Annotated in this window: 72 protein-coding genes and 1 pseudogene (2 of these 73 only partly in view); 32 read left to right on the forward strand and 41 right to left on the reverse strand. The window is 42.6% G+C overall.

All coding sequences use genetic code 11. From position 1 onward, the window contains the following. The 16 genes and pseudogenes from E2R65_RS00720 to E2R65_RS00790 all read right to left on the reverse strand — a co-directional run. Nucleotides 1-1,362 carry the 5' portion of a ribulokinase gene (locus E2R65_RS00720; protein WP_134334561.1) on the reverse strand. 342 nt of this gene lie to the left of the window's left edge, so only the first 1,362 of its 1,704 coding nucleotides appear in the window; its start codon is at nucleotides 1,360-1,362; the stop codon falls past the left edge of the window. 235 nt (nucleotides 1,363-1,597) lie between these two features. Continuing rightward, a complete protein-coding gene (locus E2R65_RS00725; RefSeq protein WP_134334562.1) occupies nucleotides 1,598-2,251 on the reverse strand; it encodes an HAD family hydrolase in 654 nt (217 codons plus the stop codon). Between the two features lie 94 nt (nucleotides 2,252-2,345). Then, complete coding sequence (locus E2R65_RS00730) at nucleotides 2,346-4,520, reverse strand: family 43 glycosylhydrolase (protein WP_134334563.1); 2,175 nt, start codon at nucleotides 4,518-4,520, stop codon at nucleotides 2,346-2,348. A gap of 23 nt (nucleotides 4,521-4,543) precedes the next feature. Beyond that, nucleotides 4,544-5,857, reverse strand: coding sequence for a vanadium-dependent haloperoxidase (locus E2R65_RS00735; protein WP_134334564.1), 1,314 nt, complete (start codon nucleotides 5,855-5,857; stop codon nucleotides 4,544-4,546). A gap of 6 nt (nucleotides 5,858-5,863) precedes the next feature. Further along, a complete protein-coding gene (locus E2R65_RS19760) occupies nucleotides 5,864-6,487 on the reverse strand; it encodes a hypothetical protein (RefSeq protein ID WP_204986256.1) in 624 nt (207 codons plus the stop codon). Nucleotides 6,488-6,591: 104 nt separating this feature from the next. Further along, nucleotides 6,592-9,219, reverse strand: coding sequence for a VCBS repeat-containing protein (locus tag E2R65_RS00740; RefSeq protein ID WP_204986257.1), 2,628 nt, complete (start codon nucleotides 9,217-9,219; stop codon nucleotides 6,592-6,594). A 6-nt stretch (nucleotides 9,220-9,225) separates the two neighbouring features. Further along, nucleotides 9,226-11,046, reverse strand: a complete 1,821-nt coding sequence (locus E2R65_RS00745; RefSeq protein ID WP_134334565.1) for a glycoside hydrolase family 35 protein — start codon at nucleotides 11,044-11,046, stop codon at nucleotides 9,226-9,228. A 43-nt stretch (nucleotides 11,047-11,089) separates the two neighbouring features. Then, a complete protein-coding gene (locus E2R65_RS00750) occupies nucleotides 11,090-13,522 on the reverse strand; it encodes a sugar-binding domain-containing protein (protein ID WP_204986258.1) in 2,433 nt (810 codons plus the stop codon). Between the two features lie 18 nt (nucleotides 13,523-13,540). Then, a pseudogene (locus E2R65_RS00755) lies at nucleotides 13,541-13,702 on the reverse strand (RICIN domain-containing protein); the annotation flags it as partial. A 24-nt stretch (nucleotides 13,703-13,726) separates the two neighbouring features. Continuing rightward, a complete protein-coding gene (locus E2R65_RS00760; protein ID WP_134334567.1) occupies nucleotides 13,727-15,043 on the reverse strand; it encodes an RICIN domain-containing protein in 1,317 nt (438 codons plus the stop codon). Between the two features lie 67 nt (nucleotides 15,044-15,110). Continuing rightward, nucleotides 15,111-16,811: a RagB/SusD family nutrient uptake outer membrane protein gene (locus E2R65_RS00765; RefSeq protein WP_134334568.1), complete on the reverse strand. Its 1,701-nt coding sequence runs from the start codon at nucleotides 16,809-16,811 to the stop codon at nucleotides 15,111-15,113. Nucleotides 16,812-16,822: 11 nt separating this feature from the next. Further along, on the reverse strand, nucleotides 16,823-20,008 hold the full coding sequence (locus tag E2R65_RS00770) for a SusC/RagA family TonB-linked outer membrane protein (RefSeq protein ID WP_134334569.1): 3,186 nt from the start codon (nucleotides 20,006-20,008) through the stop codon (nucleotides 16,823-16,825). A 377-nt stretch (nucleotides 20,009-20,385) separates the two neighbouring features. Beyond that, nucleotides 20,386-24,570, reverse strand: coding sequence for a hybrid sensor histidine kinase/response regulator transcription factor (locus tag E2R65_RS00775; RefSeq protein ID WP_134334570.1), 4,185 nt, complete (start codon nucleotides 24,568-24,570; stop codon nucleotides 20,386-20,388). Between the two features lie 354 nt (nucleotides 24,571-24,924). Further along, a complete protein-coding gene (locus E2R65_RS00780) occupies nucleotides 24,925-28,185 on the reverse strand; it encodes a family 78 glycoside hydrolase catalytic domain (RefSeq protein WP_158285184.1) in 3,261 nt (1,086 codons plus the stop codon). An 86-nt stretch (nucleotides 28,186-28,271) separates the two neighbouring features. After that, nucleotides 28,272-29,741, reverse strand: coding sequence for a RagB/SusD family nutrient uptake outer membrane protein (locus E2R65_RS00785; protein ID WP_134334572.1), 1,470 nt, complete (start codon nucleotides 29,739-29,741; stop codon nucleotides 28,272-28,274). Between the two features lie 32 nt (nucleotides 29,742-29,773). Then, nucleotides 29,774-32,863 (reverse strand): SusC/RagA family TonB-linked outer membrane protein, encoded by a 3,090-nt coding sequence (locus E2R65_RS00790; protein ID WP_134334573.1) that lies wholly within the window; start codon nucleotides 32,861-32,863, stop codon nucleotides 29,774-29,776. 350 nt (nucleotides 32,864-33,213) lie between these two features. Between E2R65_RS00790 and E2R65_RS00795 the strand changes: the two genes are divergently transcribed. After that, nucleotides 33,214-34,107, forward strand: a complete 894-nt coding sequence (locus E2R65_RS00795; protein ID WP_134334574.1) for a helix-turn-helix domain-containing protein — start codon at nucleotides 33,214-33,216, stop codon at nucleotides 34,105-34,107. Nucleotides 34,108-34,384: 277 nt separating this feature from the next. Continuing rightward, a complete protein-coding gene (locus E2R65_RS00800; RefSeq protein ID WP_134334575.1) occupies nucleotides 34,385-37,162 on the forward strand; it encodes an alpha-L-rhamnosidase in 2,778 nt (925 codons plus the stop codon). A 146-nt stretch (nucleotides 37,163-37,308) separates the two neighbouring features. Here E2R65_RS00800 and E2R65_RS00805 read toward each other — a convergent pair whose 3' ends face one another. The 10 genes from E2R65_RS00805 to E2R65_RS00850 all read right to left on the reverse strand — a co-directional run bounded on the left by E2R65_RS00805 (nucleotide 37,309) and on the right by E2R65_RS00850 (nucleotide 56,829). Next, on the reverse strand, nucleotides 37,309-38,478 hold the full coding sequence (locus E2R65_RS00805) for a hypothetical protein (RefSeq protein WP_134334576.1): 1,170 nt from the start codon (nucleotides 38,476-38,478) through the stop codon (nucleotides 37,309-37,311). A gap of 163 nt (nucleotides 38,479-38,641) precedes the next feature. Further along, nucleotides 38,642-41,878: a GH92 family glycosyl hydrolase gene (locus tag E2R65_RS00810; protein WP_158285185.1), complete on the reverse strand. Its 3,237-nt coding sequence runs from the start codon at nucleotides 41,876-41,878 to the stop codon at nucleotides 38,642-38,644. A gap of 32 nt (nucleotides 41,879-41,910) precedes the next feature. Further along, the gene (locus tag E2R65_RS00815; protein ID WP_134334578.1) at nucleotides 41,911-43,038 is read right to left on the reverse strand and encodes an acyltransferase family protein; all 1,128 of its coding nucleotides are present in this window, start codon (nucleotides 43,036-43,038) and stop codon (nucleotides 41,911-41,913) included. A 19-nt stretch (nucleotides 43,039-43,057) separates the two neighbouring features. Next, complete coding sequence (locus E2R65_RS00820; protein ID WP_134334579.1) at nucleotides 43,058-46,003, reverse strand: beta-galactosidase; 2,946 nt, start codon at nucleotides 46,001-46,003, stop codon at nucleotides 43,058-43,060. A 2-nt stretch (nucleotides 46,004-46,005) separates the two neighbouring features. Then, nucleotides 46,006-48,207: an alpha-N-acetylglucosaminidase gene (locus E2R65_RS00825; protein ID WP_134334580.1), complete on the reverse strand. Its 2,202-nt coding sequence runs from the start codon at nucleotides 48,205-48,207 to the stop codon at nucleotides 46,006-46,008. A gap of 120 nt (nucleotides 48,208-48,327) precedes the next feature. Beyond that, the gene (locus tag E2R65_RS00830) at nucleotides 48,328-49,803 is read right to left on the reverse strand and encodes a RagB/SusD family nutrient uptake outer membrane protein (RefSeq protein WP_134334581.1); all 1,476 of its coding nucleotides are present in this window, start codon (nucleotides 49,801-49,803) and stop codon (nucleotides 48,328-48,330) included. 4 nt (nucleotides 49,804-49,807) lie between these two features. After that, the gene (locus tag E2R65_RS00835; protein ID WP_158285186.1) at nucleotides 49,808-53,077 is read right to left on the reverse strand and encodes a TonB-dependent receptor; all 3,270 of its coding nucleotides are present in this window, start codon (nucleotides 53,075-53,077) and stop codon (nucleotides 49,808-49,810) included. A 280-nt stretch (nucleotides 53,078-53,357) separates the two neighbouring features. Beyond that, nucleotides 53,358-54,434 (reverse strand): FecR family protein, encoded by a 1,077-nt coding sequence (locus E2R65_RS00840; RefSeq protein WP_134334583.1) that lies wholly within the window; start codon nucleotides 54,432-54,434, stop codon nucleotides 53,358-53,360. Nucleotides 54,435-54,533: 99 nt separating this feature from the next. Further along, nucleotides 54,534-55,079 carry an RNA polymerase sigma-70 factor gene (locus E2R65_RS00845; RefSeq protein ID WP_134334584.1) on the reverse strand — a complete coding sequence of 182 codons (546 nt, stop codon included), beginning with the start codon at nucleotides 55,077-55,079 and terminating at the stop codon, nucleotides 54,534-54,536. Between the two features lie 118 nt (nucleotides 55,080-55,197). Continuing rightward, nucleotides 55,198-56,829, reverse strand: coding sequence for a glycoside hydrolase family 43 protein (locus tag E2R65_RS00850; protein WP_134334585.1), 1,632 nt, complete (start codon nucleotides 56,827-56,829; stop codon nucleotides 55,198-55,200). Between the two features lie 164 nt (nucleotides 56,830-56,993). Here E2R65_RS00850 and E2R65_RS00855 point away from each other — a divergent pair, with 164 nt between their 5' ends. Continuing rightward, nucleotides 56,994-58,100 carry an acyltransferase family protein gene (locus E2R65_RS00855; RefSeq protein ID WP_134334586.1) on the forward strand — a complete coding sequence of 369 codons (1,107 nt, stop codon included), beginning with the start codon at nucleotides 56,994-56,996 and terminating at the stop codon, nucleotides 58,098-58,100. Between the two features lie 955 nt (nucleotides 58,101-59,055). Here E2R65_RS00855 and E2R65_RS00860 read toward each other — a convergent pair. After that, entirely contained in the window at nucleotides 59,056-59,817 is a 762-nt protein-coding gene (locus E2R65_RS00860) for a TIGR03915 family putative DNA repair protein (RefSeq protein ID WP_229704586.1), read from the reverse strand. Then, the gene (locus tag E2R65_RS00865; RefSeq protein WP_134334587.1) at nucleotides 59,817-61,073 is read right to left on the reverse strand and encodes a putative DNA modification/repair radical SAM protein; all 1,257 of its coding nucleotides are present in this window, start codon (nucleotides 61,071-61,073) and stop codon (nucleotides 59,817-59,819) included. The genes E2R65_RS00860 and E2R65_RS00865 overlap by 1 nt, the downstream gene beginning before the upstream one ends. 122 nt (nucleotides 61,074-61,195) lie before the next feature. Between E2R65_RS00865 and E2R65_RS00870 the strand changes: the two genes are divergently transcribed. Further along, entirely contained in the window at nucleotides 61,196-61,540 is a 345-nt protein-coding gene (locus E2R65_RS00870; RefSeq protein WP_134334588.1) for a DUF3140 domain-containing protein, read from the forward strand. 45 nt (nucleotides 61,541-61,585) lie between these two features. Beyond that, on the forward strand, nucleotides 61,586-61,864 hold the full coding sequence (locus tag E2R65_RS00875; RefSeq protein ID WP_134334589.1) for a UBP-type zinc finger domain-containing protein: 279 nt from the start codon (nucleotides 61,586-61,588) through the stop codon (nucleotides 61,862-61,864). A 2-nt stretch (nucleotides 61,865-61,866) separates the two neighbouring features. On the opposite strand, the gene E2R65_RS00880 is transcribed toward E2R65_RS00875, so the two are convergent. The 7 genes from E2R65_RS00880 to ribD all read right to left on the reverse strand — a co-directional run bounded on the left by E2R65_RS00880 (nucleotide 61,867) and on the right by ribD (nucleotide 68,403). After that, on the reverse strand, nucleotides 61,867-62,361 hold the full coding sequence (locus tag E2R65_RS00880; RefSeq protein ID WP_134334590.1) for a GNAT family N-acetyltransferase: 495 nt from the start codon (nucleotides 62,359-62,361) through the stop codon (nucleotides 61,867-61,869). Nucleotides 62,362-62,367: 6 nt separating this feature from the next. Continuing rightward, nucleotides 62,368-63,270, reverse strand: coding sequence for an SAM hydrolase/SAM-dependent halogenase family protein (locus E2R65_RS00885; protein WP_134334591.1), 903 nt, complete (start codon nucleotides 63,268-63,270; stop codon nucleotides 62,368-62,370). Between the two features lie 115 nt (nucleotides 63,271-63,385). Further along, on the reverse strand, nucleotides 63,386-64,396 hold the full coding sequence (bioB, locus tag E2R65_RS00890; protein ID WP_134334592.1) for a biotin synthase BioB: 1,011 nt from the start codon (nucleotides 64,394-64,396) through the stop codon (nucleotides 63,386-63,388). Between the two features lie 27 nt (nucleotides 64,397-64,423). Continuing rightward, complete coding sequence (mgtE, locus tag E2R65_RS00895) at nucleotides 64,424-65,773, reverse strand: magnesium transporter (RefSeq protein ID WP_134334593.1); 1,350 nt, start codon at nucleotides 65,771-65,773, stop codon at nucleotides 64,424-64,426. An 82-nt stretch (nucleotides 65,774-65,855) separates the two neighbouring features. Then, nucleotides 65,856-66,470: an IMPACT family protein gene (locus E2R65_RS00900; protein WP_134334594.1), complete on the reverse strand. Its 615-nt coding sequence runs from the start codon at nucleotides 66,468-66,470 to the stop codon at nucleotides 65,856-65,858. Then, nucleotides 66,471-67,349, reverse strand: a complete 879-nt coding sequence (locus E2R65_RS00905; protein WP_134334595.1) for a DMT family transporter — start codon at nucleotides 67,347-67,349, stop codon at nucleotides 66,471-66,473. Nucleotides 67,350-67,353: 4 nt separating this feature from the next. Next, nucleotides 67,354-68,403: a bifunctional diaminohydroxyphosphoribosylaminopyrimidine deaminase/5-amino-6-(5-phosphoribosylamino)uracil reductase RibD gene (gene ribD / locus E2R65_RS00910; protein ID WP_134334596.1), complete on the reverse strand. Its 1,050-nt coding sequence runs from the start codon at nucleotides 68,401-68,403 to the stop codon at nucleotides 67,354-67,356. A 33-nt stretch (nucleotides 68,404-68,436) separates the two neighbouring features. On the opposite strand from ribD, the gene prmC reads away from it, so the two are divergent. Further along, entirely contained in the window at nucleotides 68,437-69,312 is an 876-nt protein-coding gene (gene prmC, locus E2R65_RS00915; RefSeq protein WP_134334597.1) for a peptide chain release factor N(5)-glutamine methyltransferase, read from the forward strand. Here prmC and E2R65_RS00920 read toward each other — a convergent pair. Beyond that, a complete protein-coding gene (locus E2R65_RS00920; RefSeq protein ID WP_134334598.1) occupies nucleotides 69,309-70,214 on the reverse strand; it encodes a site-specific tyrosine recombinase in 906 nt (301 codons plus the stop codon). The genes prmC and E2R65_RS00920 overlap by 4 nt on opposite strands. Before the next feature lie 40 nt (nucleotides 70,215-70,254). On the opposite strand from E2R65_RS00920, the gene aroQ reads away from it, so the two are divergent. After that, complete coding sequence (aroQ, locus tag E2R65_RS00925) at nucleotides 70,255-70,677, forward strand: type II 3-dehydroquinate dehydratase (RefSeq protein ID WP_134334599.1); 423 nt, start codon at nucleotides 70,255-70,257, stop codon at nucleotides 70,675-70,677. 56 nt (nucleotides 70,678-70,733) lie between these two features. Beyond that, on the forward strand, nucleotides 70,734-73,301 hold the full coding sequence (locus tag E2R65_RS00930; RefSeq protein WP_134334600.1) for a mechanosensitive ion channel family protein: 2,568 nt from the start codon (nucleotides 70,734-70,736) through the stop codon (nucleotides 73,299-73,301). A 97-nt stretch (nucleotides 73,302-73,398) separates the two neighbouring features. Here E2R65_RS00930 and E2R65_RS00935 read toward each other — a convergent pair whose 3' ends face one another. Next, nucleotides 73,399-74,439 carry a glycosyltransferase family 2 protein gene (locus E2R65_RS00935; RefSeq protein ID WP_134334601.1) on the reverse strand — a complete coding sequence of 347 codons (1,041 nt, stop codon included), beginning with the start codon at nucleotides 74,437-74,439 and terminating at the stop codon, nucleotides 73,399-73,401. Further along, on the reverse strand, nucleotides 74,436-75,320 hold the full coding sequence (locus E2R65_RS00940) for a lysophospholipid acyltransferase family protein (protein WP_134334602.1): 885 nt from the start codon (nucleotides 75,318-75,320) through the stop codon (nucleotides 74,436-74,438). Before E2R65_RS00940 ends, E2R65_RS00935 begins: the two co-directional genes overlap by 4 nt. A gap of 35 nt (nucleotides 75,321-75,355) precedes the next feature. On the opposite strand from E2R65_RS00940, the gene E2R65_RS00945 reads away from it, so the two are divergent. Continuing rightward, on the forward strand, nucleotides 75,356-75,967 hold the full coding sequence (locus E2R65_RS00945; protein WP_134334603.1) for a WbqC family protein: 612 nt from the start codon (nucleotides 75,356-75,358) through the stop codon (nucleotides 75,965-75,967). After that, nucleotides 75,967-77,091: a magnesium/cobalt transporter CorA gene (corA, locus tag E2R65_RS00950; protein ID WP_134334604.1), complete on the forward strand. Its 1,125-nt coding sequence runs from the start codon at nucleotides 75,967-75,969 to the stop codon at nucleotides 77,089-77,091. The genes E2R65_RS00945 and corA overlap by 1 nt, the downstream gene beginning before the upstream one ends. A 225-nt stretch (nucleotides 77,092-77,316) precedes the next feature. On the opposite strand, the gene E2R65_RS00955 is transcribed toward corA, so the two are convergent. Continuing rightward, nucleotides 77,317-80,268, reverse strand: a complete 2,952-nt coding sequence (locus E2R65_RS00955; RefSeq protein ID WP_134334605.1) for a TonB-dependent receptor — start codon at nucleotides 80,266-80,268, stop codon at nucleotides 77,317-77,319. Between the two features lie 280 nt (nucleotides 80,269-80,548). On the opposite strand from E2R65_RS00955, the gene proB reads away from it, so the two are divergent. The 5 genes from proB (at nucleotide 80,549) to E2R65_RS00980 (ending at nucleotide 87,225) form a co-directional block, all read left to right on the forward strand. Further along, on the forward strand, nucleotides 80,549-81,628 hold the full coding sequence (proB, locus tag E2R65_RS00960; RefSeq protein WP_134334606.1) for a glutamate 5-kinase: 1,080 nt from the start codon (nucleotides 80,549-80,551) through the stop codon (nucleotides 81,626-81,628). 1 nt (nucleotide 81,629) lies between these two features. After that, nucleotides 81,630-82,877 (forward strand): glutamate-5-semialdehyde dehydrogenase, encoded by a 1,248-nt coding sequence (locus E2R65_RS00965; protein ID WP_134334607.1) that lies wholly within the window; start codon nucleotides 81,630-81,632, stop codon nucleotides 82,875-82,877. A gap of 151 nt (nucleotides 82,878-83,028) precedes the next feature. Beyond that, nucleotides 83,029-84,117 (forward strand): tRNA 2-thiouridine(34) synthase MnmA, encoded by a 1,089-nt coding sequence (mnmA, locus tag E2R65_RS00970; protein ID WP_134334608.1) that lies wholly within the window; start codon nucleotides 83,029-83,031, stop codon nucleotides 84,115-84,117. 223 nt (nucleotides 84,118-84,340) lie between these two features. Further along, a complete protein-coding gene (gene topA, locus E2R65_RS00975) occupies nucleotides 84,341-86,740 on the forward strand; it encodes a type I DNA topoisomerase (RefSeq protein WP_134334609.1) in 2,400 nt (799 codons plus the stop codon). 80 nt (nucleotides 86,741-86,820) lie between these two features. Then, nucleotides 86,821-87,225, forward strand: coding sequence for a hypothetical protein (locus E2R65_RS00980; protein ID WP_134334610.1), 405 nt, complete (start codon nucleotides 86,821-86,823; stop codon nucleotides 87,223-87,225). Here the strand turns inward: E2R65_RS00980 and E2R65_RS00985 are convergent. After that, complete coding sequence (locus tag E2R65_RS00985; protein ID WP_134334611.1) at nucleotides 87,222-88,715, reverse strand: gluconokinase; 1,494 nt, start codon at nucleotides 88,713-88,715, stop codon at nucleotides 87,222-87,224. The two genes, E2R65_RS00980 and E2R65_RS00985, sit on opposite strands and share 4 nt — an antisense overlap. A 300-nt stretch (nucleotides 88,716-89,015) precedes the next feature. Here E2R65_RS00985 and E2R65_RS00990 point away from each other — a divergent pair, with 300 nt between their 5' ends. From E2R65_RS00990 to E2R65_RS01035, 11 genes are all read left to right on the forward strand, one after another. Further along, nucleotides 89,016-89,405, forward strand: a complete 390-nt coding sequence (locus E2R65_RS00990; protein WP_134334612.1) for a response regulator — start codon at nucleotides 89,016-89,018, stop codon at nucleotides 89,403-89,405. Next, entirely contained in the window at nucleotides 89,383-90,477 is a 1,095-nt protein-coding gene (locus tag E2R65_RS00995; RefSeq protein ID WP_134334613.1) for a sugar transferase, read from the forward strand. Before E2R65_RS00990 ends, E2R65_RS00995 begins: the two co-directional genes overlap by 23 nt. 17 nt (nucleotides 90,478-90,494) lie before the next feature. Beyond that, nucleotides 90,495-91,163 (forward strand): TolC family protein, encoded by a 669-nt coding sequence (locus tag E2R65_RS01000; protein ID WP_158285187.1) that lies wholly within the window; start codon nucleotides 90,495-90,497, stop codon nucleotides 91,161-91,163. Between the two features lie 3 nt (nucleotides 91,164-91,166). After that, the gene (locus E2R65_RS01005) at nucleotides 91,167-93,320 is read left to right on the forward strand and encodes an exopolysaccharide transport family protein (protein WP_134334615.1); all 2,154 of its coding nucleotides are present in this window, start codon (nucleotides 91,167-91,169) and stop codon (nucleotides 93,318-93,320) included. A 48-nt stretch (nucleotides 93,321-93,368) separates the two neighbouring features. Further along, nucleotides 93,369-93,506 carry a hypothetical protein gene (locus E2R65_RS19695; protein ID WP_183500309.1) on the forward strand — a complete coding sequence of 46 codons (138 nt, stop codon included), beginning with the start codon at nucleotides 93,369-93,371 and terminating at the stop codon, nucleotides 93,504-93,506. Nucleotides 93,507-93,511: 5 nt separating this feature from the next. Then, nucleotides 93,512-95,017: an O-antigen ligase family protein gene (locus tag E2R65_RS01010; RefSeq protein WP_134334616.1), complete on the forward strand. Its 1,506-nt coding sequence runs from the start codon at nucleotides 93,512-93,514 to the stop codon at nucleotides 95,015-95,017. Nucleotides 95,018-95,031: 14 nt separating this feature from the next. Next, complete coding sequence (locus tag E2R65_RS19955) at nucleotides 95,032-95,646, forward strand: acyltransferase (RefSeq protein WP_134334617.1); 615 nt, start codon at nucleotides 95,032-95,034, stop codon at nucleotides 95,644-95,646. A gap of 15 nt (nucleotides 95,647-95,661) precedes the next feature. Then, nucleotides 95,662-97,005, forward strand: a complete 1,344-nt coding sequence (locus tag E2R65_RS01020) for a lipopolysaccharide biosynthesis protein (protein ID WP_134334618.1) — start codon at nucleotides 95,662-95,664, stop codon at nucleotides 97,003-97,005. 18 nt (nucleotides 97,006-97,023) lie between these two features. Beyond that, the gene (locus E2R65_RS01025) at nucleotides 97,024-98,211 is read left to right on the forward strand and encodes a glycosyltransferase (protein ID WP_134334619.1); all 1,188 of its coding nucleotides are present in this window, start codon (nucleotides 97,024-97,026) and stop codon (nucleotides 98,209-98,211) included. A gap of 106 nt (nucleotides 98,212-98,317) precedes the next feature. After that, complete coding sequence (locus tag E2R65_RS01030) at nucleotides 98,318-100,957, forward strand: amino acid adenylation domain-containing protein (RefSeq protein ID WP_134334620.1); 2,640 nt, start codon at nucleotides 98,318-98,320, stop codon at nucleotides 100,955-100,957. 145 nt (nucleotides 100,958-101,102) lie between these two features. Beyond that, nucleotides 101,103-106,721 (forward strand): alpha-2-macroglobulin family protein, encoded by a 5,619-nt coding sequence (locus E2R65_RS01035; protein ID WP_134334621.1) that lies wholly within the window; start codon nucleotides 101,103-101,105, stop codon nucleotides 106,719-106,721. A 108-nt stretch (nucleotides 106,722-106,829) separates the two neighbouring features. On the opposite strand, the gene E2R65_RS01040 is transcribed toward E2R65_RS01035, so the two are convergent. Next, entirely contained in the window at nucleotides 106,830-109,004 is a 2,175-nt protein-coding gene (locus tag E2R65_RS01040) for a glutamine synthetase III family protein (protein ID WP_134334622.1), read from the reverse strand. Nucleotides 109,005-109,574: 570 nt separating this feature from the next. On the opposite strand from E2R65_RS01040, the gene E2R65_RS01045 reads away from it, so the two are divergent. The 6 genes from E2R65_RS01045 to E2R65_RS01070 form a co-directional block, all read left to right on the forward strand. Further along, entirely contained in the window at nucleotides 109,575-110,615 is a 1,041-nt protein-coding gene (locus tag E2R65_RS01045) for a porin (protein ID WP_134334623.1), read from the forward strand. Between the two features lie 65 nt (nucleotides 110,616-110,680). Beyond that, nucleotides 110,681-111,262, forward strand: a complete 582-nt coding sequence (locus E2R65_RS01050; protein ID WP_158285188.1) for a DUF4468 domain-containing protein — start codon at nucleotides 110,681-110,683, stop codon at nucleotides 111,260-111,262. A 171-nt stretch (nucleotides 111,263-111,433) separates the two neighbouring features. Further along, nucleotides 111,434-112,243, forward strand: a complete 810-nt coding sequence (locus tag E2R65_RS01055) for an energy transducer TonB (RefSeq protein ID WP_134334625.1) — start codon at nucleotides 111,434-111,436, stop codon at nucleotides 112,241-112,243. Between the two features lie 221 nt (nucleotides 112,244-112,464). Then, the gene (purL, locus tag E2R65_RS01060) at nucleotides 112,465-114,693 is read left to right on the forward strand and encodes a phosphoribosylformylglycinamidine synthase subunit PurL (protein WP_134334626.1); all 2,229 of its coding nucleotides are present in this window, start codon (nucleotides 112,465-112,467) and stop codon (nucleotides 114,691-114,693) included. Nucleotide 114,694: 1 nt separating this feature from the next. Beyond that, nucleotides 114,695-115,087 (forward strand): SMU1112c/YaeR family gloxylase I-like metalloprotein, encoded by a 393-nt coding sequence (gloA2, locus tag E2R65_RS01065; RefSeq protein WP_134334627.1) that lies wholly within the window; start codon nucleotides 114,695-114,697, stop codon nucleotides 115,085-115,087. 41 nt (nucleotides 115,088-115,128) lie between these two features. Further along, a protein-coding gene (locus E2R65_RS01070) for a TlpA disulfide reductase family protein (RefSeq protein WP_134334628.1) crosses the window boundary here: on the forward strand, nucleotides 115,129-115,343 show its 5' end (the start). 910 nt of this gene lie beyond the right edge of the window; 215 of the gene's 1,125 nt are visible here — the first part of the coding sequence; it begins with the start codon at nucleotides 115,129-115,131; the stop codon falls past the right edge of the window.

Below are 115,343 nucleotides of genomic sequence, written 5' to 3' on the forward strand. Positions count from 1 at the left end.
TTCGCTGATGAAACGGTCTACAATGCTCTTGGCCCCAAAGCAGGTAGCCTCGGCTAAAGCACGGAATACCCGCGGGGCATCGCTGCCTAAATTCAATCCGCTGATGGCCCCCTTTAACTCCTGGTTGGCATCCGGTGTGCGGCGGCCGTTAAACCAGTCAATCGCCAGTTCATTATCCTCATCCACAGGCAACAAAGCCGCCTGCCTGCTCAGTTCAGGTATTATCAAAGCTGAAAGTTCTTCTTTCAGCGCATTTGCAGTAGCAGCATCAATAACGGTAGCTTTATCCAGCAGGTTATTAATAGGCCATGACAGCAAACTTTTAAACCAGGCGTAAGTATCGCCAAAAGCAGATTGCCCTGCTTCTAAACCTGCCATACCCGGTATAACAGAACCATTTACCTGCCCGCAAATACCTTTAACAAGCGTCCCTTCAATTTCATCTGATGGCGCAACCAAAATATCGCACGTTGATGTACCCATCACCTTACTTAAAAAATAAGGTTCTATCTGCCCGCCAACTGCGCCCATGTGCGCATCAAAAGCACCTGTACCTACTACTACATCCGTACTAAGGCCCAGGCGTTCTGCCCATTCTGCGCTTAAGTTTCCGGCGGCTTTATCTGCTGTAAAAGTTTCTTTATAAAGCTTTTGGGTGATGCCCGTCAGCAACGGATCAAGTGAGCTAAAGAATTCATCCGGCGGAAGGCCGCCAAATTCCTCTGCCCAAAGGGCTTTGTGCCCTGCCGAGCAACGGCCGCGTTTAATATCGGATGCTTTAGTACCGCCTGTTAGCAGAAACGGTACCCAGTCGCAATGTTCTACCCAGGAATACAAGGCAGATGCCACATTATTATCAACCCTTAAAACGTGTAAAAGCTTCGCCCAAAACCACTCAGACGAATAAATACCACCTACATATTTCAAATAGTTGGTATCAAAGTTTTCGGCATGAGCATTTATTTCGGCTGCTTCTTTTATAGATGTATGATCTTTCCATAAAACAAACATGGCATTAGGGTTAGTTTTAAACTGGGGCAACAATGCAAGCGGTGTGCCTGTGGCATCAACCGCTACCGGGGTTGACCCGGTGGTATCTACCGATATGCCTTTTATATATTTGGCTATGGCTTTACCCCCGGCTTTTTCTATACAATCTTTTATGGTGTTTTCCAACCCCTCAATATAATCTAAAGGGTGCTGCCTGAATTGGTTTACAGACGGATTGCAATATAAACCATCGCGCCAGCGGGGATAATAAAATACAGATGATGCAAGTTCTTCGCCGTTTTGGCCGTTAACAATTACTGAGCGTACAGAATCTGACCCATAGTCGACCCCGAGCAAATAAGCGGTTTCCATAAATTGGTTTATAATTATTGTCTAATTAACACTTATTATTTCTTTTTTTCAAATAAAACCTTAAAATATATTTTATAATCAGGCTAAAGTCCTTTATTTTCAGCAAAAAAAGCCTGCGGCTATTAAGGCCTGCAGGGAGAAGGACGAAAACATAAAGAGCTTAAAGGAAGTTATTGCACTTAACTTGCAGCGTCAGCAAATCAAGCGTACGCTTTACCAATAGCATTCCGGCAAATTATTTCAGCAAGCCCTGCAGATAAGCACTGGTGTAATCTGACGAAAAGTTTAAAATATTAGGCAGATGAGCAAACTCGTCGGGCTGATGTGTTGTGGTTAATATTACACATTGCATTTGCGCATTAAAGGCCGCCTCCGCCCCTTTTGGCACATCCTCAAAAACAAGGCAGTCGGCAGATGATACGCCAAGCAATCCTGCGGCCTTTAAAAAGGTTTCGGGATGGGGCTTGCTGATCTTTACATGATCAGCGCTTACAATAGCCGAAAAATATTTACGGATATTCAGGTTATCCAGCACAAAATCAATATTAAACGGTATTGCCGCCGAAGCTATAGCCATCGGGATGTTATTCCGGTAAGCCTTTTCTATAAATCCGGTTAAACCCGGCAACAGCTTCAACTCCGGTAAAAATGCTTGCTGATACAGCCGTTCTTTTTCAAAAGAAAGTTCTGTTATCTGCTCGTCGGTAAAATAACCTTCACCAAACATTCTTATCAAAACTTCGCTATTTTTACCATACATATTCTGTTTAACCTGTTCAAAGGTAAAGTTACCTCCAAGTTGGTTGTTCATTATATCCTTCCATGCATTGGTGTGATACAGCATATCATCTATCATGGTTCCGTTAAGATCGAATATCAAGGCTTTCATACGGCGCCAAACTTACAAAGCCACATTGGTGATTAAAATTTTTATTCTGATTTTAAAAGATCTATTTATAAAATACTGCCGCAAACTATCTGTTTTACTTTAGTTTAACCGGACTAATACCTACATGTGTGGGAATAACCTGCTGGATAGCGCCGTTGCTATTAAAAGTAAGTTTATTTATACATACCTCGCGGTTATAACCTGCCGCATCGCCCATGGTAATTCCTTTAGGGTAAGTAAAGCGATGATAAACGATGTACCACTCATCCCTGCCGGGAATTTGGATCACCGAGTTATGGCCTGTTCCATAAATACCGGCTGCCGGGTTTTTAGCTATCACTACATTATTTTTCGGCACTTTTATAGGGCCCAACGGCGAATCTGAAGTACCGTAATGCACACTATAATCCGGGCTGCGGGTGTCATTTTCAGACCACATAAAGTAGTAAATACCCTTGCGGTAAATAACATAGGTACCCTCATTGTAATTTTTATGCGGCGTTAATATTTTAGTGGTGTTAGGCTTTAACGATACCATATCGTCGTTCAGTTCGGCGCCGGCCATATAGCCGTTGCCCCAATACAAGTAGTTCTTGCCTGTTTTGGGGTCGTTAAAAACATCTGCATCTATTTGCTGGCCGCCCTTAACGCCTGCCGGCAGACTATCAATTAAAGGCTTGCCCAAATCAACAAACGGGCCTTTCGGGCTATCGGATGTAGCCACGCCAATTTTTTGCCCGGCTGCAAAATAGTAGAAGTATTTGTAAGCCCCATTTACCTTTCTTTCGATGATGCACGGGGCCCAGGCGTTCTTCTTTGTCCAGCTTACATCTGTTTGCAGATCCAGTATCTTGCCCTCATCTTTCCAGTTAACCAAGTCGGCAGAAGAAAAGGCTTTAAAGTACGTGCCCGACCAACCGTCGAATCCATCGCTGGTAGGATACAAATAAAACTTACCGTCTTTTTCAGCATACAATATCTCGGGGTCGGCATAGTAACCGTTACCTATAGGATTATGAGTTTCGGTTGCGCTAACCGCATAAACCTGTGGCTTTTTATTACCGATAGTTACCGTATAATTTACAGCACCTTTGGTAAAATCCTGTGTTGATGATGGCCTTACTTTTATACCGGGGAAGATATTGAACGCCGGATCAAATTTCTTCAAATTTGTACCGGGGTTTACCATCAGCATAAGTTTACGGTTAATGGTATCTATCGCAATATTATTTTTTTTGATCTGCTTGTTTGTGGCTGATAACAACACATCGCCGGCATTTGCCCATTTTTGGGTTAAAGCTGCTGCCTCTTTAACGGTAACGGGCATCACTGTACCATGGCGCGGATGAAAATCCATCGTTACATCGTCATCAATAGTTTTAAAATTCTCCAGGTCGCTGCTGCGGGTAAACTGATATTTACCTTCTGTATAACGGTCATACATCAGGATGTAATCCGGGCCGTTGTTCAGCTTAAAAACGCCCGCCCCTTCTACCGGCGAAGTGGTTTGCTGCACGTATTTATCAATCATCATATAGCCTTCTGTCAGTTTATCAGATACGGCTATCTTTATTCCTTTACCTTTATCTTCGGTTTTAAAAAACAGGTGGTACTTGCCGTCTTTATATATAATGTCACCATCTATACAAGCGCCTCCGTCTGGTTTAAAAAATAATTGTTTCGGCACGGTTTCCAGCCCGGTAAAATCCTTTTTGGCATACGCGTAATAGATCTTATCCGCATCGTTACCAAACCGCATCGACCAATAGATCATATATTTATTAAGCTTCGGATCATAGATAGTCTGCGGTGCCCAAACGCGGTTTACCGCTGCAAATTCTTTAAAAGTTTCGGGTACATTCACTACATGCGATTGCCAGTGGATCAAGTCGGTAGATTTTAAAAGCACCATGCCATAATCCGGCCCCCAGCCAAACTTATCGGTATTCATATCTGTAGCCAACATGTAAAACGTCTTTCCATCCGCACCACGTAAAATATGCGGATCGCGCACGCCACCTGTAGCGCTGATAGTGGCCGAGTTTAGCACAGGCTTATTGTGGTTAAGCGCCCTAAAGTTATAACCATCGTTACTTAAGGCAAAGCGGATGGCTTCCCCTGCCTTGTCACCTGTAAAATAAGTAAACAGGTAAGCACTATATGGCCCCTTAGCCGTGTGCTTTTTTGACTGAGCATTGACACTTAATGGACTTAAAACAGCAATAGAAATTATTGTTAAAAAGGATTTCACTGTTAACCAGTTATTCATGTTTGGATATATATATTATGTATTTAATTTATTTTCTGCAGCACCCAGACCCCTACCTTATTACCCTGTATCAAACCATTTTCAATAGCATCTTTAAAGTGTATACCACCTAAAAAGCGCGAATTTGCCGCCTCATTTGCCGCCTGCCCGAACGAGCTGAACTTGCGGGATGGGATGCCGTAATTAACCTCGATATTGTCTGTATAACTAAATTTGGGGCCAAAATAATGTGCAAGTATAGCCGCCGAAGTTGCCGAAACTACAGAATGCCCGCTGCTATATTCCGGGAACGGCGGGGTTTGTAAAAAAGGTTTCCAATGCGGGTCGATATATTTACGGATAGCAGTTTCTGGCCGGATACGGTTGGTTCTATATTTATCGGCCCAGCAGCTGATAAAGCCATCCATCAGCCCTATAGATACCATGGTGGTAACCTGCGCCGTTTTGTTAAAAGAAGCTTTTGACTGTTTACATGCAATACCGGTAATGCCCAACCAATGTGCCCCCGGCGAGATTTTTTTTAAACCCATAACCATATGCCCGTCATTCTGTACGGCAAATGGGTTGCAATCCCAAAAGTTGGCTACATCTTTCTCTCCCCTTGTTAATCCATTTTCCCCTTTGGCATAATTTAAAAGCATAAATTTATAAAACCGACTGTTTTTATCTTTAGAAAACGGAACCGGGGAAACCGAAATAAATTGAAAAGAAGAATCGAGCGTTAAGGGCCTTACGGTATAAAAATAAGGCTCTACCGGGGCCATATAAGATGGAGGTGTGGGATCCCAGGTGCCCAGATCATTCTTTGGGGTATAACGCGGATAATTGCTTATCTTCCTGTACCCATCAGCCTTGGCATATTTTAATATTTGCTTACTGATAGCTGTTGCATAATTTAATGAGCTATCTATCATAGCATCATCAAAACCCAATGCCCTGCACGAATCCAAAAATGCCTTTTCATCCTTTTTAAGTAAAACGCCGGATGGTTGCAGCATCTGTGCTGTTTTGTACATAGCAAGCACCGCGCTAAGCTGATAGTTAGCTGCTATAGAAGCAGATACAAGCTTTATATCCGGATAGCTGTTTAATACGCCATGCATGTTTTTCAAGCTTGCATCGTTTTGCGCAACCACCTCATAACCAGCCAGGCAAGTATAGGCAAAAAACCGTGCAGCCAGGGGCGGGTTGGTTACATCATGCACCATTATATCAGTCATCTGGGTTACTACCTTACTGATATCTGCCCCATTTAGTTGCGGTGCCTTAGCCGGTTTACAACCACATAGCAACAGCAAAAAACTAAACAACAACGCTATAAATAAGTGGATCCTCATGATAATTTATTGCCGGTATGCTTTAATCCCTTTGCCATTAACCCCAAACAGATATGCACCATTTACCTCCATTACAGATCGCACATCCCCCGTTAATTTAAACCCGGATGTTTGCTGCGGAATGTAGCTAAACTTACCTTTGCCATCGCCTTTTAAAAGCACGCCGTAATTTGCATCATATTTGCCAAACCTTACGCGGGTATGATCCATATTGCCGCAAAGCAGCAGGTCGGTATTGCCGTCTTTATCATAATCTAAAGTGGTTGTGGTAAAAACAGGTGCATACTGTGCTTGCGGCGGAAGTGTTGCGTTTAATAAACGATTATTTTTACCATTGCTGATAAAACAGGCCGTGGCCAGATAATTAGCCGTTAAGCGCCCTGCACCTTTCATTTCTTCGGGTGTAAAAACTACGTTTATGGGTGCGTCTGCATAGCTGTTATAATCAGGGAAACGCGGGCGCATGGTGCTCATCTGGTCCAGCAGTTCATCGCGCGTAATGTAGGGGTAACTTTTATGCTGAATGTAAAAACACAATATCGGGTCTATAGATCCATTATCATCAAAGTCCTTGTAATACATTTCCGCAGGCTCTTTATCAGTAACATTGCATTGGGTATTCAGGCCCATATTTCCTGCTAAAATATCCGGTTTACCGTCTTTATTTACATCCGTAACGGTTAAGCAATTCCACCAGCCCGAGTAGGTTTTATCAAAGTATTTATTGGTCGCGTTTATAGTTTTCCGCCTTTATTCTCAAAGATCATAATAGGCATCCATTCCCCTGCAATAATTAAGTCGGGCGTCTTGTCGCCGTTCATGTCGGCCCATTCGGCACAGCTAACCATACCTATATGTTTTAATGAGGGATTGATCGCCTCCGTTTTATCAGTAAAATGCCCCTTTCCATCGTTTATCAAAATATAACTTTCGGGGGGTTGCGGATAATTGCCCGGTACCACCCTGCCGCCAACAAACAGATCGGCAAAGCCATCGCCATTAATATCTGCTGCCTTTACACAACCTTTACTGCTCAGCATTTTAGGCAATGTATTTAAACTTTTTATAAAGTTGCCCTTCCCGTTATTAAGGTAAAGCCTGTCCTGCAGCATGGGGTCTGTAGCCGTATAATCGTTATATCCTCCGGAGCATACGTAAAGGTCCGGTTTGCCATCGTTATTGGCATCAAAAAACAGGGCCGCCGTATTGGTACATTTACTATCTGCCGTAAAAGCAGGTTGTGATGTTAAGGTAAACCCACCGCCTTTTTGTTGCAAGTATAAACTACCCGCTTTACCACTGTCGCCGCCAACATAAATATCGTCCAGGCCATCACCATTTACATCGGCCTTTGCCAGGCAAGGCCCCGAAAACGATAACGGGTTAACCATCAATGGCTGGCGTTTAAAATCGTTCACACTGCTTTTTGCACTTGTATATTTAAAGGGCGCGGGTATTTCTTTAAACAAGGCTTTTTGTACCGATGGCTTTTTACTAATCACTAATGCATTTCTTTCGCTGAGGGTGAGTAACTGATCTGCCTTTAGGTTAACCAATGTTTGCACTTTACCGCTTTGCCATATTACCCTTATAGAATCTGCCCTGGTATCTGCACCCAAACCAAAGTGCAAAACCGTAGTAACGGTAGACTGGTAGCCGCGCGTAGGCATCTGCTCCAGGTATTGTTTCTTATTTTTAGCGTAGATGATAAGCTTTGCGCCTATCCCCTGTGTATTTTTAGCTTCCCCGGCCAGCTTTACCGACAGATAACGATTTTTACTTTGCGCCTGCGAATTATTTTGATAGATGAAGGCAGGCTTGTTAACATTATTTACCACCAGATCAAGGTCGCCATCATTATCCAGATCGGCATAGGCTGCCCCATTGCTATTGGCCGGCTGGTTAATACCCCAAACCGTACTTACATCTGTAAAAGCCGAGTTGCCCGCGTTTCTGAAAAAGTAGCTTTTTACATCAGATGAAGGCATTTTTTCTACCAGGTTCAGCAAATCCTGCCGCATAGCCTGCCTGTTTCGCAGGTTATCGCCCACATATTTAAGGAAATCCATATTGGTGTAATCGCGGGTGTAGCCGTTGCTTACAAACATATCCTTCCAGCCGTCATTATCGTAATCGGCAAAAAGGGGCGCCCAGCTCCAGTCGGTATTTGATACGCCGGCAAGCTGGCCAATTTCGCTAAAAGTATTGTTACCATTATTTTGTTGCAACATATTGCGCATATACTGGTAATAAAAGCCTACCCGCAGGCTTAGGTTAAAAGCCTCGTAATTATCAGATGCAAAGAGCATTTTCTGGCGGCGGTTATCTGCAGGCAGCATATCCAGCGAATAAATATCGGGCAGCAGATCATTATTAAAATCGGCTACATCGTTACCCATTGATGAAAAAGAAGTATGGCCTATCTGCATTTGCAATTCATCAGTAAATTTACCTTTACCGTTGCTGATATATAATCTGTCGGGTATATTATAATCATTGGAGATGTAAATATCAGGGTTACCGTCGCCGTTTATATCAGCTATGCCTGCAGCCAGGCCGTAAGACAAAGAAGTATTGACAATGCCTGCCGCCGCTGTTACATCTGCAAAGAAACCGTTGTTGTTTTTCAGCAGCCTGATGCCCGATTCCGGGTCGGTTTTGCTCATCAGATCTGCCACAGATACTTCGTCCAGTATATTCTCGCGTTTAGGGTTATGGTTTATCAGCAACAGATCAAGGTCGCCGTCTTTATCATAATCAAAAAAATAGCCCTGTGTACTAAACGATGAAAAGTTGAGGCCGTAATTTGCAGCCATTTCTTTAAACACAGGCACACCATTAGCATCATTGCCCTGGTTAATGAATAGCTGGTTGCCCCGCTTCTGGGCCCTTAACTTACCCGAGTAACATACATAGATATCTAATTTACCATCGCCGTTTACATCGGCAAAACTAACACCTGTTTTCCACGGCCCCGGCCTGCCGGCAACACCTGCGGCAGCGGTAACTTCTGCAAACTGAAGCTCGCCTTTGTTTAGATAAAGCTTATTATCTGTCATGTTACCGGTAAAGTACAGGTCCTGCAGGCCATCACCGTTCAGGTCGCCAACGGCTACCCCGCCACCGTTATAAAAATATTCGTACATCAGTACGTTGGTGTTTAATCCCTCGGTTAGCGTGTTGCTAAAATCAACATGGGTTTTATCTGCCGGTAAAAGCGTAAAAAGCGTATTTGTTGTTTCGCTTTCGCCGGGCGGAGCAGATTTTTTACAGCCAAATAAAACAGCCAAACAAAGCATAACAGCTACCAGACGCTTTGCCTGCATCAATCCCATTACATTACCCGCAAACCTTTTAAACATCGTACGCTATTGTAATTTATCAAGAATGGGTTTGTCCAATCCGTTCAACTCCTTTATTCCGGGTTTTATCAGTTCAAGCACTACCACATCGTTAGTTGTTTTAAGCCACTCCTGCGGTACATAAACGGTTTGCTGCGGCCCTACCTGCCAGTAACGGCCCAGGTTGTGCCCGTTAACCCATACTACCCCTTTGCCCCATTTACTCATGTCCAGGTAGGTATCAGCAACTTCTTTTAGGTTAAAGCTGCCTTTTGTTATAACCGGCGATGTTACAGCGGCATTATTGCCATTAACTTTAATACTGTTGATATTATTCATAGGTAAGCTATACATTTTCCAGTTGCTAACCTCTTGTTTGTTAAAACTTACCTGGCCGGTTATACCTTTTTTGTTTTGCAGCAGGTATTTACCAAAGTTTATGCGGCCTAAATTTTCTACCAAAATATCAACCGTTACCTTGCCTTTAGGCAGGTTAATAGCCAGACTATCCTGTTTTAAGCGACGGTCTAATATACCAACAGTTTTGCCATTCAGCATAATGATGGCATAATCGCGCAGGCCATCTATTTTTAAAATTCCGTTTTGGCCACCTTTTAACACAGTACGATATAAAACAAAACCATAGTCTTGCGACAGGTCTTCAAAAGTTAGCGGTTTACTATTGGTTTTTGGTGCCGGTAATACCTGCAATAAATTAACGCTTTGTGTTAGTTTAATAGCCGGGATATTGATGGATTTTTTTGCTGCAGGCACTGGCGGCAATGTTTGCCCGGCAGGCATGCTTTTTTGTATCACCTGCCTAAACGCCATAAATTTGGGTGTTGCATTACCGGCCTCATCTAAGGGCGCATCGTAATCATAACTGCTTATCTGTGGTTCAAAAGGGTCTTTATCATTATAGTTTGCCCCATTCATAAAGCCACGGGTAGTACCGCCATGAAACATATACATGTTGATAGATATACCCGCTGCCAAAACAGAATCCAGCCTGCCTACGTATTGCGATGCCGGTACGGTGTGGTGTTTAGTTCCCCACCAGTCAAACCAGGCCGGGTACCATTCTGCTATAAAGAAAGGGCCTTTACCATTATGGTTCTCCCTGATCAATCTCTTCACTTTATCAACCTGGTCTACGCCGTTAATGGCAGGCAGAAGCCCCGGTAAATGGCCATCTTTTATGGCAGCTTCGGGGTCGCAGGTATATAGCAGGCCATCAAAACCGGCGTCAATAAACATTTTGCGGTTCAAGTCCAGGTATTCTTTATCATTGCCATAAGATCCGTACTCGTTCTCTATCTGCACCATTAAAATATTACCGCCGTGGTTAACCTGCAATGGTGCCAGTTGTTTGCCCACCTGGTTAATATATTCGCGGTATTCTTTCAGGTATTGCTGCTCTTTACCCCTTACTTCTAAACCTCGCTCGTTTTGCAGCCAATATGGGTAGCCACCGAACTCCCACTCGGCGCAAACGTATGGGCTTGGCCTTAAAATAACCCAAAGGCCTTCCTCCCGGGCATCATTTACAAAGGCGGCAATATCATTATTGCCTTTAAAATCATAGATCCCTTTTTGCGGCTCGTGTACATTCCAAAACACATAAGTGCCTATGGTATTTAGCCCCATAGCCTTAGCCATTTTCATACGCTGGCGCCAGGCTTCGCGCGGAACGCGGGTATAATGAATCTCGCCGGAAATGATCTGTAATGGTTTACCATCCAGCAAAAAGGTACTATCGCCTAAAGCAAAACTGTGCTTATTATTTTGGGCTTTAACGTTAACACCCGTTAATAAGGTAAATAAGATGAGTATTTTAAAAAGCTTCATAAAAATTAAACTGTAACAAGATTTGTATTTGAAAGACAGGTGCTTATTTTACTGTTAAAATTACGGTTGATGTTTGCAGCCCTGCCGAACTTAGCTGTACCGTAACTTTACCCGGTTTGCCGCTAGTTTGTATATAGGCCAGTAACCTACCGTGTAACGCTGCCCTTACCGGCGACTGATAACCTTCGTGGCTGCTTGTGCTACCGCTTTCCAGTCCCAATAATTTTGCCGGACCGCTAACACTTACTTTAACCTGATTTTCTGCCTCAAATACCGGGTTGCCGTTTTTATCGGTTATCTGTATCTCTACCTGGCTAAGGCCTGTAGTGTTTTTAGCAAATATGGTAGCATCTGCTAATGCTTTGATGTTGGATGCCCCGGCACTCGTTTTAATGGTATAAGCGCCTGCCTGGATGCCGTTGTTATAACCCTTTACCATTAATTCGCCCGGCTCATAGTCAACCTCCCATGAAGGTATTTTGCCTTTTGCTGTGCTGCGTGATTGTTTACCTAACGATTTGCCATTTAAGAAGAGTTCTGCTTCCTGGCAATTGGTGAAACAATCTACACGCATTTTACTGTTTGCAGGCCAGTTCCAAACCGGCTGAATAGATTTATGGCTCCAGATGCCTCTGTCTTCCGCTTTTTTAACCTCGCGGGCTCCTATATAAACCATAGGCTTTGCAGCCCAAATGCTTTGCCTGTAATAATACTCGGGCTTTTTAAAAGCTGCCAGATCTAATAACCCAGCACCGTTGCTGCGTTGCGGCCATTTACCGGCCTCGCCTAAGTAATCTATGCCTGTCCACAGGTATTGTGCCGAGATGTATTCATTGCTGTCTACCGCTGCCCATGCCTGTGTTGCCATGCCGTTCTCGCTGCCATAAATAATACGGTTAGGATATTTTTTGTGATCTTCGGGATAACGGTACTCCTGGTAATTATAGCCTACTACATCAAGCTCCTCGGGGAAACCAACCTCGTTAGACATTACCACACCGGCCAGCGCAGCAGTAACCGGGCGTGTTTTATCAATAGCTTTTACCGCCTTAACCAGTTGCCGGGCAATTACAGTAAGCTGGCTTGCGGCAGGATGATCGGCCAGATAGCCTTTGCCATAGATCTGCGGGTTTCTTCCGGTGTTTAATATCTCGTGTGTGTAAGGATCGTTAGGGTAATCAATTTCGTTACCGATGCTCCACATGATGATGGAGGGATGGTTACGTGTACGCAGTACCATATCCTGCACATCACGGTCTGCCCATTCTTTAAAGTAAGTATGGTAACCGTCTTTTGAGGGTGTGCCTACATTCCAGCCCTTTACCCATTTATTTTTACCCAGTTCCCATTCATCAAAGGCCTCATCCATCACTAAAAAGCCCATGCGGTCGCTCAGGTCATACAAGTAATCGGCGTGGGGGTTATGGCTAAGGCGTAAAGAATTCACACCGGCTTCTTTTAATATTTTAAGACGACGCACCCATACTTCCTGCGGTACCGCAACGCCCAACGCCCCTGCATCATCATGGATACAAACACCTTTTAGCTTGGTGCTTTTACCGTTTAAAAAGAACCCTTTATCTTTATCAAACTCAATGCTGCGGATACCTACCTGCTGGTTTATTTCGTCTATTGCTTTACCATTACGGGTTAATTGCACCTGCAATTTGTATAATGACGGATTTTCTGCATCCCATAAACGTGGCGATATAATATTACCATCAAATTCCATCTCTTTACTGCCTGATTTTAAATTAAGCTGCTTTTGTAGGGTAGCAGCAGTTTTACCGGTGTTATCAACCAGGTTTACCTTAACGGTTACCGCCGCAGTTGTTTTAGTGCTATTGGTTACCTTAACCTTTATATTTATATCCGCTTTTTGTGCAGAAACTTTAGGGGTAGCAAAAGCAACATCCCACAAACCGATGTGCACAGGGTTCTTGACAACTAAGTAAACATTCCGATAAATACCCGAGCCGGTGTACCACCTGGAATCGGCAAAGTCGCTGTGGTCAGCCTTTACAGTTAAAGTATTTTTGCCTTTATAATTCAGGTATTTAGAAAGATCATACTGAAAAGCGATGAATCCGTTTGGCCTTTTGCCAAGATAATGGCCATTTATCCAAACCTCGCTGTTTTTGTAAACGCCATCAAAATAAATATCAACCTGTTTGCCCCGCCACTCGGCATCGGCAGTAAATGTTTTTTTGTACCAGCCTATACCACCAGGTAAATAACCGGTGGCACTGGCCCATTCATCGCTAAAGGGTTGTTGTATGCTCCAGTCATGCGGCAGATCAACCGTTTGCCATTGGGTACTGTTAATTGCACTTTGGCCGCCGGGTATATCCCCCTGGTGAAAGCCCCAGCCCTGGTTAAACAGTACCGGTTTACCTAAATTTTGCGCCTGTAATAAAACCGGGAATAAGATGCCCGCTAATAAGTAAAAATAATGATAAGTTATTTTTTTCATCATGTAAATTATTGCGATGTGCTATTGCTGCACAATTTGCCATTGTTGATTATTACCGCCGTTTGCCGGCCATTGAATAATTGATGCACCTGCCGTTGTTACGGCGCCGTTAACATCAAGCATAAGCGTGCTGTTACGATTAGTGGCTTTGTATATACCCGGGGTAACCGCATCAAGCTGCCATTGCTGGCTATTGCCGCCGGTTAACTAATACTGGATGATACCAGTACCATTTGAAGTTGATGCCCCGCTTACATCAAGTGCCAGGCTGCTGTTACGATTGGTTATTTTATAAAAGCCGTTACTGCCTGCTGTTATAATCCATTGCTGGTTATTGCCGCCGTTGGGGTACCACTGTAATACGCCTTCGCCACTATTTGTTGAAGATGAGTTAACATCAAGCGCCAGGCCGCTGTTAACATTTATAAAACGATAATAAGCAGCCGGATAAAAAACATCTGTACCGCCTGTACCAACACCCCAGGCATATTTAAGCCTGCTAAGGCCGGTAGCATTGGTGTTTGAAACCGTAAGATTAATACCTGTACCATTTAATTGCTGCATGCTGTAACTATCGCCATTGCGGATGCCCGGCCAGTAAACACTGCCCATACCAAATGCTCTTACCTGGTTGGTAAGCCCCTGCATGTAAGCAATCTCCTGGTCGGCGGTTATTGCACCGGTGTAATTTTTACCCCCCGTCATGGGTACGCCAAATTCTGTTAAAACAGCCCGGCTGCTATAAGCACCTATATTTGATTTAAACCTGCTCTCCCACTGGGCAGCGGTTTTGTTGTTTCCGTCGCTAAAAAAAGTATAATCATGTATGGATAAAAGGCAGTTTGCAAACCTGCTATCGGCCCCTACACCTGTAATATCCTGCGAGTATGATGTACCGCTGATTAAAATGCGCCCCTTAGGTACAGATGGATATCTACTTAACCATTCGGCGCAAATTGTTGTCCAGTCGGTTAAGGTATAACCGTGCGGTTCGTTAAAAATTTCGAAATATACCCTGGAGTTGTTACCATATTTGGTAACTATGGTTTGCCACATCGACCAAAACTCGGCAACGTTATCAATTTTACCATCTTTAGATGACTCGCCTTCCCAGTAACCCAATATCACATTCATGTTTTTGCTTACAGCTTTATCTATAACGCCGGTATAAGCATTCCACCATTGCTGCGATGTGGTAGTGTAGTTTACAGGCAGCCTTAGCGTGTTGGCCCCGGTGTTTGCCTGTATGCCGGTAAGCACCGCATCTGCCTTAGCAGCTACCGTTGTATAAATGTCTGACGCCTCAAGACCGCTTAATACTAAAATGCCATCACTAAAATTATCACCATCGGCAGCCCAGTTCACCCCTTTAATAGCACTTGCCGGATCAGGTGTGCCTGTTGCAAGATCAGGCGTTTTAACCGGCTCTGTGGCTACAGTAACAGGATCAACCTCCATAGCATCTTTTTTACAGGCACTATTAATAATGCATAGTAAAGCCAATACAAAAAGTAGTTTTTTCATGGGTAAAAGTTTAATTATAATAAAAAGGGGCCAATGGTGTTCCATCAGCCCCTAAACTCAACTTTTATTAATAACCGGCGTTTTGCGCCAACTGCCCGTTGGATGCCTGGATCTCTGAACGAGGGATAGGCAACCAATAATGCTTGGTAGAGAATGAACGCCCATCTAACGCCACTTTTGACGCATAGTTAAAGGTGCCATCCGCATTTTTAGTAATTACCACACCACCTGCAGGTTTATTTTCGGTAACATCAGCAATTTTCCATCTGCGTACATCATAAAAACGGTGTTCTTCAAAGGCAAGTTCTACGCGTCGTTCGTAACGAACCGCTGTTTGCATTTGCGTCTGACTTAAGCCTGCTGCTAAAGCCGGCATGTTTACCCCCGCCCGCGCCCTTACCATATTTACTGCAGAACGTGCCGACATAGATGCGCCCGGAGGGATAACATCAGGCCCGTAAGCTTCGTTAGCAGCTTCGGCAAAGTTTAGCAATACTTCTGCATAGCGCATGTAGATCCACGGCTGGAAACCTGCGTTCCCCCAGGGATTTATCAGCGGATAAGCATCATTCATGAATTTTTTAAGATAATAACCGGTTTTAGTCGTGTTCCAATTACTATCGCCATCACGGCTATCCTTACCACCGGGTATAAATGTTTCTATAGAACGCTCACGGTAAGGCGCACCATTATACAAAACGGTAGCAGCAAAACGCGGGTCGCGGTTATCATAGGGATGTGTTGGGTCATAACCTGATGTTGCATCGGTAATGGGTTTGCCGTTATCCATTTCATAATCATCAACTAAATTTTGTAACGGCGTGTTACCGGCCCAGCCACCGTAGCCATTTGGCCCGTTAGCGATCTCTAAATGTACATGGTTAGCATTTTTAGTGTATAATCGCTCAAAAATAGCCTCGTTAGATTCGTTGGTTAAAAACAAATTGCGGTATCCACCCTGGTAAATACCGTACTTGTTAAGGCTTATAACTGCCTGGGCGGCAGTTGCGGCATCGGCCCAGGTGCCTACATTATATAACGGACTTGCCGCATACAAAGCCAATCTTGATTTTAAAGCCAGGGCTGCACCTTTAGTGGCACGGCCTAAAAGCCAGATACCACTATTATCTAAAGGTAATTTGTCTGCAGCAACTGTTAATTCACTAATTGCATAATCCATACTCTCTTTAAGAGTAGCACGTTTAAAGAGGGTAGGATCTTGCAGATCATCTTTTAAATTTATTACTCTGTCGCCCATTAAAACAACACCGCCATAATTACGAATCAAATCCTGATATCTAAAGGCCCTGATAAATCTTAATTCACCTTCGATATTCGCTTTGTGTGTAGGGCTAAATGGCAAATTTGGTAAAATGCTGAGTGCATAATTACATTCCCTAATACTACGATAACTTCTGGCCCATAATACACCTGCACCGCCAAGATTCTCTGGTGCTAACTGCCCACGCTGAACCAGCCAGGTAGCATCATCATTATTATAAATAGATTCATCGGTAACCGAGCTCCACATACTATATTCAAAACCGCGGCCAAAACCAGGGTTTGTACCTTCGCCCTCTTTATCCTGCAATTTTGCGCCTATGTAACGGTTAGTTACATAAGCTTCATAAACTGCAGTATCAGTTTCTATGGCTGATGTTGCAATCCTATCAGTAGGCTGCACGTTTAAAAAATCCTTTTTGCACGCAGACATACACATTATGCCCAGTATGGCTGTATATAAATGCTTCCTATATTGTAATTTCATATTGTTAATATTTAAAATTTAACGCTTGCGCCCAAGTTGATAATTCTTTGCTGTGGATAAAACTGGCCGCTACCACTTGTACCTTCAGGGTCATAATCTTTAACTTTTGTTATGGTAAACAAGTTAAAAGCACTTGCATACACTCTTAAACCCGATATTTTAATTTTTGATAAAACCTGGGTACCAAAGTTATAACCTAACTGAACGTTTTTAAGCCTTAAAAAAGAAGCGTCATTAAGCCAGAATGTATTGCCATATGAACCGCTGATTGAGCTTGAAGCACGATCTGTTACCAGTGGGTATGTACCATTAGGGTTGGTAGGGCTAAAACGGTTATTTGCCCAACTGCTGTAAAAGTTACCTATGGTACCGGCTTCCGGTAATACATACTGGCTAACTTGTGCCTGGCCTGAGAATAATACCGACAGATCGAAATTTTTATACGCCGCGTTTACAGTAAAACCGTAAGTAATTTGCGGTATGTTACCATATTTGGTACGCGTTTGATCATCGGCGGTTATTTGACCGTCGTTGTTATAGTCCTGGAATTTAAGGTCGCCTACCTTAGCACCGGGTACATGCGGATAGCTATCCAATTCCTGCTGCGTGCGGAATAAACCGATTGAGTTATAAAGCAAGTAGGTGTTTAACGGCCCACCGGTTTGGCGTTGGTAGCTTAAAGCACCGGGAGCTTCGTCAATAAACACAATTTTGCTTTTTGCGTAAGTGAAGTTACCGCTAACGCCCCAGCTAAAATCTTTGCCGGTATTGTTATAACCAAGTGTTCCTTCAAACCCGTTACTATTTACCTTACCAATGTTTTCAGATGGCACCAGCGGATCAGATCCGTATGGATTTACGATACCTGATGAGCCTGGCAGGGATGCGTTCCTGGTAGCCAGGATACCAGATCTTCTTTGTTGAAAGTAGATAGCCTCAATAGTAAAGTTATGCAAAAACGTAGCGTTAATACCTACATCTAACTTTTTAGCAACCTCCCAGGTAATATCCGGGTTAGCCAATTTAACCAGATTCACGTTTGGCTGTATAACATTTACCTTATCTGTTGCCGAAGTGTTTAATGCTACGAAACCATTACCCACTAAAACGTAATTATCAAAATATTGGAAATTGTTTACGTTATCGTTACCTAACGAACCATAAGACGCACGGAATTTTAAGTCGTCAAAGAATTTTATATTTTCTTTAAACCACCCCTCTTGTGATATACGATAAGCTACCGATGCAGACGGGAAATACCCCCATTGTTTTCCGCTTGGGAATATCGAGCTACCATCTGCACGTAACTGGCCTTCGAAAATGTACTTTTCAGCATAATTATAACCTAATCGGCTGATGACACTTCGGCGGGTGTAGTTTGAGCTATAGCCCGAGTTTAAATAATCTGTTGCTGCGCTGCCACCTTGTGATAACTCCGGCAAGCTTGTTGAAAGATAGTTTAAACGGGTTGCATCAAAATAATCCAAATGATTTTTGCTTTGCTCATAACCTACGAATGACTCTATACTATGTGCACCAAACTTGCGATTAAAGTTTAATTTAATGTTCGAGGTAACAAGCGACTGATTATTTTGCGATTGAAACAACGTTGCTTTTTGGTTATTGCCACCAACTATTGTACCTGTATAAACATCATTTGCCTGGTTGTAACTATACAATACATATGGTTTCGAGAAATTTTTGTTGAATGCATTTGATTTATCAACAGAAAAGAAGCCATCTAAAGATAAACCCTCTACACCGGGTATAAGGTAACTACCTCTTAAAATACCATTGTAAACTTGTGTAGGATTATTTACAACACCGCCAATATCTGTTACCTGCACAGCCGGATTATTAAACTCGATGCCTGTAGAAGGATACCCATTAGGATAAAATGCTAAAACTGTTGGGTTAGCCCTGTACACCGACCTAAATACATCACCTGCACCTATGGTAGGGAAAGTTCTGTCTTCTTGCCTGCCTGATACGGATAAGCCAATTTTTAGGCGTTTATTAATGTTTGCATCAATATTTGAACGGAAATTATACTGTTTGTATTTGGTAGCCCCATTTTTATAAATACCATCCTGATAAAGCGTACCTAACGACACGTAATACTTAACATCATCATTCCCCCCGTTTACAGATAAACTCTGTTGGTTTTGTAAGGTGGTTTTCTTAAGGGTAGTACCTATCCAATCGGTATTCGGAAAATTGATCGGGTCAGATCCGTCCCTGAATTTCTGGATCTGCTCTTCTGTATAGATCTGATTAAGGCCACCTGCCTGGCTTGAGTTGTAAGCAATCTCGTTTCTTAACTGTGCATATAATGCAGCATCAGCCATTTGTGGTAAACGGGTTGGCGAACTAAAGCCCTGGTTAAAACTATAGTTAACAGTTGGCTTACCTGTTTTTCCTTTTTTAGTTGTTACCAGTATAACACCATTTGCTGCACGATTACCATAAATAGCCGCCGATGCATCTTTCAGTACAGATAAACTTTCGATATCGTTAGGGTCAAGCCTTTCCAGGCCACCTATCTGGCCGGGGATACCATCTACTACTACTAACACATTATTGCTGCCCGTGGTAGCCAGGCCACGTACGGTGATGTTAGAACCATCATAACCCGGCTCGCCGCTTCTGTTATTGATGACAACACCAGAAAAACGACCGGCCAATGAGTTAGACACGTTAGGCTGCGGGCTTTTTACCAATTCGGCGCCTTTTACCTGCGATACCGAACCTGCAAGTGTAGCCTTTTTCTGCGTGCCGTAACCAACTACCACCACCTCATTCAGTGATTTTGAATCGCCGGTTAATTGTACATTGATGGTTGTTTTACCATTAACCACAATTTCTTGCGGGTTATAACCAATGTAAGTAAAAACCAATGTAGCATTAGCATTAGTAACCGTAAGCGAATACTTGCCGTTAACATCTGTTACCACGCCTTGTGTAGTGCCTTTTACCGACACGGAAACGCCCGGCAAGGTCATCCCCTTTTCGTCAGTTACGGTACCAGATACGTTAATATCCGCTTGCTTAAACTCTTTTAAGGTAGGGTTAAATTTCAGTGCATCAGCCTGTGATGCCATTGGTACACATAGCGGAATCATGCCCGCCAGTAAAATACCTACGGCCTTCCTGGTTCTCCGGTGCGGTGAAAAATCATAGAGTAAATTTTTTTTCATTTTAAAAAGTTTATTAATTGGTTTAATTTCTGATCATGGCATATCAGGGTATCATCAACATGCTGCAAAGCGTGTTGAGTTAATTAGCATACCAGGAAATATTTAAAACAGAATTTTGGTTTATGAGTGCTAAGTTGATGTAAAAAACACTTTACAAAGGGTGGTTAATCCTCATAAAAAGGGGGGCAAAAAGGTAATTTTACCTATAAAATTAATGTTTATACACATAACGTCGCTTTTAAAGGGTATTTATAAAAAACAATTGCAGCTTAATTTTACAAAAACTCATAGCGCTGGTATCAGCAATAACTACTTTAATCAATAAGGTTTATGAAATTAAAAGGCTTGTGAGCGGTAAGAATTGTATGAATATAAGGCTACGGTTTTGCAGGTTGCCTGTTGATGGTATTTACCGCCCCTGTAGAAAATACCTTGCGATACTTTTTCATGTATTGCGACGGATTCATGTTAAACAGTTTTTTAAACTGCTCCCGAAAGTATTTTATATCGTTTATACCCACCAGATAGGAGGTTTCGAAAATATTATGATTAGTGTTAATCAGTATTTCTGCGGCTTTTCTTAACCTGATAAACCTGATAAAACCATTTGCAGACAAGCCAGATATCAATTTTATTTTTTTATACAGGCTTGAGTGTGATATACTTAATTCATTTGCCAGTATTTGAATACTAAAATCAGGATCTGTTAAATGTTGTTCTACGATCCTCATACAACTATCTAAAAACTCCTTGTATTCCAGCGGTATTTTATGCGTATTTTTATTGAGTGTTATCTCATTATAAAAGTATTGCTGCAAATTATTCTTACTTTTAAGAATACCTGTAACCCTCGCTTTAAGTATCTCTATATCAAAAGGTTTGCTTATATAATCATCAGCACCACCTTCTAAGCCCTTTAACTTACCTTCTGTTGATGAACTTGATGTAAGTAAAATAATAGGCGTATGCCCAATATTGATATCTGCTTTTACAATTGCACACAAGTCTATACCGTTCATATTTTCCATCACAACGTCACTTACTACAATATCCGGTAAAAGTTCTTTTATTTTTTGCAGCCCTTCTTCTGCACTGCCCGCTTCGTGCACATTATAACCGGTCTTAAAAATCATTTTAAGGTATTCCCTAAAATCGCGGTTATCATCAATCAATAAGATAGACTTTAAACCGCTTTGCAGCTCTTCTTCGCCTGGCGCGGTCTCTAAAACATCTTCCATATAAACATCATTATCAGCCTCTTCTATCAGTTCATGCAATAATACAGACCCCGCTTCCGTATCCTCATATACAATTTGCGGGTTAAAATGTCGCACTCCTTTTAACAAGCTTACTTTAAACAATGTACCCTGGCCATACTTGCTTGTATAACTAATACTGCCCAAATGGTCTTCAACAAAATGTTTTACTAGGAACAGGCCAATACCAAAACCACCTTTTGACGAATTATTAATGCTCTCCTCCTGAAAAAAACGAGTATAAAGCCTATCGCCGGTACCTTCTTTTATACCGCAGCCAGTATCCTGCACAGTAATAGTTACAGATGACAGGTCTTGGTAAACTGTCATTTTTATAATACCGCCAAAAGGTGTAAATTTAATTGCGTTTGATAATAGGTTAAATAATACTATTTCTATCTTTTCCTTATCGGCATACAATTCAATAAATTTTTCTTCGCAGATGATTTCAAAATTTATTTGCCTGGCTTTGGCCTGGTGTATAAAACACAAATAAACTTCGTTAGCCAGGTAGGCTATGTTTAATTTAGATATTTTTAAATTACCCGTACTTGAATCGGCCTTGTGGAATAGCAGCAATTGATCTACCAAACTCAATAAGCGCTTGGCATTGCGGTAAACAATGTTAAGGCTGGTATTATCGTTTAGGTTTTGGGCACTCAGCAGCTCTTTTACCGGGTTAATAATAAGTGTTAACGGCGTGCGAAACTCATGCGATATATTCGTAAAGAACGATAGCTTTTTTTGATGCAATTCTTTCTCTTTTTCGCCTTCTAAATGGGCCAGCCTTATTTCGTAACGTAATTTAGCCTGGCGTTCATTATATAAAATATAGCTATAAACCAAGGTGCAGATAATTAAAAAGTATGCGGTATAAGCCCACCATGTTAAATACCAAGGTGGTGTAATAACTATGATAAGCGATTTACCCACGTTATTCCATACCCCGTCATTATTAGCCGCTTTTACATTAAACACATATGTACCGGGGTCTAAGTTGGTATAAGTAGCTTTACGTTGCCGCCCTACATAGTTCCATTTTTTATCAAACCCCTGTAACATATACGCATATTCGTTTTTAGCCGATAGCGTGTAGTTTAGCGCAACAAATTCTAGCGAAAAAACATTTTGATTATAATTTAAAGTTATTCGCTTCGCTGTATTAAGGTTTTCTTTTAAGGGCCCCTGCGCAGATGGCGTAATTGGTTTGTTGAATATCTGGAAGTTGGTAAATGCAACAGGCGGTATTTGCTTATTATAATTGATGGAAACCGGGTTAAATAAAACAATACCACGGCTACCTGCTACATATATTTTATCCTGATAATTATAAATAGCAGAATTTGAATATAGCCCGTCGGCTTCATCAAAGTTTTTAACATCACCTGTACGCGGGTTAAGTACCGACATCCCTTTTTCTGTAATTACCCACAAGTTACCGGCCTTATCTTCTACCATGTCGTTAAAAACGTTATCGTTAAAGCCATTAGCCTCCGAGTAAATAACAAACGAATCGCTTTTCCTGTCGTACAGGTTCAATCCATCGGGCGTACAGATCCATATATTTTTACGGCTATCTATAAATATCTTTTTAATGGTATTATTACTTATACCTTTTTGGGCTCCTCCCTTTAATAAATATGATTTAAAACGCCCTGTTTCAGGGTAAAAGCGGTTAAGCCCGCCGCCGCTGGTACCTATCCAAATGGTGTTATCGGTATCTTTTAAAAGGCAGTTTAAGTGGTTATTACTAATGCTGTTTTTACTGCCGCTACTAAAATAATGTGTATAGGTATTAAGTTTACTGTTGAAAATTTTGAGCCCTGCATCGGTTGCAAGGCCGTAAATACCCGGGCTAATTTCTAATATATCCCTAAAAACATCTTCATTATATAAAGCACCAAGTGACGAATGATGGTAATGATGGTTAAAAACATTATTAGCTTCATCAAACTCATCAAAACCAAACTCCGTGGTTATCCATATTTTGCCCTTACTATCCTGATACAAACGGCTTATATCATCATTACCAAGGCTTTTGATATTGTTGGTGTGCCTGTAGATTATACTGCTATGTGTTTTTAAATTATATCTTATAAGGCCTTTATTAGTCCCAAGCCAGGCAATATCATTTTTGGTGATGATGCTCCTTACCTCAGGTTTTAAGCCGGTAAATTTAAAAAAAGAAAATTTTATCTGGTTAAAATCAAGTTTGGCTACGCCATCTCTTGCACAGATCCAAAGTACTCCTTCAGCATCTTTATAAATATTGCCATTGGGGTTGTTCTTAAAGTCGTCAAGCGGTGTCCAGGTGTTGGTTTGGGTATTTACCCAGTAAAAATTTTCATCACTACCAACTAACAAAGTATGATTACCTGCCGTGAGCAGATTAAACACAGCTTTGTTATTGATATCCGGCCGGTTAAAAGAAGTAAATGTTTCCGTTTTAGGATCAAATTTATAAAGGCCCTTCCAGTAGGTGCCTACCCATACAATGCCCTCTTCATCTTTACAGAGCGCCCATACATCGTTAGCATTTTTTTGCCCGGGTTGTTGCACCTGCCTGTAATTTGTGAAACGACTGGTAGCTATATTAAACTTGTTTAAACCGCTACCCCAATTACCCAGCCATAAATTGCCGCCATCCTCAACAATGGCATTCACAGATTTGCCCTTCATAGCATAGGCATTACGGGCATCCGGCTTATAAACCTCAAAATTATTTTTTTTGGAATTGTACTTATTAAAGCCATCGTCCGTTCCTATCCATAACGTGCCATGTACATCTGTAAGTAAGGCCCATATTTTATCGTGGCTTAAAGAAGCTTTTTGATTGTCTTTATGAAAATACCTGGTAAACTTTTCTGTTAAAGGGTCAAACAGATTAAGGCCATCCATCGTACCTATCCATAAGCGCCCGTTTTTGTCGGCCACTATGGCATTTATAAAATTATTTGAGATAGAGTTACTATCAAGCTGATTATTTTGGAACGTTTTAAAATTATAACCGTCAAACTTGCATAAACCGTTCTCCGTACCAATCCACATAAACCCGTATTTATCTTTTATAGCGGTAGTGGTATTCCTGGAAGGCAGCCCATCATTTATCGTATATGTAACCAGAGAAAAATCCTTATAAAAGCTGTTGGCCAATGGAACATTTTGTGCATGCAGCGGCAGTATGAACAATAAAGCCAAAAACACTGTAAAAAAATATTTTCCATTATAAATCAGCCTGCTAAAAAAAAGCTTTCCTTTATCTTTAGCATCTGCAGAATTACTTTTAGCTATAATTATTAACAACATAGGCTATTGTTATAAATCAATTGGTGCCCCGCAACTTTATCCATCCACTACAAATTATAACACCGCCGTATAACAGGCAGGCGTTTTAATTACAGCCAACCCATATTAAACCATAAACGAATTTTAAATAAAACCGGGATGTGGTTGTGATGGCTAAAACGTAATAAAAGTAACAATTGGTTTACATTGTAAAAAACTAAAGTAGCGTAATATTATTAATTGTAAAAAAAACAATTAATAATATTACGCTACTTTATAAACTTCCTGTGTTAAGAACAGGGATAGCTAAACAATAGACATGCTACTATAACTTACTATTAATGAATATGGTAAGATAGATAAAATTACTATTTATTATCTCCGCTGCTTGGAATTCTCTGCAATAAAAGAAAAATGATAACTGCCAGAACCAACCTGGCACTTCAATTTATGATTGGTAACGCCTAATAGTTTAACACCTTTAACAGCCGGGGCTTGTTGATTACCTTCATAAATACCCTGTTTATTATCTGTAGGTAAGTAAACTGTTGCTGTAGTGTTTACAGGCACTGTAATATTAAGCAGCATCTTTTTACCAACTCTGCGCCACTCGCATTTAATATCACCGCTAACAGATGAATAGGTGCCTTTAACCCAGCTAAGGCTGCTTAACATTTCGGGTTTTATTATAAAACGCTTGAAACCTGCGCCAGCGGTATCCGGACTTATCCCTACCAGATCATTAAAAAACCACTCGTTGATCTGGCCCGACATAAAATGGTTTTGTGAACCAAAGTTACCAACTCCCGCGTCCCATTTTTCTGTTAAGCTGGTTGCACCCATTTTTAACTGATAACCATACCCAGGCCGTTCAGATTGATTGTTCATGTCATAAACCACATCTGACCGGCCTTCATCAGCCAGCGCACGCAGTAAAAACCGGTAACCAACCTCTCCGGAAGTAAAACTGTTATCCCTTTTACGAATATCATTTACCAGCGATGTTAAAAGCTGTTGCCTGTTTTGGGTATCGGTAAGGTTAAAAAACAAAGGCATGGCGCTGGTAGTTTGCGAGCCTGTTGCATATAAACCTGTTTGCTTATTGTAAAAGGTTTTATTAAAAGATGCACGGATCTTATTACTTGCCCCGTCATAATACTTCGCATCGTTTTGTTTACCCAACACCCGTGCAATTTGGCTCATGATCCAGTTATCATAATAGTAAATTGCAGTACCGGTAAACGAAACAGGTGTTAGCTGTGATCCCCAGGGCTCTTTGGGGCCGATATCATACCAGTCGCCGAGGCCTGTGTGAATAATATTGTCTTTTGCCTCGCCTGATAAGAATGCGATGTAGCGTTTCATCTTATCGTAATAACGTTCTAATAACGAAATATCGCCAGAAAACAAATACTGCTGCCAGGGCACAATAATAAACGAACTGCCCCATTCCGGTGAATTGCGCATCCCGTTTGTCAGTTCGGGTGAGCCGGCAATAAAATATTCGGGCGCTATATTGGGTATCAAACCGTTTTTTAACTGCGCATCTGCCATATCATTCATTGTTTTCCTGAACAATAATGCCATATCAAAATTATACCTTAACGATGGACCGTTGAGATGATTTTCTTCCAGCCAGCCCATTTTTTCGCGTTGAGGGCAATCTGTCATAAAACTCATCATGTTACTTCTTTGGGCCCAGCGCACCAGGCCGTAAATTTGGTTAAACAGTTTATTGGAGGTTTCGAACGTACCGGCAGGTTTAGATGCTGAGTGGACAATAACATCTGTTAGCTGTTCAACCACCGGATAAGCGCCATCAGGCGAGGGTGCTAACTCTACCTGCAGGTATCTTGCCCCTTGATAAAAGAATTTTGGGAACCATTGTTCATGGCCCAAGCCATTAAGCTTGTATTGCCACCAGGCAGGTCGCACACCATCTTGCGTAGCCGAACTGCGGTCAACCAAACCATTCGCACCCAAAAGCTCCGACGGGATCATCCTTACAGCCGCCCCCCTGGGGCCACTCACCTTAAGCCCCGGCATCATCGAGGCATTCTGGCCAAAATCGTAGATATAAAGCTTATCACTTATTTTGGTGATTTTTACAGGCGTTATCGTATCTACAGCAACTACAGGCGGTGCCGCAGCTGATAATCCTTTCAGGCTTCCGCCTAGCCCATCCGTTTCTATGGCCGTGTACCATTTATCGCGCGGTACAAAACCTGGTTTATCCCAACCGGCAGGTTCAAGCCCGGCATCATAATCCTCACCCCCGTAAAAGTTTGAGTAGGTAACAGGCCCGGGTGCTACACGCCAGCTTTTATCGGTATAAATGGTTTCAACGCTATTATCGTTATAAACCAGCCGGAGCTGTGCAATAGCCTTTGCCGGCCCGAAAGTGTTTAAAAACTTAACATACCGCATGGTATCAGGCTGAATATTGTACATACCGTTACCCAAAATTATCCCGATCGCGTTGTCGCCGCTTTTTAGCTCCTCAGTAATATCAAATGTATCGTAAAGTATTGTTTTACGGTAATCGGTCCAACCGGGGCTAAACAGGTAGTTACCTGCTTTTTTACCATTTATGGTTAATTCATACGCAGATAAACCGCTAACGGAGATTACCGCACTTACCAGTTGTTTCTTCACCTTAAACTCTTTTCTTAAAAGCATAGATGAATAATTAGGCAGGCTTGCATAATCCTGCGGCCTATCGGTGAGGTTTGCCTTGGCAAAGCCACTGCTTTCAAAACTGTCGGATGCATCAACCTTTTGGCCTGCCGCTATATTTTTGCCTTCGCTGATAATTTCTATCTGCCTTAAACCAAAGGCATAGCCTGTTCCCTCGGGGGCGAGTTTACTTACGGTTAACCGCACATACCTGCCGCTTGTATTGCCTTTGTAAACATGCGCAGGGGCATACCTGTCTGCTTTAAAATCTTTAGCTGTATACTCGGCAAGGGTAACTGCATCTTCAAAAGATGATCTATCAGATACCTGGATCTTAAACCTGCGCGGAAAAGCATACGCACCCCTATCTGCATAAAATAAAGGGTACAGCGCAACTTCCGAAAACGGCTGCGAGCGGCCCAGATCTATCTGCACCCACTTTTCAGCATTTTCAGATCCGGCATTTTCAGATTTATACCCTACCGAACTTAGGGCATACTTATCTGCACCTTCGGCGCTTATCCATTTGGCTTTCCAGTCGCTATCGTTTAACATACCCATTGTCCAGCAGGCGGGTTTGCTCCATACAGAAAGCTTATGCTGCTGGTTCCAAACCCTTACCTTCCACCAGCATTTTTGCCCGGATCTTAAAGCGCGGCCTGCATAGTTGATGTAAGCCATACGGTCGGTCATTACTTTACCCGAATTCCAAAGCTCTGCACCTTGTTTAAAATCGGGGCTGGCCGATACCATTATCTGGTAAGCTGTTTGCCTTGCACCGCGCTCGTTAAGATTAGTATTAGTGAGTATATAACTTAAAGCAGGTTTGCCAATATCTATGCCCAACGGATCCTGACGAAGTTCGCAAGCCAGTTTTACCGGGAGTAGCTGGGCATAGGCTGCTATCCCTGTGATGCTAAGAAAAAACAAAACGAATATTTTTTTTGTAGGTAACTGCATTATCTGGGTGTTAATAAATAAAACTAACCATTTGGTGCATAAAGATACATGGCATAATAGATATGCCATGTATCTGTGCAGTAAAGTTAAAAATAAGGATTAAGCGCTGCTTCAGAATTTGGTATCGGGAACAGCAGGCTGATATTGGTGAATGCTGCAGGTGCAACCGTAATACCTGCCGGGAAATAATATGCCTGTGGGTTAGCTTTTATACGTGCCCCATATGCAGTAAGCACCTGTACAGCCTGCCCGGTGCGCACCAGGTCCGGCCATCGTTTATTTTCCAGGGCCAATTCAACCCTTCTTTCATTGATAATAGCCTGGCGAAGATCGGCCCCACCACCGGCCGTAGTACCGGCTAAACCGGCCCTTGTCCTAACCTGGTTCAATAAACTAATTGCCTCGCCGCTTTTTCCTTGCTCATTCAATGCTTCGGCTAAAAACAACAACACTTCTGCATACCTGTACACCGGCCAGTTATCATTGGTATTGCCTGTTTGCGCATGTGTATGGTTATATTTTTTTGTATAGGGATAAGCAACCCCACCGGCAGTTACTGTCCCGATGGTTGCATCCTTCCTTTTATCACCCGCCTCATAAGCAGCTATCAGATCGGGCGAAGGGATGTTATAACCTTCAATGGTTAATGCGTTTTCGGGCGATACGCCGGTTACCGCACTTATTTCGGCACCACTAATTGGCTGTGGCAAAAACTGGTAAATAAAATTGCTGGCATAGCCGTCTGCACCTTGCTGGTATTGTATTTCAAAAACAGATTCGGAATTATTTTTATTGGCCGGATCGAAAACAGCAGCATAATCGCTTATCAGGCTATACTGCCCCGATGTAACAACACTTTTGAAAGCAGCTTCTGCTTCGGGCCATTTTTTTAATACCATGTAAACATTACCTAAAAGTGTTTGCGCCGTACCTGAAGTAACCCTGCCTTTTTCCTGCGTGCTTTTATCAGGCAGCAGTGATGCGGCTGCCTTTGCATCGATAATGATTTGATTGTAAACAGAATCTATACTGCTTAACGGAAGAGCAGTTTCACCAAGTGTGCCTACAGGCTTTAAGTGCAACGGCACTTTACCAAAATACTGCACCAGATCAAAATAAGCAAACGCCCTTAAAAAGTAAGCCTGGCCTTTCATGTTGTTCTTTGCCGTTTCATCAAAAGCAACACCATCAATAGGCGCTAATAACTGATTAACCCTGGCAATAATCTGGTAGTCGTTAACGTACTTACCGCCTGCAATGCCATTGTTAGCATCGTTGGTAAAATCAGCAATGTATTCTGCCTGTATGGTACCCCTATCGTTCGGGTTGAATTTGTAGCGCGAGTTATCGGCCCTTAATTCGCCCATTGCCCAGGCGTTGTTATACAATGATCTTAAAGGCGCATACGCCCCGTTAACAGCCTGCTGAAAATCTGACTGTGATTTAAAGTAGATTGGTGTACTTAATGCTGTTTTTGACGGCAGCTCTAAAAAGTTTTTTTTACAGGCAACCAACGCAATAGCTAATATACCTGTTAAAACAATTCTATATTTCATAATATCTTATCTAAATAGCTGTTAAAATATAATTATCTAATGCCTACGTTAATACCAAAAGTAAACGTTCGGGGTACGGGATATGCCGAGTAATCCAGCCCCTGGCCTAAAGCCGATGCCTGGTTACCATTGGCATCTGTGCTTACCTCGGGATTGGCACCTTTATAATTTGTAAATACAAATGCCTGTTGTACGCTGGTGTACAAGCGTAAATTATTCAGGTATTTATTATTGGCAAAGGGTATAGTATAGCCGAGCGTAATATTTTTGATAGTGAAAAAACTACCACTTTGTAAAAAATGGGTTGATGATAATGCACGTTCATTAGCTGTTGATCCGGTTGTTTTACCATACTTGCCTGCACCCGGATTTTCCGGCGATCTCCACCTGTATTTTACATCTTTTAACACGTTAAATACACCGTCGAGGTTGGTTGTTCCCTCATCTAAAAGGCTCATGATCTTATTTCCGTATGATCCTGCTCCTACTATGGTAAGATCAAATTGCTTGTAAGCAAAGTTATTGGTAATACCGTAGGTAAACTTAGGAAAAGGGTTACCTATAACGGTGCGGTCATCATTATCGCCACCACTTGTAATAACCCCATCTCCATTTACATCTTTATACTTAATTGTCCCAACCTGCGAATCGATAAGTTTTGGAGAGCTGTCAAACTCGGCCTGATTTTTATAAACCCCTTCCTGTACTAAGCCGTAAAGCTGCCCTATGCGCCCGCCAACCTTAGTGATGGTGTGATCACCGTAAATCCGGTCACTTAAACCGGATAGCGCCAGTACCTTATTATCACTAAAAGATATATTAAAGTTGGTGTTCCACTTAAAGGTGCCGGTAAAGTTATTTGAAGTTACCGTAAACTCATGTCCCCAGAATTGCAAATCGCCAACATTATCAATAAAATTACTAAAGCCCGATTCCTGGGCCACAGGAAGGTTAAATAGCAAATTTGTAGTTCTTTTATTATAATAGTCGTAAGTAAATGTTAGCCGGTTATTTAATACGGCAAGGTCTAAACCAATATCAAATTGCTTGGTAGTTTCCCAACCAAGGCGGCTATTACCAATTGAAGTTACCGCTATACCACTTGCCACAGTAGATCCGAATATGGCATTTGATGAATTAATGTTAGCGTACTGTGTATAATTACCTATATTATTATTACCTGTTACGCCATAACTGCTGCGTACTTTCAGCAAAGAGATCTGGCTGATATTTTGCATGAAACTTTCATCCGATATATTCCAGCCCAAAGAAACAGAGGGGAAGTTACCGTACTTGTTATTTGCACCAAACCTGGAAGAACCGTCGCGGCGTAGAGATGCCGTTAATAAATATCGCCCTTTATAATTATAGTTCAATCTGGAAATGTAGGATAATAAATTATATTGCTGAATATCCTGGTAAGTATTGTTCCTGTCGATATTTACAGCCGATTGAATAGTATGTATTCTGTCATCCGGATAATTTGTCCCCCTGATCTGGTTGTAATTTGATTGTGTGCTCTGGATGGTATATCCTCCTAAAAGTTCAATCGTATGCTCACCAAACGACCGCTTGTAGGTTACCAGGTTTTCATTCAGCCATGAGGTATAACGGTTATTAGATTCAAACCCGCTTGCTGTTACCGGTGGTACTGATGCAAATCCCCTTGATGCTGTTGACGGGTTAAAGTTATTATAAGTGGATTGGCCTAAATCAACATTAATAGTTGATTTTAGGGTTAATCCATTTATTGGCTGGTATTGCACATACGCATTTGTAAGCAAACGGGTGGTTTTGGTAATATTCTCTATCTGCTGAATGGAGTTTACCCAGTTAGGCGTTGGGAAAACACCATTCGCGTTATTAGTAAGCGACCCATCCGGATTATAAATAGGCAAGGTAGGCCAGGTTAATAATGCGTTGTTAATTAAACCGCCGCCCTGGTAAAAAAGGCCATCTGTAGCCGGTGCATTATTTATCACATAACTCGGCGCAATGTTAAAGCCTACCTTAATATTGTTAGAAATATCATAATCGTTATTTGCCCGTAACGAAAAACGTTTATAATTTGAATTAAGCAGCACTCCATCCTGATTAAAGTAACTCCCGGTTATGGCCGACCGTGATTTTTCGGTGCCGGTGTTTATACTAAGGCTATAGTTTTCGATAATAGCCGATCGTAGTAAAGCGTTGTACCAATCGTATCCCTTGCCATATTGTGCAGGGTTTTGAAAAGCTGCAGGAACGGGCTGTCCCAGGTCCTCATACGATTCCTTTTTAAACTGCGCAAATTCTGTTGCATCCATCATATCCGGCCTGCCCTTTTGAGGCACCTGCTGGATACCAACATAGCTGCTGAAATTGATATTAGTTTTGCCAGTTTTACCTCGCTTGGTGGTAATCAGTACCACACCGTTGGCTGCCCTTGAGCCGTATAAAGAGGTAGATGCAGCATCTTTTAAAACACTGATCGTTTCAATTTCATCAGAGTTAATACTGCTGATATCTCCTACTATCGGGAAACCATCAACCACATATAATGGATCGCTGCCTGCAGAAATCGAAGCTGACCCTCTGATCCGCACCTGGATCCCCTGCCCCGGTTTACCTGTAGCCTGGGTTATCTGCACACCTGCAAGTTTCCCCTGTAGCTTTTGTGTTACCTGGGCAGATGGAATATCCTGAAGTTCTTTGGCATTAACCGTTTGTAATGCGCCTGTAGATGTTCGCTGTGTGGTATTACCATACGCTACAATCACCACCGCATCTAATGTTTTGGCATCTTCTGCTAATTGAGCGTTAATTACACTGCGGCCATTTACAGGGATCTCACTTTTAACGAAGCCTATATAGGTAAAAACCAGTATATCTCCTGTACCTTTAAGCTGGTATCTGCCATTAACATCTGTTGATGTGGCGATGGTAGTGCCTTTAAAATTTACGGTAACCCCGGCTAACGGTTCACCTTTTTGCGTGGTAACTTGCCCGCTTATATTTGCCGCCTCGGTTTTTTGCGCTAACCCTGTACCTGGGCTGCTTATTATAAATATAAAACTTAAAATAAAGCAGATAATAATTTCATACCCCCTTTTATAGTAGGAGCTATCTTTTAATAGGTTCATGATAAAATTAATTGTGATATAGGATAAAAGATGTTTTTTGTTGCCTGGCGGGAGTGTGCAATACCACACCTGCCCTCCCATTTAAAAAGGTACGTTTTTCGCATAAGGTAATTTCTGTTAACTGGTTATAACTAATTGGTGTACAGCCAGGGTTTGGCTGTTTGGTTTTATAAAATCAAAGCTATCGGCAGGCACCTTACTACAATTATCCATTTTGACAAATAGGTTACACTTTCTGACAAAAAGATCCGGACGCTTTATTTTAAGTTTATTTAAGCTTTTATTTGCATATATAAACCAGCCCTAAAAGCAACCCTACAGCAGAGCCTGCGTTTTATAACCAATTGCAAATGATAAATTATTGTAAATACCTCCCCGTAAATCCGGAGGATGAAGCCTGGGGTTTAACAATATTAAATGCCGGGCATACGCATATTGCTAAATCTGCGGCCTACCCTGGCACTGGCCATCCATCTAATTATTATTTTACCTGGAAGAACGGCAGGATATTGCATGAATACCAAATTATTTACATTACAAGCGGAGAAGGCGTTTTTGAGTCAGAGCATTGCAAATTAAGGCAGGTTAAAGAAGGCAGCATTATTTTCTTATATCCCAATGAGCGCCATCGTTATAAACCCAACGAAAAAACAGGCTGGAACGAGTATTGGATAGGATTAAAGGGCGAGATCATTGAAAACATCATAAAAAATGAATTTTTCAACATCCAGCATCCGGTAATTGATGTTGGCCTGAAAGACACGCTGTTTACGCTTTTTGAAGATATAGTTGAAAAAACCAAAAGTGAAAAGCCGGGTTATCAGCCGGCCACAGCCGGGGCGGCGGTGCACCTGTTAGGTAATATATTTGCCGAAATAAAACAGGCTTCATTCGCCGGGGAAGACAATATACAGGCGCTTGTAGATCGCGCACGATTTCTGCTGCGTAACCACATGAACCAGCATATCACATCAGAGGCTATTGCTTCAGAATTGCAGGTAGGCTATTCATGGTTCAGAAAAACATTTAAAAAATATACAGGTATGGCCCCAAATCAATACCTGATACAACTGAAGATCCAACAATCGAAAGAGTTGCTGCTGGTACCCGAAAACTCTGTTAAAAGTGTAGCTTACCTGCTAAACTTCGAATCGATACCCTACTTTTCTAAACTATTCAAAATAAAAACGGGCCAAACCCCACAAGATTACCGAAACAACGGCCTTAAAAAATACGGCACATAACCCTTGTGTTTGTATTCACTAATACGTAACCCTTAACCTGCTTTATACAATAAATATATCAAAACAGACATGTTAAATATCAAAATAGATAACATGCTGTGTGGCAACACTATTAAATTTGATATTGTTATCGTTATAAACAAATAAAAATAATTCCACTGCCCTAAATAATGTATTGCAAAGTGCATGTTACGGCTAAAAATGTGGAATTATGCTGATAATGATGCTGGTTAAGGTAGACAACTGGCACCTATTATAAAATAAGATAATTATATACATGACCAAAAACCTTAAAAGTATCTTCGTATTTTGTTTACTGCTATTTGTATCGCTAAAGGTATCGGCACAAATTACTGTATCTGCTTTACGGTGCGAATACCGGGATGCCCCCCTCGGCATCAACTCCCCTAACCCACAACTTAGTTGGCTATTAGCATCAAATGCTCAAAATGTTAAACAAACTGCCTATCGTATATTAGTTGCAGACGATGCTGCACTACTACAAAAAAACACCGGCAACATTTGGGATTCTAAAAAAATCGTTTCTGATAAATCGATACAGGTAATATATGCCGGCAAAAAACTGGCGTCAGCTAAGGTTTATTATTGGAAGCTGATGGTTTGGGACAACCAGGGTAAAGCATCTGCCTGGAGCAAACCATCAAAATGGCAAATGGGTTTATTGACCGCTGCCGACTGGAAGGGCGCAAAATGGATAGCCTATGAAAAAATGCCCGATTCATTACGTATCGTACCAGCTATAGACAACCCCGCCGATAGCAGGTGGAATAAAGGCAATGATGTTTTGCCACTGATGCGTAAGGAAGTTACTATAACTAAAGAAATTAAAAAAGCAACCATATTTATTACAGGGCTTGGCCAGTTTGATTTGAGTATCAACGGCAAAAAAGTTGGCGATCATTTCTTAGACCCCGGATGGACACAGTATGATAAACATGCCCAATACATTTGTTTTGATATCACCGGTAACCTGGTAAAAGGCGGTAATGTTTTTGGGATGATGCTGGGCAACGGTTTTTACTATGTACCAGGCGATAGATATCATAAACTAAAAAGCGCATATGGCTATCCTAAAATGATATGCCGTACGCTGATTGAGTATAAAGACGGCACCACCGGAAATGTTATAAGCGACGAAAGCTGGAAGGCGGCCCCCGGCCCGGTAACCTACTCCAGCATTTACGGCGGCGAAGATTATAACGCCACTTTGCACCGCCAGGGCTGGGATAAAACAGGCTTTAACGATGCACAATTCCGCAATGCAGTATTAGTGAGCGGCCCGCAGGTACTTGAGGCACAGCAACAGGAGCCGCTAAAGATATTTGACGAGTTTAGTGTAAAAAAAATAACACAACCCAAACCCGGTGTATGGGTGTATGATATGGGGCAAAATGCATCTGCCATTCCATTCATAAAAGTTAAAGGTAAACGTGGTACGATCATAAAAATAACCCCTGCTGAACTGCTGGATGACCAGGGCCTGGTATTACAGGCCCCGGTTGGCAGCCCTGTTTATTTTAATTACACGCTTAATGGCGAAGGTACCGAAAGCTGGAAACCACAGTTTATGTATTACGGCTTTCGCTATATACAAATAGAAGGTGCGGTGCCCCAGGGCGAGGCCGGTAATTCGCAACTGCCAACGTTGTTAGAAGTTAAAAGCCTGCACACTCGTAACAGCGCCGCAGATGCCGGTTCATTCACCTGCTCAAACGAATTATTTAACAAAATATTTAAGCTGATAGACTGGGCGATACGCAGTAACACGGTTAGTGTTTTTACTGATTGCCCTCACCGCGAAAAACTGGGCTGGCTGGAAGAGGCTCACCTGGTTGGCAGCTCGATACACTATAATTATGATATTGCCACCTTAAGCCGCAAGGTGATAAGGGACATGATAAACTCGCAAACCAAAGACGGGCTGATACCGGATATTGCGCCCGAATTTGTGAAATTTGGAGGCCCGTTTCGCGATTCGCCCGAATGGGGAAGCAGCAGTGTTATTTTGCCTTATTATGTTTACCAATGGTATGGCGATAAACAAATACTGCAGGAAAGTTATGATATGATGGCTCGCTACGTAGCGTATCTGGAAAGTAAATCAAAAAACCACTTGCTGTACTTTGGCCTTGGCGACTGGTATGATATCGGCCCGAAAGACCTGGGGCCTTCTCAACTAACACCCGGTGGCATCACCAGTACAGCCTATTATTATTACGATTTAACACTGCTATCTAAAATTGCAGGGATAGTTAATAAACCTGCGGATGAGAAAAAATATGCTGCTTTAGCTGCCGGGGTAAAGGCGGTTTACAACAAAACTTTTTTCAATCCTAAAACAAGCCAGTATGGTACGGGCAGCCAGGCCGCTAATGCCATATCGGTGTACATGGGTTTAGCAGATCCTGAACATAAAAGCAAGATCATAGATAATATTGTTCAGGATATTCGTAATCATAACAACGGTGTTACCGCAGGTGATATCGGCTACCGCTATTTATTAAGAGTATTGGATGAAGCAGGCCGGTCTGACGTAATATTTGATATGAACAACAGAAGCGATGTGCCCGGATACGGTTACCAGCTTGCCCAGGGCGCTACCGCACTTACCGAATCGTGGCAGGGTAACCGCATATCAAGCAACAATCATTTTATGCTTGGCCACCTGATGGAATGGTTTTACAGTGGCTTGGGTGGCATCCGGTCAGATACCGGGTCAAACGGCTTCCGTGAGATCGTTATCCGCCCGGAAATTGTAGGTGATGTAAATGAGGTAAAAGCAAATTATATGTCGCCATATGGCAATATCGCTAACGAATGGAAAAAGGAAGCCAATACTTTTTACATGACTACAACCATCCCTGTTAATACCACAGCTGTTATCTATCTGCCTGCAAAAAAAAGCAGTAACATTACTGTAGGCGGTAAAAGCATTAAAGCTAACAGCACACTCAAACTGATAAATATAGAAAACGGCAAGGCCGTAATAAAAGCCGGATCAGGAAAATATTCATTTAAAGTAGTTGATGAATAGTAGGGCATTTGTGCGCACCTGTTTTATAACCATATAACAAGTGCCCCAAAAGCTAATGCCTTGCAGCTACATTAATTAGTAACAAACCCCGTAAAATATACTGTTTACGGGGTTTGCTGCTGGTAATACTACATCCTATCATTACTTTACAAATTTTTACCGCTATTATCCCCTGCTGCATCGCTACCTGGCTCAACAGGCGCGCCCGGCTGAGGTGGCGGTGGCGGCGGTGTTGGAAGCTGACCATTGTCGGCGATATCGGTACCTACCTGCTTGGCCGGTGCATTTTGCTCTTTGGTAGCTTCTGTAATTTTCAAGCCGGCGTAAGTACCTGAACTGATGCCCAACAGCAGCAATATATTGTTATCAAAATCGGGCAAAAGATTTGTTGCAAATGCTTTCTGAATAAAAACCGCACCAAAAAACACATTAAATATTACACTTTGCAGGCGCTGTACATTGATGCTGCTTCCGTCAGACAAAATATCGATCAGCCAGCCTTCGCTTTTAGCATCCGGATCTATCGCTACGCCGTCTTTACCGTGGTTATCTACCACTTTGCTTACTGCGGCAGTAGAAACGCTGATACCGATAATGGCCAATACAGATGCCGGAATATCTGGCAGGGTGTTGGTAGCCAAACAAATACTAAGATAGGATGCTACCAGTATCAGCGTCCAATAAAGCAACTGGGTACGGCTTAAAGAATAATACAGGTTGTTATCATCCTTAAGCACCCTGCGGTTCAACCCCAGTATAACCAGTGCTATAATAATAATTACCATCGCTATCACCCATATTTTGCCTATTTTTTGCCTTACTTCAATATACGTAGCAAAAGCCGCCTCTAAATAAATCTTCTTTCCATTACCAACTCCAAGGCGAACAGGTATTATTGCTTTCTCAAAAGCGTTGCCTTTAAGTGCTTTTACCAAAAAATCATTAACAACGGTATCCATCTCAAAATAAATAATACCATCTTGCGGGCTCACCTTCCATGGTTTAGTGTTGGAGAGTTGGATGCCATTAATAAACAGCATTTTAAAAGAATCTATCGGCAATGCGGTACGGATCCTGATACCGATGATCTCTTTTGTTTTGACAGAATCCTGCCCGGATGCTATATTTCTTATCGATAGAATTGTATCAACCGATGGCTTTTTAACAACAGTATCTTTTACAGCAACCGGTTTTTCCTGTTGCCGGATTACAGCTGTTTGCGCATTGGAATCAATTGAACACAGTAAACAAAATACTGTTAATAATCCGGCATGTATGATTTGCCGAATTGCAGGAAAGTTGCTTGGTATTTTCATGCTTTTAAAGTTTAGGTTTTTAAAAGTAATCAAATACTTTTTAATAAAAAGGGTGAAAACACCTGTTTTTAAGATAGATACATATTGAAATTCAGTATTATAACAGCATATTAAGGCATGTACTATTAACAAAGTAAAATTGCATCCCGATAACTGTATTATTTTATCTGCCGTATTTAAAAATAGCCTCAATAACTTCTCCGGAAAGTGCCTTACCATAAATTCTTATATCATCTATGTATCCATGAAATATCCTTTCGGAAGGAAATTCCTCGTTACGCCCAAATTGCCACTTATTGCTTACAGATAAATTTACCTTCCCTTCAACTTTTGCCGTACCACTTAACTTACCGTCTATATAAACAAATAGCGTAGTACCATTACAAACACCCGCAATATGGTGCCATTTGTCTTTCCAGTTTTGAGGAAGTGGTACGGTGCAATCGCCCCTGCCCCAGCCACCAGCGAAAAAAGTAAGCGTTTTATTGTCGGTGGTTTGTAATACGTGCGAATCACCTTTAGTTATCATATCCACCAACCCTCTTTCGGTAGCTTGTGGATTTACCCAAGCCATCATCGTAATGGTTTCATCTAAATTATCCAAACTGGCTGACGACGGTACCTCCAGGTAACAATTATCACCAAATAAAATCTGTTTTAGTGTAGGTATATTTATACCTATAGTTGTTATAACACGTGCATTATTATCCAGGCCCGATTGATCTTTAAGGTAAGGTAAGCTGTCCTTCCCTACATCCGGCAAATGAAGTAAAAGCGAACCAGCATCATCTGCATAAACTTTATACTTTTGGTTTAAGCCGCCAACTCTTATTGTTTTTAATCCGGCTTTATTTTCATTAAAACTATAAGTGTGAATTTTACTTTCTCCGGCTGCAAGGCTTACCTTATAAGTATGTATAATGGTATCGTTTAAATACAAGGGTACAGCAAAATCATGGTTTTGACCGGTTAAGTTTTTAATTACGAAACTTATTTTTTGTTCTTGCTTATATTGCACCAGCGGCTGCAAGTGAAGTGAAGATAACCCGTATGGCTGCAGAACAGGCTGCAAAGGTTCGGTAACGTTAACTATCCCAACCGGCTTATTATTCAAAGCTATTTTTGCCTTGCCTAAATGGTATAACCGGCAGCTTATCGAATCGGTAAGCGTTTCTCCCTGCTTAACCAAGCTGTTCATTACAGCAATTTCTTTATGATCAACCGTCAGGCTTATTTGCTTTGTACCTGCAGAACCGGTGTTAGCTAAGGTAAAATATACCCATAACTGTTCATTGGGCTGTATTTTATTTTTTTGCAGGCGATAACTTAGTAAATGGATGTCAGCGTTGCTTTTTGTTACCGACAATATCGCCGGATCATCCGTTTTACGGTTATTTTTACCCATTTTAAACCGCATCACTCCGCCATTTGTTATCTGTTGATGGGCGATTACCAATTGCCTGCTAAGTTTACCATTAATGGTTAAAGTGCTTACCTTATTATTGCCTGCAGATGCCCCATCACTTTTAATAACCCATGTTTTATGATTGGGCAAGCTTAATTTTACTGATTTAAATAAAGGTGTACCAATTGCATATTGGGGCAGCCCCGGGCATACCGGAAAGATGCCTAAAGCATTAAATATATAAGCGCTCGACATTGACCCTAAGTCGTCATTACCGGGTAAACCACCGGGGCTGTTCTTGTATCGCGTCAGCAAAATATTCCTGATCCACTTTTGGGTAAGATCGGGGCGGCCGGCTGCATTGAACAGGTAAGGCACATGCACCACGGTTTCGTTGTCATACAAAATAACATGGTGGCTCAAAGCCGAATCGAGGCGTTTAACAAATGCCTCATTACCCCCCAACAGGTTCACCAGATCTTTGGCGTTATGCGGCACAAAATAAGAATAAACCCATCTGTCTCCCTCCTTGTAGCCAGACATGCCCGGTTCCGTTTTAAAGGCATCATTTAATCGCGGCAGTAAAAACAAAGATTTTGGATAAAAAAGGTTTCTGTAATTATATCCCCGCTGCTGTAAAATCTCATAATCTGTCTTATCTTTCATTACTTCTTTGGCATATTGTGCCAAAGCCCAGTCATCATAAGCATATTCTACCGTACGCGTTACCGACTCCGACCTGGTATATGGTATATATCCCATCTGGTGATAAATGCCCATATCAGTTTGCACAAAAGGAGAATCCACGATATTGCTTTTCATTGCTTGATAAGCCAGCGCCTTATCATACCCGGTAATGCCTTTTAAATATGCATCAACTATAATAGGTACAGCATGATTACCTGTCATACTTTCGGTAGGTAAATGGCCGGTTTGCTTATAAATATCCAGCATCGATATAATAACATCGTTTTGCTTTTGCGGATATAACAAACTTAATAGCGGATGTAACGACCGGAAGGTATCCCAGGGAGAGAACCCGCCATACTGGTACTTGCCGCTTGCCTGGCACACTTTGCCATCGTTGCCACGGTAACTGCCGTCAGCATCAGATATTACCCAGGGAATTAAAAGCGAATGGTATAATGCTGTATAAAATATTGTTTTGTTATTGGTGTTATCATCTTCAACATCAACTGTAGCCAGTTGCATAGCCCAACTACGCGCAGTGGCTTTTGCCAATTCATCAAGGGTAAGGCTACCCAATTCTTTATCAATATTATTTTGCGCCCCATTATAATTTACGGTAGATGTACTCAGTTTAATGCTGATAAACCTTTTTGCTGCCCCGGTGCTTTTAAAAGTAAACAGATAGCCGTTATTTTCCTTTTTCTTACTGATAAAGTCCTCGCTGAAATTATAAACGGTGTTTAACAAAGCCCCATGTAAAACTTTACCGGAAACGATAGTCAGATCACCGCTGTTACCGATAAATATCTGTGGTTTACTATCAATGGGAAATGTAAAACGAAGCATACCGCTTCGGGTTGCAGCGGCGGCTTCAGTAGTGATGCCATTATTAAAAGTCACTTTATAATAACCGGGCTTGGCAGCCTCATTACTGTGGGTAAAACGGCTGCTGTAAACCCCTGCTTTAAAAGCTTCATCTCCCAATGCAGGCATTACATATAACTTACCTAACGAACCTTCGGGAAAACCGCTATTATGGCCTGCACAGCTAAAGTAATAAATGGATGAGTCTGCAAAATTATATCCCTTGGCTCCGGTTACCCGCGTTTCCGGGCTGATCTGTATAAAACCCGATGGCGCAACGGCGCCGGGGTATGTGCCGCCATCACCGCCCCAACGGGTTAGCGCGCCGCTTTTAGCCGTACCTATAAAAGGATTTACATAAGCAAGGTTATTATTTTTTAATTGTGCGTTAGCAACAATAGCAGCTACATTAAAAAACAACAAAAACAGCACACACCTCATCCGTATTAAATTCGCTTTAAACATGGCCCAACTTATATTTTTATGTAGATCTTTTTCCTGTCGAGCGTATAGCCAACCAGCCAGCATAATAACATATAGCACAAGGCAAAAACCAATGTACCCAAAGCACCGGGGAATACACGCTGATAGAATACCTGGTTAACCCAATCGTAAAAACTAAGGCCTGGCTTAACCCAAATCACCTGCAACACAGTCAATAGCAACTCGGATAGCAAATAAATAGCCAGCGAATTGCGGCCGAAAACCAGGAAAAAATTGTTTGTACCTGTAAACTTTTTCAGCTCAATAACGTAGATCAGGATACCGATGATCGCCAGATCAAGCCCGATAGTGAGTAAAGTAAAAGTGCTTGTCCATAATTTTTTAGCAAACGGGAAAAATTGCCCCCAAAACAAAGCTATACCAATTAACAAAGCCCCTGCTATTAACAGTTTAGCAACCGACTCATAATTGCGCCCCTTTTTTTGAATGTAAGCGCCTGTAAGGTAGCCCGCAATTACGTTTACTATTGCCGGCAGGGTGCTTAGTAACCCTTCCGGATCAAATGCAATAGGGCCACCTTTATCATGATATAGATGCGCATTGCCCATAATCAGAATATCTAATTTGGTGCCGGCATTACCCAGCATAGTAAGTTGTTTACCTGGCTCGCCAAGCAGTACTAAAAACACCCAGTAACCGGCCAAAAGAACTATAGATATAATAACAGCTGTTTGTTTGGTACAATAATGTACAATGAGTGCGCCAAAAAAGTAACAGATGGCTATACGCTGTAAAACACCCATAATACGGGTTTTAGCCAACGGATTGAAAACCCATGTACCAGCCTCGCGGTGCACAAAAGGAAACCAATACATCAAATAGCCTAAAAAAAATATAATAAAGGTACGTTTGGCTATCTTTTTTAAAAAAGCACCATCACTGCCAAATTTATCTTTCGAAAAACTAAGCGCATTGCCAACGGCAAATAAAAAAGATGGAAATACGAGGTCGGTTGGGGTAAAACCGAACCAGGCGGCATGGTCAAGCGGCGCCCATTGCAAGGCGCCTGAGCCCGGCGCATTCACAATAATCATGAAGCAGATCGTCATTCCCCTAAATACGTCGAGCGTTATAAATCTGTTATTAGCTAAAGCCATAGCATTATATGTGTTAATCTTATTTTCCTTCGAGCGAATAAATTACCCTTGAGGCCTGTTTTTCTAATTGTATGCTCACCATACCGGGGCGTTTGCCGTTTTCATCATAAATCACCAATTGGTTTGAACCGGGTATTAACCAGCAAGATGGAATATACATACCTATATCCCCTATCTTTTCGGGATAGCGGCCCAGGTTATGGCCGTTAACCCATACCGACCCATAACTTAACCCATCGGTGTGCACCCGCCAGATCAACTCTTTACCCTTAGCGGCAGGTAATACAAATGCCGAGCGGTACAATTGCGGACCTGTATAAACCGTGCCGACAAACAATTTCTTCCATCCCCGCTGATCAGCAATATTACCGGGGCCGCCAAGCATTTTCCAGCCTCTTACGGTTGTGGCTTTGCCGATACTGTTGATCTTTACCGGCTGATCAATGCCTCCTTCGTTTGAGTGATTGGATACAAAAATGGTAAGCCTTACCGGCTTTTGCAGTATTTCGGCATTATTCACTTCCACTTTAAAAGGCGAATTCCACCCGTTGTGGGATGCAACCTGCCTGCCATTAATAAAAACAATAGCGTCCTCATCAACACTTTTAAAGCTGATGGTTAGTTTGGATATTGCCCCTGCCTGTACCGGGATAATGGTTTCAAACCAGCCGTAACCTTCCTGCTTATTAAATGCATCGTCGCCAATGTTATACTTTTGCCAGTTTACAGTATCTGATTGGGGGATGCCATTCTTCACCTCTCCCGCCCCGTGGGCTTTCTTAAAATACCAATTCTGAAGGGTAGAAATAAAAGGGCCGCCCTTTTTTATGCTCACCGGCCCGGAGATCCCTTTGGGGTCGACATCTGTAATAGCGCCGGTGTAGGCAGCCAGTTTATCCCGGCCGTCATGCGCGGTAAAAATCGCCAGCGTGTGCTTCCCCCTTTTTAAAGGTAATGATAGTTCACTATCCGCTATCTTCCAGCTCGCCACTTTCACCCCGTCTACAAAAGCTATTGCGCGGCCGCCTCCAGCAATTTGTAAGGTATATTTACCGTTTAACGGAATATTTAAATGCGTACGATACCAGGCATCTGCTGTTAAATTACCATCGGCACCCATTTGTAAAGGATTGGCAGATGCAAACCACTTACTATCGTTAAAATTACCAGTAGCGTAAACCGCGGCATTTTTGTGCTGCCAGGGGGATAAGATAAGCTTCGAAGGTACTTTTAAATTAGGCTGATGAATACTTTTTAATACTACCGAGGCCTTTTCGGTATATAGCATCGCATCACTCATACTTAAACCTGCTAAAGGCTGCTCTGCCTCAAACTGAACACGGTTATTTTTCACAACCACATCCCCTAAGTACGATGGACCACTTACGATTGCGTTTGCATCTGCGACTTCGGTCGCCCAGGTTTTATCCATACCTGCGGCGTCGGCAATCAGCACACGAATACGTTTATCGCCAACTTCAAAAATATATTCTTTTTCGAAGCCCGGCTTATTTTCGGTTTGCAAAATAACAGATTGCCCATTAACGCTAAAGCGCTGTTTTCCTTTAGTAAAAATTGCGTTCTGTACTGTTTCAAAATTCAACAAAGCTTTGCCGCCTTCAGGTACCTCCACTAAAATTGTGGCGGTATTGCCCTGTTTAAATAGGCCATAAATCCGCGTAAGCGCCCATTTAAGCTTTACTTTATCGTTGATATGATAATTATGAACAAGTGGATAGATCTCTCCGGCTGATAGTTTAAGGTGCGCAGCAGGTAATTTTGCATCAACTACAATAGATTTTTCCATCACGGTATTCCCCGGATTATCTAAAAATATCACTTCACCGGCATCGCTTTTACGCGCTGTTATTTTTAATGTGGTATCAGCAAGCAGGCTCTTATAAGCAGCTGTTGCATCTGTACCATCGGCCAAAACATCCTGAAAACTGCGGGCAAAAAAACCAGCTCGTTTAAAGGCAAAATAAATGGGCCGCAGGTCCCCGGCCTGGCCTACGGCTGCACCATAATCATATGAAGCCGCATCTTCATCATTATTGCTGTAATTGAAGTTGGAACCACCGTGCGCCATATAGTAATTGTAACCGCCGCCGCCATGCGCTATTATTTTCCAAGTGCGCCGGGCATAAACAGCTGAATCGGCTGGCTTGGCACCATACTGGGAATACCAAACACTCCAAAACTCGGTAGAGAACCATGGGTTAGGCCGGGCGGCATCATCCAGCGTACCATCTCCTGCCGGGTCGCTGGCGTGGTGCAGGCCGCTAAAAAAGTATGGTACCTGCAAGCCCTGGGCTAATGCTTTGCTTTGCAAACGCTTAAAGTAATTATTGGGTACAGCCGTGCCCCAGCCATCGTTATGTTCATTCTCCAGCTGAACTATAATGACCGGGCCGCCCCTATTAATTTGCTGCTTACATACAATAGGCAGCAGCTTATCAAAATAGCGGTCGACATATTTCACGAAGGCCTCATTATCCTCCCGAACGCGTAACCCGGGTTTAAACTTTAGCCATAAAGGGTAACCACCCAGGTCCCACTCGGCACAGTAATAAGGCCCTACCCTAACAATAGCGTACAGATCCAATTGTTTTACAAGATCCAGAAACCTGTTCAGATCATGGTCGCCTGTAAACACAAACTTCCCTTCATGCGGTTCGTGGAAGTTCCATAAAGTATAGATCTCTACACAATTAAACCCGGCACGTTTTAGCCGCAACAACCTGTCGTACCATAGCTGCTGAGGTACCCGGGCATACTCTAAACCTGCTGAAACTAAAAAGGTGGGTTTCCCATTAATTAAAAATCCCTTTTTATTAAAATTAATAAAAGATTTAGCAGCTGCATGCGGCGGGAAGATATGATCGTTTATTGCCTGAGATCTTGCTTTGTTGATACCAATTGTACACCCCAGTAAAAGTAAAAAGCTGTAGATACTAACTTTCATACTTATTGCTGATAAATCTGTTGAATAGTGTTATGATACTTATCGTAAAGCGTTTTAGCTGTTGCTAAAGCGTTACCTTTTGTTGTAGCCGGGTAAGCATTATCGTGTTTGTTTACCCATTGCCATTCCCAATCTTTTACCTGCTTTATAAAGGCATCGTTATCAAATGCTGTGCCCTTAGCCAGCGAGTTATTTAACTGACCGATAAACAACTCCCATCGTGGCCTGTAAAAGCCATTGATAAGCCCTGCCCACTGCCTGTTAGCATATTCGCGCAAGCCGCTTTCCTTATCGCCCCAAAGTGTAATCAAATTACGGGCATTCAATTCGTACAGGTTCTTTTCTTTATCGGTGATGCCGTTTGCCCTGGCTTCGCTTATCCATTTGCCTAATAAAAAGTCTTTTCGGGTGCTTAACAGCGCATCCATATCGGTCATCAATTCCAAAAACGCCTTGCTGTAACGATTAAAAGCAACCTTATCTTTTTGCTGATAAGCCAGTGCCATTTTTTGCTGCAGCGGGCCGGCGTAATTAGCCAGCACCTGGCGACTAACATCCACCACATCATATTCAAAACCATCGCTTTTTTGCAGGCTGTCGGCAGCGTTTATAAACAGGCCCCAGGCACGCAGTAATTCTGCCGGGTTATAATCCAGCCGGGTTAATACCCTATCTATACTTTTTTTAAGCGTAGGCCGCGCCACAATGATCGATTCCTGGCCGCCCTCTGTCAGCCCACCCGAATAAACTGTATTTAACAAAATATGCCATGCCTGGTTAACCTGAGTATTGGTTTGGCCATAGCGTCTTTGGGCATAATTAATCAGCCATTTATCCACATCTATTGGGGTATCTGTCCAAACGTTTTCCAGCATCAGGGCAAACAGCGCGGGGTTTTGTTCAATTCCTTCGGGAGTGATGCCTATACCCCGCATATTTTTTGATTCGGGGTCGTGCAGGGCTATGGCAGGGTCGGCAGCTACATGGCGCATACGGCCAAACAGGCTGATGTTGCCGCCAAAGTTTTGAAGCATGCTCCAGATCCACGGTTTACCGTAATAAGCTTCGGTACGGTTCCAAACGGGGTGTGCATCACTGTACAGATCCAGCACAATCATTTGTTCATTAGGTACTGCATTCAGCAATGCCTTTATCTGCTGCGGCTGCCAGAATTTGTTGTTGTAATGAAACATCCAACCCTGCATTACCCATATGGCTTCAGGATCGGCAGCGGCCATAGAATTAAAAACCTTTTTACTCATGCCATCCAGATAAGTAGAATCATTGGTTGGCGGCACATTCTCGTTAAATGTATCTGCCGAATAAAAATGATCTGTTCCGAATTCTTTGGTTTGTGCTTCTATATATTTTTTACCAATGGTTTCAAACAAGGGGTCGTCCGGGTCCAGAATAAATACATCCGGGAAACCGGCATCCCAGTTGGTTCTTTTAACTTTGGCATTTGGGAACTTATCTTTAAAGGATGGCGGCACGTGCCCTGTAAATGAGGACAATACAGGTTTCATCCCAAAAGAGCGTTCGCGTGCCAGGATCTTTTTCTGCAGATCTTTATGCGAATCCATCCAATGCTGTGGCAGCGGCCCACCCCAGGCATCAATATTACCCATCCAAAACCACGAAAAATATGCCGGGCCGCAAAAAAAGTCATCCAGTTGCTTATTGCTAAACCCCATGCTTTTATACACATTTTGCCAAACGGCTTCTTCGCCGGTGATAGCTAAAGGTAAGTTAATGCCATTAAGGGCCATCCAATCTATTTCTTTTTGCCAGCGTTCCCAGTCCCACCAGGCCATGGTATAATTGAATGTGCAATAATTTAAGTAATAACGGTACTGGTAAGGTGTTACCTTATGCACCCTGGCTGTTACCGGGGGCAAGCTTGCGGGTAAATTAAGGTTGGTGCCATTCCAGCCAATGTCACACAATCCGTACGTTTTAAGATAATAATTTAATGCCGATGCTACCGACAAACCATTATTACCGCGCAACACAATCTTATCATCACGCCTATCCACTTCAAAGGCATCCTTACCATTATCAGGCGGTATGGCCTCTATAATAAATGAACCCGATCTGCCGGGGATCACCCGCTCTATAAATGCTACCGAGGCCTTTTGATCTACCTGCGCCATTGTTTGCAGGCTTATCAATAACATAAAAAACGCAAAGAAACACTTTCTCATCTATCAGTTCATTTTAAATTTACGACACATAATTGTATCGCGGATAATTACAAAAATGCCGGTAGCCAGAATAAAGCTTTATAAACTTATTTCTGTTACCGGCACCAGTGTGTATGTTATTTAAAAGTTGGGGTTTTGTATCAAAACGCCTTTACTTTTATCAATCTCTACCTGTGGAATAGGGAAGTAATAGTTTTTAGGGCGTACAAATGTTACGGTTTTATTTTGGTCTATCGGAGCCTTTGAAACTGCCAGGTTATAAATTGCGGCGATATCAACAATCTTGGCCTTGTCCCAACGCATCAGGTCCTGGTGGCGCTGATCTTCGCCCGCCAGTTCTACACGGCGCTCGTGGATTAACTCTTTCATGCCCGCCCCCACAACCGGTGGTAAAGCTGCCGAAGCGCGTCGCCTGATCTGGTTGATGATAGCATCACCTGCACCCGCGCCCTGCGTACGGATAAGTGCCTCGGCAACCAGCAGATAAATATCTGCCGAACGCATTAACGGCACCGCAAAGGTGTGGTCTACACCGCCACCTGCTGCCTGCGTGTTAAATACCGCATATTTTTTAAACGCAAAACCGGTTGCAGACAAATCTGGTGTAAAGGTGGTTAAGCCATTGCCATCGCCCAGGTCAACCTTGTCCCCAACAGTTAATAATGTAGCTTGCTTACGTGGGTCATTAGCCTCAAATTCGTTAGATAAGCCCTGTAAAGGCTGGCTAAAGCCGTAACCACCCCAGGCCCGCGGGATGTAGTAAATGGTAAAATCATTCTGCACCACGTTTTGTAACGCCTGGATAGAAAAAAGTAATTCGGTGCTGCTTTCGTTTGCGCGGGTAAAGTTATCCTGGTAGTTTGCTGCCAGTGCATAGTTACTGTTAGCAATAACTTTTTGGCCTGTTGCAATGGCTTCGGGTAATTTTTCCCAGTACATGTATAGCTTAGTTAATAAGCCCAGAGCTGTGCCTTTGCTTACACGGCCACGATCTGTACCGCCGTAGCTTTCGGGCAGCAAATCAACTGCTTTTAACAGGTCGGCCTCTATTTGCTTGCGTACCTCTTCGATAGAAGATTTTGGGACATTGAAATTTTGCTTTGAATAATCGTCCTCGGTAATGATGGGTACATCGCCCTGGATGATCATTAAGCGCCAGTAACCAAAAGCGCGTAAAAAATAAGCCTCGCCTAAACTGCGGTTCTTTACAGCCTCGGATATGGCAGTGATCTTGGGGATATTAATGATACAGTTGGTAGAGCGGTTGATCTCTTCATAACGCCATTTCCACGGATACCGGATAGCCGCATTTGAAGCATCGTAAGTTAAGTTTTCAATTCCTTCGTCTTCACCGTGGTCGCCCGAGCGCCAGTAATCGTCAGATGGCACGTCGAAGGTTGTTTCGGCATGGCCGATGTAATCTTCTTCCTCTAACAGGCTATATATGCCGTTTACGGCATTAATTGCATCTTTTTCGTTCCTGAAGTAATTATCTGACGTGTAAACACCCTGTTGATCAAGATCAAGTGCTTTTTTACATGCGCTGTTAAATAACGCAAGCGCAATTACTGTATATATTATTTTTTTCGATCTCATGATTTTATAATTTAACTGTTAAACCGAATGTAATGGTCCTTACCGCAGGATACTGCGCCACATCAACTCCTCTTTGAAGGTTACCGGCAGTATAACCTAACTCCGGGGTGTATCCTTTATAATTGGTAATCATAAATACATTTTGGCTTGATGCATAAAGCCTTACACTGTTAAGTGATGCTTTTTTGCTCCACGCTAAAGGCAATGTGTAACCAAGTGTTACGTTTTTAAGGCTAAAGTAATTACCACTTTCTACAAACAGATCTGATGTGCGGTAATTATCGTTAGAACGGTCTAAAGACATACGCGGGATAGTGTTGCTGGTACCCGGCCCAGTCCACCTGGTTAAAGTTTCGGCATACATGTTAAACGGATAAGTTGGATCGATACCCTGCATCCTGTCGGCATTATAAAGGCTTACACCAAATACACCTGTAAAGTTTGCAGATAGATCAAACCCATTGTAGGATACGCTGCCCTGTAAGCCTGTTACCACATTTGGATTCGGGTTGCCAAGAATAGCACGATCGCTGCCATCTATTAAACCATCTCCGTTTAAGTCAAGAAAACGTACATCGCCCGGTTTGATGTTTCCTTTGCGAGAATCATTTGCCAGTGCGGGGTCGCTATCAATTTCAGCTTGTGTTTGGTATAAACCGTTGGTTTTCCAGCCGTAAAAAGATGCGATAGGCTGGCCTTGGTAAGTCCTGGAGATTTCCTGGCTGGAACGGCCATACACCGTTGAGCCAACAAAAGTACCTTCGCCATTAAGCCTGGTTACCTTGTTTTTAATAAATGAGGCGTTTGCACCAACTGAATAGCGTACCTTATCGCCGCCCTGATAATTCAATTCTACTTCTACACCTTTATTATTCATTGCACCAATATTTTGGGTAGGGATACCAACAGAACCTGCAGAACCTACTACCGGCGGGGCTATCAACATATCCTTAGTGTTTTTGTTAAACCAGGTTAATGTAGTGTTTAGCCTGTTATTTAAAAAACCGGCTTCTAAACTTATATTGGTCATTGCTGTTCTTTCCCAGGCAATATCCGGATTGGCAATTGTAGTTACAGCAGCGCCGCTTACACCGCTACCACCAAATACATAACCACCATTCTGATAGGTACTGCCGGTTTTTATTAAACTTAAATACTGGAATGGAGGAACACTTTGATTGCCTAATTCACCATAACCACCGGTTAGTTTTAAATTGCTTATCCAACTGATATTTTTGATAAATTGCTCGTTAGATAACCTCCATCCTAATGAGAAAGCTGGGAAATAACCCCATTGATTGCCCTTAGCAAACCTGGAAGAACCATCTGCACGGAAGGTTACCGTTGCCAGGAAGCGGCTGTCGAAATCATAAAACAACCTTGCAAAACCAGATTGCAAAGCAGACGGCTGAAACGGATAAGGTATGCTGGAATTAAATTGTGCATTACCTGTGTTTAGTACACGTTGATCCGGATCGGTATCATCATAACCAATACGGGTTGCATTAAAGCCGTAATCTTTAAAGTTTTGGTAAGAATAACCACCTGTAAATGTTACGTGGCTTTTGCCAAAAACCTTATCATAAGTAAGGAAAGTTTCCAGCAGTTGCGATGAGATCTCTTCTTCGGATTGTGTTAAGGCAGATGTTGGATTTTGCCTCACCTGATTTACATCAGCAATATTAAAATTATATCCGCGGTTTAAAGTACCGTCAAACGCATAGTTAACACGTAACTTCAATTCTTTTACAAAGCTGATCTCGGCAAAGGCATTGGCCAGGGCACGATACTTTTTAGTGTACCTGTCTGCCTGCTGAATAGTAGAGTAAGGGCTGTTGATATCGCCCAGCTCCGAATTTGCTTTGGCCGTACCGTAAGTGCCATCCTCATTAACCAGCGGAATTGCAGGGTTAAAGCGCAGGGCAGAAAAGATAAGGCCGGTTTGTGAGTTATTATTATCAAACCCATTGATCTCGCCGTAAGATAATTGGATATTTTCGCCCAGTTTAAGCCAGGGTTTAATTTTATGCTCGGAATTAATACGTGTGCTTACCCGTTTAAAATCCGACTTATCTATGATTCCCTTCTCGTTATAAATAGAGGTAGAGAAATAGTAATTAGAAAACTCGTTACCACCCTGTATGTTGATATCCCCATTAGTGACACGGCCGGTGCCCAAAATGGCGCGTTGCCAATCTGTACGCTGTGTAGAATAATAACTGTTATTCCATAAGTCGTTAATGGCAACACCATCATTAGTGTAGCGTTCTCTTTTTAATTTATACAGATCAGGCGCGGTTAGCAGGCTAAGGTATTTGGTAGGATTTGAGAAACCGTTGTAAAAATTAACCGTGGTATTTAGCTTTTGGTTATAACTGCCTTTTCTGGTAGTAACCAATACCACACCATTCGCTGCGCGGGTACCGTAAATAGCCGCCGATGATGCATCCTTTAAAATATCTACCGACGCAATATCATTGGGGTTGATATCGCTTAAGGCATCGGGGTTGCTGGTTGGTACCCCATCAATTACAATAAGCGGGTTGGCATCATTTGTAGTACCGGTACCACGGATACGAATGCTTGGCGCCGCACCCGGTGAACCATCATTACGCACAATGTTTACACCGCTTGCACGGCCCTCTAATGCCTGCGCTGCAGAACTTACCGGCAGGTTCTGAAAATCGCTGCCTTTAACACTGGCTACCGAACCGGTAATATCAATTTTTTTACTGGTACCGTAACCCACTACCACCACCTCTTTAAGTGCCGATGGCAGTTCTTCCATCGTAATTGTTATAGGTTCGGTGCCGGTTATGTTAACCAGCTTTTTAACATAACCTATATAGGTAAGTTCCAATACACCGTTATCAGGCGCATTAAGGGTAAAGTTACCGTTAACATCGGTAGTGATACCAATAGTTGTTCCCTGTATCTTAACGCTAACGCCAATCAGCGGCTGGCCTGCTTTATCCACTACTTTACCTTTAACGATGATCTGGCTATTGGCTTCATCCTGCGTAGTAATGATCACTACATTGTTTTCGGCCAGTTTGTAGGATAGCTTGTTATCCATTAGGGTAGCCAGTACCTGGCTGATAGTAGCATCTTTTACATCCAGATCAACTTTGCCCAGCTTTTTTACTGAGGCATAGTTGTAAAAAAAGCGATAGTCGCTTTGTTTTTGAATTTTGGTAAGAATAGTGCTTACCTCTGCCTGTTTAACGGTAAGTGTAAATTTTTGCTGTGAATATACTTTTGCAGATACCTGCATGCACGTCACAAGGATTAGAAAAAAAACTGCTTTCATCAGCAATATAACTTTTAGGTACGCAGGCATCCCCGGAAGCGGGGATACCCTTTTTGTTTTTTTCATTACATTTGTTTTGAAAATTAATGGAAAGAGTAACAGCTGTATGCACATTTTACTCTTGTTAATAAATCCTAATATTTTTACAGGGAGGAGTTGCAGCTCTTCCCTTGTTTCATGAGGATATTTCAGGAATCTGATAAGTAATTTTTCAATCTCATACGCATTTAAATTTTAGGGTTGTTTATTTATTATCTGGTGAAAGGTAAACTACCTTTCCGTTAATCCGGTAATTAAACGGTGTTGTAATTTCAATGATCCGCAAAGCATCAGGCAGCGACTCTTTATCCAGCAAACCGCTTATCTGCTCACTTTTTAATTTTACGTCATCAAATATTATCTGCACATTATATTTTCGCTCTATCTGTTTGGCAACATCTTCAAAGCTCTCATTAGTAAAAACAATGCGCTTATCAAGCCAAGCGGTTTCTTTTACCTCCCCCGGGCTTACCACTGGTAACGATATCACCTGATATTCTACTAGCGATTTTTTTTCTGTCTGGTTTTTAACAGCACGGGCAATTTGATCGTTGGCAACAATCAGTTTTTCATTAGGCATCAATACAACCTTTTTCTCGGGGTTATTATTTAGGTCTACCTGCACCTTTCCTGTTAAAAGCGTGGTTTCTGTAGTTTTATCGTTAGCGTAGGCCTTAACATTAAACACCGTTCCAAGTACGGTTACAGTAAGCTTTTGGGTGTGCACTAAAAACGGCTTCCGCGGATTTTTTACTACTTTAAAAAAACCTTCGCCGGTAAGCGTTACCTCACGTGTTTTACCCGCAAAACTACCCGGATATGTTAGCGTACTGCCTGCATTAAGCGTAACTTCGGTACCATCAGGCATAATTAGTTTACGGGTGTTACCATAAGGTACTTGCATTTTATGCATGGCCATAGTTATACTTTTGGAGGATTGAATGATGTTGAAATAAAAAACGCCCCCCAAAACACAAAAAAACACAGCTGCAGCAGCGGCCCACTGCCAGGTTAGTATGCGTTTAGTGTTGCCCTTGTCAACCTGGTCACCTCCGTTGTTTTCAGCGCTGTTAATATGATCCCAAAGCTGCCCGATCTTATCAGCAGATGTAATATGCACATCAGCCGAAGGATCATTTCCTTTTATAGCATTGGTTGTATTATATAATTGCTGATACCGTGGAAACTGCTTTAAAAACACCTCCAATTCGGCCAACTCTTTTACTGTGGCGGTTTTAGCCAGGCTTTTGGCCATTAAATCTATAAATCGCGATTTGCCCATGATAAATATATTCTACCGTAAGGACACACAAGCGGCCGGTTTTCCTAAAAGAAAATTAAAATATTTTTATGTGGACGATTTAAAGCGCGTTTATAATTACTACAAGCCCAGGGCGGCTTCTATCCTGGCAAGCGCAATGGCAAGCTGCGCAAAAACGGTTTTATTAGATAACCCTAAAATGGCAGCTACTTCATTACAGGAAAGATCATCCTCCTTAACCATTTTAAATATGAGCTTGCAGCGCGGGGGTAGCTTATTAATTTCTTTCAACAAACGCTCTTTTAGTTCTTTACTTATCAACAACTGAGAAGGGTCGGTAGATATTGTGAAGTAAAACCGCTCTGTTAACTGCGGCTCTTTAATCTGTTTTAATGATACGCTTCTTAAATGATTAAGGCAGGCATTTTTTACAAGCACATACAGGTAAACCTGCAAATTATTAATAGCGCTTAATTTTTCGCGGTTAAGCCAAAGTTTTAAAAAAGCATCGTTGGTTATCTCCTGCGCGGTTTCGCGTTCACCAAGAAAAGAAAAGGCAAAATTGTAAATTTTGGCTTCCAGTAAAAGGTACAACTCGTTAAAGGCCGTTTTATCCCCGTTATTTTGAATAGCCTCGATATATTTTGCTACACGGTCATGAAACATATTATGGGGTACCTTTTAATAGCAACATCAGCCGTTACAAACGTAATTTTTTAATAGTAAAACAAAGTTATAGTAATATTACAGCATTCTGTAAGATATTGTAAAAAGCTATCTTTTACTAACGATACCTATAGTGTAAAAAATCTATATCAATATAGCCTTCATCTTTTAAATTATTGTAGCAATATACAGCAATGCGGTCGCCGCGATAAGCGCCCCATGCCAATTGATACTTATCGCCAAAGGCATAAAATTCTTTACCGTTTATGCTGTAATAAAATCTGCTTTTACCATCCTGCCCCCAAACCGACCGCAACCAAACCTGCCGGCCATGTAAAACGGGGCCTTCAAACACATGCTCTTTTATGTTTAGTTGCAAAGTTTTAACAATGCCTTTACAGCTTATACCAAATGCAGCGTAACCAGGCTTACCAAAGTGCGACAGGCCGGCATGCTGGCCGCTGGCCATTGCGCTTATATCTAATTTTACGGTTACGATATTAGCTTGGGTCCTGAACGCGCGTTGCGTAAGCGTATTGCCCGCTTTTAACAAGTTGTTATTTTCTACCGGTTTAAACGCTTTAAGGCGCAACCAGCCGGGCCTTTCGGTTAACGACCATTTATCACTACGTGGCTGATAATTCCACTCCCATTGCTGCTTTAACACTGTGCGGTTAAACTCATCGTTTGTAGTGCTGTTTTTAATATGCCTGCTTTTTACCGGCATCTTTCCCTGCCATACCATCTCTCCAATCTTCTCTGCACTAACTTTTCCTATTATCGGCCAGCCATCAACCCAGTTTACGGGCAGCAAGCTTACTGCACGGCCCTCCCAGTCGCCTGTGCCATGATGCGTTAAAAAATACCATTCGCCGCGTTTTGTTTGTACCAAGCCACCCTGGTTGGGCTCATTAAACTGTTTTTGAGCGTAGCTTAACTGCTTTTCTTCTAAATAAGGCCCGTTAACCTTTTGCGCTCTTTCCATCATAATAGCGCGCCCTTCGGGCTTTACCTCACTAAAAAAGTGGTAATAAGTACCATTAATTTTATAAAGCTTATTTGCTTCGCTCCCTTCAGACTGATGGATAATATTATCATACCCGGGGATGATGGACCTGCCGTCGGCAGTAAGCTTAAATAAATGAATTTTGTAATTATCAGCATAGTTTGTCCCTATTAAATATAGCTGCCCGTCATCATCTAAAAATGGGCAGCAATCATCCCAGCCCTTACCTTTTAAAACATGCGTAAGCGGCTGCCACGGCCCGCGGGGGTTGCTTGCCGTGGTCATAAAGTATCCTTCGTCCGGCGTACCAAAGTAGATCCAGAATTTGTTATGATAATAACGTATAGCGCCCGCCCAGATCCCCGTGCCGTAACGGTTCATCTTATCCCAATTCATTTCGGGCGAAATTTCATTCAGGTTACTTACCGCATGGCTTAGTGTTTCCCAATTCACAAGATCCTTAGAATGAAGGATCACAAAACCCGGAGAATACTGAAAAGTAGACGATACGGCGTAATAATCATCACCTACACGGATACAATCAATATCACTATAATCTGCCGGTATCACCGGGTTGGCATACTTCCCATTGCCTAAATCTCCCCAGGCTTCCCAATTCCCCCATTTATATGGCGCAGCAGCCACCTGCCCAATTACTTGATTAACAAACAATAAAAAGATAATAATACCGGTAATCGCCTTGAAATTTACACTAAAGCGGTATAATATTTTGGTTAACTCCATTCTATTCACCTTTTTGCAATACTTATTAAAATCAATTTAAAAAGCTAATAAAATTGACTCGTGCTGTAAGGTAACAGATAATATTTAATTTACTAAGTAGATAAATATTCGTTTTTTATAATTTGCATTGGTTTAAAAGTCCAAGCTTTACAACAAATTTACTAATGAACAACAATGAGCTTGCTACCAAGCCACACTACCCCATATTAGACGGCCTTCGCGGTGTAGCGGCTATCATTGTTGTTACCTTTCATTTGTGCGAACCATTATCAACCGGTAATTTAGATAAACTTGTTAACCACGGTTATTTGGCTGTAGACTTTTTCTTTTTGCTATCAGGTTTCGTTATCGGCTATGCTTACGACGACCGCTGGCATAAAATAACCGCCGGCAGCTTTTTTAAACGCCGTATCGAACGCCTGCAGCCGATGGTGGTTTTGGGGATGACCCTCGGCGCTATCGGTTTCTATTTTACAGATTCTGCACTATGGCCACTTATTCATACTATTCCTGTGTGGAAGATGCTGCTGGTGATGCTGATCGGTTATACGATTCTTCCTGTACCATTATCACTTGATATACGTGGCTGGGAGGAGATGCATCCCTTAAATAGCGTGGGATGGTCGTTGTTTTTTGAATACTTTGCCAACATACTCTACGCGCTCTGGATCCGCAAATTCTCCAAAACAGCATTAACTATCCTGGTAGGCATAGCCGCTGTTGCACTTGCACACCTGGCAATCATAAACGGCGACGTTAGTGGTGGCTGGACACTGAATGTACAGCAGGTACGCATTGGTTTAACCCGTACCATGTATCCTTTTTTTGCTGGTTTGTTACTTTCACGTGTAGCTAAACCTACGCCAATTAAAAATGCCTTTCTATGGTGCAGCCTTTTAGTAATTGTTGTACTTTTTATACCACGTATTGGCGGCGCTGAACATCTTTGGATGAACGGGATCTATGAATCCGTTTGTATTATTGTTGTCTTCCCGTTTATCGTATATATTGGCGCCAGCGGCGTAATACAAAATCTAACCGAGCATAAAATATGTAAATTTTTAGGCGATATCTCCTATCCGCTTTACCTGGTACATTACCCACTGGTTTATTTTTATGTTGCCTGGATCAGTAATCATAAAGGCATAACAATTGCACAGACATGGCCTTATGCATTACTTATTTTAGCAGGCAGCATTATTTTGGCTTATGCCACGTTGAAATGGTATGATGAGCCGCTTCGCAAATGGTTGCGAAAAAAGCTGGCGTAAGGGTTAGAAAAGAACGGCAGCTTGCTTTTTTATAACTATTCAGGATCTATGCTTATTCTATAATTGCCGCACACCTTTGTACTGCCCCTGTTTGTCACGCACGCTTATTAAATAAAATCTCCTTAAAATGGAAAACGGAAGCCTCTTCTTGCGAAATGACTTCCGTTTTTCCTGCCTTATGAATAGCCATAGCCATCATAAAGTATCAAGTTTTGTGTAACATTAACCGATCTGCTCTCCTCTTTGTTATTACGAACACAGATGTCTCTTTATTCCTGCGAATGCCGATGTTTCAATTGTTAGCACTGATACTGCTCTTGTCTGTCTCCTTGCGGATAGTGACGCGTTCAAATTCGTTCTGCCTGTGTCCTTCTTTCCTCTTTCGAGTGCTGATGGGTCAATACATCTGCGAATATTGATCTTGCCACTTTTCCCTGGGGGAAGTCGACTCCTTCGTTATCCGTGCAACGCTGATACTTCTTTATTCTTAGTGAATGCCGATGTCTCTATAGTTACGCTAACGCCAATTCCTTCAAGATCATTATTTTGTTTGCTGCCGTTCGTAAACTTTCGCAAAACCTATAATACCTCTTTAATCATTTCCGGCATAAATTACTTTCGCATTTTATCTCCTTTAAATGATTCAGGCACTTCCCTTATCTTTAGTTCGCCCGAAAGGTCACCCGATTAAGTTTCTGTATTCCTGTAAGGCTGTCAAAGTACGTCGTTCTTGATAAATACAATATAGAGCTTTAAGCCCCCCTATGTCAAGTACTTTTTTACATTTATTTTAAACACATTATTAACAATTATTTTAAGTTTATCCACACTAAAATTTATTGAAATACAGTAAATTATATGATTATTCTAAGGGTTATAAACATTCTACTTTATCCACAAACAGGGTTTAAAATCTACGGTTCATAACATCTTAAAATTCGTAAAATAACAAATCTTAAATTTTTTCTGTTAAATGCTTCCAGTATCTTTTAGGTATATGGCGTACATGCAACCTGGTGTTTTTGCGAGACGGAATATTTACACTGGTAAAATAATTCTTCCAAAGATGCTGATAGATCTCTTCATCTTCTGTAAAAGCAGCCACTATATCACCGGGTTTGCTTACGTTGGCAAAATCAAGCGAGATATACTGAGTGTCGTGCAGATTATAATAAATACCATATTTGCGCCTGATATCGTAAATAATCCATTTCTGATCGGCATAACGGCTCTTAAAATGGCGAATAAGTAAAGGCAAAACATTAAAATCGGGTTCTATGGCGGCATAAAAAGTTTCGTCTTTTAATTTCTGGAAGCGTACAAAAGCCTCCATTCGATGTTTTTCGCGCCTCACCATACGCACCATCTCTGATATCCGCATTACAAACTTGTTCCCATAATTTTCCTCAATATTTTGCCCGGCATCAAAAGCATACCTTATATAACCCAGCAAACTGTTCTCCTCCCCATCCATCTCTGCCAGATGCGCTGCATATAGCCGTTGCAACCCCATAGACGAGATTTTTTGCTTTAAACCCTTTAATACTCTGTTGGCCCGTTCATCGTCTGTTATTACCTGCAACTTATCTTCAAACAGGGCATTATTATCCTGCCCGGTTTTTTGCAAATTAACCAGGTTAAGCTTTCGGTCATAAACCTCAAAAACAGAAGTAAGCAAGCCTTCAAAGGTGCCATCATATATTAGGGTTGTCATCATTAAAACAAGTTTAATTGCACCTGGGTATTCTTTAGATATTTGCTTTGCGATGTAGCCAAAATAAATTGTTTAATATTATTCCCCGTCAGATCGCGGCGTTCAAATTCGGTGCTGTTGCAGGTAATAAAGTATTTAGCGCGGTTAAGCGCCACCCCCATTTTTTTTAACTGTTCCCAATTTAGCTTACCAAATTTACGGGCACTCACTATTTTTTGTGCTGATAGCAAGCCTATGCCCGGTACACGCAATATCATCTGCACATCAGCCTGATTAATATTTACGGGGAACGCCTGCATATTGCGTATAGCCCAGCCCAGTTTTGGATCGATATCCAAATCCAGGTGCGGCTGGCTATCATTCACAATCTCATTTACCTTAAAACCATAAAAGCGCATCAACCAGTCGGCCTGATAAAGGCGGTTCTCGCGTACCATAGGTACACTGGTATTCAATGCTGGCAGGCGGCTATCGGCCAATACCGGCACATAGCCTGAATAATACACGCGTTTTAAATTGAAGTTTTTGTAAAAATAACTTGCAGATCGTAATATCTGGCTATCATTTTCGGGTGTAGCGCCAATAATAACCTGTGTACTTTGGCCTGCCGGGGCAAATATGGGGGCTTTTTTAAATAGCTTCTTTTCTTCGGTACGCTGAATAATGGCATTTTTTAAATACCCCATCGGCTTGATCATATCCGCCTGGTTTTTATCCGGTGCTAAAAGCTTTAAACCGGCCTCTGTGGGCATTTCCAGGTTAACGCTCAAACGGTCGGCATACAGGCCTGCTTCATTCATCAGTTCGTCGCTGGCGCCGGGGATAGATTTAAGATGAATATAACCGTTAAACTTATGCTCGGTACGCAATTTTTTGGCAATACGCACCAGGCGCTCCATCGTATAATCCGCATCTTTAAATATGCCGGAACTTAAGAACAAGCCCTCGATATAATTACGACGGTAAAAATTGATGGTTAGATCTACCACTTCCTGCACTGTAAAGGCAGCCCGCTGAATATCATTGCTTTTACGGGATACACAATAAGCACAATCAAAAATGCAATGATTAGTTAACAGGATCTTTAATAGCGATACACATCGCCCATCCTCTGTATAAGAGTGGCAAATACCATTACTGGCATTACCCAAACCTTTATTTTCGTTTTTACGCTTACTGCCGCTGCTTGCACATGATACATCGTATTTTGCAGCATCTGCTAAAATATTTAACTTTTCCGTTATCCTGTCTACATTCATTATTTCAAAATTACTAATATTATTAGCAATTAATAGTGGAAATAAAAGAATAATTTAGTTGTTTTAGGAATACAGCAATGCATGCCATTCACATATGGTATAAGTATTGCTCGGATTTAAGGATGGAAAAGAATGCTGAAAACAATACAGAACACGAGGAAATTTATACGGAGTTTAAAAAGGCCGTAAACATGACTGCATCGGTTTTAAAAAAATGGCTAAAGACGGACGAATCTAAAAAAGTTGGTTGGGATAGCGGTGACGGCGAATCTATCGGCCACAAATCCGGCGAACATATTATTAGGATACTGGGCAAAAAGAAAGCCGAACTAAGCGATGCCGATTATAAACATATGCAAAAAGTAAACGGCTATATTGCCCGCCACGTGGCGCAAAAGCCTAAAGATCCCAAAAATTCCAATTGGGATTATTCGCTAAAAAACTGGGGGCACGATTATTTAAAGTAATATTACCGGCACTTTACTATCTTTAATTTTATAAAAAATAAAAATATGCACGAAATCGACCTAAGTTTTTGCCAGCACCTGCAGGCAGTTAAAGAGGTAAAATTGAGTAACAACCACGTTTGTGAAGCATGTATAAAGCAAGGCACCCAATGGTTTCATCTGCGTACCTGCCAAACCTGCGGAATTACCCTTTGCTGCGACCAAAGCGACGAACAGCACATGACCAAACATTACCATGCCGAACATCATCCCGTAATAGCATCTGCCCAACCAGGCGAGCGCTGGTTATGGTGTTACCCGGATGAGCAGTTTGCAGAGTATTAAAGCTATCTTTTATACAATTGATATTCCACTTCGTTATCAAAAATGTGGTTTGCTCTTGTTGCTTTAAGTTTTTCGAGTAAAGTTATAGCACTACTATTATCTGCACGTGTTATAGAAAATATATAATTAAGAGATATTTTATTCACGCCAAAGTTAATAATGCTTACCAAGGCTTGTAGCATAATTCCCTGCCCCCGGTGAGTTTCTTTCAATACAAAACCAATTTCTCCATTATTCTTTTCAAAACCACGATAATATCCGCAAACGCCTATAATATTATCATATTTATCCGCAATACCCCAATGAATGGAATTACCTTGTAAGTACTCTTCATCCACCCTATTTTGTATCCCGATAGCTTGATCGAGATTTTTTGCAGGTACCCCATCCCAAAAAGACAGGTCTAAAATATTTTTGATGTCTACATGCAAAATTTGACGAAGTGTATATTCTCCTGCTTTTAAAACAGGAAAAGCACGGTAAGGCGGGAGATTCATCAGCTTTTACTTTTTGATTACTTCTATACTCCAGTCGCTGCCGCTGCCAATTTTGTAGGCATCCGCAAAGCTGCCCATATTTAATGCAAATGATAATTGCATCAGGCTGTTGAGATAAGCTAAAGGTTTCCCTTCAGGCACACTACCAAAAGTTTCGCTGTAAGGAACATCACTTTCATATACCAGTTTACCTTTATTAAATATCTTTAAATGCAGCAAATCACCGTATTTAGGGTTTAGCCTTTTCACTAATCCATCGCCAATGTTTGTCCAGATGTTGCCGTATTGAACATCGTGAATATCTATACTACCTTTTAACATACCATTTTCAAATACTGATCTTTGATAGGGAATGCTCACTATCTGTTTAGGCAACTCCGGCCCTACCTGTGCAAAGGTTATCACACCGGCTGCCAAACGGGCTGCCGTGTAAGAATAAACATCGCGGCCATGAAAAGTGTAGGATTTACCTGAACCGGGGCGGCGGTTTTTTACTTCGTCTATCTGACGGATGCCCGCAATGCCATAGGCTTGCGCCACCAAGGTTAACGTGCCATTATCCGGCGTAACAATAAACTGGCCTGTATTGGTTTTAAGCACAACTGATTTACGAGAAGTACCCACACCGGGATCAACCACCGAAACAAAAACGGTGCCTTTGGGCCAATAGCTAATGGTTTGAAAAAGGCGATATGATGCTTCCCAGATATTATAGTTAGGGATCTCGTGCGTAAGGTCGTACAATTTCAGATCGGGCGATACGCCGATGGCAACACCCTTCATTTCAGAAACAGCACCATCCTTCAGCCCAAAATCAGATTGATATACGATAATCTTGTTTTGTGCAAAAGATGCGCTGATGCAGAAAAGCATCAGCAGAATTACTATGGTACTTAAACATTTATTCATATCAGCCTAATGTTGATGTATTTAATACAAGGCTGAATATAAAAATTATCCCGAAGCTTCTTCGCCCTTTTTGCTCAATTCTACAATATCGCCGTCTTTAAAGCTTAAAAAGGTATTAAATAACCTCGTTTATACTCATTTCCCTGATCTCTTTTGAAGGGCGGCCATTCTTAAATGCCTTACGTGGGGTTAAGCCTAAAAGCTGGAACATCGCCATATCTTCATCAAATGACGGGTTTGGTGTGGTCAGTAATTTTTCGCCTGCAAAAATGGAGTTTGCGCCTGCCATAAAACACATGGCCTGCTCTACGGTGCTCATTTCGGTGCGGCCTGCAGATAACCTTACCACCGTTTTAGGCATAATAATACGGGTTGTTGCAATCATCCTTACCATATCCCAAACAGAAATGCGCGGCTGCTCGGCCAGTGGTGTGCCTTGTACAGGTACTAAAGCATTGATTGGCACAGATTCCGGGTGTTTAGGCATATTAGATAAGGTCTTGAGCATCGAGATACGGTCTTGCGCGGTTTCGCCCAACCCAATGATACCGCCGCTGCAAACCGAGATCTTGGCCTTGCGCACGTGGTCTAACGTTTTCAAACGGTCGTCATAAGTACGGGTGGTGATGATGCGTTTATAGTCGTCTTCAGAAGTATCCAGATTATGATTATAGGCATACAAACCGGCATCGGCCAAACGTTGTGCCTGGCCCTCGGTAAGCATACCCAGCGTGCAGCAAACTTCCATATCCAGCTCATTTACGGCTTTCACCATGTCAATCACCTTGTCAAAGTCGCGGTTATCGCGCACCTCGCGCCAGGCAGCGCCCATGCACAGCCGGGATGCGCCGCCGTTTTTGGCCCTTTGTGCCACGGCAACCACTTCTTCCTTAGGCATAATAGCATGCACATCTACACCTGTATTATAGCGTGCTGCCTGCGGGCAGTAAGCACAATCCTCGGGGCAACCGCCGGTTTTAATAGATATCAGCGAACTGATCTGCACTTCGGCATAATCCTTATTCTCGCGATGAATAGTTGCCGCCCTGAAGATCAGGTCGAGCAGTGGCGAGTGATATATTTTTGAGATCTCTTCCTGTGTCCAGTCGTATCTTATTTCAGTCATCGTTGTAATTATTTTGATGGAGCAAAATTATAATAAAAGCTTACTTGCCAACCATAGCGGCAGAAAAAATCCGATACAATCTGTAAACGTGGTAATGATGATAGATGATGCCACTGCAGGATCTATCCCTACCCTTTTCAAGATCAGCGGGATGGAAGCACCCGTTAAGCCAGCCACGATCAGGTTACCCGTCATGGCTAAGAACAATACTAAGCCCAGCATTGGGTTGGCATCATAAAAATAGGCTACCGCAAAAACTATTAAGCCGTTGCATGCACCGTTTACCAGGCCAACCAGTAACTCTTTAAAAACGGTATTGTAGGCTTGCCTGTCGCTTAGGTCGCTTAACGATATGCGCCTTACCGTAACCGCCAGGGCCTGCGTAGCAGTATTACCGCCCATACCGGCAATAATAGTCATGTATGCGGATATGACGGCCAGGTTTTTTACTGTAGCATCAAAATTACGGATGATAGATGCCGCAAGAAATGCAGTGCCCAGGTTAATAACCAGCCAGGGCAAACGGCTTTTTACCGCATCCTGCCAGTTACCGCTCAGTTCCTCATCTTCAGATACGCCGGAGATCTTCAGGATGTCCTCGGTATTCTCGGCCTCCATAACATCAATAATGTCATCAACCGTAATCCGGCCCAGCAGTTTCATCTGGTCATCAACCACGGGTATGGTTGTGAGATTATATTGCGAGATAAGTTTAGCAACCTCTTCCTGGTCTAATTCTGCTTTTACATAAACAAAATCTGTTTGCACCAGGGTACGAACCTTAGCCTCGCCGCGTGCTTTGATAATATCTTTGATGGATACAATACCTTTTAATATATCATTATCATCCACCACATAAATGGTGTAAAACTCCTCCATCTCTTCAGATTGGCGGATGATCTCGTCCAACGCTTCTTTTTTATCTAAATTGATATTTACGCAGATCACCTCCGAGTTCATCAAACCACCGGCAGTATCCTCATCATAGTTTAACAAGGCGCGGATACTGGTAGCATCCTCCTGGTCAATATCCTCTAAAATCTCCTGCTGATCTTCCTTATCGAGTTGTGAAATAATGTCTGTCGCTACATCATAATCCATCTCTTCTACAATCTCGGTACGCTTTTCCGGGTCCAGCCCTATCAGCAGTTCTTCCGGGTGTGCTTCCTCGTCCATTTCAGAGATAACGTCGGTAGCTATCTGTGTTGAGAGCAGATTGATAATGCGTTCTTTGGCTTCCTGCGGAAGTTTCTCAAACAAGATGGCAATCTCTGATGCGTGATATTCCTTCAGAACCTCCTGTAGTTCAGCATCGTTACCTTCAAGCGCGGTTTTAATGCGCAGAAGATCGGTTTTATCTATTTCAAAAGATTGCATATGCAGGCAAAATAAGGATTTTAACTGAAAGACGAAGTGAGATTGTAGGATTTATATAATTGGTTATATTTAGATTATTTGGTTATCCGCTATAATTATAATCCGCCTTTATCCCGTTCACTTTATTTAGTTTACCCATCACCTGCTCTACCTGTGTTTTGCGCACCGATAATTTTATACGGCAATTCAGCTCTGATACTTGCTCTAATATTTCTAATTGCTCTTCTTTTATAATACGCATCATATCATTCATCTGTACGTAATCAAAAGTTAAGGTATAAATATCATTCACCGTTTTTTCTACAACCTCGGCAATATCAAGCGTCATTTCTGTTGCTGTTTTGTAGGCGTTGATCAACCCGGGCACACCCAGCAACGTACCGCCGAAATAGCGCACCACCACTACTAATACATTGGTAACATTGCGGGATAACAGGATATTTAATATTGGCCGGCCCGCTGTACCAGATGGCTCGCCATCGTCATTCACCCTAAATACAGATCGGTCTATCCCTAAACGGATAGCCCAGCAATGGTGATTGGCCTTAGGATGTATGGCCTTTAATTTTGCAATTATGGGTTTAATATCGTTATCTGAAGTTACCGGATATGCAAACGCCAGGAATTTACTGCCCCGGTCTCTAAAAACACTTTCTACAGGCCGGGCAATGGTTTTGTAAGTATCGTCAAACAGCATTTACCAGTGATGAATGTTAACAAATGTAATCATGATGATAGATAATACAGCCAGCCCGAGCCCTACCTTGTTTAAGGTGCTTAAGCGCTCATGAAAAATAACAAGCCCCACAATGGTACCCAATAAAATAACCCCGATATTCATAGATGAAAACACCAGCGACGGGCTACCAGAAAGCGCCTGATGCGCCTTTAAATAAAACAGGATATTGCCAAAATTTGCAATGCCCAGCACCCAGCCAAATATTAAATGCGGCCATTTTATGCGGGCTTTTTTTGTAAGGACTTTTATTAGCAAACTTATAAAAGCGATAACAAAAGCCAGGGCATATATAAAAAATAACGAAGTGGTGTAGGGCACCGGGGTAAAGGCTGCTACTTTTTTAAATAAGATATCAATAGCGCCAAAACCTGTAAAAACAACAAACAGGTATAGCCAGGCATTGCTTAAAAGTTTACGGTTAGCGGTTTTCTTTTGCCAGGGGATAGAGCAAAGTATGGCAGCAAAGCCTATTATAAAACACACCAGCCTGGCTGTGCTAAAATTATCGCCAAACAATAAAAATGCTGCAAATAAGGATATAAAAAGTGATAGCCGCTGCGCCACATCGGTACGCACGATACCTGCCACCCTAACTGATGAAGCCATTACCCAAAATATAAGCGGAAGTAGAATACCCACGGCAATATAAACCCCGGTTGGGGCCTGCTTAAAATCAATTGCCTGCAAATTGGGCTTAAAAAATAACCAGGTAAGCAAAATAGCCATACTGTAATTCCAGGTAATAGCCTGAAAAATATCTATACCATAGCGCCTTGCCAGCTTTAATAACACAGATACAATTACGCTGCAGCAAATACTTAAAAAAACGTATAACATTATACTATAAGTTATTGAGGTAAATATTTAAACTATCTGCACCAACATTATAGCTGCCTGTACCAAAGCCATTTATTACAGGGGCTTTAATGCCATTGTTTAAAGTATCCGGGCCTGTAAATATCCGCGCCTCATCCCACAAACCGGCCTCTATAAACGAATTTAATGTATGCGCACCACCCTCAATTATTACCGATTGGATATCCTGCAGATACAATTGAAACAGGATGTATTGCGGCACAAAGCGGTCGAAATCTTCCAGGGCTATATATTTATTTTTGCCGTCTATATCTGTTTTAACCTCATTAAATATCAACGTTTCAACACGCCCGTCAAAAACGTTCAACTGTCTGTTTAATTCCAGTCGTCGGTCTATCACCACCCTTTTGGGCGACCGGCCTTCGGCGTAACGCACATTTAATTGCGGGTTATCGGCCAGTACGGTATTTTTGCCCACCAGTATGGCATCCTCTTGCGCGCGCCATTGGTGTACCAGTTTGCGGCTTTCGGGGCCGGTTATCCAGTGCTGGCTGCCATCCGCAGGTGCAAAAAAGCCTTTGCTGCTTTGAGCCCATTTTAAGATAATGTATGGCCTTTGCTTTTGCACCCTCGTAAAAAAGCGCCGGTTTAGCCATTGGCATTCCTTTTCCAATACCCCCACAGTTACCGCTATACCTGCTGCTTTTAATTTTTCTATCCCCTTACCATCTACTTGCGGGAATGGGTCGCGGCAGCCAACTACAACGTTTGGTATCTGGTGTTTGATGATCAGATCGGCACAGGGGGGTGTTTTGCCATAATGCGCACAGGGTTCTAAGGAAACGTACAGGGTAGATTGTTTCAGCAGATGTGCATAGTTATCATACCTGCCGGTAACCATTTTAACTGCGTTCACTTCGGCATGGGGCTGGCCGTATCTTTGGTGGTATCCTTCGCCTATTATTTTACCGTCATGAACTATTACGGCACCAACCATTGGGTTAGGGCTTACATTACCTGCGCCAAGGGCGGCAAGTTCAAGGCAGCGCTGCATATAAATATCATGTAATGCCATTGTGCAAAAGTAGGTTTTATGTTACTTTGTTGCATGAAAACTATTAAGGATGTATTCCTTTCCTTTCGGCAAAGTTTAGCCGGTGTGTATGATACCCTTGAAACAGAGGTAATTGCATTACTGGTGCTGGAAGAAATTACCGGCATATCCCGCGCGAAACTCAAAGCTTTCCCCGAAGATACAATACCGGGCGAAGCCTCAGAAAAGATAGAGGGCATTCTTATCGAGCTAAAAACCGGTAAACCGGTACAATATATTTTAGGCCACACCGAATTTTATGGCCTTAACTTTTTAGTAAATCCAGCCACACTGATTCCACGGCCGGAAACAGAAGAACTGGTGGAATGGATATTACAAAGTAAAAAGTTAGTACCTAACAGCCAAAAGCCTGTGTATGTTTTAGATATTGGTACGGGCAGCGGGTGCATTGCCATCAGCCTTAAAAAGAATTTGCCGGATGCTGTTGTTACAGCAATTGACATATCTGCCGATGCCCTGCACACGGCTAAACAAAACGCTGTAATAAATGGTGCAGAAGTAACCTTTATTGAACAGGATATATTAGAAAGCCGGGAATTAAAAAGCGAAAGCAAAAACTTCGATATTATTGTTTCTAACCCACCATATGTTACCCTGCAGGACAAACTGCTGATGCATAAGAATGTTACCGGCTTTGAGCCGCATTCGGCACTTTTTGTACCCGAGCATAACCCGCTGATATTTTATGAAGCCATTGCCGATTTTGCGATTCAGCATCTTTCTAAAAACGGATTATTATTTTTAGAGATCAATGAAAATTTTGGAAAAGAAACTATTGAGTTATTATCTGATAAGTATTTTATTAACATTGAGTTAAGAAAAGATATGAGCGGCAGGGACAGAATGATAAAAGCCGTTAAAGCATCTTAACTCCTTGGATGAAAATCAATAATTGTGCTCTTTAAAAAACCTCTGTCCAGGTGGGTGTAGATCTCTGTTGTGGTGATACTTTCGTGGCCCAGCATTTCCTGTACGGCACGCAGATCGGCACCGCCCTCTATTAAATGGGTTGCAAAAGAATGCCGGAAAGTATGCGGACTAATCGTTTTTTTTAATCCGGTTATTTCTGCCAGTTCCTTTATCAGCAAAAATATGTAAACCCGGCTCAACCTTTTACCGCGGCGGTTTAAAAAAACCATGTCCTCCTCCCCCTTTTTAATTTCGACATGTACACGTACCTGTTCTATCCAAATTCTGAGCGCCCTTATGGCTTCGCCCCCAATAGGTATCAGGCGCTCTTTACTGCCTTTGCCTATTACCTTAATAAATTCCACATCGGTTTGCAAAAACAGGTTTGAAAGGCGCAGTTCCGTTAACTCAGATACCCGCAGGCCGCAGCCATACAGCACCTCTAAAATTGCTTTGTTGCGTGTCCCTTCGGGTTTAGACAGGTCAATAGCCGCTATCATCTTATCAATATCGGGTACGCTTAAGGTATCGGGTAGTTTACGGGGTATCCTGGGGGTTTCCAATAGTTCCGACGGGTCGGCCGCTATCAGGTCTTCCATCAGCAGGTATTTGTAGAATGCTTTTATGCCCGATATGATGCGCGATTGTGTGGACGGGATCATGCCTAATTCATTCACCCAATTAATAAAACCACGTAAATCCTGTAAAGAAATTTCTGTAGGTAATTTTTTAATTATTTGTAAATCAGAGAATTGATATAACTTATCTAAATCATTACTATAAGCATTGATAGAATTTGCTGCAAGCGACCGCTCCAGTTTCAAATAAGTTTTAAATCCTTTTATTGCCGATGGCCAGTCCAATTGATTTTAGTTTTAATGATTTATACCTAAGTTTGAACAAATGAATATACAAATTGTAAACGGGCCAAATTTAAACCTGCTTGGCGTACGCGAAAAATCTATATATGGCAACAGCGATTTTGAAAGCTACCTTGCCGAATTGCAAAACCATTTTACAAACATCACCATTAATTATTATCAAAGTAATATTGAGGGCGAAATTATAAACAAACTGCACGAGGTTGGTTTTAGTTACGATGGTATAGTGCTTAACGCCGGTGCTTATACCCATACTTCTGTTGCCATTGCCGATGCTATTGCAGCCATTAACACCCCAACAATCGAAGTGCACATTTCTAACGTATATAAGCGTGAAGAATTCAGGCATCATTCTATGCTGGCTGCTAACTGTAAAGGTGTAATAGCAGGTTTTGGAATGCATTCCTACAGGCTGGCTATCGAAAGCCTGTTGCTGGCGTATTGAAGATAATTTAAACAAAGTTAAACCCCTACCCTGATAGCTATCGGGACGAAATTGCGATGATGAATAAAGTTTTTAAAATATGTTCGGTTACGTTACTGCTGTTTACTTTATTCGTGGCAGGCGTTGCTGCACAAACCAAACATAAACCACAATCCGTACGCGATTCGTTACGCCGGGCCATCCTGCGGCGCGATTCGATGATGCGCACTTTCAGAAAATCTGATACATCGATCAATAACCTGCTGCAAAAGGTTGAATATTACACCGCATCTTTTAACCAGGTAAAAACAAGCCTGTCGCGCAATATCGATACTGCCGAGATCAGCCAAAAGCTGCCCGCTTTCGAGAAACGCATCGGCCTGATCAAAAACCTGATCGACGACGACCGCTCGAGCACATTACGCTACCTGTATGCCATCCGCGATATCCTGACCCGCAGCGATGACCAGCTGGATATCTGGCAGGATAAACTGGCCGGTATCAATTCCAAGCTGGTGCAAAACCAAAACGAACTGGCATCCATGGCCAAAGATCCGGCCCTTAAAATTGTGCCTGCCGACAGCAATTTGCTCACTACTTATCTTGTGCAGAAGATAGCGATGGAAAGCAAGCATAACCGGCTGGATAGTACTAATAAAAAGCTGTTACTTAAAATAGGCTTGCTGCAAAACCGAATCTCATCGGTATATATTTCCCTGCTGGACCTGAAGGACCAAATAGATATCAAGATTCGTGAATTTAGCATACAGGCTTTAAGCGACGAGAATAACAGCATTTGGGAAATGGACAGGAACACCCAAAGTACCTTTAAAACAGCGCTTACTAAAACTGTGGTGATGAATACCAAGCTGTTCACCTTTTTTATCACCCGCGATCCGTTCATTCACCTTTTGGGCATACTGCTGCTGGCTTTGTTTTTTACCTGGATCCATACCAACAGGCGCAAGATCTTAAAGATAAAAGAATCACCGCAGGGGGTGTTCAGCCAGGCAAAATACGTTGCCTTTTATCCGTACGCAGCGGCCATAATCGTGGCATTTTCTATAGCCCCCAATTTTTACGATCATCCGCCGGTAGTGGTTTTAGAAATCTTCTTCCTGGTAATGATATCTGCATTGCTTTACCTGGTTAAAAAAACCTGCCCGCAGCAATTGTTTAAATACCTGCGTACCATGTTCATTTTAGCGGCAGTATATAGCTTAAGCAACCTGTTTGTAGAAGTATCAAACACCGATAGGGTTATTGTGCTGATATTATCCCTTATTACCGCTGTTGTAAGCTACCGGTTTTTAAAACAGGTAAGCCTGGCGCCGGAAGATTATCTGCCCTACACGCAACCCATCTTAAAAATACTTATCGGCTTGCAGGTTATAGCATTTTTATTTAACGTTTTTGGGCGCGTTACCCTATCCAAAATACTTGGCGTTACCAGCATATATAACTTATGGCTGGCTTTGGGGATGTACTACCTGGTACAGATACTGATGCAGGCATTGTTTATGCAGTTAGAGGCTAATAAAAACAGTAACGGACTAAGCTCGTTTATTGATTTTAAATTATTGCAAAACAAGTTTAAAAGCATTTTAACCATACTGGCAAGTGTACTTTGGCTGATTATGCTTTTCCAAAATTTAAGCGTAGAGGATGCCGTGTTTAGTCACCTCAAAAAATTCCTGACTGATGACCGGAACATTGGAGGTACAAATACAAGCTTTACCTTCCAAAGCATTATCATTTTCATAGCGGTTATCTGGCTATCATCTATAGCAGCAAGAATAATAAGTTACCTTTATGAGGTAGCCGGCAAAAATGCCAGTGATATTGATATCCTTAAAAAGAAGAACCGCACCTCTACCCTGCTGATAAAGCTTGGAGTATTTTCGGTTGGTTTTTTATTGGCTGTTACCGCATCCGGCTTCCCGCTGGATAAGATCACCATTATTATTAGTGCTTTTGGTATAGGTATTGGTTTTGGTTTGCAAAATATTGTAAACAACCTGGTATCGGGGCTTATACTGGCATTTGAGAAACCTATTCAGATAGGCGATATCATTGAAGTGGATAACCGTTCGGGCACGATCATGGAAATCGGCATCCGGTCCAGCAAAATTGCCACCAGCGACGGCGCCGAGGTGATCATCCCCAATGGCGACCTGATATCTCACCATGTAATTAACTGGACATTGAGTAACAATAACCGCCGTATAGAACTGATCATCGGCGTGGCCTATGGTTCGGATATTGAAAAGGTTAAAGGCATCCTTACAGACCTGCTTTGCAGCCGCGAGGACATTATGGACACCCCGGATCCCCTGATATTTGTACATAACCTTAACGAAAACTCGGTAGATTTCAGGCTATTGTTCTGGGCGGCAGATATTGGCACCTGGTTATCACTCAAAAGCAACGTACTGACAGCTATTTACGATGCGTTTGATAAAGAAGGTATCGAGATCCCGTTTCCGCAGCGCGATCTGCATTTAAGGTTAACCACCCAGCAGCAGGAATTATTTAAAAGGAAAAAGAAAAAAGTAGCTGCACCTGAGAATACCACACCGCTTACCGATACCAACGACACCGACCTGCCGGATGCAGGCACCGGCCCGATAGCGCCGGATCAATAATTATTAATGCAGTTTACCACCCACCCTATTTGCACAGCAATAGGGTGGCGCAATAAGATACGCAGGAGTGGGTAATGAGCGTTTAACAGGTTATTTGTTAATTTAGATCTGTTTTTTCCAGATCGGTGAACCTGGTTTTTTTACCAATGAAAAAATCCCATACTATACTGCGCGAATAGGTACCGGTTAAAGGCAGCGCCGGCTTTGTTGCCGGGGCAATTTTATTTTTAAATTTCCCTTTAAACAGCTTACGGACAAAATTTTGATGCGCGCGGCTGATAGCCCAGGCATCCTTGCGCTTTCCCTCCATCAAAAAACGGAACAAGGCCAGCAGATCCATCCAAAACCGAAGGCTGATGACCCATGCGCCATGCCAAAACGGTAAATTATTTTTAAGCAGCAAAAGGTTGTTACGAAAGTTAAGATAGGTTTTAAAAGGATTTTCGGCGTTAAGCGTACCGCCGCCAACATGGTACACTACCGATTGCGGGCAGTACATGATCTTGTAACCCATATTTTTTAAACGCCAGCAAAGGTCTATCTCTTCCATGTGGGCAAAAAACCTTTCGTCGAAACCACCGCTCAGGTCCCAATATTTTTTTTTGATGAACATGGCTGCCCCTGTTGCCCAAAAAATCTCTCCTGCGTTATCATACTGCCCCTTATCCTCTTCTATTTCGTAAAAGATGCGCCCCCGGCAAAAAGGATAACCAAACTTATCAATATAGCCACCGGCAGCCCCGGCATGCTCAAAATGGTTTTTGTGATGATAAGCCCTTATTTTAGGTGCAGCGGCGGCAATTTGTTCATCGCTTTGCATCAACTCAATCACCGGCTGTATCCAGCCCGGCTCTACCTCCACATCAGAATTCAGCAAAATATAATAGGCTGCATCTACCTGCGCCAATACCCGGTTGTATCCGCCGGTAAAGCCGTAGTTTTGCTTGTTTTCAATTATTTTAACATCAGGATAACGGCTCCTTAAAAACGCTACAGAACCATCGGTAGAGCCGTTATCGCCCACTACAATATCCAGGTTGGGCCAGGTAGATGCCAGCACAAAGGGTAAAAAATCGCGGAGGTATTTGATGCCGTTCCAGTTCAATATCACTACGGCAACTTTGGGTATATCTGTCATCTGTTAAAATCCTCCGGCTTATATTTCCATCTGCGATGGCTCCACAGCCAATATTGCGGTTTTTCCTGAATTAGTTTTTCCAGGTAGCGCACATGCGCTTCGGTTATTTCATATTCGGCAGTTTGTTTGGGCTGCTCAATAAGCGGTACCAGCGTATAAGTGTAATAGCCGCGCTTTACCCTGTCTATCCGGTAAAAAATCACCGCGGCATCAATTAGTTTTGCCAGTTTTTCTATCCCCAAAAATACGGCTGTTGGCTGGTTTAAAAAATTGGTAAAGTAATTTATCTCGTGGTAGTTTGGGGTTTGGTCGCTTACCAGTACGCTAAAGGTAAGCTGGTTTTTTAAGGCTATCATGGTGCGCAGGGTTTGCCGCATGGCAACCAGTATGGCACCGAAACGTGCCCGCACGCGGTTAAACATATCGTTAAAAACCTCGTTGGTTTGGGGCTTGTAAACAATAATGCGCTTTTCGTTTGTTAATAAACCAAAGGCAAGCGCCGCCATTTCCCAATTGCAGTAATGCCCTGCTGCAGCTATAATACTGCGGTTTTGGCCAAAATAATGCGCAACCAGCTCGGGGTTGGTAGGCTTCATCCGTTTGCGCAGCGATTTTTCTGAAACGGTTATCATTTTTATCGTCTCTACCATCAAATCGGCCAGGTAGCGGTAATAACGGCGTTCTATTTTGCGGCGTTCGGCCTCGCCCCTGTCGGGGAATGCATTTTTAAGATTTGTGGCCACTACACCCCTTCTGTACCTTACCAGGTAATAAAGCACCAGGAAGATCATATCCGCTACGCCATATAAAAACCAAAACGGCAGTAATGATACCAGGTACAGAAAAAATATACCTGTATTTAAAGCCACTTTTCTTAACATTTTTACCAATTTTGCCACAAACATAAAAAATATATATGATTGAGAACGGTGCTGTTTTACCTATGTTTTACCTGCCCCCGGTAGATTATTTTACAAAACTGAACGCTTTTAAACCGGATGTGGTGTTTGAAAAGGAAGAACATTTCCCTAAACAAACCTACCGTAACCGGGCCGTTATCTACTCGCCGGATGGCCGCCAAACGCTTACTGTGCCTATTATAAAAGGCTCTAAAAACCATACGATAACCCGGGATGTAAAAATAAGTTACGATTTTAGATGGCAGCGCCTGCACTGGATGAGCCTGCAAACCTGCTATCGCCGGTCGGCCTATTTTGAATATTACGAGGATGATTTTGCACCCTTTTACCAAAAGCAGCCTGTTTTTTTATTTGATTACAATCAGGAATTACTGCAACTGTTGCTGCGCCTGTTAAAAATAAAGGCCGAACTGAAATTTACCGATACCTACGAGGCCGCATACCCCAACTTAACCGACCTGCGCAAGGCATTCAGCGCAAAAAATACAGTTAATGCTGAACAAAAGGCCTACTTTCAGGTTTTTGAAGAGCGGAGAGGCTTTTTAGAGAACCTGAGCATTGTCGATCTGCTGTTTAACCAGGGCCCGCAGGCCGTAAATTATTTATAATGGCTTCTTACAACAAGCGCGTACACTACAAACATCCCAAACGCAAAATTAACGTTGGTGCGCGCCCCGGTTCAATCATCATTCCTGATGACGCACAGGAGCCGCGGATCATTATTTATTCGTTTAACGAGGACGACCTGCAAACCAGCAAGGGTAAGGATATGAAAACCATTACCCAGCAAATTGATAAGTGCAAGGGCCACACCCACTGGATAAAAATTAACGGCCTGGGCGATGCCAATCTGATTGAGGATATCGGCACTTTTTTAGGCATCAACCTGCTGGTATTAGAGGATGTGGTAAATACACACCAGCGCCCAAAGTTTGATGAATACGAAGGCTATGTTTTTGGCACCAGCAGGATCATTTATTTTAATAAAGATAATGAACTGATAAACTGCCAGTTTAGCGGCCTGGTAAAAGATAACATCATCATCAGCTTTGAAGAAAGCCATTTTGATTATTTTGAAGTAGTTACCACCCGCCTTAAAGCCGGTAAAGGGGTTATACGCACTGCAGGGCCCGGCTATATATTTTACGCCCTTACAGATACCATTCTGGATAATTACTTTGTGCTGCTATCTAAAATTGGCGACATGATAGATGAGACTGAAGACAAGCTTTACAAAAGCCCCGATAAAAGCATCATGTTTGATGCACAGCAATTAAAGCGTACGCTCATCATCATCCGTCGCGCCTGCTGGCCCGAGCGTGATAAGATCAATGATATGATTCGCAGCGAAAGCTCGGAGATAACTAAAGATACCAAGCTTTTTTTGCGCGACGCTTATGACCATTGTATCCAGGCCATGGATATGGTAGAAAGCTACAAAGAGGTAACATCAAGCATAATCGACCTGTACCTGAGCATGGTGAGCAACCGCATGAACGAGATTATGAAGGTGCTGACCATCATTTCGGTAATTTTTATCCCTTTAACCTTTATAGCCGGTATATATGGCATGAACTTTAGCCGGCAAGACGACCACGGCCGAATAATTAAAGATAACATGCCCGAATTATACGTAAACCACGGCTACGTTTACGCCCTGGTTGGGATGTTTTTAATAGGCGCCATACAGTTATTTGTTTTTTGGCGAAAAGGCTGGTTTAATAAATTATAGCATCTATTGCCAGCCAAATACATTACTAAAAGTAACTTTAATTTATTTTTCACTTATATAAAGCGGGTAAGGCTTATTGGGGACTTTAAAACATAAAAAAAGCGGGCAGCTCGCCCGCCCGCTTTTTAAAAAACTAAATTATACCTAAAAAAAACAAATAGGATCTTTATGTAGTCGATAGACCATATTCGATAGCTAATTTTGCTATGGTCTATTATCGATGAACTACTTACTTCCACTCAACAGTCCATCCAACGTAACCGAGGCATAGTAAATACCGCCGATTGTTGGGCCACCTGCATATTGTATGTACCTTTTATTAAAAATGTCCGTGGCGCCAATTTTAAAGGTGGCATAATACATGGGCACCCTAAAAGTAACCTGTGCATCAACCGTATGGATAGCAGGCACATTGCCGGTTACCAGCGGGCTTTCCCACAGGTAGCTTTGCTGCCATTTGTAAACTACGTTAAAGCCCACATTCTTAACAACCTCGCGGTTACCGAACGAGAAGTTACCGCTCCATTCGGGTGTGTTAAAGCCCGTTACAAAAATATCAAAGGTTTGCTGTGCCTTCAGTTTGTTAAAGCTTACATTGCCCGATACCGTGTACCTGCGGTAAAAATTATAACTTAACCCGGCAGATGATCCATAGTTATTGTACACATTTTTAGCATTAGTATAAACCCGGTAACGGCTTTGGCCTGCACTTGCTGCGTTATTGGCAGTGGCGGTTGTAGGGTCGCGGTTAATATCCAGCATAGCTAACACGGCCGCGTCTGAACCAACCGTAGTGCCATTGGGTACAAACACCTGCACCTGGCCTAAAAAGCCATTGTAGCGGTTAGCATAAGCATCTACGTCCAGAAAAACCTTGTTATCAAAAAAAATGCCCTTATAACCTACCTCGAAAGAAGTTATTTGTTCGGGGCGTGCTTTGGGCAAATCGGCAACCTGCAGCAGGTTACGGTTAGCTAAAGCAGTAGCATCATCACCGGTGGTTGACTGTGCTTTTACAGCAGCATTAAATGCCGTTACCGATTGCTGGGTATAGCTGTTGTTCAGGTATCCCAAACCTTCGTTAATAAATTCTAAACTGCCCACACGTTTAACCCGTCCATTGTTTACGTATGATAAAGCCTCGAACAACGACGGAAAACGATACCCGTTCTGAAACGTGAACCTGAAGTTATGGTTGGGCGTTGGCGAGTAAACAGCAGCCAAACGCGGTGTAAACTTAGGGTCAAAGTAAGGGTTGTAATCCCAGCGGACAGAGCCAAAAAGTTTTAACTTTTCTTCAAAAAACGTTTTGGTAACCTGGGTAAACGCACCATATTTTTTATAGATCACGTTTTTACCGAAGCTGCCATCGGCAAGCGGGGTGTTCCTGTCGGCAATGGAGCGGCTAAAATCAACAAAGTTATTACCATCCGGTATCACTTCGTACACACGCACATCGGCGCCAACCAGCAGGTCGATGAATTTAACATGTTTGGTTAGATCCCACTGTGCCTCGGCATTGTACATTTTACTTTTTTGCACTAATGCGGCGCCGCCTGTAGCCGGTGCATTAGGTATCAGGCTGGATTTTATATCCCAGTTATTAATGCCGATGATAGTTTGGCGCAGATCGGTAAAGGCTTGTGTGCCGGGCTCCACCCTGCCTGCATCAGCAGCGGCACGGGCTGCCTGTGTGGCTGCGGCCAGGTTGGCCGATGTTAACCCGCCGTTAGCATTTCCATAAGCCGTTAAAGCGTTTTTATAAGTTGTGCCCCAGGCCGAATTACTGGCGTGGTTAAGATCCAGATTGTCTGCCAGTGGCTTTACGTTGAAGGACTTGCCGGTGTTTTCGATAGACTGATAGGCACGCACCAAAAATTCGCTGCCCTTTAATTCTACTTTGTGGTTTTGTACAGATGCGCCATTCAATGATATTTTGTTACCGCGCTGAAAAACGCCATCCATGCTGCCGTAGCGGTAGGTGTATGATAATTGCGTTGTGGGGGTAATTTTATAAGCCAGCGTACCATCCAGCTTTAAGTTGGTAACCCTGGGGTCAACCAGGTCAACCTCGTTATAGCCGGTACGGGCAACGGTTAGGTTTGGCCTGGCCACACCATCAACCACAATCCCTTTAATAGATACCGTGTTGCTGCCGGCAAGGGCATCATCGCCATACTTGTTCCAGCCGTCGTAGGCGGCGTTGTTTACGCCGGTAAGCTCCGGATAGGCCGGATTGGCTGTTTTCAGGTTGCCCGGGTTTTGATCCTTCCGGGTGTTAGATTGCCAGTCGGTACCGGTTAAATAGCTGGCGTTAACTTTAAAGGCAAATTTATCATTCCAGGCTTTGGCAAAACGAATGGCCGTTTCGTTAATAGCGCTGGGGCTTATGCCTATGCCATCCACGTGGTTTATACCTGTGCGATGGTAAAAGCTTAGTCCCTGTGTTTTAAACGGATCTTTAGTGAACAGGTTGGATAAGCCGTTGATCGCATTGGTGCCATATAAGGCTGCTGCTGCGCCCGGTGTTATCTCTATGCTGGCTATATCCAGTTCTGTTGGGCCAATGGCATTACCCAGGGGAACCCCCAGCGTGGCCGACTGCATATCCACCCCATCTGCCAGCTGCATAAACCTGAAGTTGTTTGGGCTGTTAAAACCACGTGTATTTGGCACCTTCATGGTGATACTGGTAGTGGTCATCTGTACGCCCTTTACATTCTCCAGCGCATCATAAAAGCTGGGGCCCGGCGATTGCTTCAGGGCCGTGATACTCAGCTTTTCAATCGCCACCGGCGAGCGTAACAACTTTTCTTCCCTGCGGGATGCGGTAACCACTACCTCGTTTATTAATAGTGCCTGTGTAGATAGCTGCACGTTTACCGCGCTGTTTACATTTTTGATCAGAAATTCCTGCGTTTGAAAGCCTACCGCGCTAAACACCAGTGTAAAGGGTAACCTGGCATTGGTTTGCAGGGTAAATTTACCGGTGCTGTCTGTAGAGGTAGTGTTGCTGGTGCCTTTTATAGATACGGTTGTGCCTACCAGCGGCTGCCCATGGTCGTCGTTTACTTTACCGCTTAAGGCGTAGTTGCCGTTTAACTGGGCCGAGGCCAATCCCGGTATAAGGGTTAAAAAGAGCACAATAAATTTAAAGAAATTTGTAAAAGATTTCATGGAGTTAGGTTGAACGAAAAATAAATGAATGAGTATGTTGCTATCCGGATGGAATTAACAACAACAGCATGCAGTATGGCCCTGCATTCGGTGTATATAAAGTACTGAAGATGTAGCTAAAAAATACATTGTCTATAGAATAAGTAGACAAAAGTATCAAATCTTTTATTATCGCCAAAAAAAATCGTATTATTTTATAAATAATAGTTACCTAAGCCCTTAAAAAGCCGTTGTTTACACCATAAATGAGTATAATTGCCTACTTAACCGCTATACATTAATGTCATTCAACTACCGGCGTATTATTATCAAAATTGGCTCAAATGTTATTACCCGTGCAGACGGCCTGCCCGATACCGCACGTATCGCTCATATAGTTGACCAGATAGCGGCTATTAAAAAACAAGGTATTGAAGTGATACTGGTATCATCGGGCGCAGTAGCATCCGGCAGGAGTTTGATATCCGTTTCAGAAAGATCTGACGCGGTTGCCGTGCGGCAGTTGCTGGCTTCCATTGGCCAGGTAAAGCTTATTAATACTTATGCGCATTTGTTTGATAAATTCAGCATCCTCTGCTCGCAGGTACTGGTAACTAAAGAAGATTTTCGGGACAGGCTGCATTATCTGAATATGCGCAACTGCCTGGAGATATTGTTACAGCACCAGGTTATCCCGGTGATCAACGAGAATGATGTGGTATCGGTAACCGAGCTGATGTTTACCGACAACGACGAACTGGCCGGGCTGATAGCTGCCATGCTGAATGCCCAGGCTTTAATAGTACTAAGCAATGTAGACGGCATTTACACCGGCGACCCAAAACTGGCAACTTCATCGGTAATAACAGAAGTAAGCGATGCCGGGATCGATTTTTCGTCCTTTGTAAGCACAAGCCGTTCGCAGTTTGGCCGCGGGGGGATGATCACCAAATCAACCATCGCACAAAAAACGGCTAAACTGGGTATTGCGGTACACATTGCTAACGGCACTAAACAAAATATTCTGATTGATGTACTGGCTAACCAAACAGTGCACACACGCTTCGCCCCTATCAAAAAGGCATCGGGCAAAAAGAAATGGATAGCCCATTCAGAAACTGCCGCTACCGGCGTGGTACAGGTAAACGATGGTGCTAAAACCGTGCTGGTATCCAACAAGGCATCCAGCCTGTTGCCGGTAGGGATCATTAGTATATTATCCGACTTTAAAAAGGGCGAGATCATTAAGATAGTAGACGAGCAAAACAAAACCGTAGGCCTTGGCCTGGCCGAATATGGATCTGACAAAGCGCGCGAACTTACCGGCCAGAAAAACCAAAAAGCACTGGTACATTACGATTACCTTTATTTGCAGGGATAATATGGATTACAAACACTATTTTGAGAACGCCTTAACAGCCGGCAGAAGTGCGGCCCTGCCCCCCGCTGTGATTAACAGGGTGTTACTTGATGTGGCTAAAGCTGCTGTGGAACAAACAGACTATCTGTTACAGGAAAACAAAAAAGACCTGCAGCGCATGGACAGTGCCGACCCAAAATATGACCGCCTTACCCTTACTGCCGACAGGATAAAAGCCATTGCTGCTGATATGGAGAATGTAGCCGGGTTGGATAGTCCGCTGGGCAGAATATTGTCTGATAAAACTTTGCCCAATGGTTTGCAGATAAAAAAAGTACGTGTGCCGCTGGGCGTGGTTGGCGTTATTTACGAGGCCCGGCCAAATGTTACTTTTGACGTTTTTGCCTTATGTTTTAAAACCGGCAATATCAGCATCTTAAAAGGCGGCAGCGATGCCGATTTTTCTAACCGGGCCATCATAAAAATTATTCACGGCGTTTTGGCTGCACATGGCATCGATGTAAATTTTGCTACCTTATTGCCTGTTGAACGCGAGGCTACCGAAGCATTATTAAATGCAGTTGGCTATGTAGATGTTTTGATACCACGGGGAAGCCAAAACCTGATCAACTATGTACGCAGCAGCAGCAAAGTACCCGTGATAGAAACCGGCGCGGGCATTGTGCATACTTACTTTGATGAAACCGGCGACCTGGAAAAGGCCGTAGCTATTATTGATAATGCCAAAACCCGCCGTGTAAGTGTTTGTAATGCGCTGGATTGCCTCATCATTAACAGCAAACGCCTGGGCGACCTGATACACATTACCGAGCCACTTGCCCAAAAGCAGGTACAGATCTATGCCGATAAAAAAGCCTTTGAGGTTTTAGACGGCCTTTACCCTACCGACTTACTGGAAGAAGCCAAACCGGAGCATTTCGGCACGGAGTTTTTATCCATGAAGATGGCTATTAAAACGGTTGGCAGTTTAGAAGAGGCCTTGGATCATATAGCCATAAACAGTTCTAAACACAGCGAAGCCATCATATCTGAGGACGAACTTAATATCGAAACATTCCTTAACCGCGTTGATGCCGCAGCCGCTTATGTAAATACATCCACTGCCTTTACCGATGGCGCCCAGTTTGGCCTCGGTGCCGAGATCGGCATCAGCACCCAAAAACTCCACGCCCGCGGCCCAATGGGTTTAGAAGAGTTAACCAGTTATAAATGGATTGTGAAAGGTAATGGGCAGGTGAGGAAGGGGTAGAAAATATCGAATATTGAATTTCAAATGTTGAATATCCAAGTACTTCTCTTTCTCCCACTTCATCATTCGATATTACTTCTTTACCATTTTACCCTCCTCTGACCCACCCATCAATCAATATAAACTGTAAAACCTTATCTTTGCAGCCAATATGAGTAAGCACGGTAGGATCCTGGTGGCCATGAGTGGCGGAGTTGATAGTTCTGTAGCGGCAGTAATGCTGCATGAACAGGGCTATGAGGTGATTGGCCTTACCATGAAGACCTGGGACTATGCTGCAAGCGGCGGCAGCTCGAAAGAAACCGGCTGCTGCAGCCTGGATAGCATCAACGATGCACGTGCTTTGGCCGTTGGTTATGGGTTCCCCCATTATATATTGGATATTCGTAATGAGTTTGGCGATTTTGTGATCGATAACTTTGTTGATGAATATCTTGCCGGCCGCACCCCTAACCCCTGCGTACTTTGCAATACCCACATTAAATGGGAAGCCCTTTTAAAACGGGCCGATAAACTGGATTGCGAATTTATAGCAACCGGCCATTACGCCAACATCCGTTTACAGGATAATGAGCGTTACGTGATATCAAAAGGTAAGGACGAGAATAAAGACCAATCCTACGTGCTTTGGGGTGTATCGCAGCAAAACCTGGCGCGTACCAAATTCCCTTTAGGCAGCTTTTCTAAGCCCGAGATCCGCCAGATGGCTGTAGATATGGGTCAATTGGAACTGGCCGGCAAAAGCGAAAGCTACGAAATTTGTTTTGTGCCCGATAACGACTACAGGGCCTTTCTGCGCCACAAGGTAGAAGACCTGGACGAACGTGTAGGCCCGGGTAACTTTATACTAACAGACGGCACCATAGTAGGCAAGCACCTCGGTTATCCTTATTATACTATAGGCCAGCGTAAAGGCTTAGGTATTGCTTTGGGCAAACCCATGTTTGTTACCAAAATTCAGCCCGAGAACAATACTGTTGTTTTAGGCACAATAGAAGAACTGGAAAAGAAAGAAGCCTGGGTACGCAACCTTAACCTGGTTAAATACGAAAGTATCAAGGAGCCTATTGAGGCCGTTACCAAAATACGCTATAAAGACGCCGGTACCGAAAGCAAGATCGTACAGATTGGCGACCATATGAAAGTATCTTTCGACCACATGGTATCGGGCATTGCGCCGGGCCAGTCGGCAGTTTTTTACGAAGGCAGCGATTTGCTGGGTGGCGGGTTTTTGATATAAATCTCCCATACGAAGCAATCTCAGAACTTTGCATATACGCCTTGGTTACGCCATTACTTATCGGGTGATTGCTTCGTAATTAGGTTGGTGTTTGTGATTCAAAATCTACCTTCATAAAACATTTTCATTACTACCCGCTTTACTACAATTACAACTCTACAAAAAAACAAATTTGCGTTTCTAACGCATTTTATGTTTTCTTTGCAAAAAAACACCCGCTTAAATGGCTAAAAATTTACTCATAGTTGAATCACCGGCGAAAGCCAAAACCATTGAAGGATACCTCGGCAAGGACTTTACCGTAAAATCAAGTTACGGCCATATCCGCGACCTGGTGAAGTCTGAAGATGCTATCGATATCAACAACAACTTCAACCAAAAATACGAAGTACCTGCCGATAAAAAGCAGGTAGTGAGCGAATTAAAGAAATTAGCTAAAGAGGCAGACATTGTATGGCTCGCATCCGATGAGGACCGCGAGGGGGAAGCCATCTCCTGGCACCTGTTTGAAACATTAGGATTAAAAGAGCCGGATACCCGCCGTATAGTTTTCCACGAGATCACCAAACCGGCCATTATGCGGGCTATCGAAAATCCGCGTAAAATAGATTACAACCTGGTAAATGCCCAGCAGGCACGCCGTGTTTTAGACCGTTTAGTGGGTTTTGAGTTATCACCAGTATTGTGGAAAAAAGTTAAACCATCTTTATCTGCAGGCCGTGTACAATCTGTTGCGGTGCGTTTAATTGTAGATCGCGAACGCGAAGTAAATAAATTCACGGCCGAAGCTGCTTTTAAGGTAGTAGCCTTATTTGGTACGGGCCGTAATGCTTTTAAAGCAGAATTGCCGGAGCGTTTCAGCAAACAGGAAGATGCAGAGAAATTTTTACAGGATTGCGTTAAGGCCATCTTCGAGATCAAATCGCTGGAGACCAGGCCCACTAAACGCTCACCCGCAGCGCCTTTTACTACATCTACCCTGCAGCAGGAAGCCAGCCGCAAATTGGGCTACTCGGTTGCGCGTACTATGCAGGTTGCGCAAAGGCTTTATGAATCTGGTTACATCACCTATATGCGTACAGATTCGGTAAACCTTTCTGATACCGCTTTAAATGCAGCCGAAAAAGAGATCACATCTGCCTATGGTGAAAAATATCATCAGCACAGAAAATATAAAACGAAGAATGCCAGCGCACAGGAGGCTCACGAGGCCATCCGCCCTACCTACTTTAACAACCATACTATTGATGGTGAAAGTAACGAGAAACGCCTGTATGAACTGATCTGGAAACGCGCCATAGCCTCGCAAATGAGCGAAGCACAGTTTGAGAAAACTGTTGCAAAGATCAGTATTTCCACCCGTAAAGAAGACCTGGTTGCTAACGGCGAGGTAATGAAGTTTGATGGTTTCCTGAAGGTTTACCTGGAAAGTAACGACGATGAGGAAGATAACCAAACAGCCGACGGAGAGAACGCCATATTGCCGCCTTTAACCAAAGGGCAGGTTTTAGATCTGCAGGAACTATCTGCTACCGAACGTTTCTCGCGCCCGCCTGCCCGTTATACCGAGGCAAGCCTGGTAAAGAAGTTAGAGGAATTAGGTATCGGTCGCCCGTCAACCTATGCGCCTACCATTTCTACCATACAAAACCGGGGTTATGTGGTTAAGGAGGAACGCGAAGGCCGCCAGCGTAATTTCCGCGTGATGACCCTTAAAGGCGATAATATCAGCAAAGAAACCAAGACAGAGAATACCGGCGCCGAACGCGGTAAACTGTTCCCTACGGATATTGGCGCAGTGGTAAACGATTTTTTGGTGCAGCATTTTAAGGGTATTGTTGATTTTAACTTTACCGCAGGTGTTGAAAAGCAGTTTGACGAGATTGCCCAGGGCCTGCAGGATTGGACCAAAATGATCCGCACCTTTTACGATCCTTTCCATAAGGATGTACAAAACACCATAGAGACGGCAGATAAAGCTACCGGCGAACGCGAATTAGGCGTACACCCGGAGAGCAGCAAAAAAATGTCGGTACGGATTGGCCGTTACGGCCCGTTTGTGCAGGTAGGCGAAAACCCAAGCGATGAAAGTGAAGAAAAGCCTTTATACGCCAGCCTGCGCACCGGCCAAAGTATAGAAACCATTAGCCTGGAAGAGGCCCTTGAGCTTTTTAAATTACCAAAAGTACTGGGCGAGTACGAAGGCAAAGTGATGAAGGTAGCGATAGGCCGCTTCGGCCCTTACATTAGCCATAACAGCGCATTTGTATCGGTACCAAAAGAGATAGACCCGCTTGACGTTACCCAGGAGCAGGCCATAGAACTGATAGAGGCCAAGCGTAAAAAGGATGCCGAAAAACTGATCAAATCATTCCCCGAGGATGAGACCGTAAAAGTTTTAAACGGGCGCTGGGGGCCATATATCGAATTTGGTAAACTAAACGTTAAAATACCAAAGGATATCACCGACCCAACCACATTAACCTACGAACAGTGTAAAACATTGGCGGATGCGGCGCCGAAAGAGGCGAAAAAAGGTCGTTTTGGGAAGTCTGCAGCTGCAGCAAAACCCGCCGTAAAAAAAGCACCTGCCAAGAAAAAAGCAGTAGCAAAGAAAAAATAGTAAGTAGTTAATTAAGTGGGTGGTGAATAGTTTAACTACTCACTTAATCAACTTAATTAACCATTTACCAATACAGTATCATGATAAAAGACCTTCCTCCTAACGTGGTTAAAGATATAGCGGTTGCGGTTGCTTTAGAAGGCGAAAATGCAGAGAGCAAGGTTTGGTATGTATATCTTATCAACCTCAAAAACACACCTTTAGAGAATGTTTTGGTAACATCAAAGGGCTATGGCGAAAAAAATGGCGAGCAGGTTAAAACGTCTGTGCTGCGCCACTCCTTCCCCCTGATTGAGGCCAGATCTTACAAACTCATCGAACCTATAGACGAGCAAACCTTCGGGCTGAATAACGAGTACTGGCTGAGTTACTACATTGGTCGGGAAATTTTCGACAAAAAATTCATATTTCTTCCAGAAAGTATTGTAGATGATAACTTTATAAAACTGCCGGTATTGAACAAACCCGGTGTAATGATCCTTTAAAGATCAAGATCATGCAGTTGATGCACAGACGATCTGATATCCTGATATAACTTTTTATACACAGGGAATATCTTGCTGTAAACCGCATGTGCTTCGGCATTTGGTTGTATCACTACCCTATCATTGCAATCTTTGTTCATTATCGGGTCTATATCAATCCCTAAGGCTCTCATAGCCAAGTATATTGCACCAATGGCAGATGCATCATCCGCTTGTAGCAGCACCAGGTCCTTTCCGGTGATATCTGCCAGTATTTGCACCCAGGTAGCAGATGAAATAAAACCACCGCTTATCACAATTTCCCTGATAGGTTGTTTGGACGTTTCGATTGCATGCAGTACATCATTCAGCGCAAAGCATATACCTTCTAAGGCTGCCCTTAAAAAGTGCTGCTGCTGATGTTTAAAGCTAATATTAATAAACGAGCCGGAGCTTTTAGCATCCCAAACCGGCGCGCGTTCGGCATATAAGTAGGGTAAAAACACCAGCCCATCGCTACCTGCCTTTACCGTGCCGATGTTTTCAAATAACTGTTTATAAGTGTCATCGTTTATGTTTGCTATTTTTAAAAAGTCTTTGATAAGCCAGTCTACAGCGGCACCGCCATTGTTAACTGCCCCGCCGCAAATAAAGGTATCGGCATTCAGCAGGTAATTAAAGGTCATGGCCTGGTAATTATAAATTGGGGTATTGCTGCCTATCCTTACTGCACCGCTGGTACCAATGGTTAATGCCCCTACACCGGGCCTTACTGCGTTGCCGCCCAGGTTTGCACAACAGCCATCGCTGGCGCCAATGATAAAAGCGGTTTCGGCGTTCATGGCCGGTAAAACATCTGCAGATGAAACATAACGCTTGTAATCGGTATTAACCGGGGCCGAAAGTTTAGCTGCAGACAGGCCAGCCAGTACAATTGCCTTATCAAACCATTTCAATTCCAAAACATCAAACATTCCCGTAGCCGATGCAATAGAATAATCCACTTCAAAAACACCAAAAAGCTTATACCATACATACTCTTTAAGGGAGATAAACTTATGCGCTTTATTAAAAATTTCGGGCTCGTTATCGCGCAGCCACATCAGCTTACATAACGGCGACATGGCATAAATGGCTGTACCGGTGCGCCTGTAAATTTCTTCCCCACCGGCAGAGTCCCTTATCCGCTGCGCAATATCTCCACTTCGTGCATCAGCCCATAACATGGCATCTGCAAGGGCGTTTCCCTGCTCATCAACCGGTAAAATACTGTGCATGGCACTGCTAAAACTTATAGCAGCAGGTTCAGTTTTAAGTTTAGCTGTAATTTTGCCCACGCAGTCAACAAACGCCTGCCATATTAGTTGCGGGTTTTGCTCGCTGTAGCCGGGCTTTGGGTTATTGGTTGGATAATAACACTGTGCAGTGGCAAGGGTATTGCCCAATCCGTCAACAGCCACCGCCTTGGTGCTGCCCGTACCCAAATCAACCCCTACAAAATATTTTTGCATAACCTTTGAAACCTATTTCATTACAGTGCGTAAACTTAGCAGAAGATATTTTAAGAAATAATCCACAATAGCTGTATTTGTCAACATTATGCATCCCGATTTGCGCAATTTAATTCACTATCAAATTAATTACCCTACTTTTAAATAAAAAATCTAATTCAAATTTTTAACGTAGTTTGCTGTGATATAAATGTTTGCAGCCGGTTATGCGGGCAATTGCTATAACTGGCATGATATTTTAAAACGGAATTCCATATAAAAATATCATATTTATATCCATAACCACGAACTAAGATCGGCATGAAAAAAACTCTACTGATTGTTGATGACGATTTGAGTATCTTAAAACTGCTCAACTTCATTCTGTCTAAAGACTACGAGATAGTTGTAAAAAACAACGGCATTGAAGCTTTTAGCTGGCTGGAGGACGGTAATATGCCCAAATTAATTATATCCGACCTGCAGATGCCGTATTTTGATGGCCAGTCATTCCTTAAAAATGTTAAAATAAGTGGCTTTTATCGTGATATACCCGTAATTATGCTTTCTGCAGCGCATGATCTTGACGAGCAGGTTGCCAATATGCCCTTTAAGGTTGATGCTTACATGCACAAGCCGTTTAACCCTGCAACTTTAAAAACAGCCATTACCCAAGCTTTAAAAGTTTATGACGAACAAGACAGCAACTGATTGGAACGAAAATTCTAATTCGCAGATCAGGATTGCATATGCCGGTTTAGAATTAAAAAATGTAATTGCAACCGATCTGGAAAAAAATTTCCGCATCGAATATAGCGACACGCTGACAGACCTGGAGAATTACCTGGGCGATCAATCCATACTAACCATTCCGGATATTATTTTGGTTGAGGCAGATAAGGATAACCAATGCTTTGCCCTGGTTGAGCGCCTGCGCAAAAACTTTTTGATGAACGGCCTGATCATCGTAATGCTATCAACCCGCAAGGATAAACAGCAACTGCAAAAAGCCATGCAAATGAAACTGCATGATTTTTATAACCATCCGTTCTCCACCTCAGATCTTCGCGAGCGTTTAAACTTTTTGGTTAAGTTTAAGCTGATAAAACCACGTTTGCAGGAATTATCTAAAGAAGTGGATACCACCTACAAAATGCCTCCGGGTAAACGCATACTTGATCTTTTAATAGCAGGCGGCATGCTTATTTGCCTTTTACCGGTTATGGCGATAGTAGCCATCGCCATTAAGTTAGATTCTAAGGGGCCTGTTTTTTATAAAAGCAAACGTGTAGGCACAGGTTACAAGATCTTTGATTTTTATAAGTTCAGAAGCATGCGTACTGATGCCGACCAGTTATTGGCGCAAATGGCGGTTACCAATAACCAGTATGCTGCCGAAGAAGAAGGCGCAGCAAAATCGGCCTTTGTTAAGATCAAAAACGACCCCCGCGTAACCAAACTGGGTAATTTTTTACGCAACTCCAGCCTGGACGAACTACCGCAATTGTTTAATATCATCAGGGGGGATATGTCTGTTGTTGGTAACAGGCCTTTACCTGTCTACGAAGCAGAGATGCTAACGTCTAACGAGTGGTCGATGCGTTTTTTGGGCCCGGCAGGTTTAACCGGTTTATGGCAGATAAGTAAACGCGGCAAAGAAGATATGAGTGAGCGCGAACGCAAAAAACTGGATAATTTTTATGCGCAAAAATACTCATTATGGCTTGATCTGAAGATAATTATAGGTACGGTACCTGCATTGTTTCAAAAAGAGAAGGTTTAATAAAAAATACAAACACCTTGAAAAAATTAAGCATATTAATATTATTTACGTTAAGTACACTGGCACTGCATGCACAGGAATCGTTTATTAACGAGGTTAATTATCCTTACCTTGATAAACTGATAGCCACTGCAAAAAGAAACTACCCCGAAGTAAAGGTGCGTATAGCACAAATAAATGCTGCAAAGGCCGCGCTAACCCAATCAAAGGTTGCCTGGCTGGATGCAATTACGGCATCTTACATCTATAGCCCAAAAAACTCGCTCAACCTAACCAACCCTACTTTTTTTAACGGTTACCAGATAGGCTTTTCGGTTAATCTGGGCACTTTGCTGGCAAAGCCGTTTGCTACACGCAGCGCAAAAGAAGCGGTTAATATTGCACAATACCAGCAACAGCAATATTATCTTACCATAGAAGCAACTGTAAAACGCCTATACTTTACTTACCTGGAAGCGCAGGCAGACCTTCGCAACCGTGCAAGGGCTGTTACCGATGGCGAGATTGCGGTTAAGCAGTTAAAATACACCTTTCAAAAAGGCGAAACAACATTTCACGATTATAACGAAGCTTTAACAAGTTTATACAATCAAAATTCTTTCAAAGTACAAAGCGAACTGTCTATATTAACAGCAAAGGCTAATCTTGAAGAATTTTTGGGTGTTAAATTAGAAGAGGTTAAATAGAACATGGAGTTAGGGAAATTTTTTAAACTTTTGTGGAAACATAAAAACCTGCTGATCATTATTCCGCTGGTTACTATTATTGTTTCTTTTTTCCTGGTAAAAAATCTTGCGGATAAATATGTATCAAGCGCACAAATAGCAACAGGTATAGTAGATCAATCGCGCCATTTACTGGATGCCGACCCAACCGCTGCCTCATCTAAAGAGCAGTCGATTGCGCATGAATTTAGCAACCTGATAGAGATCATGAAGCTTAAAACGCTTATTAACCAGATCTCGTACCAGCTTATTCTGCATGATCTGAAATCGAAAGTGCCTTTTAAGCCGGAAAGCAAGCTTTTTAAGAGTATGAACCCCAATGCCCGCCAACACGCAATAGAGGTATTTAGCAAAAAGTTTGAAACGCTGCAACCTCTATCCTATTACAATAAGGACGAAGAAGGGCTTAACGAACTGCTGCGCTCGATGAAGTACGATGAACGGTCTTTACGTAAAGATCTGCTGATCGTACGTGATGAGGACAGCGATTTTATTACCGTAAGCTACGAATCTGAAAACCCGCAGCTATCTGCATTTATAGTTAATGTGCTTTGCAAGCAATTCATTAATTATTATACCACCACTATCAGGCAAAACGAAACAGATGCGGTTAACTACCTGGCCAATCTGTTAGAAGAAAAACGCAAGGCATTAAACACCAAAACCAGCCAGCTACAGGATTACAAGATCCAGAATGGCATCCTGAACCTGGATGAGCAGTCAAAATCTATTTTTGACCAGATAATGGTTTATAACGACCGCAAGCAGCAGGCCGAGCGCGACGTAGCATCTTACAATGGCGCCATAAAAATCATCGACAGCAAATTTGAACCCGGCGAACGTAAGTACATCGAGGCAAGTATGGTTAAGTACAACCAGGATGTGATCAATTCACAGGATCAGTTGCATATTCTTACAGACAGATATGTAAGAAGTAATTTTAACCCAAGATTAAAACCCGCTATTGATTCATTATCAAACAAGCTTACCGCCCAGATAAACCAAACATCTGATAAATATATTGTTAACCCACTGGTTGGTAAAGATGACCTTGTAAAACAAAAACTAACGCTTGAGGTAACCCGGGATCTGGCTAAATACAGTATCCGCGCTATTACCGGTGCCTTGAATGATCTTAACGCCAAGTTTAACCGCCTGGTGCCTTTTGATGCTACTGTTAAAACCTTTAATTTTGATATTGACATTGCCAGTAAAGAGTACCTGGATGTATTAAACAGATATAATCAAACCAACCTGCAGTCTACCTTTTCTATTAAACTGCGCCAGGTAGAACCGGCCACACCCGATGCCGCCGAGCCATCCAAAAAAATGCTGCTGATAATTCTGAGTGGTGTTATTGCATTTGCGTTTTGCGTTATCGTATTGTTTGGCATCTTCTTTTTTGATGATACCATTAAAGAACCGGCCGACCTGGTTAAGCGCACTGATTTACCGCTTTTAGGCCATCTTAATACCGTTATGGGTTCGCTGGACCTTCGTAAGCTATGGGATGTGGAACACCGTGATAAAATGCGCCTTTTTAAAGAACTTATCCGCTCGATACGTTTTGAAGTAGACCAGGAACTACGCGGCGAAAAAGTATTGGGCATTACCAGCCTGGCCAACCACGAAGGGAAAACCGTTCTGGCTATCAGCCTGGCATATTCTTATTCCATGATCAATAAAAAGGTATTGCTGATAGATGGTAATTTTGATAATCCAACCATCAGTAATACTGTACAGCCCAAGGTTTATTTAGAAAATTACTTTAAAAATAACCCCGATAATTACGAGCAGCTTAATAATACAACCAATGTTATGGGTAACCATGGCGGCGATGTTACGCTGCTGGAGATAAGCGACGAAAACTTTATCCGCAGTAAGTTTAATGAATTAAAGACAAAATACGACATCATTATCATTGAAACGCCGCCCTTATCGTCGCTCAATAAATCAAAAGAATGGTTATTGTTTGCCAATAAGGTGGTATCTGTTTACGAAGCCAATAAGGGTATTGCCAAATGGCAAAAAGATGATGTTAAATATCTAAAAAGCCTGAACGGAAAATTTGCCGGTTGGGTGCTTAATAAAACCGACCCTAAAAAAGACAGGTTTTAACAAAGCTACGGCTATGCTTACCCGCTGTAACCCTTTAATTATTGTGTAATGAGGATAAAACCGGCAGACAAACAAGACGACGTTTTTAAAGACCTTACCCCCCTTGAACAAAAAACACGCAAGGCCGCTATTGTACTGGCATTTGTTGGCGTGTTTTGCTGGGCAGTTAAAATATTATTTTTATAGGCCTTATGCTTAACAACCAGGCACATCATAACGGCTTTATTGTAAACTTTGCACGCAAACTTTTTGCAGGCAAGGTTTCTACCTTTAAAATGGTACTGCTGTTTTTGCCTGTGGCTATAATTATAGCTGTGGCAATTGCTATGGGCGGTATAATTGCGGCCGGTGGTTTGCTGGTGGTATTTGTTGGCATACCTATTATTTTAGCCATTGTGGCCTACCCTATTTTTGGCATTGCAGTGCTGATGGTGGTATCCTTTTTTTTAAATTATGTATCAGAATTTGTGCCGCCGGATACCCCCACCGGCATCATTCTGGATGGTATCACCTACCTGCTGATATTCGGTTTCCTGCTTAAATTTAAGTATGATAGGGATTGGGCCCACTTTAAAAACCCCATCAGCTATTTTATATTGGCCTGGCTGGCCTACAACTTTGTGGAAGTGGGCAACCCGGCGTCGCCATCAATATTAGCCTGGGTGTACACGGTACGTACCGTAGGCTTTATTATGCTGATGTACTTTATATTTGTTTATCAGGTACGTACCGTAGCACAAATCAAATTTCTGATAAAACTTTGGCTTGTAATGGCTTTCCTATCGGCCGTATCCGGTTTTCAGCAGGAAAACTTTGGGCTGTTCCCGTTCGAGAAGGCCTGGTACTACTCAGACCCGCTGCGGCTGAGTTTTTTATACATCAACGGGCACCTGCGCAAAGTATCTATCTACCCGGATCCGGTTACGTTTTCGTATAATATGGTTGTTGCAGCTGTATTATGCCTTTGCCTTATTTTTACTAAAATAAAAACTTATAAAAAGGTATTGCTCGGGCTGTCAATCCCGTTTTTCTTTTTGGTGATGCTTTACTCGGGCACCCGCGGGGCCTTTGTATTGCCGCCTGCTGCACTGGCATTACTGGCCGTAATGAATTTCAATAAAAAAATACTGCTGTTTGTAATTAGTGCCGGCATTGTATTAACCGGGTTAATATTTATGCCCACATCCAATCAGTTCATCAAACGTTTCCAAACGGCTTTCAGGCCATCAGATGATCCATCCTTTAACGTTCGTGCCGAAAACCAAAAACGTATTAAACCGTATATATTATCGCATCCCATAGGGGGTGGTTTAGGCTCTGTTGGTATTTGGGGGCGGCGTTTTGCACCCAACTCCTTCCTGGCAAAATTCCCGCCGGATAGTGGTTATGTACGCGTTGCTGTTGAGATGGGGTATATAGGTTTAATATTATTTTGTACCTTAATGTTTGTGATATTAAAAACGGGCATCAACAATTATTACCTTATTAAAAACCCCGAGTTGAAAATTTATTGCCTGGCGATGGTATTAATCATTTTTGTGTTTAATATTGGTAATTATCCGCAGCAGGCATTAGTACAGTATCCATCAAATATTTTGTTTTATCTTGCATGTGCATTATTAAGTGTTACTTTACGAATTGACCAGCAGGAACGGAAAGAACAAGCTGATAAACAAGCGGCTGAACTAACCGCCTGATATATTTAAGATACATGTCGCTAATAAGTGTAGTAAAATCAAATCCGCGTTTAAAAAAGTTTGTGCATTGGCTTATTGTGCAGCCGCGCAGGGCTGCACCAAGGCTTTGGGTTAAATGGTTTGTTAACCCGTTTATACACAAACGCGGCAAAGGTTCTATTGTAAAATTCAATTCAAGATTTGATATTTTCCCCTTTAACAAATTTGAGCTTGGCGCATACAGCGTGATAGAAGATTTTGCCGTGATCAATAATGGCGTGGGCGATGTTATCATCGGCCACCACACAGGTATCGGTTTAAGTAACGTGATGATAGGCCCGGTAACTTTGGGCAATTATGTGGTTATGGCACAGCACGTAGTGTTATCGGGGTTAAACCATGGGTTTGAGGATGTAACGATATCTACAAGGCTGCAAAAAGTGGTAACCAAACCAATTACCGTATGCGATGATGTATGGATAGGCGCTAACTCGGTTATTACCGCCGGGGTTACCATTGGCAAACATTCGGTAATTGGTGCAGGCAGCGTAGTTACCAAAGATATCCCCGAGTATTGCGTAGCAGTTGGTAACCCGGCAAAAATCATCAAAAAATATAATTTTGAAACCGGCAACTGGGACAGGGTTTAGCCGTATAACCAACATATGCCCGATTTAAAAAAATTCATAAATAAGCATACCATATCATTAGCCACCAGTGCGGCCATGCCCGTTATTGGCATGCTGGTACTTTCGTTAATGGCGCATAACCTGCCTGCGGTAGATTTTGGTAATTATATATTCCTGCTAATAACCATTCTGCTGGCCGATACCTTCAGAAACGGCTTTGTACAAACATCGCTTATTAAATTTTATGCGGGCACAAGCAAAAAAAAGGCGGTAGAAATAGCAGGATCTGCCTGGTTTGTAGGCTTAATGCAGGCAGGGGTATTTGTAGCTATAGACGGGATCATTTACCTGGTTTATCACAGCAAAAGCGCGGATGCAGAAACAACCATACAATGGTTTGGCATTATATATATGACCACCCTACCCGCAGCAATTGCTTCATACATTTTACAGGCCGAAGAAAAATTTGGCCGGATGCTTTTTTTGCAGGTGCTTAACCAGGGGCTTTTCCTGGCATTTATACTTACGCTGATCTTTACACACAAGTTAACATTCCAGACGGCGGTTTACGCGTATTTTTTAGGTGGGGCCATTACCTCGCTGCTCACTATTTTTAACGGATGGTCAAAAATCAGAACCATCAGGCATCGTACAAAAGAGAGCGTAAGCAAATTAGCCCATTTTGGAAAATTCAGCGTGGGTACGTCCATCAGTTCCTACCTGTTACGCAGCTCTGATACCTTTATTATAAAACTGATGTTTAACCCCGCCTTGCTGGCGGTATATTATATCCCCCAGCGTTTAATGGAAGTTTTTGAAATACCGATGCGTGCCGGTGTTGCTACCGCCATGCCCGAGCTGTCTGCAGCTGTGCACAAAAATAATGAGGAAGAAGTAGCCAGCATCATGAAACGCTATGCAGGCATGTTAACGGTTACCCTTATCCCCATTGCCATTGTTGCATTTTTACTGGCAGCGCCCGTTATAGAATTGCTTTTTGGTAAACAGTATCACGAAACAGAAGCGGTCAATATCTTCCGTTTGTTTATGTGCTATGTAATGCTGATGCCTGTTGACAGATTTTTTGGTGTTACGCTGGATATAATTAACAAACCTCATCTTAACATGCTGAAGGTAATTTTAATGCTGACAGTAAATGTAGCCGGGGATTTTATCGGTATCTGGATTTTTCACAGTTTATACGCTGTAGCCATAGCTTCGTTATTTACATTTTTTTCGGGAGCAGTTTTTGGTTACTGGGCTTTAAAAAAGCATCTTAAATTTACTATCAGAGATATTTTCAGCCTCGGCTATCAGGAACTGAAGAACGTAATTAACCATTTATTAGAAAAATCTAAAATAGACAAAGCAGAAGTTTAATTACTAAAACATTTTAATATGGGGTTTATCCTTTTTGTTATTTCTTTGATTTTCACGCTCATTTTTATATACCTGGGTGTTTATAGCCTGTACCTTTTTGTTTTTTCGGTTTTGGGCCGGTTGGTTAAACAGCGCACCCCACCTGCTGCAAGTGGCTTTAGTAAATTTGTGATCTATATCTGTGCCTATAAAGAGGACGCCATCATCCTTAATTCGGCTGCGCAGGCTTTAACTATTGATTACCCGCAGGATAAATTTCAGGTTTGTGTTATTGCCGATTCTATGCAGCCCCAAACTATCCAAAAGTTAAAAACGATGCCTTTACAGGTGGTAGAGGTGGTGTTTGAAAGCAGCACCAAATCTAAAGCCCTGCATGCTGCCATAGCTGCTACACATGATGATTTTGATGCAGCCGTGGTATTTGATATTGATAACATAGCCGCACCGGATTACCTGCACCAGATAAACAATTACCTGCACGATGGTAACCGGGTGATACAGGGCCATCGCATCGCTAAGAATACCGAAACACCCGTTGCCATACTGGATGCCATCAGCGAGGAAATAAATAACCATATCTTCCGTAAGGCACAACAGGTTTTTAAACTGTCGGCCGCCATTATAGGGTCGGGCATGGTGCTGGAGTTTAAACTGTTTAAAGATACCATGGCGCAGATAGATGCCGTGGGTGGTTTTGATAAAGAGATGGGCCTGGTGCTTACCCGCCAAAAGATACATGTGGCCTATGCCGATAAAGCATACGTTTATGATGAAAAAGTAAGCAACCCCGAAGTATTTAAAAAGCAACGCCGCCGCTGGTTATCTGCCCAGTTTAACTTGCTAAAAACATACGGTTTAACCGGCTTTAAAGAGTTATTTGCGAATGGCAACTTCGATTATTTTAACGAGATATACCAAACCGCCATCTTACCGCGTATATTAATGCTGGGGCTAATGCCGTTTATGCTTTTGGTATCACTATTAACACCCGGCATTGGCCCGGGATGGCAATTATGGCTTGCAGCAACGGCTTTATGCTATATTGGTATATTAGTTGCAGTACCAGCACAGTTCTTTAACAGTAAATTGCTGGGCGCCTTGCTTAAAATACCTTTGATATTCTTTGCAATGCTGGCCTTGCTGTTTAAACTGAAGGGCGCCAACAAAAAATTTATCCATACACCGCATAACCCGGATGCCAGTTAATTACATAATTAAAAAACAAATTGCGGGTATATGGTTATAAAGTGGGGAAATTGATACCCGCAAAAATATCAGATAATTAATAATATACCATACCGGGTTTATACATATGGAAGCAGGACTAAATAATACACAAGCAGATTACCCGCGTAACATAGCACTGCACCACCTTATTGCTAAAAAAGCGGGTGAAATGCCCGATAAAATTGCTATAAAATTCGGGCAGCGTACTTTAAGCTTTAAAACCGTTAATGATGCCGCCAGCAAGCTGGCAAGGCATTTACTTAGCTTCGATATAAAAACCGGCGATATTATTGGGCTGGCGGTTGACCGATCGCCGGAAATGATCATTTCTTTACTGGCTATTTTAAAAACCGGTGCAGCGTATATCCCGCTTGACCCGGAATACCCCAAAGACAGGATTGAATTTATGCTGGAAGATTCGGCAGCAAAAATCCTGATCACATCAAATAAATATAAAGGCCACTTTACATCAAACGCTACCGAGGTATTGCTGGAAGATGCCTGGGATAAAATTAACGGCTACCCTGCCGAAGAACCTGACACCGAAGTTACCGGCCAGGATCTGGCTTATGTATTGTTCACGTCGGGATCTACGGGTAAGCCAAAGGGCGTACAAATTAAGCATCATAACCTGGTTAACTTTTTGTTAAGCATGGCAAAAACACCCGGGATGACCGCTGATGATAAACTACTGGCGGTAACCACCATATCTTTTGACATAGCCGGCCTGGAGCTATTTTTGCCCTTGCTTACCGGTGCCCAGATAGTTTTAACGGATACAATTACGGCAAAAGACGGGCGCGCATTGCTTGAACTTGCTGTTAACGAGCAGATCTCTATCATGCAGGCCACCCCCTACACCTGGCGCATGATGCTGGAAATTGGCTGGGATCAAAAATTACCGCTAAAAGTTTTGTGCGGCGGCGAGGCCTTACCCAAAGATCTGATAAATAAACTTACCGCCCGCTGCAGCGAACTTTGGAATATGTACGGCCCTACCGAAACCACAGTATGGTCTACCGTTAAGCATATTAAGAACGATACAGATATTACCATTGGCAAACCTATTGATAATACACAGGTATATATTTTAAACGAGCAGTTGGCCGAGGTAGAAACCGGTGCCATCGGCGAGATTTTTATTGGCGGCGACGGCGTTGCCTTAGGCTATCTGAACAGGCCCGAATTAACCTCAGAACGTTTTGTTGATAATAAAATCACCGGCGTTGCGGGTGATAAAATTTATCGCACCGGCGATTTGGGCAAGATAACCCCCACCGGCGAGATACAGTGCCTGGGCCGGATAGATCACCAGGTAAAGGTACGCGGTTACCGGATAGAACTGGAAGAGATTGAGCATGCGCTATCCTGGCAGGAAAACGTTAAAGAAGCCGTTGTAGTGGCGCGTGAAGACCGTCCCGGCGACCCACGCCTGGTTGGTTACATTGTTTTATCATCAGGAGAAACTAAGGTTGCAGATTTTAATGCATTTACAGAAGCCTGGCAAAGGGCGCTGTTGGGCCAATTGCCTGAATATATGGTGCCTGATGATTTTGTGCTGATGGATGCCATACCTATTACGCCAAATGGTAAAATAGACAGAAAGGCTTTGCCGGCGCCGGATTACAGCCAGATAACCCGTACAGAAAACAATGAATATGTTGCCCCGCGCACAGCTAACGAAAAATTAGTAGCCGGTATCTGGCAGGAAATGATGGGCCTGGAGAATATTGGCATATATGATAACTTTTTCCAGCTGGGAGGCCGCTCGTTGGTTGCTGTAAGGATCATGGCCTGTTTAGAGCAGGAAACCGGCAAACGTTTGCCTTTGGCTACTTTGTTTGAGCACTCCACTGTAGAAAAGCTGGCTGCACGTTTAGAATTAAATGCAGAAGCCATTAGCTGGGAGTCGTTGGTGCCTATTAAACCCAAAGGCAGCAAAATGCCTTTGTACATTGTACATGGCGCCGGCTTAAACGTATTGCTGTTTAACGCCCTCGCCATGAATATGGATGAAGAACAGCCCGTATATGGCTTACAGGCCAAAGGGCTTAACGGGATAGACGAGCCGCTGGATGTGATGGAAGAAATTGCAGCAAATTACGTAGAAGAGATCATCAACCACGACCCGGTTGGCCCCTACGCCGTTGCAGGGTATTCGCTTGGCGGGATGATAGCTTACGAAATGGCTAAACAAATGCTGGCTATGGGCAAGGATGTTAAAATGCTGGCCATGTTTGATACCTATGCCGACCAAACACAGAAATATGATTCGTTATTAAAACGCATTGTAAAAAATGGATGGCTGCTTATTAAGCAAGTTGCTTATACCCCGGTGCTATTTGTGCAGGACCCCAAACGTACCATAGAATATAAAAGCCGCGAAGTTGGCCGCCGCATCCAAAAAGTATTTAAAAAGGTCTTTCCGGATAAGGTGAAGAAAAAAGAGGGCGCCTTGGCTTATACCGATGATATAAACGAACGCAGCCATGCTGCGCAAAAAAATTATTTATTAACTCCAGTAAATATTACTCTCGAACTTTTCCGGGCTCAAAAGAAAACCTTTTACATGGATGATTTTAAGCTTTTAGGCTGGAAACCTTATGCTCTTAAAGGTGTTAATGTACATGATATTCCCGGTGAGCATAACACTATTTTTGCCCCGCCTAATGATAAGCAATTTGCCAAAGTATTGCAGCAATGTTTAGATAGGGCCGTTAAATAACATAATGATTACAACACATTATTGCTATTACAGGCAATGATTTTTGCTTCAACAAAGCATGCTGTTATACAGGCAAAATATATTTTCACTAATATATTAATGTGCTAAAAGTTTTATAAATTCATAGCCATTTACCAACCTGTCTATGAATTACTTTCTAAATCTTTTCCGTTCACGCAAGGGGCAGATCATTGTATCTGTATCCTTAATATTGATCTCATTAGTTATATTTTTTGCCCGTCAGCACCATCGCAGCAAGCAGCAAACGGTTGATGTAGCATTCAGCAAATACATAGAATCGTACACCACAGGTGTAATTTCCAAACAAAGCACCATCCGCATTAAACTGGCCGGCGCAGTACAGGTTTCGCATGCGCAGAACGAACAGCTAAGTGAGGGTGTCTTTGATTTTTCACCGTCTATAAAAGGTAAAGCCTACTGGATAGACGACCGGACAATCGAGTTTCGACCGGCAGCAGCTTTAGATATCGACAAAAAGTATGAGGCCGACTTTAACTTAGGCAAGATTATTAAGACAGAAAGCGATCTTGAACATTTTAAATTCACTTTTCAAACCATAAAGCCGGATTTCAGCATCACTTTTGCAGGCCTGCAAAGCGCAAGTGCAACTTCTGGCGCGATCATGAAACTCACAGGCAGCATAGCCACTGCCGATGGCGAAGATCAGTCGGCAATTGAAAAACTGCTTGAAGTAAACTATAATACGCCGGTAAAGGTAAATTGGCAGCATAACCCTGTTGCCAAATCGCACCAGTTCACTATTACTAAAATAACGCGCACTAACACCGCCAACCCATTAACCATAAACTGGGATGGCGATAAGCTGGATATTGATAAAAAAGGCAGCCAGGAATTTCGCGTACCGGCCTTAGGCGAATTTAAGGTGCTGGATATCAAAGCCGTGCAGGACAACGACCAATACGTATCCGTGCAGTTTTCTGACCCTATTATGATTGGCCAGGATCTAAGCGGACTGATAGGCATCAACAACTCATCCGGCCTGGCCTACACCATAGACGGCAGCATAGTAAAAGTATATGCCCCGGAGCGTTTACAAGGCAATTTTAGCGTTTTTGTAAATGAGGGTGTAGCAGATATAAACCACCGTAAAATAAAAACGGCATTTACAGCCAACGTATTTTTTGAGAACCGCGAACCGGCGGTGACCATTCCGGGCAGGGGCGTTATCCTGCCTGATTCGGGCAAGCTGATGATGCCTTTTGAAGCCGTTAATTTAAGTGCGGTTGATGTAAGCATTATTAAAATTTACGAAAACAACGTACCCCAGTATTTCCAGAACAACGGTTTTGACGGTGGTTACGAACTTAGGCACGTTGGTAAACCAATAGTGCAGAAAACGATCCGTTTAGATGCGGATAAAGGGCTGAATTTGGCGAAAAAGAATCGTTTTATGCTGGATGTAGACCAGCTAATGCGCGCCGAACCCGGTGCCATTTACCGGGTTGTTATCGGTTTCAGAAAAGAGTATTCATTGTACAATTGCACAGCAGCTAAAGGTGTGTCTAAAAGTGATGATGATGGCGATGATTACGAAGGCGGCGACTATGCGGGTGATAATCTAAATAAGATAAACGATGAAGACGACGATTTTTGGCAGCGTTACGATAATTATTACCCCGAAGGCTATAACTGGCAGGAACGTAACGACCCATGCAGCGAATCGTACTTTAGCAAGCAGCGCTGGGCAACGCGTAACATCATTGCATCAAACATTGGCCTGATAGCAAAAAGGGGCAATGATAATAATATAACCATTGCGGTAACCAATATTCTGAGTGCCCAACCCATGGGCGGTGTTGACCTGGAACTGCTGGATTATCAGAAACAGGTGATCTTTAAAACCACTTCAGATGGAGACGGTATGGCAACATTCAGCCTGAAGCGTAAACCGTATTTACTGGTGGCTAAAAAAGGTAACGAGCGTGGCTATCTGAAGCTGGATGATGGCAGTTCCCTGCCTCTTTCGCGATTTAATGTAGGCGGCGAGCAGGTACAAAATGGCCTTAAAGGGTTCCTTTATGGCGAACGGGGCGTATGGCGGCCCGGAGATTCTATTTTTGTAACATTCATCCTGGAGGATAAACTTAAAACCTTACCGGCAGACCATCCGGTTGAATTTGAGTTATATAACCCCAACGGGCAGTTATACCGCCGTATTACCCGCACAAGCGCTGTTGATGGTTTCTACAGTTTCCATACCGCTACCGAAACCTCGTCGCCTACCGGTAACTGGAACGCCAGGGTTAAAGTTGGCGGTGCATCTTTCGAGAAAAAAATAAAGGTAGAAACCATTATGCCTAACCGCCTCAAACTAAAGCTTGATTTTGGGGGCGCCACTGAACTAACCAAAGGCGACGGGGCCAATGGCACACTTAGCGCACAATGGCTTTTTGGCGGCACAGCGCAAAATTTGAATGCCAAGGTTGATGCCTTCCTGTCCTCGCAAACCACCAGCTTTAAAGGTTATGAGGATTATAATTTTGACGACCCTACCCTGGCCTTCAATACCCAAACACAAACCGTTTTTGAAGGTAAGCTGAACGAGAACGGCATTGCATCTGTTAATACCAATATCAACGTTGAAAAGCAGGCACCGGGGCAATTGCGTGCCAATTTTGTGGTAAAGGTATTTGAACCCGGCGGCAATTTTAGTTTGCAGCAGGCCAATATGCCGTACAACGTTTATAGCGGCTATGTAGGCATCAAAACGCCTAAAGGAAGCGATTTGAGCGGCATGCTGGTAACGGATAAAAACCATGTAATAGAGATTGCAGATGTAGACACCAAAGGCCGGGGCTTTGCCGGCAGCCGTAATGTAGAACTGGAGCTTTACAAGATCCAATGGCGCTGGTGGTGGGATGAAACAGGTAACGAGTTGAGCAACTTTACGCAGGATCGTTATAATAAGCTTATTAAAACAGAAACGGTGCAGTTAGAGAACGGTAAAGGCAAATGGAACCTAAAAATTAACCAGGCAGACTGGGGCCGTTACCTCATCCGTATTAAAGACCCGCAAACCGGGCACTCTACAGGAAAGATCATTTATGCGGATTGGCCAAACTGGTCGGAAAGGTTGCAGAACACAGACCCCACCGAGGCGGCAATGCTTTCCTTTACATCAGACAAGCCGAGTTACAAGGTTGGCGAGGAGGCCACCTTAACCATCCCAACGGGCGGCGACGGACGCGCCCTAATTAGCTTTGAAAACGGCTCAAAAGTCCTAAAAACGACCTGGATTGACACCAAAAAAGGCGAAACCCGTTATAGCTTTAAGGTTGATGAAACCATGGCGCCAAACGTTTTTGTGAACGTTACCCTTTTACAGCGGCATGCACAAACAGTTAACGATTTGCCGATACGTATGTACGGCGCTATCCCGCTAAACGTTGATAACCCCGAAACCATCCTGAAACCGGTTATCAGTATGCCGGATAAGATCAGGCCCGAAACGCAGTCGGCTATTACCGTATCCGAGGCATCGGGTAAAGAAATGACCTATACCATTGCCATTGTAGATGAAGGCCTGCTGGATATTACCAATTACAAAACCCCCGATCCGCATGAGGCATTTTATGCCCGCGAGGCCCTGGGCGTTAAAACCTGGGATCTGTTCGATTATGTGATCGGTGCTTTTGGCGGCGGGTTAGAACGCATCCTCAGCATAGGTGGCGATGGCACGAATGGCACCAATAAAAATGTATCTGTTAATCGTTTTAAACCTGTAGTAAAATTCCTGGGGCCGTTCCACCTGGGTAGCGGAGATAAACAAACACATAAATTCACCTTACCCCAGTATGTAGGTTCGGTTAAGGCTATGGTGATTGCCGGCCACAACGGCGCTTATGGTATGGCAGAAAAAGCAGTAGCCGTTAAAAAACCGCTGATGATATTGGCTACGCTGCCGCGCGTGCTCGGTCCCTCAGAAAGTATCCAGCTACCGGTTACCGTTTTTGCGATGGAAAACAACATTAAAGCAGTAACCATACAGGTACAATCTAATGCATTCAGCAATTTAGGCGGCAACAATATTAAGGTTGTAAAATTTGCCAAACCGGGCGATCAACTGGTAACATTTGATTTAAATGTAAAGGATTTTGTGGGCGTAGGCAAAGTAAGGATAATTGCCAAAGCCGGCAGCGAAACCGCCGCTTATGACGTGGAATTAAATGTGCGTAACCCTAACCCGCCTGCAACCCGTATTTTTGAAAAAGAACTAAAACCCGGTGAACAATACGGTGCTGTTTATAATGCGATTGGGATAAACGGCACCAATAAAGCATCATTAGAAGTTTCGAGCATACCGCCGTTGAACTTGGCTAAACGCTTAGGTTACCTTATTTCTTACCCGCATGGCTGTGTAGAACAAACCACGTCTGCTGCGTTCCCACAACTGTATTTAAGCCAACTGCTTGACCTTACACCAAGACAAAAGGCCGAAGCTGAACGCAATATAAAACTGGCTGTAAACCGCTTAAATGGCTTCAGGGTGCAGGGCGGCGGCTTGAGCTATTGGCCCGATGGCGGGCAAGCCGACGAATGGGGAACCAACTATGGCGGGCATTTTATGCTGGCAGCACAAGCTATAGGTTACAGTTTACCATCGGGCTTTATAGATGATTGGAAAAAATTCCAAAAACAAAAAGCCGTTAACTGGTCGCCAGACCCGCGTACCAATATCCACGGGTATTATTACTATACGGATCTGATACAAGCCTATCGCTTATACCTGCTGGCCCTTTCCGGTTCGCCAGAATTGGGTGCCATGAACCGCTTGCGCGAATACCAGTATATAAGCATAGAAGCCCGCTGGCGTTTAGCAGCAGCTTACAAACTGGCCGGCCAGCCCGAAATTGGTTTACGCATGATTGCAGGTTTGCCAACCACCATTAAACCATATAGCAGTATGTACGGCACCTATGGGTCTGATCTGCGCGATGAGGCCATGATCCTGGAAACCCTTACTCTGCTTGGCCAGCAGCAAAAAGCATCGGGCATGGTACGTTCGGTGGCTGCCAAATTATCGCAGGATAGCTGGTATAGTACACAAACTACCGCCTATTCGCTTTTTGCCATAGCAGAATATTGTGGTGTAAATAAAAGCAGCAGCAAGTTATCATTCAATTACAATGTGGGTTCGGCAAAAGGAAGTATCAATTCGGCATCATACCTTTGGCAGCAGGTGCTGGCACCTAATGGCGGAAAGATAAACCTAAAAAACACCGGCACAAACAAGCTGTATATACGCCTGATACTGCAGGGGCAGCCATCATCGGGGCAGGATGTTAAAACATACATCAATCCGGATGTGATGCAGATGCGCATTGCTTATTTTACTTTAAGCGGCAAACCTGTTGATGTAACATCACTTAAACAAGGCAGCGATTTTGTGGCCCAGGTAACCATCAAAAATCCTGGCAAACGCGGCCGTTATGATAACCTGGCCTTAACACAGATTTTCCCATCCGGTTGGGAGATATTAAATAACCGGATGCTGAACAATGACGAAGCATTTAAATCATCACCATCCGATTATCGCGATATACGCGACGACCGGGTAAATACCTACTTTAGTTTGGCTGAAGGGAAAGAAGTTACCTATTATGTGATGCTGAATGCAGCCTACACAGGTAAATATTACCTGCCTGCCGCATATTGCGAGGCCATGTATAACCACGATATTAACGCATTGCTAAAAGGCCAGTGGGTGCAGGTGGTGAAGTAATTAATTTGATGTTATCATAAAAGCGAGAGATCTTGATTCATAATACATTCTTATGAATCAAGATCTCTCGCTTTTAAATTTAAATATGATGTACTGTATTATTTAGGTTTATTTAATAAACAGCAACTCCCTGAATTTTGGTAGCGGCCATAACGAATCATCTACCAGTTGCTCCAATTTATCTACATGATAACGGATAGGCTGAAAGTAACTTTTAACCTGCTCATCATAATCAATGGCGCGTTGGCGCAGGTCTTCTATCTTATTAGCCTTCTTTCGTTCATTAATCATTTGCTCCACATTGGTTTTAATAAAATTAACATGTGTTGCAATCTGGTTAATTATATCAAGCTGGGCTTCGTAAGTAGAAGCATCCAAACCAATATCTTTTAATCCCCTCACATTCTCTATCAACCGCGATTGGTAGGCTATAGCTGCCGGGATAATGATATTCATTACCAGTTCGCCAATTACGCGGGCTTCTATCTGTAGTTTTTTGTAAAAGCTATCCAGTAAAATTTCGTGGCGGGCATGGGCTTCGCGTTTAGTAAATACGCCTGTTTCTGCAAAAAGTATCTCTGCTTTTTCGGATATAAAGGCATCCAGCGCTTTAGGGGTAGTTTTAATATTGGCCAAACCACGGGCTTCAGCTTCTTTTTCCCAATCCTCACTGTAACCATTCCCTTCAAAACGTATATTTCTTGATTCTTTGATGTAACGTTTGATCACTGTCATCAGGGCTACATCCTTTTTTTCGCCCTTTTTAAGCAGCTTATCCACATCCATTTTGAATTTCTTAAGCTGATCGGCCATGATAAGATTAAGAATGGTCATCGGGCTGGCCGAATTTGCGGATGAACCCACAGCGCGCAATTCAAATTTATTACCGGTAAAGGCAAATGGCGAAGTGCGGTTACGGTCGGTATTATCCTTTAATATCTGTGGTATTTTGGGTATCCCCTGCCAAAGGGAGTTTTCTTCTTTTATTTTTTTACTCAGGCGCGAAGTATCTATTTCATCCAGCAGTTCGCTTAACTGGCTGCCCAAAAATATGGATATAATTGCCGGGGGGGCCTCGTTGGCACCCAGGCGGTGATCATTATTTACCGATGCGATAGATGCCCTTAACAGATCGGCATGATCATGCACAGCCTTAATGGTGTTCACAAAAAAGGTAAGGAACATCAGGTTATTTTTAGGCGTTTTGCCCGGCGATAACAGGTTTTTACCTGTATTGGTAATCAGCGACCAGTTATTGTGCTTGCCAGAGCCGTTAATACCCGCATAAGGTTTTTCGTGCAGCAGCACCTTAAAGTGGTGGCGTTGTGCTACACGGTCCATAATATCCATCAACAGCTGGTTATGGTCAATGGCCAGGTTTATTTCTTCGTATATAGGTGCGCACTCAAATTGCGATGGCGCCACCTCGTTATGCCGTGTTTTTAAAGGGATACCTAATTGCAGGGCCTCTGTTTCCATATCCTGCATAAAGGCATATACACGGCTTGGTATGGACCCAAAGTAATGATCCTCCAGCTGTTGGTTTTTGGCTGATATATGGCCGAATAAAGTACGGCCTGTAAGTGACAGATCCGGCCTGGCATTAAAAAGAGCCGTATCAACCAAAAAGTACTCCTGTTCGATACCTAACGATGCGTTCACCTTCTCAATACTTTTATCAAAATAGTGGCAAACATCAACAGCTGCCTTATCTAAAGCATTAAGCGCCTTTAGTAAAGGCACCTTATAATCCAGCGCCTCGCCGGTGTACGATACAAATACGGTAGGGATACAAAGTGTACGCCCTATAATAAATGCCGGCGAGGACGGATCCCACGCCGTGTAGCCGCGCGCCTCAAAAGTATTACGGATACCACCGCTGGGGAAGCTTGATGCATCAGGCTCCTGCTGTGCTAATGCATCGCCGCTAAAGCGTTCGATAGCCCCTCCATCTGCAGTAGGTTCAAAAAAAGCATCATGCTTTTCGGCAGTTGAACCCGTTAAGGGCTGAAACCAGTGAGTATAATGTGTAGCGCCTTTACCCATTGCCCATGATTTCATTGACGATGCTACCTGCTCGGCCATGTCTCGCGGTATGGGCACACCATTATCGATAGAATCTATAATTACTGTGTAAGCATCTTTTGAAAGAAACTCCTTCATTTTTTGTTTATCAAAAACATTTACTCCAAAATAGTCGGATATTTTTGATGAAGGGAGCTTAATATCCGGAATTTCCCGGTTTAACACCGCCCTTAAGGCCTGAAAACGTGTATTAGGCATGATATTAATGTTGGTTCAGCTCAAAATTATAAAATCATTTAAAATTAGTTGTGTTTTTACCCGGATTTATGTTTAAGTACAGCATATTCATTTGCGCTGCTATCTAAACCTTAAAAAAAGGCTATTCCTTATAAAAAATCTTAAAATAATTCATACTAACATCACAACTCATAAAAACATACTAAATATTCTACTTTTCTTACAAAAAATGATATTATTTTAACTTTTAAATTATCAATTACACATTTTTTAGTTAAAAAATTCTATTTAATTCATCAAAATATATAAAATTTTAATTAATTTTCATATTTTATATCTTTTTATTATTAAAACAGTTTGCTTTTATAAATTTTTATTTATTAATTAGTAAATAATTAATGAAACCTAATTAATAAAGCAAAAAAATCAAAATTATACATCTTGCATTATATTATTTTTAATAATTATATTATTAATTGATAAAAATCTTGGCATTATAGTGATATAGATAGAATTTTAGATATATCTTTTTTTTTAAAACGCAATCAAACAACAACTAATAAATTAATCACTAAATTTTAATCCCTTATCATGAAAAAAAGACTTTTACTTTTATCATTCTTTGCTGTTTCAGTTTTTGCAGCCAGTGCGCAGGACACTACCAAGGCAGATCCACCTTTAACCATCTCCGGTTCGGTAGATACTTATTACAAGTATGATTTTTCTGGTGTTAAAGTACCGGGTAACAATGGCGCTTTAACAGGCACATCAAACATCCAAACAAGTTTTGCCAACGAACAAAATTCAGTATCAATAGGTATGATAGATCTTGCCCTGAAGAAAAAAGTTGGTAAGGCTGCATTTGTAGGTGAATTAAGCTTTGGCCCGCGCGGTTCTTACCAATCGATAGTAACCGGCTCTAACGGCGAAACTTTTAATATTCAAAACCTATACGTTTCGTATGATGTAACTGATAAGTTTAACCTAACAGCGGGATACATGGCAACTTTTGTAGGCTATGAGGTGATATCGCCGGTTGGCAACTTTAACTATTCTACCTCATATCTTTTCACTAATGGCCCATTCCAGAATGCAGGCCTTAAAGCCACCTATGCATTTTCTGATAAGGTTAGCTTGATGGCAGGTATCTTTAATGATAACTGGAACACATACCTCTCTACGCATGACGTATCAACGTTTGGTGCACAATTATTTATTAGCCCGGTAAAAGGCTGGACAGCTTATTTGAATGTATTATCAGGCGCTTCGTCGGGTACAGAATTTGATTTAACAACTGCATACCAAATAACAGATATGTTTAAACTGGGGTTAAATGCTGCCGACTTTAAAACAGCAACTGGCGGCAACGGCTTTAGCGGTGTGGCACTTTACCCACAGGTTGTAGCAAGCAAAGCTGTATCATTTGGCTTAAGGGGCGAATACTTTAAATTGAAAAATGGCGGCCCTAACGTTAAAGCAATCACTTTAACATCAAATATTAAAGCCGGCCCTTTAACATTTATTCCCGAAGTAAGATTAGACAGCTGGAATACAGAAGCATTCCTTAAAAGCGACTTCACTCCAACCAAAAAAGCCTCACAATTTGTATTTGCTGCGGTTTACGCTTTCTAATAGTGTTAAACAATTCATTTTTCTTAAGCCATCCGTATAACTTACGGATGGCTTATCTTTATCCCATGAAAAAAATATTTTTTAGCCTGTTAGGTGTACTCTGCGCCCATATAGCATGGGCACAAAAAGATTCGTTGGCATTTGATGAAGGCAACAACTATATTTATTACCGGGTTATTGATAAACCGGCCCTATCTGCCGATACCTTATATAATAGAGCGTGGAATTTTGCAGTTAAATTTAACCCTGCCGTTAAACCGGGCAAAGGTAAAGCCGATAATACTTTAAATACCTCATCAAAACTAATTGTTTACAGCGGCATATCCTTAGTTAGGAAAGAAGGCGGAGAGATAGCTTACACCATCAATATTCAAACTAAAGATCAGAAATACCGTTACCGCATCAGCAATTTTATTTTTACGCCGTACCAGCGCAACCGCTTTGGCAATATGGTACCGGTGCCCGGCATCGAAATTCCCTTAGAAAAACTGGCCGCAAAGTATGGCAAAAAAGAAACCGAAAATTATCTAAATCAGATAGGTACATTTTGCGTTAACACTTCTGCCAGGCTAAAGCAAGCCATAGATAAGCAGCCTTTAACCCCAAAAACAGAGGCTGTAAAAAAGGTATCCACCGAAAACTGGTAACCGCAGTTAGCACAACACCTACCAAACAGAATATAATTTGCATTAAAACACTATTTACAATACAAAAATTGCATATAATTATATATTCAGTATAATATATTGTAAAAATTCAAATTTATACAATATATTATTTGGCAAATGCGTTAATTAGTAAAATAAAATTTCAACGCTATGCTTAACACAAAATTTAATTTATACAATCCCGATTGGATCGAGCTTGTATTTGCTGACAGAAACAAAAACTATGGCGCCTTTGAATTAAGGCAACATTATGGTGCCAGAATGGTAAAAGCTATGGGGATAGGGTTTGCTGCTGTAATTGCAGCTGCGCTATTGTATAACTTTTCGTTAAGAAAAGTTGTTGAAAACATCCCACCTATAATTATAGAGCATACCGTTGAAATGAATAAGCTTAAAATTGAAAAGCCTGTTGAACCCAAGCTGACTCAAAGTAAACCTCAGCCTCATGTAACAACTCAAAAATACACCTCATTTGTGGTCACCAGCAAACCGGTCACAGAAAATCCTCCCGTGGTTGATCATCTTGTTGAAGCAATAGGGCCGGCTAATGTTAAAGGCGATGATAAAGCTCCGGTTGATGATCCGGCACCGGCAAGCAACGGTACGGGCAATACTCCGGCACCCATAGTAGACAATACAGAGCACAGCACAGGAACGCTCGAAATTATGCCTGAGCCTGTTGGGGGAATGAATGCGTGGTCTAAATTTTTAAACCGCACTTTAAGGTTTCCGCCGTCAGCGCAGGATGCAGGTGTAAGTGGCCGTGTAATAGTGAGTTTTGTGATAGAAAAAGATGGGCGGTTAACAGATATTACCGTAGTAAAGGGCGCAGGCTATGGTATGGATGAAGAAGCTGCAAGAGTTTTAAAACTGGCTAAACCCTGGAAACCGGGCATTCAAAATGGCAGCCCTGTACGGGTAAGATATACCATACCCATGAATTTTCAATTAAGTGAATAAGTGATGAATAGAATTTCGTAAGAATTTATTTGTTTAGTTGTGTAATGGCGATGGGTGCAATCCATCGCCATTACACGTTTAAGGTGCGCTTATTTCTTGAATATAAACGTATAGGTTTGTCATTTACCAGTAGGTGTTACCGCCTTTAAACTCCTTTTTCCTTTCGTGCTTTAAGCTTTTTTCCTAATTTTGCGCATCCTTTCAACATAAACAACAATACATTGGAGAACCAGGAATTAACCACCGTTGAAACCGCCCGCGATCTGGGACTTTTACCCGAAGAATTTGAACGCATACAAGAGATATTAGGCCGTGTGCCCAATTTTACCGAGCTATCTATCTTTGCGGTAATGTGGAGCGAACATTGCTCTTACAAAAATTCCATCACCTGGCTTAAAACCCTGCCAAAAGACGGCCCCCGTATGTTGGCTAAAGCTGGTGAAGAAAATGCGGGACTGGTTGATCTTGGTGACGGCATTGGTTGCGCATTTAAGATAGAATCACATAACCACCCATCTGCATTAGAGCCCTACCAGGGCGCTGCAACTGGTGTTGGCGGTATTAACCGCGATATATTTACGATGGGTGCAAGGCCTATCGCCCAGATGAACTCACTCCGCTTTGGCGACCTCAATCTGGATAAAACCAAATGGCTGGTTAAAGGCGTTGTAAAAGGTATTAGCCATTATGGCAATGCCTTTGGTATCCCAACCGTAGGTGGCGAACTTTTTTTTGATGAGTGTTATAATATTAACCCATTGGTTAACGCATTCTCTGCAGGTATTGTAAAAGAAGGCGAAACCGTTTCTGCTACATCATACGGTGTGGGCAACCCGGTTTACATTGTAGGTTCGGCAACGGGTAAAGATGGTATCCACGGTGCGGCATTCGCATCAAAAGATATTACCGAAGATTCGGTTAATGATCTGCCGGCAGTGCAGGTTGGCGACCCTTTTCAGGAAAAGTTATTATTAGAAGCTACGCTTGAAGTAATAAAAACCGGCGCTGTTGTAGGCATGCAGGATATGGGGGCGGCAGGCATTATCTGCTCAAACTCAGAAATGAGCGCCAAAGGTGAACATGGTATGATCATCCATCTCGACCGTGTACCCATGCGCCAGGAGAATATGAAACCTTATGAGATCTTACTTTCCGAATCTCAGGAACGGATGCTGATTGTGGTTGAAAAAGGTAAAGAAGCTTTGGTTGAAGCTGTATTTGATAAATGGGATCTTAACTGTGCGATTATTGGTGAGGTTACCGATACGCAGCGCCTGGAATACTTTATGAATGGCGTTAAAGTGGCCGATGTGCCTGCTGATGACCTTGTTTTAGGCGGCGGCGCCCCGGTTTACGAACGCGAATATCGCGAGCCTGCCTACTTTGCAGAAAATCAGAAATTTAATATAGATAATGTTGCACAGCCTGCCAACTTAGTTGATGTGGCCGAGCACCTGATAGGCCATGCTAACCTGGCATCAAAACGTTGGGTAACCGACCAGTACGATTCAATGATCGGCACGGCTACCATGACCACCAATCGCCCAAGCGATGCGGCTGTTGTGGCTGTTAAAGATACGGATAAGGCAATTGTTTTAACCTGCGATTGTAATTCGCGCTATGTATATGCCGACCCTCAAAAAGGCACTGCAATTGCCGTTGCCGAAGCTGCACGTAATATTACCTGTGCAGGCGGCGAGCCGGTAGCCATTACCAATTGCTTAAACTTTGGTAACCCATACAAGCCGGAAGTTTACTGGCAGTTTGTAGGCGCCATTAAAGGTATGAGCGAAGCCTGTACAAAATTTGAAACCCCCGTTACAGGTGGTAATGTAAGTTTCTACAACCAATCATCAGATGAAGGGCCGGTATTCCCAACGCCAACTATTGGTATGCTGGGCGTAATGGATGACCTGGATAACCTGATGACCCTGGACTTTAAACAGCCCGGCGATCTGATCTATCTTATTGGTGAATCTGTTAATGATATTGCATCATCACAATACCTGGCATCTTACCACAAGATATTAGCAGCTCCGGCACCATATTTTGATCTGGATAAAGAATATGCGATGCACCAAGTAGTGAAGCAACTTATTAAGCATAAGGTTATCCAGTCGGCACATGATGTGGCTGATGGTGGTTTATATATTGCGCTGGTTGAATCGGCTATGCCGAACGGCCTGGGCTTTGATGTAGAAACGGATAGCAGTATCCGTAAAGATGCTTTTTTGTTTGGCGAAGCACAAGGTAGGGTAATTGTAAGTATCGCACCCAACGATCAGGAACGTTTTATAGAAATGATGGCTACCAGCGAAATTGAATTTAGCCTTTTAGGTTCTGTAAACGGTAGCGGCAACACCAATATAGACGACGAGTTATTTGGAAACATGACCGACATTAAAATGGTACATGACAATGTATTACACGTTATTTTAGGCGACGAATAATATGCTGAAGCTGAACAGGATACACCACATTGCTATCATTTGTTCGGATTACGGGCGGTCTAAACATTTTTATACCGAAATATTGGGTTTCAAAGTAATCCGCGAGGTTTACCGTGAAGCAAGAAAATCATACAAACTCGATCTGGAGGTTAACGGACTGTACCAGATCGAGCTTTTTTCGTTCCCCGGCCCACCACCTGCAAGGCCATCCCAACCCGAGGCCCTCGGCCTTCGTCATTTAGCATTTGAGGTAGATGACATAAAAGCGGCTGTATTGCATTTAAATAAATGCCATGTGGTTACCGAACCCATCCGCATAGATGAAACCACCGGCAAAAGCTTCACCTTTTTTACCGACCCAGACGACTTACCGCTGGAACTGTATGAGAATTAAGGCCTGATGAGTATCTTTATAGCAACATTACCTGATGAGCTATGAAAAGATCTGTTTTGCTGGTAACAATGTTATGGCCTGCCTTGGCGTTTGCCCAACAATCCGCATATACCATAAAAGGTGATGTTAGATCTTTTAAAAAAGGCGACAGGATCTTTCTCTCTTACAAAGAAAATGGCAAACAACATCTGGATTCTACCGTGGTTAAGAATGGCGCATTTACTTTTAAAGGTACAATCGCCGGCTTGGGTGTAGG

Origin of the sequence: Mucilaginibacter phyllosphaerae (assembly GCF_004378255.1) — a bacterium.
In the GTDB taxonomy this organism is placed as follows: domain Bacteria; phylum Bacteroidota; class Bacteroidia; order Sphingobacteriales; family Sphingobacteriaceae; genus Mucilaginibacter; species Mucilaginibacter phyllosphaerae.

Excerpts from the sequence above, each read along its gene's own strand:
- ribD (WP_134334596.1), bottom strand. The coding sequence starts at position 68,403 with ATGGCATTACATGATATTTATATGCAGCGCTGCCTTGAACTTGCCGCC.
- E2R65_RS00745 (WP_134334565.1), bottom strand. The coding sequence starts at position 11,046 with ATGAAGCTTTTTAAAATACTCATCTTATTTACCTTATTAACGGGTGTT.
- E2R65_RS00880 (WP_134334590.1), bottom strand. The coding sequence starts at position 62,361 with ATGAATCTCCCGCCTTACCGTGCTTTTCCTGTTTTAAAAGCAGGAGAA.
- E2R65_RS01010 (WP_134334616.1), top strand. The coding sequence starts at position 93,512 with ATGCTTAACAACCAGGCACATCATAACGGCTTTATTGTAAACTTTGCA.
- E2R65_RS00945 (WP_134334603.1), top strand. The coding sequence starts at position 75,356 with ATGATTGAGAACGGTGCTGTTTTACCTATGTTTTACCTGCCCCCGGTA.
- E2R65_RS19955 (WP_134334617.1), top strand. The coding sequence starts at position 95,032 with ATGTCGCTAATAAGTGTAGTAAAATCAAATCCGCGTTTAAAAAAGTTT.
- topA (WP_134334609.1), top strand. The coding sequence starts at position 84,341 with ATGGCTAAAAATTTACTCATAGTTGAATCACCGGCGAAAGCCAAAACC.
- E2R65_RS00810 (WP_158285185.1), bottom strand. The coding sequence starts at position 41,878 with ATGAGGTGTGTGCTGTTTTTGTTGTTTTTTAATGTAGCTGCTATTGTT.
- E2R65_RS00805 (WP_134334576.1), bottom strand. The coding sequence starts at position 38,478 with ATGAAAATACCAAGCAACTTTCCTGCAATTCGGCAAATCATACATGCC.
- E2R65_RS19760 (WP_204986256.1), bottom strand. The coding sequence starts at position 6,487 with ATGGGCCTGAATACCCAATGCAATGTTACTGATAAAGAGCCTGCGGAA.
- E2R65_RS00855 (WP_134334586.1), top strand. The coding sequence starts at position 56,994 with ATGAACAACAATGAGCTTGCTACCAAGCCACACTACCCCATATTAGAC.
- E2R65_RS00760 (WP_134334567.1), bottom strand. The coding sequence starts at position 15,043 with ATGAAAAAACTACTTTTTGTATTGGCTTTACTATGCATTATTAATAGT.
- prmC (WP_134334597.1), top strand. The coding sequence starts at position 68,437 with ATGAAAACTATTAAGGATGTATTCCTTTCCTTTCGGCAAAGTTTAGCC.
- E2R65_RS00845 (WP_134334584.1), bottom strand. The coding sequence starts at position 55,079 with ATGTTTCATGACCGTGTAGCAAAATATATCGAGGCTATTCAAAATAAC.
- mnmA (WP_134334608.1), top strand. The coding sequence starts at position 83,029 with ATGAGTAAGCACGGTAGGATCCTGGTGGCCATGAGTGGCGGAGTTGAT.
- E2R65_RS00900 (WP_134334594.1), bottom strand. The coding sequence starts at position 66,470 with ATGCTGTTTGACGATACTTACAAAACCATTGCCCGGCCTGTAGAAAGT.
- E2R65_RS00820 (WP_134334579.1), bottom strand. The coding sequence starts at position 46,003 with ATGAAAGTTAGTATCTACAGCTTTTTACTTTTACTGGGGTGTACAATT.
- E2R65_RS00990 (WP_134334612.1), top strand. The coding sequence starts at position 89,016 with ATGAAAAAAACTCTACTGATTGTTGATGACGATTTGAGTATCTTAAAA.
- E2R65_RS01030 (WP_134334620.1), top strand. The coding sequence starts at position 98,318 with ATGGAAGCAGGACTAAATAATACACAAGCAGATTACCCGCGTAACATA.
- E2R65_RS01005 (WP_134334615.1), top strand. The coding sequence starts at position 91,167 with ATGGAGTTAGGGAAATTTTTTAAACTTTTGTGGAAACATAAAAACCTG.
- E2R65_RS00775 (WP_134334570.1), bottom strand. The coding sequence starts at position 24,570 with ATGTTGTTAATAATTATAGCTAAAAGTAATTCTGCAGATGCTAAAGAT.
- mgtE (WP_134334593.1), bottom strand. The coding sequence starts at position 65,773 with ATGCAATCTTTTGAAATAGATAAAACCGATCTTCTGCGCATTAAAACC.
- proB (WP_134334606.1), top strand. The coding sequence starts at position 80,549 with ATGTCATTCAACTACCGGCGTATTATTATCAAAATTGGCTCAAATGTT.
- E2R65_RS00860 (WP_229704586.1), bottom strand. The coding sequence starts at position 59,817 with ATGATGACAACCCTAATATATGATGGCACCTTTGAAGGCTTGCTTACT.
- E2R65_RS01050 (WP_158285188.1), top strand. The coding sequence starts at position 110,681 with ATGAAAAAAATATTTTTTAGCCTGTTAGGTGTACTCTGCGCCCATATA.
- E2R65_RS00740 (WP_204986257.1), bottom strand. The coding sequence starts at position 9,219 with ATGTTTAAAAGGTTTGCGGGTAATGTAATGGGATTGATGCAGGCAAAG.
- corA (WP_134334604.1), top strand. The coding sequence starts at position 75,967 with ATGGCTTCTTACAACAAGCGCGTACACTACAAACATCCCAAACGCAAA.
- E2R65_RS01040 (WP_134334622.1), bottom strand. The coding sequence starts at position 109,004 with ATGCCTAATACACGTTTTCAGGCCTTAAGGGCGGTGTTAAACCGGGAA.
- E2R65_RS00940 (WP_134334602.1), bottom strand. The coding sequence starts at position 75,320 with ATGTTAAGAAAAGTGGCTTTAAATACAGGTATATTTTTTCTGTACCTG.
- E2R65_RS01035 (WP_134334621.1), top strand. The coding sequence starts at position 101,103 with ATGAATTACTTTCTAAATCTTTTCCGTTCACGCAAGGGGCAGATCATT.
- E2R65_RS01020 (WP_134334618.1), top strand. The coding sequence starts at position 95,662 with ATGCCCGATTTAAAAAAATTCATAAATAAGCATACCATATCATTAGCC.
- E2R65_RS00985 (WP_134334611.1), bottom strand. The coding sequence starts at position 88,715 with ATGCAAAAATATTTTGTAGGGGTTGATTTGGGTACGGGCAGCACCAAG.
- E2R65_RS00865 (WP_134334587.1), bottom strand. The coding sequence starts at position 61,073 with ATGAATGTAGACAGGATAACGGAAAAGTTAAATATTTTAGCAGATGCT.
- E2R65_RS00930 (WP_134334600.1), top strand. The coding sequence starts at position 70,734 with ATGATGAATAAAGTTTTTAAAATATGTTCGGTTACGTTACTGCTGTTT.
- E2R65_RS00875 (WP_134334589.1), top strand. The coding sequence starts at position 61,586 with ATGCACGAAATCGACCTAAGTTTTTGCCAGCACCTGCAGGCAGTTAAA.
- E2R65_RS00935 (WP_134334601.1), bottom strand. The coding sequence starts at position 74,439 with ATGACAGATATACCCAAAGTTGCCGTAGTGATATTGAACTGGAACGGC.
- E2R65_RS00885 (WP_134334591.1), bottom strand. The coding sequence starts at position 63,270 with ATGAATAAATGTTTAAGTACCATAGTAATTCTGCTGATGCTTTTCTGC.
- E2R65_RS00995 (WP_134334613.1), top strand. The coding sequence starts at position 89,383 with ATGACGAACAAGACAGCAACTGATTGGAACGAAAATTCTAATTCGCAG.
- E2R65_RS00905 (WP_134334595.1), bottom strand. The coding sequence starts at position 67,349 with ATGTTATACGTTTTTTTAAGTATTTGCTGCAGCGTAATTGTATCTGTG.
- E2R65_RS00870 (WP_134334588.1), top strand. The coding sequence starts at position 61,196 with ATGGAAAAGAATGCTGAAAACAATACAGAACACGAGGAAATTTATACG.
- E2R65_RS00835 (WP_158285186.1), bottom strand. The coding sequence starts at position 53,077 with ATGCAGGTATCTGCAAAAGTATATTCACAGCAAAAATTTACACTTACC.
- gloA2 (WP_134334627.1), top strand. The coding sequence starts at position 114,695 with ATGCTGAAGCTGAACAGGATACACCACATTGCTATCATTTGTTCGGAT.
- E2R65_RS00765 (WP_134334568.1), bottom strand. The coding sequence starts at position 16,811 with ATGAAATTACAATATAGGAAGCATTTATATACAGCCATACTGGGCATA.
- E2R65_RS00730 (WP_134334563.1), bottom strand. The coding sequence starts at position 4,520 with ATGAATAACTGGTTAACAGTGAAATCCTTTTTAACAATAATTTCTATT.
- E2R65_RS00800 (WP_134334575.1), top strand. The coding sequence starts at position 34,385 with ATGACCAAAAACCTTAAAAGTATCTTCGTATTTTGTTTACTGCTATTT.
- E2R65_RS00965 (WP_134334607.1), top strand. The coding sequence starts at position 81,630 with ATGGATTACAAACACTATTTTGAGAACGCCTTAACAGCCGGCAGAAGT.
- E2R65_RS01025 (WP_134334619.1), top strand. The coding sequence starts at position 97,024 with ATGGGGTTTATCCTTTTTGTTATTTCTTTGATTTTCACGCTCATTTTT.
- E2R65_RS00850 (WP_134334585.1), bottom strand. The coding sequence starts at position 56,829 with ATGGAGTTAACCAAAATATTATACCGCTTTAGTGTAAATTTCAAGGCG.
- E2R65_RS01055 (WP_134334625.1), top strand. The coding sequence starts at position 111,434 with ATGCTTAACACAAAATTTAATTTATACAATCCCGATTGGATCGAGCTT.
- E2R65_RS00735 (WP_134334564.1), bottom strand. The coding sequence starts at position 5,857 with ATGAGGATCCACTTATTTATAGCGTTGTTGTTTAGTTTTTTGCTGTTG.
- E2R65_RS00770 (WP_134334569.1), bottom strand. The coding sequence starts at position 20,008 with ATGAAAAAAAATTTACTCTATGATTTTTCACCGCACCGGAGAACCAGG.
- E2R65_RS00815 (WP_134334578.1), bottom strand. The coding sequence starts at position 43,038 with ATGGCTTTAGCTAATAACAGATTTATAACGCTCGACGTATTTAGGGGA.
- E2R65_RS00830 (WP_134334581.1), bottom strand. The coding sequence starts at position 49,803 with ATGAGATCGAAAAAAATAATATATACAGTAATTGCGCTTGCGTTATTT.
- bioB (WP_134334592.1), bottom strand. The coding sequence starts at position 64,396 with ATGACTGAAATAAGATACGACTGGACACAGGAAGAGATCTCAAAAATA.
- E2R65_RS00840 (WP_134334583.1), bottom strand. The coding sequence starts at position 54,434 with ATGGGCAAATCGCGATTTATAGATTTAATGGCCAAAAGCCTGGCTAAA.
- E2R65_RS00955 (WP_134334605.1), bottom strand. The coding sequence starts at position 80,268 with ATGAAATCTTTTACAAATTTCTTTAAATTTATTGTGCTCTTTTTAACC.
- E2R65_RS00795 (WP_134334574.1), top strand. The coding sequence starts at position 33,214 with ATGATAAATTATTGTAAATACCTCCCCGTAAATCCGGAGGATGAAGCC.
- E2R65_RS00825 (WP_134334580.1), bottom strand. The coding sequence starts at position 48,207 with ATGAGAAAGTGTTTCTTTGCGTTTTTTATGTTATTGATAAGCCTGCAA.
- E2R65_RS00980 (WP_134334610.1), top strand. The coding sequence starts at position 86,821 with ATGATAAAAGACCTTCCTCCTAACGTGGTTAAAGATATAGCGGTTGCG.
- E2R65_RS00725 (WP_134334562.1), bottom strand. The coding sequence starts at position 2,251 with ATGAAAGCCTTGATATTCGATCTTAACGGAACCATGATAGATGATATG.
- E2R65_RS00785 (WP_134334572.1), bottom strand. The coding sequence starts at position 29,741 with ATGAAATATAGAATTGTTTTAACAGGTATATTAGCTATTGCGTTGGTT.
- E2R65_RS00780 (WP_158285184.1), bottom strand. The coding sequence starts at position 28,185 with ATGCAGTTACCTACAAAAAAAATATTCGTTTTGTTTTTTCTTAGCATC.
- aroQ (WP_134334599.1), top strand. The coding sequence starts at position 70,255 with ATGAATATACAAATTGTAAACGGGCCAAATTTAAACCTGCTTGGCGTA.
- E2R65_RS00790 (WP_134334573.1), bottom strand. The coding sequence starts at position 32,863 with ATGAACCTATTAAAAGATAGCTCCTACTATAAAAGGGGGTATGAAATT.
- E2R65_RS00750 (WP_204986258.1), bottom strand. The coding sequence starts at position 13,522 with ATGATGAAAAAAATAACTTATCATTATTTTTACTTATTAGCGGGCATC.
- E2R65_RS01045 (WP_134334623.1), top strand. The coding sequence starts at position 109,575 with ATGAAAAAAAGACTTTTACTTTTATCATTCTTTGCTGTTTCAGTTTTT.
- E2R65_RS19695 (WP_183500309.1), top strand. The coding sequence starts at position 93,369 with ATGAGGATAAAACCGGCAGACAAACAAGACGACGTTTTTAAAGACCTT.